The following is a 115,343-nucleotide window of genomic DNA, read 5'->3' as shown; positions in this document are numbered from 1 at the left end:
GATACGTTATCACCATATGCCGGCGCACGCTACCGTATCCCCCTTTGGAACAGACAAGGTTCAGGTACACTTCAAAGAACCGCAAAAAGCCATCACCCCGGGACAGGCAGTGGTCTTTTACGACAATGACACTGTTGTGGGAGGTGGATGGATTGACAGGAAAGATTAATAGCACGTATCAGCACTATGAACATATCGCATTTGGCAAGCCCGCACAGAGAAAGACTAGGAAACTGTTGCTTCACCCATCCTGCCCGCTTACGTTTTTGTAACAAGCGTAAAAACCGCTAAACAAAAGGATGATAAGAAAACTTCATAATCCGAACCCTTGTTCGGTAGTAACTATTCAGCGTAAACATTACACGACCACCGGCGGGTTCAGGTTTGCAACCTGAACCTATGAGTTTATGCGGATAATAGGGCTATGTACTGTGGCAAAATTCCAATGCCCAAATCACAAAATCCCTGTTTGGAATCAGGAATTTATTTTTCGTTTATTCTGCCAATAGAAGGCGGGATTGAAAGTATAAAACGTTTGGTTCAGGCTTCGTCGTGAGCTCAGCCGAACGGTTGCAAACCTGAACCCGCGAATGTAGTTTCCGGTGCCATTACGTTCCCAAACATGAATTTGGAAACGATTTGTGCTTCGGTAGTTTAATAGATTACGCTGAATAGTTACACAAAATGAAAATAAAAAAAGACTACGACTATTCTTATCCTTTCAAACGTATTGCTGGCTTTGGACTTGGCGTGGTATTTTTCTTTATCATGCTTATCATGCCGGCGCCGGAAGGTATGTCCCCGCTTGCCCAAAAAACCGCCGCAGTAACCTTGTTAATGGTGTGCTGGTGGATATCGGAAGCGCTCCCCATCTTTGTCACTGCCTTGGCGCCTCTGGCCCTGTTTCCGATCCTGGGGATTATGAATGGCAGGGAAGTTGCAATGCCCTATGCGGAAGACGCGGTATTCCTCTTCCTCGGCGGATTCTGTATTGCAATATCCATGCAGAAATGGAACCTGCACCGGCGCATTGCCCTTTCTATTATAAAGATAATTGGCAATAAACCGAGACAGCTTGTACTTGGTTTTATGATAGCGACAGCCTTTTTGTCCATGTGGATTTCCAATACGGCCACAACTATGATGATGCTTCCCATCGGGATGGCGTTGATTGCCCATTTTTGCGGGAATGAACATGACCAGAAGAGTAAAACACGGTTTGGCACTGCATTGATGCTGGGTATTGCTTACAGCGCAAATATTGGCGGCATAGGGACGCTTGTTGGAACACCGCCAAATATCGTCTTTGCCGGTCAGTTAAAAATCCTGTTTCCCCATGCGCCGGAGATTGGGTTTTTTCAATGGATGAAGGTTGGCATTCCCCTTGTATGTGCATTTATTCCCTTAACATGGTGGTATCTTACCTTTTGGGCTTTCCCCCCTGAACGGAAAACGGGGAACGCTGATACAAACATAATTGATAAAGAGCTTGCGTTATTAGGAAACCTGAATAAGGGAGAGAAATACACGCTGCTTGTATTTATACTTACCTGCCTTGCATGGATATTCCGGAAGGATATTGCCATGGGTTCTTTGAACATTCCAGGCTGGTCCAGCTACTTTGGGCTGGACAACCACGTACACGATTCAACAATTGCAATCTTTGCTGCAATCATCCTGTTTATTCTTCCTGTCGATCTTAAAAAAAGAGAATTTGTGCTTGACTGGGAATCTGCGGTAAAGCTTCCATGGGGAATCTTACTTCTTTTTGGCGGCGGTTTTGCGCTGGCAAAGGGATTCATGGTTACCGGCCTCTCCGATTGGATTGGCAGCAATATGGTGGATTTAGGCACTCTCCCTATCGTAGCAATGATTATCGCTATCTGTTTGTTAATAACCTTTCTGACTGAAATTACGTCAAATACGGCGACAACAACAATGATCCTGCCCATACTCGCCGCTTTATCAGTAACGCTTAACATACATCCCTTTGCTTTAATGCTCCCCGCAACACTTTCTGCATCTTGTGCGTTCATGCTTCCGGTTGCAACACCGCCCAATGCCATTATATTCAGCAGTGACCAGGTCACAATACCAATGATGGCTAAAACCGGCCTTGTTCTTAACCTATTCGGCGTGGCATTGATAACAGCGCTTATCTATCTGGCAGCCATCCCCGTTTTCGGCGTGGCGCTTTCGGAAACACCTGCATGGGCAATGAAAAAATAAGGCTGCTGTTGAGATTTTTAAGGAGAACATCTTTGACAAAAGGTTGAAAACTCATAAACTCATAAACTAAAAGGGAATCTCTGGGATTATTATGCCTTTTCATAATGGAATTTATAGAATTGTATTTTGAAGATTCCGTTGAATTTGTTAAATTTGCGGAAGAATTTTCTGAGAGTATAAAAAATATTATGAACAAAATATTTGATACAGATGAATAGACAAAATATGACAGATTACAAACAAGTGCTTACAGAGATATCAAAAACAAGGGATGTTTTTGCCGAACTCGATAATTTCTTCCGCAAGGCAGATGAAAATATTTTCCATGACCCGGATGACCCGCGGGACGGAATCGGCCGTCTCCCTGGCCTTGACCGGTTGATGTTCCTCATACCATGTGTTTTCAACCGCCTTGAGGAAGATATATCCAAGAGCAGAGAATGTGAAAATGTCGCAATAATCATAGAAAGTTTACAGGCGTTAAAAGAAGGCATAAATAGCATATTGGCTTATTATCTCCGGGATGATGTTGAAGACGCAATCAATTTACTAAGTAACGTCCTGTCAAAGATGGACAAGCTTTCCTCCCAAAAATCCCAATCCGGCGTCCGTTTCCTTAGCGACATAGCGAGAATTGCGCCAGACTTTCAAATTTTCCTTAATATGCTTGAAGGTTTCAGGGAAAATAGACGAATAAGACCCAGTGAACCGGAGGCCGATACATCGTGGTCGCCTGAATGCTGGCTGGATTATTACCTGGAACAAGCCAGGCTCGAAGAACCCCTTATTGCCGTGGTTGACGCTGAAGGACTTTCAGTGGCAAGCCTTGAAAAAGGTATGCAACTTATGATGGAAGAAAGCGCACAAAGGGATAAGATGATGGAAAAACAGTTCATCGCTTATGAACTGATGAAAAAGAGGGACGCAGCCTTCAACCCCGAACACCCGGAAAGGTTTTTAGACATTTCATGGATTCCGGACATAAAAGACGAGGATGGTGATGAAGATTATGAAGTCAGGGGCGTCGACCTTCATTACGAAGAAATGGAAGAAGAGCCACCCGAACCGTGGGCTAGTTCCCTGCCAGAACTGCGCGATTGGAATAAATTCACACATGAATCGTCCTTTGACGATTCGGAATTTTACCGCAAGGATTTTGAAGACGATCCGGTTTACAGTCTGCTTAAGCCTTTTGTACATAACCTTTTTGAAAGCCTGAAACGGGACTATCTCCGTCAGGATAAAGAAAGCAAAAACGAAGAACATCAAATGCGTTCACCTCTGGATCATTATTTAATACTTCTTGCCCTCAAGGCGCAGGTACGAATATCATCTTGTGAAGTATGGGTTGAAAGCGTTGGACACGAAGCGCCGAGAAAAGGGGTTTATCTGTTTGCTATGGAATGCCTGGAACGGATTGCTGAAGCCATAGAAAGATTCTCACCGGAACATCATTATCATCTTGCTACCAAAGCAAGAAATATCAAAAAGCAGATTGAAAAAATACTTTAATCGCAGATGATAAGAAAATATCCGGTTTATTCTATTAAGCCAGTCAAAAACAAATGGTGAAATCAGAAATGCTAAATTTCAATCCTCCCCTCTACCCCCCCTCCAAACCCGATCATAATACGCGCTTAACACCGGGAGTGAAAATGTTTATACTGTTCACTAGGAGAATATGTGGACAAGAATTTTCTATTGGAATACTTGAGCGAATATGTAAAGTGATTGCCGAGATGCCGGGCATTTCCAGGCGGGCCCTATCGCGGAAGGTGTGCGAGTGGCTCAACTGGTGTTCCTCCAACGGCAAACTTCAGGAATGGAACTGTCGTAAGGCGCTGAATAAGCTGCATGCAACAAGGCATACAGAACCTTCCTGCGGCAGAAAGCATCGCCAGTTTTCAGCAGGCAAGGCAACGTTTGGACATGAAGGGAACGGAAGCAACGATAGAGCGGATAAAAAAACATAATGTATGCCATTTTCAAACATATTCCTCTTCCTCGTAAACAATTTTGCCCCTACGCCATCCCGCCCCCCTGAACCCACGGTGTTTGGTGTGGATAAAGGTCAGCGTAAACGGGGAGGGAAGGGGTGGGGTGTAGTCCAATACCCCTTGCCGAATGCCTAATTTATTGTTACAAAATATTTTATTTAAAAGCAATATGTGAATATGCAAAATACAGACTATTTCAGCAAAGACAAGACGCCAACGAGGGGTTTTAACAGGGTTGTGATAAGAAAACTGTTGTCTTATATTTTACGCTATAAGGCATTGGGCATATTATCGCTCTTCATTGTTATTGCAGGCACAATTCTTTTTTTAATGGGACCGTATCTTTTTGGTTATGCGATTGACCATGGTATTGTCAATGGGGATATATCGCTATTATACAAAGTGGCAATTGCGTTGTTTGGAATGAAAACGGTACGGCTATTGTTAATAGTAATTCAGAGCTATAATTTACAAATGATTGGGCAAAAAGTAACAATGGACATGCGCATGGAACTCTTTCGCCACATCCACTCATTGCCAGTCTCGTTTTTCGACAAAAATCCTGTGGGCAGAATTGTTACGCGGTTGACAAATGACATTGCTTCCATCAGCGAGCTTTTTTCTGTGGGTGTTATCACCGTAATAGGAGACCTGTTCATAATAGCGGGGATTATTGTCGCAATGTTTCTCCTGGATGTACAGCTTGGGTTGTTGAGTCTTTTGGCATTTCCAATAATGATAATATTGGCATGCTGGTTCGGCGCCCGTATGAAAAATTCGTTTCGTGAAATACGCCGCAAACTGGCGCAGATAAACTCTTATCTTAATGAAAATATTACCGGGATGAAAGTGATACAACTTTTCAACCGGGAAGGGAAGAATTATGAGATATTTGGAGAAATCAGTAATGACCATTTGAAGGAACAAGCAAAGTACATTACATACTTTGCGATTTTTCAGCCATCAATCCACATGGTGAGCGGCTTTACCATTGCCATTATTTTATGGTATGGAGGAATGAGATACCTGGATGGTGTTCTTACTTTGGGAGTTTTAGTGACATTTCTGACGTATGTTCAAAATTTGTTTGATCCGATAAGGGATATAATTGAGAAGTATAACATTTTTCAAGGGGCGATGGCTTCTTCGGAGCGTGTATTCGGTTTAATGGAAGAACAGCAGGAACCGGAGTATAGGATTGCACATCCCTACAGGGAAATCCCCAAAAGAGAATTTAAGGGAGATATACTCTTTCGTAATGTCTGGTTTGCTTATAACGACAGCGATTTTGTATTGAAGGATATTTCTTTTCAGGTAAAACACGGCCAGTCAGTTGCGTTAGTAGGCGTAACCGGAAGCGGCAAAACGTCTATTGCCAATGTGTTGACACGGTTTTATGAAATTCAGAAGGGGGCGATTTTTATTGATGGGATTGATATTAAAAAAATTGAGAAGATTGGGTTGCGGTACATGATTGGATATATAAGTCAGGATGTTTTTTTATTTTCGGGCACGTTGCGGGAAAATATTACGTTGTTCAGGCACATGGATGATTCCGAATTGTTGTCTATAATTAATTCTTTAGGTTTAATGCCGTTTATTAACCGAATGCAAGATGGGTTGGATACGAAAATATCTGAGCGGGGGGCAAATCTTTCGGTAGGGGAGCGGCAATTTATTTCACTATCAAGGATTATTCTGTACGACCCTCAAATTATCATCCTGGACGAGGCGACTTCCAGCATGGACCCAATTTCAGAAGTTTTTATCCAGGAAGCGATGCATAAAATTACAAAAGGCAAAACATCTATTTTAATTGCCCACCGGCTATCAACCATACTTCATTGTGATAAAATAATTGAATTAAACAGGGGAGAAATTATAGAAGAAGGAACCCATGAGGAATTATTAAAGAAAGACAGCCTTTACCGTCAACTCTATAAACTCTCTTTGAAGGGAAAATTTGTGGAATCCCGGTTAATGTAGAGACGCATTGCATGCGTCTGGAAAACTGCTGTGCGTAAAGAAAATATTGCCGCACCAGAGACGCATGCAATGCGTCTCTACATTAACATCAACCACAGAATAAAGTTGCCGCCAAAGGCAGTCTAATTTAAATAACTAAGCATGGAGTCCACGAAATTCCGTCCATACTAATCAAAGGTTTTGTCTTTCCATCTGAAAGTTAAATATCTGTTATTTGCATTTGCTTTTTCTATTTCGCACGAATCGTATTGGATATTTACGCTTCCTTGTAATTGCGTAACATTGCTACCCAAAACAGCTCCATGCACATTTTGGACATTAGAGCCACCACCTGCAAATTCAACATTTCCAGTTGCTATTATAAGACCATACCAGTCTAAATTACCGCTAAAGGAAACATTACCCTTCACAATTAATGTGCCATATCCTGTTATGCCCTGCATATCTAAAGTTCCATCACTTGGAGTAGTTAATTGCGTTGCATCACAGTATACAATTTCGTAATTTGAGCCATTACCGAAAGTATAGTTGTTAGGCGGTTCTTCTGTCAGGGTAATTGTCTTGGTTGGTTCCAAAGCGTCTACATACGTCGTACAATTTATTTCACCCACATCCTTTGTTTGTGCCACATTGGAGGTAAGCGCTGGGAGACCATTCTGAATATATGAAGTATCATAACCCACTGCAACAAGATCAGAATGCCCTTTAGCGCTGCCACAGGTAGCATCATTTCCAACAACTTCTACACTAGTACCACCTATGGTGACGCTATTCCCGTAAACGGCAGCTACAATAGGTGGTCCTAGTACCTTTTTTGCCTGAATATTAATACCTTTAATACTATTTCCGCTTATCCCGTAGGATCGAATAATTTCTATTGGCGCACATCTGGAAAGATCAGGACTATTTGTTGTAAATTGTTCTAACGTTGTGGAAGTACTCGTAATGTACCCATAATAAATAATATCATCAGCACCACTGCCGTTATCTGTGTACGCCTCGGCGGCAAATAAATCAGATTCTTTTTTGTGCCGGATATTCACCCAATATGAAATGTTTGATTGAAGACTATTGGCAACGATATTGGTATTGGTGGTTTGTGTTGCAGTTGGAATATAATTGGCATAATTGGCATCAAAATCGGGGTCGCTGGAGGTCGTCCAAGTGCCGTATGTTAAAATATATGCAGACCATGATGCGTTGTATGGAACTGGGTCGCCGGCATAATAATTATCGGATGGTGAGCCGCGCAGCCGGCTCCTTGCCTCGTTAATGCCCGCCTCTGCGGCATAAAATGCCGTTACCCCCGTTTTGTAATTACTGCTGATCTTAAGGTCTGTAGTGGTTGTAATAGCCGCAAGGCTGCCTATTATTGCCAAGATGGCTATCAATATCAGGATAGCGATAAGTATAATACCTTTTTCGTTTTTAAGCGGAGAAACTATTGTTGAGGCATTAACCTTCTGTTCTGTATTCATAAACTTTACTCCTGATATTATTGTGTATTTTAATAATCAAGGTTTTTAGGAGTTACAAAAGACGTCAGGGTTGCATATTTATAATCTTTGTATGTTGGATCAATATTTTTGGTTCTTCCCGTTATTGTGATTTTTATTTTCCGAATGTCTGAGAGGATGGCGGTTGTTGCCCCATCGCCATCATAATATGAAAAGGCAAGTCCTCCGATATTTTCTGCAAATGGCTGCGCTCCGGAGCCTCCTGCAGTTCTGTCAATCTGGCTATTTACCGGATCATACGCATAGGTAATGGTTTCCGTGCCAGCAATTGTGCCGCTGCCGTCAAAATCTGCACGAATCGTAATTGTTCCCGTTTGGGCGACACTTATATAAAAAGAACTTGTTCCTGTTGGATTGTATCCTGCCATCCTTGTTTCCCTGCTCATTGCATCCATGGATGACCGGATATATTGCTGCATCTCGCTTACCTGCTCCTGTACACTAAATGCTTTCCGCAGTAAAGTAAGTAACTTGACCGCTATACCCAGAATAATAACAGTAAGGACAAGTCCTACTAATAATTCAATTAACGTAAAGCCATATTTATTATCGTTGCGAAAAACAGACATTAAAATTCCTCTTTCACAATTAAATATTTTGCCAAAAAATGCAAAAAAATTACTGACAAGGTACTATTGAGCAATAATAGTGTTTAATTGAACCTTGTGTACCGAAGTACTTGTTCCCGGATTCCAGTAAACGCTTACCGATACGGTTTTTGTGTTTACGATAGGAGTGTCATTATCAACAGTTGCTTCCAGATAATAGTCTGGATTATTGTATATGGTGTATGTGCCGGTAATTTGATCATAATCCATATTCCTGAGGTCTTCTAACTTATCCTGAGCTAAAGTCATCGCTGTAGTTGACTTGTTGCTGTGGGCATTCCCTTTTACTACTATGATAAGTACACTCATTACTGCAAACAGACCAATGGCAATGATTGCGATAGAAATCATTATTTCGATTAAAGAAAAACCTGCATTATCATGAGGATCGATCATATTTTTTATCCTCACTATTCCCACAAATTTGACGCCATATTATAACGCCATGATTTTATACGGCCTGTTTGATTTACGGATAGAGCACGTGATCTGTCTTTTCTTCCGGAGGCTTCATCCTCGTCCGGAATCAGATAAATTGTGCCTGTAATATTGGGAGAACCATTAGGCTTAAAATTAAACCAAATTGGTTTTGATGCACCTCCAGAATTAAATGTCACAGCATCTCCTGTTAGGGTATTTGTGTTGTCTGTCTTTTTAATACCGGAAGCATAGCCATATCCCATATCTTTATATTTATCCGGAATAACAACTTCTTTTACTAATTCATCCGCTTCAATACCAACAGAACTGAAGTCATTATCGTTGTCATCGTAAATATAATAGGTATCATTGGTTAATGTTGGACCGGCTTCGCCAAAAGCAATAACATAGTTATTGTTCTCCGATATAGCTCTCATCCTTGCCCACATAAGATCCCCCATTACCTGCCTTGCCGCACCATTCAGCCTTATTTGCGGTTTCATATTATTATAAACGGGCACTGCTATCCCGGCGGCAATGCCCATGATAGCCATGACAACTATCAGTTCGATAAGAGAAAACCCTTTTTGGTTTTGCATAATAATTACCTCAAGCGGGTTCAGGTTTGTAACCTGAACCAAACGTTTTATGCTTCCAATCCCGCCTTCTATTAGCAGAAAAATGACAAATAAATCCCAGATGCCAAACAGGGTTTTTACCGCAGTACATGACCCCATTACACGCATAAACTCCTAGGTTCAGGTTGCAAACCTGAACCCGCTGGGACAGGTTTGCAATCGGCAATCTACAATCGGCAGTCGGCAAATTGCAGATTGAGGACTGGAGACTGCCGACTAAAAAAAATGTTGAGAAGTTACTGAAAATCTTCAGCATCTACTGTCTTTTCGTCTTTGAAACAGACGGTATATAGGATTTTTCATTTGTTAGCCGGAGAAACCTTTCCTGTTCCTCCTTAATGATGATTGTTGGTTTTAGCAAGATGATGAGATTCGATTTATTTCGTGTTTTCTGATCACGGGTAAACAGTCTTTTAATGATGGGTATTTTGGATAATACCGGAACTCCGCTTGTCTCATCCTTATTACTGAGAGAACCCAGTCCCCCAATCATGAGTGTGCCTTTATCCGGCACATATACGGTCACAGACACCTGGGAAACATTTACCTTGGGAAGCTGTATTGTCTGTTCGGGAGGTATGTAAGTGGTGCCGTCGCCTCCACCAACACTCACCCCTTCTGATAATCCGCTAAACGTAAAGGATTCTATTTCTTCAATAGCAAAGACCGAAGGGGTTACTTCCAGGTAGACAAATTTTCTGTCCGCGCTTACGATAGGCCTTACGTCAAACGTTGTGCCTTCCGGCACTGTGCCGATAACCGGAGTGACTATCCCGTCTTCAACTGTGGTGCTCTGAATATAATTTCTGGTTTGCAGGACGGCAATATTCCCGCGCTGCGTGTTTGAAAGTGTTATTCGCGGCGAGGTGAGCACTTCCGACCCTTTGCTTTCCTGCACCGCCTTCAAAAAACCTTTTAATGCAGAATTTCCGAATATGGCAAAGTTGAGGTCTATGCCACTGCCTAAGTCTCCGGCAATATCAGCCGCACCTGTACTGACGGATGTATTATCACTGAAAAACCGTGTGATATCTGTTCCGATATCCTCTAAAAACTCATCCGTTACGGTGATAAAACGCGCCTCTATATTTACCTGCAGATTTTGAGAAGTTCTGAGCGACGCCAGCACGTCTTCAATTTGTTTATGAATGAACGCTGTGTTCACTACGACCAAATCTCCAGGTTGCCCCATTCGGGCGGTAATGCTGCCTTCTCCCTGTCCGCTTGTCCGGATGCTTCGTTGTACTCCAGTAGTAGGATTTCCAATAATTCCGGCATTGGCAGACCAGGAAGAGGGTTCGATTGCTGTAACAAGCATTTCTATTAAATCCAATACTCTTTCGGAAGGGTCTCTTACCCTGACAGACTCGCCCCTTGTCATACTTAACTGGCTGGATGTTGCGGCAGTGATATCGAATTCCAGGGGCTCTTTATCGTCGAGGTTGATTAATATATCTCTTACATCATAAACCCGCAGCTCCATTTTCTGTTTGTATATATGTAATATGTCGCCTTCAACGAGATACTCATATCCTTTCGGAAGCAAGTAGTTCAACGCGGTTTTTACGGACACTTCGTTTAATCTTAACGTAATGGGAACATGTCCTGTATCTGCGTCAAATACCATATTTATGTTTGTTTTCTCCCGAATGAATGCAATGACGTCCTCTAATGATGTATCAATAAATTCAAAGGAGATGATGGTGTTTAAGGCGTCTTCAATTTTTTGTGAAAATTGTATTTCTGTGGGATTGGGTATTGTTCTCAGGAGTTCAGTCCTGGCCTTGTTTTCCTTTACCGATGCTGATAATTCAGGGAGTTTGCGGTTTGAAATACCGTCCCACTGTTTTTGATCTGGGAAACGAATAATATCCTGGTAGGGAACAGATGATTCCTTGAGATATTCCTTGCTTCGTAGCTTTTCCTGCGAATAGATTGCTTTAAGATTTTCATAATTCGATTTGTGCTTTGTTTTATTTACCTTTTCTTTGTAATACAAAGCTTCTTCGTTGTAAGGTTCTATTTCATCGAGTTCTTGTTCCAGATGCCTTCTGTTTTCTATAGAACCTAAAGCATATTGTTTCTGTCCGGTAATCGTATCTCCGGAAAGTGTTTCGGCAATTTCCAGGGTTTCTTCATAGGGCATTTGCAATAGTTCCTTATTTTTGGCAGCAGCGGAAACAGTTTGTGTGGAAGTGGTTTCTCCTTCTTTATTCAGCAATTCGGTCCGTTCGTTTTTGACGCTTCCGTCTATCGCTTCTTCTGCGTCTCCCTTTGTGACTGAAGGGTCTTTTTTCTCCGGCGTCACAGTGGGTGCTTCTTGTTTTATTTCCATCAGCCTCTTTTTAAAGTACAAGGCTCTTTTATTGTCAGGTTCTGTTTCAAGCACCTGTTCTATCAGTGCTATAGCGTCATCGTAGCAGTTGTTTTCTGCTGCAGCACGTGCTAGTTTCAACAATTCTGATGTATCAGTTGTTTTTGCAGGAACGGATGTTGCCGCCTTCGCTGTTTCTGGCAAGACGGTATTTCCTTTGAGGCGTGAAATTGCTTCATTTTTAAGTGCTAGCGCTTCCATGTTGCCTGGGTCTAATAAAATAGCAAGCGTTAGCTCATTAAGGGCCATTTGGTAATCATTTAATTCCAGGTGTTTTTTTGCGGATTTAAGATAATAATTGTCTGTGAGAAATGTGTTATTTTCAGCGCTATCGTTATCTTGCGACCATGTTTGATTTGTTTTTAATGACCCAAAAAACATAAGAACAAAGATAGTAAACAGAAAGGCATTTTTCATGTAGTTTTTCCCCTTTACCTGCGTGATGTATATAGAATTTTTGACATATTGCCTGTCATTGTATTTCAGAAGAACTGGTTGATACCGTTTCTGTCCCTAAATTTATCAATTCTCCCGCCCAAAGGCTATACAGTTCCCCATCCCTGTTTTTAAATAAGATACTGGATGATGTAATCATATGCGGTTCTTCCCTAATGGTTGTTCCTACAAATTCGCCTTTCTCATTTTGTTGAAGAATGCGTCTTTTTATGATAATCGGTTTTTGAGCTGACGGGATAATTTCCACAAGTTTGCATCGGGTATCAAAAGATATCGTTTCTTTCCCGATGGTCATTTTTTCACCGATAGGCATTCCTTTTGAAACAGTAAAGCTGTTTTCTTTCCAAACGTCCTGGTATAATTTTCTCACCTGAATCAAGACGAGGTCTTCTGTGCCGCCTTTATAAATGAATTCCGTATCACCTTTTTCCGTTACCGTCAGACGGGAAGCGTCCTGATAGTGTCTTTTTTTTAGCAAATCTCTGAGAGTAATACCTTCACGGCGGTCTTTTATTGATGGAGTAAAAACAAACGCCCGTTCCAATACTTTTGGTTGGGGGAGCGCGGTAAAACGCAATTCCATTTCCCGTGCATTTGCCAATGATATTTCCACTTCAGGCGGTTTGCTTGTCAAAAGTTTTCTTTCAATTGCGCCGGAAGACGATTCCAGAGAGAATACCATTTTATGTGTTTTTGCATTTAACAGAACAAATGTGTGAAACATCGTATAAGAAAGACAAAACACCATGATGCCTGCAATACATTTTCCGCTATGCTTAATCTGTAAATTTTTTATATCCATCGTACTCAAAAAATGTTTGCTCTTTATGTTTTAAAGTCAATCACATATGCATCAATAAGAATAGAGATTGTTGGTACTGCCGTGAAAGTATCCTGATTTTCTATCGTACTGCCGTCGCTTTTTCTGTAATTTATGCCGACTGTTTTTTTGCCGGTGCTTTCAATGTTTATATTTTCAATAACAAAGGGAATACTGGCAGTAAGAAGTTCATTCAATAAAAATGGTAAACGTTCTGCTTCAAGCGCTAATGAAATAGTTAAGGGGATAGTGGAATAAAGCGGCAGGTAGGTATCGTCTTTGTTGTTAGGCGCAGTTTTGAAAGAGATTTTTTCCAGATTTATTACACCCGTATTTTTAAGAAGTGCGTTAACCAGCGCTTCAAGTATCCAGAATCTTTTTTGTTCGGGCAGGATTTCATCCCATGTGGGAATAGTGGCTCCCCAATCATGAAATGGCAAGGCGGATCCATTAAAGCCGATAGCGCTTTCTTCTAATTTTGCAAATAACTGAGAAACCCTTTTTAAATATTCATGTCTCCATAAGGCTTCATCTTCAATCTTTACTATGCCCTTTCCGGGAATGTTATTTAAGAAAAATGTTTCCAATTGACTATCCATACGATATATCAGGGCGCGGCACTTTTCAATTTCATCATTATATTTATCCGTCTCTGCCTCTTTTGCCCGTATCCATTTGCTATTATAAGTAATTTTTGACAGGGCATACCTCTCAAGCATGGATGACATATTTTCCAGGTCGTGGTGAATAGTAGCGTGTTGTTTTAAAAGAGAGTAGTTGAAAACAAAAAGAACAATTACCATCGCAAGAAAAACAGCGCCAATAATTGCCCAGAAATTGTACAGGGATGAAAAAAGGGTTCTCTTATGTTTTTCACCTTCTTCGAGATTGTCGTTTATGCCGGAATCCATACAATATTTTTCCCATTTATTTTTTTAAAAACCTGATTTTATGTAACACTTTAGTCTTTTGAAACTGGAAATTGTCATTTGTAGTGCGACGAGGTTCGTCGCACTATTTGAGTAGACCCTATTCCTTATCGCACAACTTTTTTTATGTGCTTAGCGGGCTTAGAGATTTCAAGTGAGGAACGAGCAGCAACCGTTTATATACTCCGCCCCTACGGTTTAAAAAAACTAAATTGTTGCTGATTATCCCATAATTCATTCCATGGTTATCATAAATTACATACAAAACACTATGCGCTTTTTACGCTTTAAGATTCAGGTGCAAATGAGACATAGTTTACATACCGCTGGAATTATTTTTTTCTTCCTGTAAGTCCATTTTTTCCGATTCTGTGATAATTTCTTCCTGTGATTTTACCAGCCACCGTATTTCAAAGCTGATACACTCCGTTGCGTCGGTTTCAGAATATACCTGACGGCAGGAGTTGGGGACAAGTTCAATATTTTTAAATGCCGCGACTTTTTGTCCGGAAAGCGCTAGATTCTTAATCGGTTGCAAGACATGCTCTTCGATATAACGTATGCCAGGTTCTCTGCTTTCTCCTCTTATGCCCATAAGAAGACATTTTTTCACTATGCCATCCTTTTGATTTTTCTTCACCTTGCCTTCGCCGATATTTAACGCATCAGGGTCTATCCATGAAGATTGCAGGGAGTTTATTGAGACATTGTCTGGAATCGACGCCAGTAATTTTTCAGTTGATTCAATCCAAAAAAATCGCGCGGGGTCTATGGATGATATGAATTCCAGTTCGGATTTTTTTTCATTGAAAATTTTATCCGTTTTTTTATAAGTGTTTTCAAGGTTTTTCACATTTTGCAGAATCGCCTGGTGATAATTTCGTGCGTTGTTGAATTTGGAAATATGGGAGCGAAGCCCAACGTATTGAATGGCTACTAACAACGCAAAACATCCAAGGGCTGCAACTGCATAGGGTTTCATTTTCGCTATCTGTGCGGCTAATATTCGCTCTTTGGGCAGTAAATTAATCGCTGTTTTTCCCAGTCCGGCGCCTTGAAGGGCTAGCCCCAGTGCAACACTTAATGAAGCACAATTACCGGAGAAAAGGGCTTGGTCAACTGTGCTGGAAATTCTTATGTTATTTAAAGTATTTAATAATTCAACATTATAGGTGAAATTGTCCTGAATGGTTTTTTGTAATAACGGATCATTTGATTTATTCCCGACAAGCAGGAGTTTTTCGAAATTGACCGAGTCTGTGCTTTTACTCAAGGATTTATAATATTCCAGAGACCTTTGTATTTCTTTCACAAAATCTGCATTTACCTCATGCAATGGAATAGTTCTCAGCCAAAAGTGCGCGTCATCAATAATGATAAGGTCGGTATTTTCTTCTTCTCTGTTGACGATGATGGTTGGGCCTTTTACGTGTTGATCGAAAAGGACCAGATTATATATTGCTAACGGTGAAATAAGTATGCTGGTCAGGTTGAACTCCGGGAAAGAGATATTGTTTATGATATAATTGAGTGTTTCCCGTTTTGACGCAAAAAATCCAATTTCGATGCCTTCTTCATTTGGCGTTCGTCCGGATAATTGATGATAATCCCACACAACGCCTTCAAGATCAAACGGTATCTGCTGTTGCGCCTCGAAATGGACAAGACGTTTTAATTGTTTTTTGCTCACAAAAGGAATAGTGCTGAATCTTGACAAGGCAAGCTGTCCTGGAACGGAGACTACGACGTCCGTTTTTTTGCTGAAAGCATGCTTTGAGAGAAAGGTTTTAATTGCATCTCTGATGTAATGAGATTCCAGTAATTTTGGATTTGGCAGGGCAGTAGGGTATTCAATGATATCAAAGTCCACAACGGTTACTTCATTATTTTTTTTACTAATCTTTACCGCTTTTAATGCATTATCGCCAATATCCAGCCCCAATACTGTTTTTGTATTGTGCTGTTTAAAGAAGGATGTCCTTTTTTGCGAAGCAGGTTTGCAGGTATCAGCATGTTTTCGTAATTTTAATAAATGCATCATTTTCATATTGCCCGGTAAAAACCTCATTTTTGCGCTTTTTTTCATCGTGGACTCGGTGTGCTTTGTGGGTACAATCTTCAAAAAGATATTTTATGTCTTTTCAGCAAGCAAAAGTTTTGTTCAGTGCAGGATTTTTCAGAGCAAAGTAATCCAGGATGCTTTCTGCAAGGAAATCGGCATTTTCGGGTAAATCTGCTGTGACCCAGTGAATATCGGAGAAACTTCTAAACCAGGTCATTTGCCTTTTTGCGAACCGGCGGGTGCCTTGTTTGATTGCATTGACTGCATCCGGAAGCAAATAATTCCCTCTCAGTAAATCAATAACCTCTTTGTATCCAAGCGCTTGAGAGGCTTGTTTGCTTAATCCCAGGGGGTTACTCATCAAGGTTTTCACTTCATCGGCAAGACCCCGCGAAAACATATCATCCACACGTGATTCTATACGCCGGTACAATTCTTTGCGATCATGCATAATCGCCACCACAATGCAGTGGTATTTTGGATTTTTATTCCCGAACTGGGTTTGGTAAGAAGAAATGCTTGCCCCCGTTTGTTGAAAAACCTCAAGCGCCCTGATTATCCTTCGCTGATCATTGGAATGTAGCCGGCTGGAGGTCTTTGGATCAATTGTTTCAAGCATATGGTATAAATACTCTGTTCCTTGTTCTTTTGCGATTGTTTTTAATCGGTTCCGATATTCCCAATTTGCCGGAGGGCCATCAAATAAGCCATCCATGATCGCTTTAAGATAAAGCGCCGTGCCGCCAACAACAATGAAGGGTTTTTCCTGCTCATACAGATTATTCGTGACGATTTCAAAGTCTTTTATATAATTTCCTACACTGTACTCTTCCCACGGGTCCCTAATATCTATTAAATGATGGGGAATTTTGGTTCTTACCTCAACGCAGGGCTTTTCCGTGCCAATATCCATGCCGCGATAAATTAACATAGAGTCCGCGGAAACAATCTCTGCCCCGGTTTTTTCAGCTATTTTTATGGCAATTTGCGATTTTCCACTTGCGGTGGGGCCTGTGAGTATGCAGATTTTATGTGACATGCAATTATTTTTCTGTTATTAAAAGCCAGGATGTTTTTATTATATTTTTAAGGTGAAAACCGTAACAGCATTATACAAAATGATTTATAATAAGCAAAATAAATGTAATTCCGGCTTGTTTACAAAATTCGTTTTATCTTTTAAAACCCAGCCTGATTTAACGTTTAGGAATTTCAATATTTTTGTAGAGACGCATTGCATGCGTATGGAAACTGCTGCACGTAATGAAAACGTTGACATAACAGAGAGACGCATGCAATGCGTCTCTACATTAAGAGTAATAACAGAACAAAGTCGCTACCAAACCCAAACTAATTTAAAATTCCGTACCTTTTGCCATTTTTGCATTGTCTGACCCTCTGTTTTTCTTCAGGGGGTTAGAAAAATTATTTGAGGTAATTGATGCTACATTTTTCATTCCATTTCCCATTGCCGTCGCTATTTTCGAGGTGCAAACCATTTCGTATGCCGGCTTGGAGCACAAATTGAGGATACCGAATATGATTGCACCACACAGGATTGTCCCTTTAACAAATCCTAATACTGCGCCCAATACATTATACCAACCGCCCATTTTCAAATTGTCGATCATGTTTTTGGGAAAATCTGCAATAATAGTGGTTATAAGCGCTGCAAGGCCGAACAGGATGAAATAACTTAATACATTGTGCAATGAAACCGAAAACACATTGCAAAAAATGTTGCTTACGACTGCATGGTAAAAAAGCGCCACACAAAAAGAGAGAAACAAACTGCAGATTCTAAGAATTTGGCATATTGGTCCGTCAACAAAGCCAAAAATAACCGAAATACAAAGAACTACAGATAGTATTATATCAATCCAATTCATTTTTAAAAATCCCCTCTGAACTCGCCAAAATGGTATTGCTTATTCAAAGCGTTTAAAATTTCCCGGCACGTTTTATTATAGGAATACAATGAGAGGACAAAATGGATTCTTAGGATAATTTCCTCTTTTTTTGTTGTTTCGGGATTTGAACAGTACTGTAAATATTGAGCTTGTATAATACGCACCTGTACCTCCTCCTGAAACGGGTTTGATGCAATGGATTGTTTTAAGGCTTGTTCTGCGGCAGAATAATTTGAAATGAATAAATACATTTCCCCCAGTTTGTTGAGGATTATTACTTCATGCGGATTCAATTCAGAAGCCCGTTTCAGAAGCATGATAGCCTCATTGCTATTCCCTAATTGGGCGTAAAGACTTCCCAGATTAAACAGTGCCTTTACATAATGAGGGTCTTTTTCCAAAACAAGTTCATATTCTCTTATCGCATCGTCAAACATATCATGCGTATCATAGAGAACTGCCAGGCAGAAATGCGGGAAAATGGCGTCAGGGTAGCGTGCGATAGTGTTTTTATATTGTTCTGCTGCTCCGTTGTAGTTACCTTCCAACTCCAGAATTTTAGCGATGTTAACCAGCGCCTCAATATTTTCAGGATTTATTGTTAAGGCTTTTTTGTACATTCGTTTTGCACTGGCAAACCGAAATATTTTTTCATAAACATAGCCAAGGTTGTTAAGTGTTTCTGCATTATCAGGTTCTAATGAGGCTGCTTTTTGCAGATAATGGAGCGCCTCGCCGTAATCGTTTCTGGCAAGGTAGATAAATCCCAGTTTTACATAGGCATCAGTGAAGGCACTATCATTCTTAAGGCTTTGTTTGTAAGCATCTATTGCTTGTTCCGAATTTGGGAAAAGGCGGTCATATTTTTTCCCTTCCGCAAACAATTTTCGTGCTAATGTTTTCTTGTTCATTGTGGTAGACATGGTAATAGAGTAGTAAAAAAATTTGCCTAAAAGTATGCAGTATACTTGCTGCCGTACCGGTATGATTTAATAGTATTCAGCAGCATATTAAAATCATTTTGCGGAAAAACCTCCTTTCATCAAAAAAAAAGACCCGGTGCAGATATTGGCATCTTACGTCCGGGTCTTCGTTACACAATGAGAAGGTAAATACCGTATTATTTAAAGTTCATAGAGCAGGCATTGACGAATGCATTATTACCACTGCAATACCTGCGCCGAAGCATACAAAAGCTATGCAAGATATGTTAAGAACGTTAAATAAAATCTTTTACCGACTGAATTTGGTAACCTGGCATTCTTCTCTCCTGAAGACCCGTGGCTTTGCGTCCCAACCTCACGATTGGTTTGCCTTTTTTCAAATTGTTTTTGTTTTTAGTTACATTATATTTTTTTTACAAGCATGTTTCATCTCCTTATCCGTTAGTTGCAGTTATTGGAAGTAATCGGTAAATAATCATAACGCTTTAGTCTTTTGAAGAAGTAAAAATGCTCATTCCCTGATTCCGGTTTGAGAACCAGGGCTGAATCAGCTTGCCTTTGGCGGCGGCTTTGTTCTGTTGTAGATGTTAATCCGGTTGGATTTTAAAGATAAAAAACCAACGGCTTTTGTTTTTACCCACCCCTTAGTCCCCTCCCGGGAGGGGACTAAGGGGTGGTCTCCCAAGAGAGGACTTTCCCAATTCCCCTTATTGGCATAACAAACGTTTACGCTTGTCATCGTAATGCCAGGCAAGTATGCCTGGCCTACCACAGGGGCAGGGGTGGGGTGGAGGTTATTTCTTCACCAAAAAATCGTAACACTTTAGTCTTTTGAAACTGGATATGATCATTTGTAGTGCAACCAGGTTCGTCGCTTTGTCTTGCGTAGACCCTATTCCTTATCGCACTGCTTTTTTTGATGCGACGAACTTCGTCTCGCTACATTGTTGGAGTTTTTCAAAAGACTAAAGTGTTACAAAAATCTGAAACAATTACACGCTAAATATCCTTCTCTCCTTCAACCATAAAAAAAGACCCATGGCAGACTGAATATCTGACGCATGGGCCTTAGCATTTTTTTTACTTTGCAAAAAATAAAATAGCCTTACCTTTTAACAAAGCAAAAGTTCCTTTTACGCTAAATCTGGCAACCTGGCATTCTTCTTTAAGAAAGACCCATGGCTTTGCGTCCCAACCTCACGGTTGGTTTGCCTTTTTTCAAATTGTCTGGTACTTACCCTTAGCTTCTATCACAAACAAAAAAACAAATCAAGCAAAAAACTGTAATGCTTTTATTGTCAGGGATTAATTTTTGTGAGTAGAGTACATTATGCCATTCTTGTTTAGTAAAAATGTTATAGCCCCATCCCGATGCGTTTGCGTTGTTACGACATGGTAATCATTTAATGTATTAGTTGTCATGTGGGATACCGTATTATGCTGCGAATTGATAAAAGCATATGACGGCTGAACCCTATTGATAAACTGCGGCAAGTTTACGGAATAAGAGCCGTGATGCGGTATCTGTACAATGTCTGACCTGACTGCCTGCTGTTCTGATAAGAGCGTGTTTATCCCTTGCTTTTGAATATCACCACATAAAAGAATGGAATGCCCGGAATATTCAATCTTCACTACGCAGGAATTATCATTTGTTGATAAAGAAGATGAAGGGGAAAAAGAGGGATGGAGTATCTTTACCGTTGCGGGTTCAAAACCTTTTATCTCTAATCCATGGGAAAGCGCTGCGGTGTGAATATTTTTTTTACGGAGACGTTCGAGTATTATATGGCCTATTTCAGATTGGAAAAAATATGGTTGTGAATACATTCGTTTTACATTGAATCTTTCAATGATTGAAGGCAAACCGCTCCAGTGATCATTGTGTTCGTGGGATAAAATTACCAGGTCGATTTTTTTGATTTTTTCACTCCATAAAAAAGGCGCAACGATTTGTTTTCCCACATCATAATTGTGCCATGTACCTGCATCGTACAGGATATTTTTCCCGTTGGGGAATTGAATAAATAGGGCCGCGCCATGCCCAACATCTAAGCAGGTCACTTTTAAAGCATGTGGCCTGAATTTTATTATACCGGAGAAGGTGAGAACATTAGCGCTTATCAGCCCCCATAGTACAATATGAACATAGTGTATTGATAAATACGTGCGATAAAGAAGGAAGAAGAGCAGCAAATAATAGGCGAAAATCCCTGTTAAAGAAGGCCCAATCACATAAAAATGGGAATACGGCAGGAAAGACAACGTTGAAACAATTGATTCCAATCCGATATCGGCAACAGACGCCAGCCATGCAAAAACTGAAGCGAATGGAGGAAATATGGTCCCGAAGAGTAATAAAACAATCCCGCTGACAATGATAACCCAGAATAAGGGAAACACTATGATGCTTATTACGGATACGTATGGCGTGAAAAGATGAAAGTAATATGCGGTGAGTGGCAGGGTGGCAATCCACGCGGCCAGAGAGACGCAAAAGAGTTTACGTACATATTTTTTTATAAAAAACAACCTGCCTCGTTCTTCAGACGCCTGTAATTTTTCTACAAACAAAGCAGTCTTAAATAACACTGCCTCAATCTTTGGCGCACCATAAACAATGCCCATCGTTGCCATGATTGACAACTGAAACCCAATGCTGAAAAGGTCTGATGGATTTTGCAGGAGAATAAATAATATTGCCGTAAAAATACTGCTGGTGATGTCCCATTGCCTATGCACCAAATAGCCGCAAAAGAAAACAATGGCCATGATGCCCGCACGTTGCACCGGTGGGTTAAAGCCCGTTAAAAGTGCATATAAAATGGTAACGAACACTATTATACCTATGGTCGCCGTTTGATTGACGCCCAGGGCGCGCAGCGGCAACAGCGCGGTAACTATTACTATTCCTACATGGAAACCGCTGATGGCTATGAAGTGAATGATCCCTGTTTTTGCAAAAGTATCAATTGTTTCTACCGATACCCCCGCCCTGTTGCCTAATAACATGCTGCTGATTAACGGAGCACTATTACTGAAAGCGTGAGTGTAAATGATGTTGTTTAAGTAATTTCTTAAAGCGTATATAAAACTATAAAACCGGCTGCGGGACGCGGGGTCTGCTATTTTTATGTTATTTATGTGTAGTATGGTCATTAAGGAATTAATAGACGGTTTTTGCCTCTTTAGATAATTTTCATAGTTAAACTCTCCGGGGTTGCCTGGTGTTTTGGGAAGATATGCGTGACCAAGCAATTCCACTCGTTGGCCGTAGACTAATTGTTGTAATGTGATGCCTGAAACCGATTCCTCGTCCTGCAGGTATACGGTAACCTTGATGTGTCCAAATATTTCTTCCCATCCGGATACGGTTTTCATTTCTTTTGCCTGCAGTATGAAGGATATTTTATGGTGAGATTTTTCCCCAAAGGTATTTGATTGGCGATTCAGAAATAGTTTATTATGTGCGTTTACCTCCAAAATAATGGGAGGTTTGACAATTGCTCCCTTTATGCGGAGTAAAGATTTTTGCGTACCCAGCGCGTGTTCAATGTGATTGCGTGGGATAAAATCATTACGGCAATCGAAGTAGGCAACGGCAAGGATAATGATAAAAACAGACAACGATGGCAGCAGGAATACGCAACTTTTGTTTAAAAATAAGGTGAAAAAACATACTATCCAGAAGAACAGACATATTCCAAGGGTTAAGGAAAGGGGGATTTTTGTCTGAGATCCAAGGTAAATACCGCAGAGAAATAAAATTGTAATGGGAATGACAGGTCTTTGCATATTTTTGTATAAGGCAAATTAATAACGGCAACGCTTTGGTTTTTTGAAAAAAGTAATTGTTAAATCATTGTGTAAAGCCTTATTTAACGAAAAATGTTAGTTGAATGCTTGATTAATGTCAACGTAATTGGTTATATTTATGAATGGTTAAATTGTAACGGTATTGTAGGTATTTTATTTATCGGGGAGGCAGCAATGATTTATAAAGGGAAAATAATGACAGATCCGGCAATAATGCTTGGTAAACCTATCATTAAAGGGACGCGAATAACCGTTGAACATGTTCTGCGAAAGCTATCGGAAGGTATGACCGTAGAAGAATTGTTAGAGGTATATCCTCATCTCACAAAAGAGGATATCTTAGCTGCGCTTTCATATTCCGCAGACGTAATTGAACTGGAGGAATTAATTGCCACTTAAAATTCTTGCCGATGAAGATGTTGATTTTCGGTTAATAAAAAATTTAAGGACTAAAGGTTTTGAGGTGATTAGTGTTCTAAAAGATTTTCAGGGCGCATCGGATAAAGAAGTGTTAGAAATTGCAAAAAACAGAGAGGCGTTACTTTTAACAGAGGATAAGGATTTTGGAACATGGGTCTTTGCTCATTGTGAAAAGTGTACAGGAATTATTTACTTACGGTATAAAGCAGGAGAAGCAGGAGAAGTTGAAACTATTTTCAACTCATTGCATACCACTCTTGTTAAGTATGGAAATTCTTTATACAACAAGTTTACTGTTATTACACCGGGGAAATTAAGGATTAGAGAACTGCCAGATTAGTCCTGTATTGTAACTATTTAGCCAACTGAATGACGACTAAAAAAGAGCAAATGTGTCAAATCTTTTGAATGACAAATCCGTTTCAATCCTTTCAATAATTTCAGAAAGCTTCTTATCTCTTATTCATTTTACCTCAATCTGAATCCCTGTTCCCCCTGAATTGAACTGACGCACCGCTTCTTCCGAATGTTCATGGATGCACAATGTTGATAAGAGATTAAAAGGCAAGGTCAAATGGTCGGCGCCATAGAGGAGCGAACTGCTTACTTCTTCAGAAGATTTTATGCTTGCCGCCAGAATTTCCGTGGTGCTACCGTGAAGTATCTTTGACATTGCATTCAGAAGCGCAAGCCCGTTTCCTATCAACTTTGTTGCGCGGTTAACATACACCGCAATGTATTGTGCGCCTGCCTCTCTTGCCACTAATGCCTGTGATACGCTGTATAGTGCAGTTACACAACAGGGTATTTCTTTTGAAAGAGAATAAACTGCCTGAAACCCGGCGGCAACCGGAGGGATTTTCAGTACAAGCTGGTCGCCTGCAATCTCTTTTGCCATACGGGCTTCCTTATGCATGTCTTTACTATTAGACGAAATAAGCTGATAAAACAGCTTTCCCATATTGAGTTCCGCAAGTTGTGCTAATACGGATTCAGCCTTCCTGCCTGCTCCAGCAAGGAGCAAGGGATTTGTCGTAATTCCTTTAACCCATCCGAAATCCTTTGCTATTTTTGCTTCTTCCGGAGTGGCGGTATCTATAAATATTGACATAGATGATGTATATTAAAAACTGGTAACCCAAGGCTTGCAGAGCCAGAACCAAACAAGCACGAGAACAATCCTCAATCCTCAATCCTCAATCCTCAATCCTCAATCCTCAATCCTCAATCCTCAATCCTCAATCCTCAATCCTCAATCTGCAATCTACAATTTGCCGACTGCCGAAAAGACCATTAAATATTTTGCCAAAAAATGCAAAGAAATTACTGCTAAGTTACGAAGGGGGGTTGAATCATGGATTATTCACGTTACAATTCAAATCATTGTAAAATCACTGCCTATCAGATACAATGCCATATCATACCTTTTATACACTGTTGTGTAAATAATCACATAATTTTTTAATTTCTTTCATTGCCCACTATGTTTTGTACAATGCCAGCAGATTGTCTAAAATCTTCTTCTGAAATCCGTCAGTGGTATGAAGAGAAGTATTACTCTCTTTCTATTGCAGGTCTTTGGTTAAAAGGCGGGGAGCCTAATACTATGTCTCCAGCCCTGTTTTCTGAATCTGAAGTACGATTTCTTATATGCCGCCTGTCAACATACCGCGATGTGTCTGCTTCTATCTCCCACGCATTGATAGCGCAAATAGCACAGGAAACCGAAGGGGTCTTTACCGACTTTGCCTTTCTTCCGCCTCCAAAAGACCTGAAAATAATGATCGATGCAAAAATTCCACTTTGGGTGGGAACCACCACAAAGGAGCCGCCTTGTGCTTTTGACGTCATTGGCATAAGCAACTCCTTTGTGCTGGAAATGCTTAATTTGCCCCAATTATTGCTCTTTTCAGGCATACCCCTTTATAAAAGCGAGCGCATTGATCAAAATACTATTCCTCTGATTGTGCTGGGAGGCGCTAATGCTGCTGTTACCCAAATACTGCACGGAACAGTGAATGAACAGGGCGGTAAAAACCATTACGGACTTGTGGATGCTGTGTTTATGGGCGAAGGAGAGTACGCTGTAAAACAATTCCTTGAAATAGTAAAACAAGGAAAGTCTCTTGGCTGGACAAAGGCAAGGATATTAAAGGAATGCCACGGCAAAGTAGACGGGTTTTATGAACCCGATAAATATGAACACCGCTATAAAACAATTGTTCAAAACAATCTATCGGTACAGGAATTATCAGAAATTGCCCCGAAGGCGCCTTACGTATCCTGTCCGGTAAAGAGTGCAATAGTATATGACCTTGATCAAACACGGACGCTGGAATCAGGGCCGATATGGTATGACCCTGAAAATTTGGGCAGCGGCAGTATACAAATCAGCAATGGATGCCCATGTTTTTGCTCGTTCTGTGCGGAAAGCTGGGAGCGGAAACCTTATAGGGAAAGATCGCTGGCAAAATTATCAGAAAGTATTAAAAAGGCAAAGGCGCTTCAGGGACTGGACACCATAAATCTCATGAGTTTTAACTTTAATACCCACACGGAACTCTATCCCATGATCCTGTCGTTTTACCGGGAAATCACCAATGTAAATCTGAAAAGCCAGCGCTTCGACCTCCTCTCTACGGATAAATTCCTCGCGGAGGTACAAAGAATCATTGGCAAGACGACGGTAAGCTGTGGCATGGAAGGCATCAGTGAGCGATTGCGCCGTTACCTGCACAAGAATCTCACCGAAGACCAAATATATACTGCCTGTGAATATTTATTCGAAAATGGTATGCGGGAACTCAAGATTTTTTTGATTTACACAGGACTTGAAAACAAAGAAGATATTGAGGAATTCAGCAGATTTGTGGAAAGCCTCGCCGATTTAAAAAACCTCTCTCATTGCAAAACAAGGGTTATTTTCAGCCTGACGCGTTTATACTATCCGCCACACACTCCACTCCAATTCGATATTTGCAAGACAGCGCTTGATGAAAATAAAAAGATATTTATTGCAATAGAAAATATATGCAAAGCCAACGCTATGGAATTTCGTGAAAGCGCCTCCCATGAAGATACCTGGCTGATGCAGCTCCTGGCAATGGGCGATCGTAGATTAACCCCCGCCCTTATCCGTTCATCGATTGCCGATGATTTTATTTATTACAATACGGTTCCCAAGCAAGTGAAAAAGAACTGGAAAATATATTTAGAGGAGTCAGGTCTTTCAGAAAATGACTTTTTTCAAAAAAAGAGCGAAGACCGGATACTCCCCTGGGATGAAATTGACACAGGTATTACTAAACATTTTTTATGGAAAGAATACGAACGTTCCATAAATTTTACCGAACAGGATTACTGTTTAGGCAGGGAGGGCATTGAAGTAAATTGTACTGGCTGCGGCGCATGTCCAACGGCAACTCATAAAAAAAGCCTGACTCAACACACCATTTCCCCCCCCTTTTTGCGGGAAGATATTAAACATGTTGCAGACGGCAAAAAAAATCAGATTACACTGCGGGTTATTGCCGAAATCGACCCTCCCCTGCGTTTAATCCCGAAACGTTTTATCGGGGTAGCTATTGCGCGTTCTCTTATGATGGCGCTGCCCCACATTACCCCTTATTATTATGCCTTGTCAGAGTATATAGGTGAATTTATGGATGGAAAACCGGCGGTAGATTTTGCTTATGGCATAAATATCTATCACCTTTCTTTCCTTTCAAATGCCATCACTAAAGAAACATTACAACGGGAAACGCTCGCCGGAAAAATTGCCGGTATACAAAAATATTGTTCCGGCTTCAGCATCCATGAACTCATACCGGAACCAATCGACAAATCAGACGTAAAATTCATACTTTACAAAATGCAATTTCCACCGGATATTTCGGAATCCCTTATTGAACAAACATTGGGGAAATACCTTCATGAAACCTATGTAAAACATACCTTATTGAAAAGAGGAGGCGGCGTCATATTTAAAGTAGATGAAAAGAGTAAAAAAAAGGCGTCTGTCATTTATGCCAGAATTGACGCATCCGCAGCGGGACATAAAAACGGATTACCGCTTATCATGCTCGTAACACAACGCTTTGATTTCAGATCGTTTCTTGTGGCATGCTATGGGTTTGAAAGAAGGAGGGAAATCATTCGTACAAAGATTGAAGCGTTAGGATATTACCGTAGAAAAATTGATCCGATAGAAAACAAGAAATGCGTGGTATGCAACGGTTTTATACATGAAGACACTTTTGCAGGGAAATCAGCGAAAGAAAATCAGTGTCTTGTTTGCAGTATAGATGCGGATAAAATGCCGCCTAATGAAAAATAATTACCTTGGGTTTTAAGGTACTATGTTTGTAACCACACAGAGGGGGATGTTCAGTTGTTCTTATATATCGGGGCGGGAAAATTGTCACGCCGTTTTCTTTAATTCCTGTGCAATCAAAGGTATCTTGCCATTCACAACGTCAGGGGTAACTAAAAAGGTTGAACCATTTTTACAGTCAGGCAAATGATACATAGGATCTAACATAAAACTTTCAAATACAGAACGTAATGCCCTTGCGCCCGTTTCTTTTTTCAGCGCTATTTTACTAATTGCTGCCAGTGCCTCATCAGTAAATTCCAATTTAGCATTTTCCATTTCAAAGAATTTTTGGTATTGCTTTACCAATGCATTCTTCGGCTCAGTCATTACCCTTATCATATCCTGCTCCGTAAGCGGCAATAATGATACAATTACCGGCAATCTCCCCATAAACTCCACAATCATGCCGTATTCAATCAGGTCTTCTACTTCAACCTTATTCAGAAGAGTGCCCAGGGACGTATCATTATCAGAGGTCTCATGAATACGTTTTTTTGTGTCAAATCCGATGCTCGCCTTGCCAATCCTCCTCTTAATAATCTCATTAACGCCGCTAAAAGTTCCGCCGCAAATAAAGAGGATGTTTTTTGTGTCTATCTGTATATATTTTTGCTCCGGATGTTTTCTTCCTCCCTGGGGAGGGACATTCGATACCACACCCTCCAAAATCTTTAATAATGCCTGCTGTACCCCTTCACCTGAAACATCCCGGGTAATAGAACTACTTGCATTCTTTCTTGCGATTTTATCTATTTCGTCTATGTAAATAATTCCTTGCTGTGCGCGCTTTACATCAAAATCCGCATTTCTTAACAAACCAAGCAAAATATTTTCTACGTCTTCTCCAACGTATCCTGCTTCTGTTAGGGTTGTTGCATCTGCAATAGCAAAAGGAACGTTTAGCAGTTTCGCTAGTGTGCGGGCTAAAAGAGTCTTGCCGGAACCGGTAGGGCCAATTAACAGGATATTGCTTTTCTCTATTTCAACCTCATCATCCTTGCCCCTGGCGCTTGTTAGCAATCGTTTATAATGATTATAAACAGCAACGGCAAGTGTTCTTTTTGCCTTTTCTTGTCCTATAACGTACTCGTTTAATTTATCATTTATTTCCATTGGGGTAAGAATTTTGCCCGCTGGCTTAACACCGGCGACAGAAACATGCTCTTTCTTAAGCAACATATAGCAGGTATCAACACATTCATTACAAATAAAACTGCTTGCATTTCCCTGTATCAGCCGCTCTATGGCTTCACGATTCCTGCCACAAAAGGAACAGATCATTTTATTATCAGCGGTTTTTTTTGCCACTTTAAAGCTTCTCCATAAAACAAAAAAGTATATATGCTACATAGCGCAACTAAGCTGCAATCAAAGTAGTTTATATCGGATAATTCTATAAGTGGACAATCTAACAAACAATCAAAAAAGATGCAAATTTATTTTAACAGCTGAGGGGGAGGAGAGAGATTAATAAAATATTATATTGTACGGATAATTAGTGATAAAAATTACAGCGTATGGCGACATTGACAAAAAAGGTACAGCGAAAAGTATCAAAAAAATTATGTATTTTCAGCATGTATAATAATCGTAATAGAGGGGGTTTATGGCCAAAAAATGTTTATTATGCCTCTTTTTTTGGCATCAGATACGACAAGGATTTGACCTTGACAAGATATTTTAATTGAAGTAGATTTATTCTAGGATTTATTGTTAACTAAGATTTCTCCTTATTTTTGATTACTGCGGGACTCGAAATGAGCGACTCTGATAAAATCGTTGACAGGCGACAGTTCTTTAAAGACTTATTTTATTATGTTGGCAACAAAGCCGCAGATTATACAAGCAAAAAAATCGACCGAATAATGCCAAAAGGGGATTATTTGCGTCCTCCCGGAGCAGGAGAAGAAACGGAATTTCTCTCATTATGCACCCGTTGTGATGAGTGCATAAAGGTTTGTCCCGCAAAGGCCATCAAAAGATACGAAGGGTTTATGGATGTAGCCATTGGCACTCCCGTTATAAAACCAAAGGAAAGCCCGTGCGTATTATGTAATGGGTTATTATGTATTGAGGCGTGCAAAGACGGCGCATTAAAGCCTCTCGATACTGTTACTAAGATAAAAATGGGGATTGCACGTATTAATAAGTCACAATGCTTTGCATGGGATGATCAGGATTGTCAACTTTGTTATATAAAGTGTCCTTTACAGAATGAGGCCTTGTATCAGGAAGACGGCAAACCGGTAATTAACGAAGAAAAATGTGTCGGTTGTGGTATTTGCGAATACGTATGCAATACGATAAATAGTACGTGTGCAATCAAGACGCTTCCACAGGGTTAATGTCCGCAAAAAATATCATAACATTAACCATTAACACGTTAGAAAAATGCGGAGAAAGATACGGTATTTTTCTTTATTGGAACAGGTAATTTTTTCATCTCATACCAACAAATACGTTGTGCCATTTTTGGCGTCAGCGATTAAAATAAACTTATGAAAGGGGTAATGATGTCTGACTGTAAGATTCCGTTTACTTGTGAGCTTTGCGATAAACAGTCTTCCTGCCAATTAGACCATATAGAACACAATAAGTGGGCAATAGCCCAACGCATGAAGGATATTACCTACAAAATCGTTGTAATGAGTAATAAAGGCGGCGTGGGGAAAAGCACCGTAACAACAAATCTTGGTGTGACATTGGCTTTGAAGGGATACAAGGTAGGCGTTGCCGACGCGGATATACATGGGCCAAATATACCCATGATGTTGGGAGTAGAGGGACAAAGACTTAAGGGGACAGAAGAAGGCATACTGCCGTTAGAAGTGCTACCAAATTTAAAGATTGCCTCTCTTTCCTTTCTCATCGAAGATCCCGCGCTTCCCATAATATGGAGAGACGCCGCAAAGTGGGATTTTTTATGTGAATTAATGGGAAGTATCTGTTGGGGAAAACTGGATTATCTGCTGGTTGATTTACCGCCGGGCACAGGCAACGAGGCCATTTCAATCATTGAACTTATTGGCAAGGTGGATGGTTCTGTTATTGTCACGACGCCCCAGGACGTAGTTTTGCTTGATGTAAAGAAATCGGTTTATTTCTCGAGAGACAGCAATGTGCCGGTCATTGGCGTGGTAGAGAACATGAGTGATTTAGTATGTCCCCACTGCAAAGGGCACATAGAAGTGTTTAAAACGGGAGGCGGCGAAAAGATTTGCAAAGAATTAGGATTGACATTTCTTGGCAAGATACCGTTGGATCCTGAAGTCACAAAGAAATGTGATGATGGCGAGGCATTTGTAACTGCTTTTCCTGGTTCGGAAGGAGCAAAGGCCTTTAGCGAGATAAGCAAAAAGTGTGAAATATTTGTCAGGAAACAAACAGAAGAAAACATGGAAATAAAAGAATACAGGGAAGTCCCTTTTTTGGGTAAAGTGCCTGTAGACCCTAACTTTGTTGAATAAGGAATGCTATCTGATTAGTCGTTTATAATGATTCTCCCCATATTATTCAAATAATAAGCGTGTTCCTCACAAACATACTCCGCTAATAACTGCCCGCCGCAAATAATGTTACCCTCCCGCTGATTTTAACCAGGATAACGTAGGATGGGATTCTTACCCGACTCTCAGTATTAACGTGTTACCAAAAAACAGAGTAACAATCTAGTTTTTTGAAAAAGTAGGGGCGAAGCATTTGCCGGTTTGGGTATGAATGCATTTATGACAATTTATAGCAAATGCTTCGCCCCTACACTATACGCTATACGGCAAAACAGCCTATTAACAAATATTTTAAAATAAAAAAGAGATCTCTTATGTTTCGTTCTATCAGAATAAAATTAATATTTTTCTTCCTGCTGGCTGTCCTTACTCCATTGTTGGTGATGCGTCTTATCGCTTATCCCACTGCACGAAAAGCTATCCATGAAACTATTATTAATAATTTACAACTGATTACCTCTAAAAAAGCTTTTCAGTTGAATGACCGGTTAAAAAAAATACGGCGAGATGCGGAACATCTCGCAAAAAACCCTTTTATCGCTGCTGCTGTTTGTTTAGCAAAAGCAGATAACACTACCATCACCCGATTCGTTTCTCTCCTATCCACGGAAAACAATTTACATGAATTTATTGTCAGTGACATTGACGGTAATATTTGTTTGTCAGCTGACGGTAGCATTATAGGGTTAAACATTGCCGGCAGTAAGGGTTTTCTCCAAGCAGGAGGAGGTGGAATATGTTTTTCAGAAACACCCCCTATAACTACATTTGATACCCTTGAAACACAAAACTGGCAGGCAATTTTTAACACATTATATGCCTACATACCAATAAAAGAAAATGGGCATACTCTGGGTATAGTAGTATTAAAATCAGACCTCTCTTTCCTCAGTAAAGAGATATTAGAAATACCACACGGAGATAATTATGCGGTACACATTATCAATAAGGAAGGGCAATTGATTGCCGGGTCGGATCCTGAAAAACTCCTCCACACTACAGGAAATTTTGCCAAAGAAATGCCACGAAAAACCTTCCTGACAGAACCGGGAACAAACCAATTTACCAGGAGTGTAAAAGCATGTTTAGCCGGCGCTAATGGATATGACATGATTGGTTATGTTAATAATGCCGGAGAAACCGTACTGGGGGCATGGCATTGGGTTCCCAAACTACAGTGGGGTATTATTGTCGAAATTGATGCAGATAAAATATCTCTCGTTATGAATGATCTTAAAAATCCCATATCAAAAATACTTTCTTATTTAACCGTAGCAGGCATTATTATGGCGATATCGGGGATCGCATTTGCTTTTATAACCGGTCAAAAAATAGGCAACCCCATTCTTACCTTAACAAAAGCCACTCGTAAAATGTCTGCCGGAGATTTTTCACAACGCGTGGAAATAAACACACGGGATGAAATACAGGAACTGGGAGATGCGTTTAATGTCATGTCAGCATCCGTTCAGGGAAAAACAACAGCACTGGAAGAGGCGACAAATTTTTTAAAAAGCATTCTGGTTAGTTCTACGGAACATTCAATCATTGCAAGTGATCTTTGCGGAAATATTCTGGAATTTAACGAAGGCGCAGCAAGAATGTTTCAATATGCGCCGGAACAGATGATAAACAAGTCAAATATAAAAATGTTATATACGAGAGAAGAACTACTGTCCGGGAAACTTCAAAAAATACTTAAATCCACATTATTTACCGGCAGCTACAAAGATGAAATGAAACTGGTGCGTAAAGATGGAAAAACATTTACCGGATATACAACCATCACCAGGAGGAATTCTTTCAGCGGAACACCAACAGGTTACGTAATAATCATAAGGGATATTACCGAACAAAAGTTACTGGAAGAAGAGGTCAATAATTATACGGTTCACCTTGAAAAAATTATCGAAGAAAGAACACAAAAATTAATCATCTCTGAAGAAAAATATAAACGTTTGTTCGAATCAAGCAAAGACGTCGTTTTTTTCTGTGATATAAACTGTCAGTTTGTAGATATTAATCAGGCCGGCATTGAATTGTTTGGTTATGACACAAAGAATGATATTTTACAACTCAACCTGATTCATCACTTATTTTACAAACCGTCAGAAGGCAAAATAATAAAAGAAACCATAAACAAAAACGGATATGTAAAGGATTTCGAAATAGCGTTAAAAAGAAAGGACGGCAGCAAAATTCCCTGTATGATGACCGGCAGCCTGAGAAGGGATATGCGGAACAACATCATTGGCTACGAAGGTATTATTATAGACCTGACTGAGTGGAAGAAGATTGAGCAGGAAAAAGATATCCTGAATAATATAAATAAAATATTAGCCTCAAGACTGGATATCAGAGAGGTTTATAAATCCCTCAGCGAAGAACTTCACAAAGTAATTGATTTTGACCGCTTAAGCATTGCATTGCTTGATGAAAAGAGGGTTGAATTTTTGACTTTCGCGGTTTCGAAAGATTATCGTTTTTCTGAATTGGAAGAGGGAGTGCAGTATTCCAAACAGGGCACACTGGCAGGAAAGGTGGTGGAAGACGGTGAGTTTTTTGTCGTTCACGATACTGCCAGAGGCCCGTTTTCAACAGACCCTATTTTATCAAAGGAAGGTATTAAATCCCGATTGTCGGTCCCTTTAATTTGCAAGGGAGAAATCATAGGAAGTCTTAATTTTGGAAGCAAAAAGGTAAACAATTTTACAGAAGCACACGTGGATGTTATTAATAAGATTGTTCCGCAGCTAGCTATTGCAATTGACAATACACGCCTATTTGATAGAATTAAATATTCTGAGGAAAAATACAGAAATCTGGTAGAAGATATAGAAGACATCATCTTCCGTCTTGATAAAAACGGAAGGTTTATGTTCCTCAACAATGCATTAAAAAATGTAACGGGATACCTCCCCCAGGAGTTTTATGATGCGCCTTCTTTAGCATTTAAAATAATCCACAAGGATGATGTTGCATCGGTTAAGCATATAACAAAAGAAATTATTAGCGGAAGAACGAAGGTATTTAAGGGTCTGGAATACAGGGTTTATTGCAAGAACGGCAAAGAACTCTGGTTTTCTCAAAACATATATCCGATAAAAAATAAAAACGGATGTGTGATCGGCGTTGAAGGCATTATACAAGACATTACTGAAAAAAAGAAAATTGAAGAACAAATACGCCGTTCCGAGCGGCTGGCGTCCATTGGCGAATTGGCGGCTTCCATTGCCCATGAAATAAGGAATCCGCTCGGAGCCATATCAAATTCCGTCTGCATGCTGAAGAGAGATTTGGTTCTTAGCGATGATGATAAAAACCTGTTCAATATGGTTGTTGAAGAGACCGAGTGGCTGAATAATATAATTTCCAATTTCCTTACCTTTGCGCATCCCGCCGAATACCATTTTACAAAAAGTGACATTGTAAAAATGGTGGAGGAGACATTAATTCTTTTGAAAAAAGACGCCAAGTTCAACGGGAATATCAGGATTAAAAAGAACTATAGCACTGCCCTTCCAAAGATATTTTTGGATAGAATCTGGATAAAAAAGGTATTCTGGAATTTATTGATAAACTCCATAGACGCCATGCCAAATGGAGGTGAAATCTCCATTAGCCTGAAAAAAACCAGAGTCCCGAATGATGATAAAATAGAAATTATCATTTCTGATTCAGGTATCGGCATACCGCCGGAAAGAATTAAAAAGATCTTTGAGCCTTTTTTTACCACAAAAAAATCAAGGGGCACCGGATTAGGGCTCTCCATCGTACACCGCATTTTAGACAATCATGACGGCACGATCGATGTAAAAAGCATACAAAACAGGGGTACAATATTTACCATCAGGCTGCCGGTAAACAATAAGAAATCCAGCACCGTTTCCGTTTGAGGTTTTTAAAAATTATGTTTACTATTCTTGTCGTTGAAGATCAAAAAAATATGAGAGAATCTCTGGTAATTGCCCTGAAAAGGGCTGGTTACAAGGTTACAGGGGTTGATAATGGCGAAATGGCCATACAACAGCAAAAAGAAATTGGCTATGATTTAATCATTGTGGACCTGAAAATGGAAGCCATGGACGGACTTGAAGTGCTGTCAAACGTAAAAGAAATAAACCCCTCAACGGAGGTTATTGTCATGACTGCATTTGGCACTATTAACAGTGCTATCCAGGCGATAAGAGACGGGGCGTACGATTACATCACAAAACCCTTCCATCTGCCCAATATGCTTTCCGTCATTGAGCGTGCACTGGAAAAGAAACGTTTGTCTGAAAAGGTCAATAACTTACAAAAAGGCACAAAAGAACATTACAAATTTGAAGGTATTATTGGCAATTCTCCGGTAATGATGCGAATACTGAATATACTGGTAGAACTGACGAACAGTGAAAGTACGGTATTAATCACTGGAGAAAGCGGGACGGGGAAAGAACTGGTTGCACGTTCCATACACAACAACAGTCCCAGAAGCAACAAGCCATTTGTGGTAGTGAACTGCGGGGCATTGCCTGAATATTTGCAGGAAAGCGAATTTTTCGGGCATGCTATGGGTTCATTTACCGGTGCGGTAAAGGACAAAAAGGGGCTATTTTTTGAGGCGCAAGGGGGGACTTTATTTTTAGACGAAATTGGCGAGGCATCGCTTTCCACCCAGGTTAAACTACTAAGGTTTCTGCAGAACGGAGAAATCCGCAAGGTTGGCGATAATAAACCTGTATTCCTTGATGTACGCGTTATTGTCGCAACGAATAAGGATCTTGAAGAATCTACGAAAAACGGTGTCTTTCGAAAAGATTTATTCTACCGGTTAAACGTCATAAGAATTCATGTACCGCCCCTTAGGGAAAGAAAAGAGGATATCCCCGCCCTGGTAAATTATTTTGTAAATGCATGTTCGCACAAACTTAACAAAAAAATACCTGAAATTTCCGAAACTGCGATGAGTTCACTTTTAAACTACTCATGGTACGGGAATATCAGGGAATTGGAAAATGTGATTGAACGGGCAATTACATTATCAAAAAATGGCCGCATCATGCCGGCAGACCTTGCATTACAGGAATCCCTTTTTCATGATTCTATCGACATACTTCACGATTCCGGAGGAATCAGAGCCGCATTAGCCCAACAGGAAAGAAAAACAATTGTAGAATCCTTAAAGAAATTTGCAGGAAACCGCAAACAAGCGGCAAATAATTTAGGAATTTCCACCACCACTTTGTGGAGAAAAATGAAGGAATACCACATCATACCAAAAATAAATTATAATGTTGAAAATGGTTGAGAAATAACTTCATGGCTATTACGGACTCATATTTCAGACAGATAAACCGGCTGCGAATCTCGGTAACAGAGCTTTGTAATCTCCGGTGCACTTATTGCAGGCCGGAAGCCGGCATTGCGCTTATGGAACATAAGGATATCCTTACTTATGAAGAAATAATAGCTATCATACAATCTGCCTTAAAATTCGGCATAACAAGTTTTCGATTAACCGGCGGGGAGCCGCTTGTCCGAAGGGGTATTGAATCATTTATCAGAATGCTGGCAAAGGTAGAGGGCATAGAAGACCTTGCAATGACAACAAATGGCATTTACCTGAAAGACTATGCAAAAATACTCCGGGAAATTGAGGTGTTTCGGCTAAACATCAGCCTTGACAGCATTCAGGAAACAAAATACAAACAAATCACGCGCGGAGGGAATTTAAGTGATGTGTTGGACGGCATAGAAGAAGTCCTTCAATTACGGTTTAAAAATACAAAGATCAATGTAGTTGCAATGAAGGGCATTAATGATGATGAGTTTGAAGACTTTGCAAGGCTTACACTGGAACGTGATATCGAGGTGCGTTTCATTGAATATATGGCGATGAATAAAAGCAGCCTGGCTTCAGAAAATAAATTCATCTCCTCCTCCGAAATAATAAGTACTATCGAAAAAAATAATGAACTGATTCCTCTCCCCAAACCAGCGCTTGGCAGCGGCGCCGCACGAGTATATAAAATAAAAGGGGCTCTTGGCACGATAGGATTTGTTTCCGCTGTAAGCCAGCCTTTTTGCGATTCGTGCAACCGGCTTCGGTTAACTTCAGAAGGAAAACTTCGTTCTTGTCTTTTATCGGGAGGAGAGGTTGATTTGAAGTCTATCCTGCGGAACAATTTCAGCGAAGAATCGCTTCAAGACGCCTTTATCCGCGCCGCACATTTAAAACCCCGCAAACATTCCGGCAGAGGGCATGTGGTTATGCACAAGGTGGGCGGTTAAGAGTAGCGTAGTATCCCCCTATGTTATTTCTGCCTTGTTCTTTAGCTGTTTCCATAGTGGCTCAACGCCTAATTTCTTTACCCAATATTCCATATAATTCATATCAAGTTTTCCAAATTGTACCTCATAAACTCGTAATGCGTCGGTAAATTGTTTTTCACTGCCGCCAGAAAGTTTTGCCCATCTCAGTTTGGCCAGGATTGTATCTTCAGGTCTTGAAACTTGCAAATTTATCCCAAAAACCTTCTCTACATACCTTCGTGAAAAACGGGATTGGTCAAAAGGTTCATCGGTTAATATCCAGAAATCAACTTTGTCTCCCTCTTTTACATCAATTATATTGAACATCTTTTGCTTGTTAATTGCATCACAGATACTGTCTTCATCTGCATAAAAATCAGGCGGTGAAAAAGACCCTACCAGTTTCTTTACCGCCGGTTTCTGAATAGCTACAATTACATCTATATCATGGGTAGAACGTGGTTCGCCTTGCAGGCTTGAAGCAACGGAACCTGTTATCATATACTGAATTCCGGCGTCTTTGAGCGCCTGAATAACCTTTTTTAATAATTCCTGTTGTGACACTTATCAATACGTTTCAAAAGTATTTTTTGAAATTCCTCATCTGAAAGATGCGGAAATCTTTTCTGCAATCCATGAATAAATAGTTGCCTGGTAAATTCAGATAATTCAAATGCCTTAAGTAACCTTTTTTCAGGTGACATTTGACGAAGTACTTGAATATACAGCTTATGATTTAGGCGCTCTTTTAAGTTCATATTTAACCCCCAAACAGATAACAACGCCCCTTAAAACTACCACAGGCATAAAATCCGCCGCTACCAAAAATATCTTATCGGCAAAGAAGTACCTTGCCATACCGGATAAACCTATCCGCGAATCCCCTAATAATTGTAGGTGATTATAGTAAAACAAAAAAATATAATCAATCTGAAAAGATACGTATATCAGGAGTATCCAATGGATGACAATGACAGGCTCGATGTTGGTTAGAGCTGATAAAACAAAAGAACTTGTAATTTTCTTTGTTTTTGCTAAACTGACTGCCGGATGGAAAAAAGCAATTCCCTATCATCATCTCATCCGCATCTGAATTCCATGGACATCACGGCGGTTTGTGTAAGGGTTATTCAGGAGCAGCAGAATGCGATTGCAGCATTGTCCGCGAGAGTAAAAACGCTTGAAGATAAAATTCAAAATATTCAACATGAGATGAACGCAGATGTCTACTAATATATTAGCAAAAATTCAAAAAGACCTGGAATTCATAAAATCCAAATTAATTGTAATAGACAATGGAATTGAAGACATAAGTAATGACTTGCATGAGGTTCGTCCGGAGTACATAAAAAAATAAAAACGCTGGACAAAAGGGGGAAGTTTTCCCCCTTTTCCAGCGTTGATGAATTGCGCAACGAGATAGAACAGGAACAAAACTTATAAAATTTATAGATTTTGACTATCACGACAAAATGTATTGTAAAAAGTATTCCATTAAATAAAACCCTGGCGGGTTCAGGTTTGCAACCTGAACCCATGAGTTTATGCGTATAATGGGGCAATGTACTACGGCAAAATTCCAATGCCCAAATCACAAAATCCCTGTTTGGAATCTGGAATTTATTTGTCATTTGTTCCCCTAATAAAAAGCTGGATTGAAAGTATAAAACGTTTGGTTCAGGTTACAAACCTGAACCCGCGCATGTAGTTTCCAGCGCCATTACGTTCCCGAAAAGGAGTTTGGGAACGAGTTGTGCTCCGGTAGTTTAATAGATTACGCTGAATAGTTACAAAAGTATTACCAATAAATAAAACAATGACACAACTCACACATTTTGACGAACAAGGCGCTTCCAGGATGGTAGACGTTGGCAATAAAGACGATACCAACAGGACAGCTATCGCACATGCAAAGATCTCCACAAAACCTGAAACATTCCGCCTTATTATGGATAAAAAAATGCACAAGGGGGACGTGCTTGAGGTTGCAAGAATTGCCGGAATTATGGCAGCAAAACAAACTTCTCAGCTTATCCCGATGTGCCATCCGCTCAATATTACCAGCGTTAAAATAGATTACAAAGACAATGCCGCAGACGCCATTGAAGTTTTTGCAGAAGTAAAAGTCACAGGGAAAACCGGCGTTGAAATGGAAGCCATCACCGCCGCCGCCATCTGCGCAATTACCATTTATGATATGTGCAAATCTGCCGATAAGGAAATGGTAATCAGTGATATCCACCTGGTAAAAAAATCCGGCGGTAAGAGCGGAACCTTTACCTTTGGAAAACAGTGACCGTTTTGTGGTTTTATTCCCGCTTTTCAACCAATGTATACAGCTAATTTCGGAAGGCTGAATCGGACGCGACTACTCAGCGTAATTTATAGCACGCCCCCTTAAATCCCTTCAAATACTTCGCCGTTACTTAAAAAAAACCAAAGCGTTACGATTGAAATTCCTATACATTTAAGCAGGGGCGAAGCATTAGCCCGTTTTGGGTTTGAGCGCATTTATGACAATTTATAGCAAATGCTTCGCACCTACAATATTTCTATGCCTTCTTCCAGCTCCTCTTTCCTGTAAAGCGCCGAATATTCCCCGTTCATTTTCATAAGCTCTGCATGTGTGCCCTTCTCAACAATCATGCCCTCTTTCATAACAACAATTACATCAAAATCCCTGATAGCCGGTAATCTGTGTGTAACAATAATGAGTGTTTTGCCGGGAAATTTTGTCGCTATGTTGTGCAGAATAAAATGTTCCCCCTGAACATCCACCGCAGAGAGGCAATCATCCATAATAATAATGTCCGGATTTACCGCCAGTGCACGCGCAATGGTTAATCTTTGCTTCTGCCCGCCCGACAAATTAACCCCGCGTTCGCCTAAATAACTTTCATACTGCTCGGGTAGTTTTTGGATTTCTGCCTCCAGTTTTACCATACGGGCAAGTTCTCTCAAGTTTTCATCAGTACCCGCCCGTGCATTGCCAAACAAAATAGCATCTGCAATTCGTTCAGAAAACAGAAATGCCTCCTGAGGGACAAAACCAATACACCTGCGCAACAATGTAACATCCATAACATTGATATCCATCCCGTCTATAAACACCGTCCCGGCTTTTACTGATAGTATCCGGGGCAAAAGGCTTAACAACGTTGTTTTACCGCTGCCGATAGACCCTACAATTGCCACACGTTGTCCAGCGCGTATTTTAAGGTGTATGCCCTTTAATATCCATTTATCCTGTTTATAATATTGAAAATGTACGTCCCTGAACTCAATATCTCCTTTCAAGGTTACTTTTTTACTTGTTACAGGGTGCTTGTCGATCTCAGGCTTTTCCTCCATCACCTCATCAATACGTTTCATAGACGCATTGCCGCGCTGCAATAATGAGACACACCAACCTACAGCCGTCATAGGCCAAATCATCATTGATATGTAACTTTGAAAGGCGACCAGCGTGCCAAGCGTAATATCGCCTTGAATGACCATCCTTCCGCCAATACAAAGCAACATAATTATTCCCAAATAAGTAATATACTCAAAGGCTGGGCCCAAAAGAGACTGCGGAATGGCAAGCTTAAGATTTTTCTTTACAAAATCTCCTGACAATTCCCGCAAAACCGCTTCTTCTTGTTGAGAAATGTTAAATGACTTTACCACACGGATACCGGAAATGCCTTCCCTGACCTTTTCACTGATCTTTGAAAATTGTTCCTGTACGCTACAAAACTGACGGTCAATAACATTCCTGATTTTATAAGCAATAAAAGGCGTTAAGGGCATCAATATACAGGTAAATAATGATAGTTTGGGGGACAACCAGATAATAATTGGTGGAATAACTATAAAATACAACAAGGCGTCAAGCCCGATTAATAATCCCGGCCCCACTGCCATACGGATGGCATTCATATCGTTTGTAGCCCTGGACATCAGATCGCCAGTTTTATACTTCTGGAAAAAACGCTGTGATTGTGTTTCTATATGCTTAAAAAAAGCCATACGGAGGTCATGCTCGCACCGAAAAGACGTTCCTATGAAATATATCCGCCACACATAGCGACATGCCCCCTGGAAAAATGTAGCCAGGAGAAATAAGCCTATATAATATGCAATGCCTCGCATGCTGCCATCACCGGAAAGCATATCTATTGTTTTTTTTATAATAAGGGGGGGAAATATATTAATGATATCCACAGTAATGAGCGAGATTGCCCCAATAATAAAATAGCGCCGGTATTTCTTTACAAAGACCCTGTAAACAATGCTTCTTTGCCAAAGTTTTTTCAATTTTTTCATAAAACGTATTAACATTGAAATTCCTAAACGCTAACATAATTGAGAATAAAAACTTCATTTTAGAGAAGAAGTCTTGTACAAACAATGATAAACAGCATTTTTACCTGTATATATTGTTAATTGCCTTATTACACCGGGTAGAGACGCACGGCCGTGCGTCTCTACCAAAACAAACGCACCTAAAAATGCTGTTGCTTAATGGTGTTAGAATGATAAAATTCAACCTTTAATTCAAAAGAATGGAATATCCATGGTCTTCGGTCGCAAAGGAGTGAAATAATATGTCTACAGATAGTCCTGCTCCCGGGATTGATTTTATAAGGGAAATTATTGCGGAAGATATAAAAACGAATAAACACGGCGGCAGGGTGATTACACGCTTTCCTCCAGAACCAAACGGATACCTGCACATCGGGCACGCAAAATCAATCTGTCTAAACTTTGGCATTGCCCTTGAAAATAAAGGCGGTGTATGCCACCTGCGGTTTGATGATACAAACCCTTGCAAAGAGGAAATTGAATATGTTGAGGCAATTAAAAACGATGTACATTGGTTAGGCTTTGACTGGGGAACGCATCTTTATTACACATCCGATTATTTTGAAAAGCTGTATGAGTATGCGGTACAGTTGATACGGCTAGGCAAGGCCTATGTATGCAGTCTTAGCGCTGACGAGATAAGAGAGCACCGCGGCACCTTGACTCAACCGGGAAAGGATAGCCCCTATCGCACACGAACCATAGAAGAAAATCTTGATTTATTTACACGCATGCGCAACGGAGAGTTTGCGGATGGCGCTCATGTGCTTCGCGCAAAAATTGATATGTCATCTCCCAATTTAAACATGAGAGATCCTGCTATCTATCGCATCCGGCGTGCAAAGCATCACAGAACCGGCGATACATGGTGTATTTATCCGATGTACGACTTTGCCCACGGCCTTTCCGATTCCATTGAAGGGATCACGCATTCCATATGCACAACAGAATTTGAAAACCATCGCCCCCTGTATGATTGGATACTCGACACGCTGGGGGTCCAATGCCATCCGCAACAAATAGAGTTTGCACGCCTCAACCTCAGCTATACCGTGATGAGCAAGAGAAAGTTACTTGAACTGGTAGAGGGAAAACAGGTAAGCGGGTGGGACGACCCAAGAATGCCTACTATTTCAGGCATGCGAAGGAGGGGATATACACCGGAAGCAATACGCAATTTCTGCGAACGAATTGGAGTGGCAAAGAGAGAGAGCATGGTTGATATCGCACTGCTGGAACACTTTGTCCGTGAAGACCTGAATAAACATGCTCTCCGGGTAATGGCAGTATTGCGCCCGCTTAAGGTAGTCATTGTTAATTACCCCGAGGGGCATGTGGAAGAATTGGAGTGTATAAACAATCCGGAAGACCCAAATATGGGGACGCGAAAGGCGCCTTTTTCCAGGGTTTTATATATAGAACGGGACGATTTTTATGAAGAACCGCCCAAAAAATTCTTTCGCCTTGCCCCTGGGCGTGAAGTCCGTTTACGCTACGCCTATTTCATTACCTGCATAAAGGCAATAAAAGACGAAGTAACCGGCGAAATTAAAGAATTGCATTGCACCTATGATCCGGAAACACGGGGCGGTTCCGCACCTGATGGCCGTAAAGTAAAGAGCACAATACATTGGGTTTCTGCCGAACATTCAATTGAAGCAGAAGTGCGTTTGTACGACCATCTATTCATAAAGGAATCCCCATGCGGCGAAAAAGAAGAAACCGATTTCAAGAAGTTTCTGAACCCGAATTCCCTGGAAATAATAGCTAAATGCCGTGTAGAACCTGGTCTGGCAGATGCTAAACCAGGGAGCCGTTACCAATTTGAGCGCTTAGGTTATTTTTGCGTTGATGAAAAAGACACCGCCAGTAAAAAACCTGTTTTTAACAGAACGGCGCTACTGCGTGATACATGGGCAAAGGAGCAAAAGGCGGAAGGGAAATGACAAAGACTAAAATGCGCAGACTCCAGACGGGTCGGGTGCATTCCCGATTTTTTGTAAAAAAGCTTATTATTTATGCAGGATGGGTCACTCGGAGCTGACCCAACAATAAACTACACGGGAAAAAAAGAATATCGAATATTGAACAAGGAATAATGAATGTCGAAGTAGAGACGCACGGCCGTGCATCTCTACGGTTGTAATTCGAAATTCCTTGTTCTGCGGTTCGATATTCTTTTTTCATCCTACTAAAATGACGGGTTACAAAAAATCGGGAATGCTCCCAGACGGGTCCAGGTTGCAAACATGAGGTTTGGGGTCACACCCTGATCAGTGATTATAAGTCGGAGGGTACGAGAGTAGCTACTATGAAATAAAAGATATTTAAAGAAGATGAAGCCAATAAACAATTGTAAAAGGTAAAATCACTAATCAAGGTGTGACCCTATTTTCCCCTATGGAATGAGCAATATTATATGATAAAAAAAAGAGTTACTGAAGTTACACAAGGAATGATCCTCGGCAAGACGATATACGGAGATAATTACGAAATTTTGTTAAAAAAAGGTGTAAAATTAACCAGTACCTACATAGATATTTTGAAAAAAAGGGGCTTTTTGAATGTTTTTATAGAAGACAAAAATACGGAAGATATCGTTATTGAAGACCCGATTTCCGATAAAATTCGTATGATGGCAACAAAGGATATTTTGAAAGTTTACGAAACAACCAGAAATTCCTTAGTAAATATAGAAGCGGAAACACAAGAAGGAATAATTAAATGCATACATACAAAAATCAAAAAGAATTTTCTGGAAAGCCCTGCATTTAATCAGTTGATTAAACACATCCATTACTTTCTTGAGGAAGTTCTGAGCCATGACCTGTTGTCAGGATTGAATTCAATAAAATCTGTCGATAATTATACCTACGAACATTCAGTTGATTCTGCTGTAATCTCACTTGTCCTTGCCAAAAAACTATGCCTCAGCGATGTAAAAATGAAGCAACTGGCAATTGGCGAATTTCTCCATGATATAGGTAAGATTTTTGTGAATGAGAAAATATTAAACAAGCCGGATATATTAACCCCGGAAGAGTATGATTTGATAAAACAACATACTGTTTACGGATATGAACTGTTACGGGATAATGACAATATAGGCTTAATCTCAGCGCACATACCATACCAGCACCATGAAAGACAGGATGGAAAAGGTTATCCGCGCGGCCTGATCGGCGCTAATAAGGTTAATAACAACAAAATAACATACGAAGAACATGGAAAGTTGATTATGGTTGCCGAGATTGCCACCATTGCAGATGTTTACGATGCCTGCATTTCAGACCGTCCGTTCCGTCCCGGAATCCCCCCCGATATAGTTTATGACCTAATAAAAAAAGAAGCTGGTACACACTTTAACAAGGAATTAACGGATGCTTTTTTAAGTATCATACCCAAATATCCGATAGGTTCTGAAATCAGTATTAAAAACGGCCTGTATAAAGGATTCACCGGTTACGTAATGTCGGTAAGCGAAGAGAATATTTTAAGGCCTAAAATAAAAATTATGCACGATAAAAAAAACAATCCCATTAAACCCATGGATATTGATTTGCGCTATGACAATCGCATGGAAATAGAATGTGTAAGATATTATTAATATCGGAAGTATTTATTTGGAAAAAGATGAAACATCAGGCATGGCTGGCGCATGGAAAGGATATTTAAAAACGTGTATATGGGATTTAGATGTATCAATAACCACAACACAAACCGACGATATTATATCGGGAATGATATTGGCAAATGGCCGTCAGTTTGGGAAATTAACCGGAACGGTATCCGGCGATAATATAGAATTTGAAATTGAGAAGTCAGTACTATGCAGGGGATTTATAGGAGGAAATGGATTTGTTACAGAAGAAAAAATTATACTGCTGTTTACTGATGGCAGGGATTGTCAGGGTGATCAAAGCGTTGGAAATTGTGAATTGTGGAAAGCGGAGTAAATTAAGATTAAAATGAAGACAAAAAATTGGGTACATTTTTAATGATGAACAGGTAGTTTCCCTATACTTTGGGGTTAAAAAGTAATTATATTCCTCCTTAAAACATTTATGATGGTCAGTCGACACATGGAAACAGATAGAAAGTCTACCTTTCCTTCCATAAACACAGTTAGCCTCGCTGCGCAAATTTGCAGTGGGGTAGTCGCCGGTGTGGGCGCAATAGGATTATTAGGCTGGATATCGAATTCCCAATTGCTAGCCAGTATTCGCCCGAACTACATCCCTATGGCGCCGAATACCGCTGTAGTATTCGTCGTATTGGGCATTACGTTGTTTACCCTGATCCGCTGGCACATGAACCTCATTTCCCGGTGGATCGCTTGGGTTGCCGCAATTTTTGTCGTACCCCTTAATGTATTGTCCCTCACCCAATATGTAACCAATATTGACTTTGGCATTGACCAAATGCTACTCGTAACCACGAAAACATTAGGCGGAGTGCCTATGGGCGTCATGTCTCCCATTACGGCTGCGAACTTTCTCCTGTCTGGTTTCTCTGTCTCGCTTGTATCATTTTCTTCCGTAAACCGAAGGTACATGAAAAATATAGCATCATGCCTTGCTATAGTAATAGCATCCATAGGATCTGTGGTAATACTTGGATACTTGTATAAAACGCCTCTGCTTTATGGCGGGACGATAGTACCGATGGCACTCACGACCGCAATCACCTTTGTATTTTTGGGCATAGGGCTAATATCTGTCACCGGGCTCTGGTGCTGGCCACAGTGTCTGGTGATGGGTTCTTCAACACGTGCCCGATTGTTGCGGGCGTTTCTTCCCGTTACGGTTGGTACTGTCATTATCATGGGTTGGTTTCATACCATTATAGCCATGCAATCGAGAAGTAATCCTGCATTATTGGCATCATTACTGGCAATTCTATTTATGGTTATTGTCAGCATTATTATTTCATACACGGCAAAGCTCATCGGTCACTCTATTGACCTCGCTGAAACTAAGCGCAAATTGGCAGAAGTACAACTCCGCAAGCTATCTCAGGCCATCGAACAAAGCTCAAGCACTGTGGTAATTACCGACACAAAAGGCACCATCGAATACGTAAATCCTAAATTTACCCAACTAACTGGTTATACTGCAGAAGAAGCTATCGGGCAAAATCCGCGCCTCTTAAAATCAGGCAAAACGTCACCTGAAGAGTACAAACGTTTATGGGATGTGATAACCTCAGGTGGAGAATGGATGGGAAAATTTTATAATAGAAAGAAGACGGGTGTGTTTTATTGGGAATCCGCATCCATCTCTCCCATTAAAAACCAGGAAGGGGTTATTACCCACTTCCTTGCAGTTAAAGAAGATATTACCGAACGCAAGAGGTTCGAGGCGCATCTTGAACACCTGGCTAATAATGACCCGCTCACCAATCTCTTTAACCGCCGCCGATTCAGGGAAGAGTTGGAGGGCTGGGTTGCACAGATGGAACGACATGAATCCAACGGGGCATTGTTATTTATCGACCTGGACAACTTCAAATATATTAATGATACCCTTGGCCACCAGAAAGGGGATGAAATTCTCATAAATTTCGCCCATCGGCTAAGAGCGCGGGTACGTGAGACCGATATCATCGCCAGGCTGGGCGGCGATGAATTTGCGATCATCCTCCCTTATACCGATGCAGATCAGGCGCAGTCAATCGCAATGCAAATCATGGAGTTATCGAGAGTAAATCTCCAAGGGAAGAACGACAGATTACATAGTGTTACTTCCAGCATTGGCATTGCCTTGTTTCCCGAACATGGAGGTGATGTGGAAAAATTACTCACCTACGCCGATCTCGCCATGTATCGGGCAAAGGAAAAAGGCCGCAACTGCGTTTGTACGTATTCACCCGACCAGAAAATACATTATGAGTTACGGATGGACTGGGAGGAACGTATCCGGGATGCATTAAAAAATAATCGATTCGTGCTGCATTTACAACCGATATCGAATATACGGCATAAGAAGATTATGGGCTACGAGGCTTTGCTGCGCATGGTGGATGAAAATAACGCATTAACTTTCCCATCTGAATTTCTCACTATAGCCGAACGTTTCGGTCTTATTCGTGACATTGACCGCTGGGTAGTTCGCCGCTCCATTCACCTCATTGCAGAACAACAATTTACTGACAGAGGCTTATTCCTCGATGTCAATCTCTCTGGCAAGGCATTTAGTGACCCGGAATTATTGCCTTTGATCAAACAGGAGTTTGAGGCTACCAATATCAATCCTGCAACCCTCATATTTGAAATTACAGAAACTGCCACGATAGAAAACATGGTTGATGCACATCGTCTCATTACCACACTCAAGGACATGGGCTGCCGGTTTGGTCTCGATGATTTCGGCATTGGTTTTTCTTCATTCAGTTACCTCAAACAATTACCCGTGGACTTTTTGAAGATAGACGGGAGCTTTATCAGTGAATTAAAACACAACCATACAGACCAGCACATGGTCAGGGCAATGGTAGAAGTGGCGCGTGGGCTGGGGAAACAGACCATCGCTGAATTTGTGGGATGCGAAGAAACGGTGCAACTATTATCGAACTACGGGGTAGATTATGCCCAGGGGTATCATATCGGCAAGCCCTTCGCTATATCTGAAATTGATACCTATTCGGAAATTTTGTAACAGTTCAGTCCACCGCAAAGGCTTGCTCTCATGGACATGGGGGGAGGAAATCGAATTATTTCCCCTCTTTTTGTAGCCCTTCGCAGTGGTAAGGGGTCACATCTGGACTATTGGCAATATTTACATGATATGTATAATATGAAACCATGGCAAGACCGGCAAGAATAGAATTTGAAGGGGCTTTTTACCATGTGATGAATCGGGGAAATCGCAGAGAAGATATTTTTCCTGATACTCGTGATCGGGAAAAGTTTTATGAGATTGTTGGCAACATTGAAAGTCGATATGGCATTAATGTTTATGTATTTGTATTAATGTCCAACCATTATCATATCTTATTAGAAACTCCCCATGCTAATTTATCACGTGCAATTCAACGCCTCAATGGAGATTATGCTTTGTATTTTAGCCGAAGGCACAAACAGCCTGGACATCTATTCCAAGGCAGATATAAAGCTATGTTGGTAGAAAAGGATGTATATCTTTTAGAATTAAGCCGATATATCGTAAAAGAAAAAATAGTGCTACAGGGGAGTATTTAGAATTTGTTCGGGAAGGAATGAAGGACGAAAACAACCCTGAGTTAAAAGCAGCGGGAAAGTGGATATTAGGGAGTGATGGTTGGGTAAAAGCGGTACTTAAGAGATGGGGTAATTTTTCATCAAAAGAATTAAGCGGGGTAAAACCATTCAGGAAGAATATATCGATTAACACGCTGGAGGAGTGCGTTTGCAAAGAATTTGATGTGAAAAGGGAAGCGTTGGAAGCGCCAGTGTATAATATATTGCCAGACAGGCAATACTGTTTCTGGCAGTAAATCATGGTGGCATGACATTAAAAGAAGTCAGTCAAAAGTATGGAGCACGGAGTTATTTTTCTGTGAGTAAAGCAGTCAGCCGTTTCCGTCAACGGCTTGCAAAAGATCATACAATACATAAACAATTCAAGAAAATATTGTCCAATGTCCAGATGTGACCCCCTTATTTCCCGCAGGTTCCAGCAATTTAATGACTTTTTAAGTGGGAAAGATAGGATAAAATAGACAAAGAATTAAAAAATCTGGAAACCGCGCGAGATAAAGGCGTCACCTCAACTGATTTGTTAGGCTTTCTTCTCTATTTGTTTAGAATCTTTTTCCTCTTCATATGGTAATTGAAAATTTCCAGCAATAATACCAAGTACTGTAATATCTTCATCTAAAGATTCCCATCGCATGGCATAACCATCTAAACGAAGCGTTACTTCTTTCAATTGCTTATCTGAGGCATTTTTCAGAATTTTAAAGCGATTCGCTGGAAAACCAATAATACGACCATCTGTGAGTTCAATAAAAATTGTCCTTCCTTTCGCCCACGCTCTAATTGCTGTAGGTTCAGCGCTAATGGTCTTATTAATAGTTACGGGACTCATTGTATTTCTCCTTTAAATAATCATAATGTTCAAAGATTAGCTTTTCAATTTTTCTAATGACATGAGGCGAGACGCCTTTGTTTCTGGCAAGTCGAACTGGTTCTAACCAAAATTTGCATTCGCCATCGGGTGTTGCTACATGAATATGAGGCGGCTCATTACCTTCGTCTGAATAAAAATGAAACCGAAACGAACTAATTCTTAAAACAGTTGGCATTGTTTTTGTTTGCAAAAAACAAATATTGGTCTAAGCATTTATAATATGAAATTGTTAAAATGGTAGTTTTTATTTAATCATAAAGTTTTCATGTGCTGTGTTGTTATTAAAATCTATCTTTTGTAATAAGTCTATAGTTATTTACAATCATTTTTTTACTTCAATATGCATCCCACATGCACCCCACAGAAATTTATTATTCTTTTCGTATTTGTCTGAGATTTAAATTCAGTTTATTCCCAACTTCAATATTTACCGTCAATGTATGTGGTGGAAGAATAGGAAACTCTGATTCAACATTTCCACCCATCAGCTCAACTATATTTTTCACAACTTTTTCATCACCCCTCACAATTGATTCTGCAGTATCTTCCTTGCTTGAGTCACTTTTGTCAAGGTTACGTTTTGATTTCATCATTGACCTCCTACCATGGCTAGACCTCCTTTCATGCGCTTCAAAGCCCCGATCGTTAAAGTGACTAGCGATAAACCACGTGTAAGGTAAGGGGTCACATCTGGACTATTGGCAATATTTACATGATATGTATAATATGAAACCATGGCAAGACCGGCAAGAATAGAATTTGAAGGTGCTTTTTACCACGTGATGAATCAGGGAAATCGCAGAGAAGATATTTTTCTTGATACTCGTGATCGGGAAAAGTTTTATGAGATTGTTGGCAACATTGAAAGTCGATATGGTATTAATGTTTATGTATTTGTATTAATGTCCAACCATTATCATATCTTATTAGAAACTCCCCATGCTAATTTATCACGTGCAATTCAACGCCTCAATGGAGATTATGCTTTGTATTTTAGCCGAAGGCACAAACAGCCTGGACGTCTATTCCAAGGCAGATATAAAGCTATGTTGGTAGAAAAGGATGTATATCTTTTAGAATTAAGCCGATATATCCATTTAAATCCATTCAGGGCAGGACTCACTCGAAAGCCTGAGGAATACAAATGGAGCAGTTTACCGGCATACGTGACAGGGAAGGCACATTTCCCCTTTACCCTTCATTGGGAATGGATTGTATCAAGATTTGGTAAAAGAAAAAATAGTGCTACAGGGGGGTATTTAGAATTTGTTCGGGAAGGAATGAAGGACGAAAACAACCCTGGGTTAAAAGCAGCGGGAAAGTGGATATTAGGGAGTGATGGTTGGGTAAAAGCGGTACTTAAGAGATGGGGTAATTTTTCATCAAAAGAATTAAGCGGGGTAAAACCATTCAGGAAGAATATATCGATTAACACGCTTGAGGAGTGCGTTTGCAAAGAATTTGATGTGAAAAGGGAAGCGTTGGAAGCGCCAGTGTATAATAATATTGCCAGACAGGCAATACTGTTTCTGGCTGTAAATCATGGTGGCATGACATTAAAAGAAGTCAGTCAAAAGTATGGAGTGCGGAGTTATTTTTCTGTGAGTAAAGCAGTTAGCCGTTTCCGTCAACGACTTGTAAAAGACCATAAATTACAAAACAATTCAAGAAAATATTGTCTAATGTCCAGATGTGACCTTTATTTCAATACATAACAGGAAAATAAATTTGATTATATTTTTGGAGTTAGCGAATATGATGCAAGCAATTATCAGTAAGGTATGCATACAAATATATTTCATAATTGCCGTAAAATAATGTGACATTTTGGAAGTTTAATTTAAAGTTAGCTGCTTCAAGTGATAACGGATATGCCAGAAGGAAACGATCTTGTCCTTTCCAAAGAATTGGATACCGTGCGGTTCTGGGTAAAGCGCGAGCTGGAAGCGAAGTATCTTCCGGCCCTGCCTGACCTAGTCGAAGAACTACTATTTCTACAAGGTAGGACCGCATGGAATTTTAAATACTCTAATCTAAAGGTTGACCCGCTCAAGGCGTCGAAGATAATCTCATTTACTACCTTTGCATTGTTAAAAAAAGAATTTCATCGGTTTCTTGATAAGCATCGTTATTCGTTTAATGCAACAACTATTTATTGTTCAGATACACGCAAGCTTAAGATAAAAAATATCCAGGCAATCGAGGAACGTTAGCCGAAGGGGTCGCAAAAAAGAATTTATTAGATTGCAAGGAGGTTTATTATGAGTACTTTTAGTGTGAGATTACCGGAATCGTTACATAAAAAAATAAAGAAAATTGCTAAAAAGGGATTCAAGATAGGAACTAATCGGATAAAATATATCGGAAATTAAAGGGAGGCAAAACGATGAAACAGATAACGGCAACAGATGCCCTTGCATTGTCAATACCTGAAAGAATCCAACTTGTAGAGGATATATGGGACACTATAGCCGCTGAACCGGAAGCAATAGAATTGACAGAAGATGAAAAAGGATAATTGATGAACGATTGGAGGCTTACCATAAAAACCCTGAATCAGGTTCTCCATGGGAAGATGTTTATAAAAGGTTAGTGAGCAAGCAATGAAATATAAGGTCATTGTCAGGCCTGAAGCCGAAGATGACTTAAAGGAAGCCTTTTCCTGGCATGAAGATAAGAGAACAGGGTTAGGCTATGATTTCCTTTTGCAGGTTGATGCAGTGCAGGTAAAGGGGTCACATCTTGAATAGTGAATAAGATATTGACATAGATAAGAGGCATATGATGCTGTAATGGTATGGCAAGGCCATTGCGCATTGAATATGAAGGCGCCTTTTATCATGTCCTATCGCGGGGAAACGAGCGAAAAGAGATTTTTTGGGATGATAAAGACCGTAGTCTGTTTACTGAAATACTTGGTGAAATGTCTTTAAGGTTTTCAGTAGACGTCTTTGCTTACGTACTCATGGACAATCACTATCATTTGCTGCTCAGGACTAACAGACCAAATATTTCAAAATCCATACAGTGGCTGGGAGTCGCCTATACACGGCGATTTAACGTAAAGCATCACCGCAACGGACATTTATTTCAGGGCAGATTCAAATCATTTCTCGTTGAAAATGAGAAATACCTTACTTGTCCTTTCCTGTTATATCCAAAGGAAATGGTCCAAGATTATTCCCGAGAGGAAAAGCGTGTATGGGAGGATTTCCGGCATGGTTTGTTTTTCGGGAGTCAAGAGTATTGCAAGAAGGTAAAATCAAAATACATGGGGGATAAGGAGCCGGACGTTGAAGTTCCTCAAAAACGCTTTTTTTTAAGGGAAGAGGATTTAAATACCGTGTTAGGAAGGGCTGCTGCAGCTATGGAATGCGATATCAGTGCCCTCATTAATCCCAGAAGGATAAATGGGCAGGAGAAAGACAAACGTGACATACTGATCTATTTATTGTGGAATACGGGATTATACCGGAATAATGAAATTGCAAAAATATTTAATCTGAGTTATTCTTCAGTCAGCAAACAGGTAAGTAATATAAAATTGAAGCTAGGCAAAGAATCGCACATAAAAAAAATATTCAGCAAAGCTAATTCACTATTCAAGATGTGACACTATTGCTTTCCTATGCCAGCTTAGGCGCTAAGTAAGCACAGGCATTGTTAATTTTGTAGTAATTGTATGGAAATTTCAAAGTTGCCTAATTTGCCCTTTGATTTATCAGGAAAACACTCCCTTTAACGGCTTTGGCCTTCTTTTTCATTTCAGCCGCAACCGTGCTTATTTCAAGAAGTGATTGGAATCGCGAGTTCTCTTTTGACTCAACAACTGCGAGCGATACGGACATCAAGGGGAACCTGCATTTTAGATTATTCCTGTCCAGGGTTTCTATGCAGCCGTTTTTCACGTCAATTTCTGCGTAAAGCTTGGGTACCATGACGTCAAATTCACGGATAAATCTGGCGCACAAGTCTCGCACTTCCTCCGTGTGAATAATAGCGATAAAATCGTCTCCTCCAATGTGTCCAACATAGCCAATTCTTGAAACGACAAATATCTCCATAATCAAATATGCCGTTTTTTTGAGTACTTCGTCACCCTTGCAAAATCCATAATAGTCGTTATATGCCTTAAAAAAATCCAGGTCAAAATACACACAGGCAAAATCCTGACCGGCTCTTATCTGTTTTTCAACAAATACCTTTATGGAATCGTTTCCTGGGAGTCCTGTCAGCGGGTTCGCCTGGCTTGCATGTTTTATTTTTAAGGTGGTCATCTTCTCAAGCAGGGCATGAACCGTGGAAACGCCATAATACTTATTGTTATTGGTAATGGTAATGGTAATAATAAATATATCGTATAGCATGGAAAAATCTCTTGAGAGCACCTGTTTTGCAACTGAATCAATATCCTCGGTTACATCAACAGTCAAGAACGTTGTTCCCATTAAATACGAAACAGGACGTTTATAAAAAAGATCATAGCCGAACTTTTTACTCAACTGAGAGAAAAGGTTGGTTTTCGTAACAAGCCCCACGGGAATTCCATTATTCACAATTGGTATGCCAAGCATTTCCGGGTTCTGATTAAATGTTTCTACCAATTTTCCAATCTGCGTGTTGCAATGAAAGGCAGGGGCATTCAAAGATGCTATGCTTTCAATTCTTGATTCATCAGAAAAGACTTCTCCGCCATTGGCATGATGCCGCAAAATGATTTTGTTTTTAACGCAGCCTGGAACGAGTTGTAGTGTTGGTGATGGTTTGCCGAAAAGGTAGCCTTGCCCCCAATCAATCCCAAGCATTTTTACGGTGGTAAATTCTTCAAACGTCTCTATGCCTTCCGCTACAATTTTTGAATTCAAGATCCTGTGGCACATATCTACCAGCATTTTTACAATGGCCTGTTTTTTAAATGATTTATCTATGTTTTCAACAAGAAATTTATCAATTTTCACTTTTTGCGGATTTATTTCCGATATCAGCCGCAGGCCTGCGCTTCCAGACCCAAGGTCGTCTATAGCTATTGAAAATCCTTGCGATTGATAGTGTGATAGCGCCTGATGGAAAATCTGAGAGTCCTTTATGAACGTCCTTTCCGTAATCTCAAGGACGACGTTGTCCATTTCTAACTCACATTCCTCAATTAATTTCTTTGTCTTTCCTTTATCATGTTTTGAGTAGGTTATACATGCCGCGTCTATATTGATAAATAATTTGACAGGCTTTGTGTTGAGACCCAATATTTTAGCGTTCATAATGGCCTTTTCCCTGCAAAGCATATCCAGGTCTTCCAACATCTCAAGTTTTTCGGCAACTTCGAACAGGTATATCGGATTTTCGAACAAACTTGCTTCCGGACCTCTGCTTAATGCCTCATACGCAACGACGTCTCCAGTGGCAAGGCAAACAATGGGCTGAAATTTGGTGAAAACCAGCCCCTTCTCAATAATGTCTATGAATTCTTCTTCCAATTCCTTGTTAATACCCGATTTTTGATTTATTTCAGAAATGAAAGCAATTGCGGCTGTCATAGCGCATACCCCCATTTTTATAAACGGCACGTTCTCGTTTCGCACCAAACTTTAGAAATACGCCTATTTTTTATAGACAAAAACATCTATTTTTAAAAATATTTAATACGGCTTTGCAGTGAAACGGCTAAACATCATAGCAGCACAGACAAACTGGATTTGTCCGTGCTGCCCCTTACTATGAATTTTATTGTTCAGCTTCAAAGAATCTAATTTGTTTGACTAAGTATTTCTACGTTAAAAAGACACCCTTACTGCTGAGACATAGGGTAAGTTTTTTTAAACCTTCCAATCGCCTTAACGTATCTCCTCCCATTCGTTACTGCCTCGTTATACTCATACCTTTTAAGACAGGGCACACATTCGATGTAATTATCGTGCTGCCGCAGATTAGGCAAGGTAAAGCTTGCGTCAATGCATCGCCCCAATTCTGGCGATTGTCTGACGATCTGAAAGTTGCTCGTAAAGATTTTAAAATCCTTATCATTCCCACATTCAGGACAAATAAAAAACGTGTTCATTTTCATAATAGTAGCTCCTTTCCATAAATATAAGATTAAACTCTCTAAACCCTTACATTACAAATCATACCTTCGGCAAATTTCTTTTGCACAACAAGGACGACTGTGTTACCGGCTTGAAATTCCTATTCCATTAAACAACTCTTATGTAAAGGCAGTATAAAGAACATGTTAATTTTATGTTAAGGTTGCGACGGGTCAGGGGTGTTTTATACCTGGAGAATATTTAACGGAAAATATCCTCATGACGCACAACACCAATACCAGGACGGCTATCGTACCCAGTTTGTACAGATCGAATTCCTTAAACCAACACGCCATGATTTCCGTAAGCATGACAACGATGACCGTGTCTATAATATAGGTCACCTTTACGCGGCCTTCGGAAAAATACGCCATAGTGGTTTTAAATATCTCCAGTAGGGCAAGGATGGTGAGGGCGTCTATGATAATAACCCGCAGGGCGTGTTCTATGTCCATGCTAAAGAGGAGCCGCAAATGAAACATCGTAATGACAACGCCGCCCAACATGCCGGAAAGGATGACCATGATGAGAATGCTGAGTATCCATTTTGCCAGCTTTTCATAAAATATCGAAGGATCAAATGCCTGCCATTTTCGTTGTAAATCAGTTTTCATATTTTCTAATTTCATAATAGTTTTTACCTGCTAAATGTAAGACAGGTACAGGGGTTACACTAAAGTAGGGGCGAAGCATTTGCCCGTTTTGGGTATGAATGCATTTATGACAATTTACAGCAAATGCTTCGCCCCTACACTCAAGAATGATATTTTAAGACGAAACTATTTGCACAAGATTTCGCCTTGCTTTTGTGTCAAAACTATCGTGGTTTGGCAATACGCTCCACCTGTTCCATGTACTTAAGAACGTCGTCTCGTGGTTTAAGTTGCTGCGCCTTGCGGAGCAGAGGCAGTGCTTCGTCATACTTACCCATTCCTACTAGTAACTGTGCATGGCGCACCCTGGCGTCCGCCTCATATTTTTCTATATTGGCCGCCCTTTCGTAATAAAACACTGCCCTTTCAGTGTCTCCATTCCGGTTGCTGTGTTGACCAAGCAGAATCAACGCCTCGCCATCCAGCGGGTCAAGTCCGACAATCTCCTCCAGCACGCGCGCCTCCTCGCCTCCGGAACCTTCAGCAACGGCCAGCCTTGCACTAAGTTTAAGCAGGTCTTTATTTTCTTCAGTGCTAAGCTGTCCGCCATGCAAGGCCTTTATACTATCAAGCAGTTTCCTTGTTTCTTTAATCTCTCCACGAGCAGTCAACGCTTTGGCGGCACGGATGGCGCGCTCAATCTTATACTGTGTACCTTTTCCCATAGCACGAATATAAGCATCTACCGCCATTTCGTATAATCCCTCATTGATATAAACGTCACCCAGCATGTTGAGGCTATCTATGGTAGATTTGCCAATGCGATCGACAAGTTCATAATTTTCAGCGGCCTTAAGCGGCTGGTTAAGCCCGATATAGGCATTTGCCTGCAGCAACCAGAAATCTGCACGGTCCGGATGGGCAGAAATCAGATTGCTACAAAGCGAAACAGCCTCTGCATACCTTTCCTGTTTAAAAAGGCTGCGAGCCAGCCCCATTTTCCAGTCAATAGTGGCAGGGTCCAGCAAAACGGCCATGCGAAAAGACGATTCGGCAGAAAGGTGATTTTCCACAGATGAATATGCAAAGCCCAGCAGCCCGTAAGTTAATGAATCGCTTCCGCCAAGTTCAATTACACGGGTAAGCGCAGGCAGTGCTTTTTCAAATTCGTTCATGCGTACATATATAAGCCCTAAATTGCGCCATGCACGGCGAAATTTCGGATATTTTTCCACGGCAATCTGATATATCCCTGCGGCCTGGTCAATCTTTTCCTGTTGAAATAATATGTTAGCAAGCATAAAGTCATAAAGCGCATTCGCCTTGTCACCACGGCTCTTTTCCAGCAGGCCGGCAGCCTTGTCCATTTCACCGGAAGACATAAACCCAAGCACCTTCTGCATCCTGTCGCGTTCCTCTATAGTCACGCGCGGCTCAATCTCGGTCTCTGCCATATAGCTTTCGGCAAACCGTTTTTGGAACGACAAATCATTCCAGATTTTCAGTTCTGATTGACTTAATCCCGAAGCACAGGCCTGCCGTTCTTCAGGGACGGTTATCCATGAAATCAAATAAAATATACCGGCGATGATGAAGATAAGCATATTATTTGTAATCTGCAAAAATAATCTTTTCATAATTACTATCCTTTCGGAAAACTGATGGGAACACGCATGCGAAACCGGACGGCCTTTCCGTTCCGTTTGCCAGGTTCAAATTTCCATTGCTTTACCGCTGCAAGCGCTGGCTTTTCAAATACAGGATCAGTAGAACGCTGCACCATGGGGTCTTCAACACGTCCGTTCTGATTAACAATAAAAAGTATGTAGACCGTTCCCGGCGCCTTTTTTCTTACCTGTTTGTCAATGACAGGCCCCGGCTGATAGACAACACGCGGCTTCTGGTCAAGATCCGCCATTGAAAACAACGCGTCAAGATTATCGTCCCCTGCGCCTGCGGCAACGGTATTTAGTTTTACGGCAAAGTCGCCGGACAGCCAGCCTTCATTTAAGCCCGGATTAAGGGCCAATTCAAGCTGCGAAAGGTCTAGCGGTGGCGATTCGTCCATAAGTTCAGGCGGAGGTTCTTCAGGTTCCGGCTCTTTTTCCGGTTCTTCTTCCGGAGGTGGCGGGGGTGGAGGCACATAAGCCGTATCTATATCCCGCACCGCCATATCAGCCCGTGGGGGTTTGCTTATCGTCTGCATTAGCGGCAATATGAGAAAAAAGAGAAACGTCAACCCCGCTGCGGCAGAAACAACCCGTATGTAATGATAAATATGGCCGGAAGTAGAACTCGTTTTATAATCTTTCACTCTATTTATGCTCAACTTTTAGACTGACGGGAAGCAATACTTACCTTGACGGCGCCCGCCAGCTTGGCTTCGTCAATGATACGTACCAGCAGTCCGGACTGCGCTGCGGTATCAGCCTGAATTATTACCGGAACCTCTTCCTTCTGAAGCATGCGTTTCACCAGCGGCTGTACTCCGCTGACGCCGATTTCCCTACCGCCGTAAACTACCTCTCCCTTATCTGTCAGCGCTATCAGTATGCTTGTTTTTTCCAGACGGACAGAGGATGCCGCCTGAGGCTTATCAACTTCAACCCCTGTCTCTTCAACAAAGGTCGTTGTGACGATAAAGAAGATAAGCAGGATAAAAACACAATCAATCAGCGGCGACATATCTATCCCTGTATCACTGTTATCCTCCGCCGCTAAATCACGTAAACGCCCCATAAAGTCCCTTCCTGTTTAAAATGGTTTCGCAAGTTTTTTATAAAGTTTTTGTGTAAAAATTGTTTCCAGATGGGCAAGAAAGCTTTTGTACCTTTCGTATTGACGCGACAGGTGATACTGAAAAAAAAGGCCTGGCAGCGCCAACACCAATCCGGTTTCAGTCGTAATCAATGCCTCCGAAATCCCTTGTGCAACAAGCCCCATAGTTTTTTCACCGCCTGACCCTGTAGCAAGGGCGCTAAATGTCGTAAGCATACCTGTTACCGTCCCCAGAAGGCCTAAAAGCGGCGATACACCTATACATATTCTCATAACGAGCAAATCCCTTCCTAACGGGGCAATCTCCGTTGTATGGAGTTCCTGAAACAAAACAATGGCATGTTTTATCGAATTGCCGCCTGCAACAAAATCGAGCAGCGCTCCGATATGCCCTTTTCTTTCTTCAGGATGATTAATCCAGCGGCTCCATATCTTTTCAGGAATGTGACGAAATCCCTTTTCGTTCAGTTTAAAGTGCATATGCGCTCCAAGTCCAAACAGTACCAGGGCGTTTACCGCAAGGGCAATCATGCTCCATCCTCCGGAAAGCCATAAGGATAATGCCTGTTCCCATAGGGTTTTTAAATATTCGGTCAATACATTCATTGTATATACCTTTTTATCAATTATCACTCATTGCTAAACAACTATCTTCTTCTTTCATTTTAACGCGTTCATAAGGCGTCTTATTCACCTGATTGATGAAGGCAGCAGCGGCTTTTTGCATCTGATCAACTACACTGCGCGCCTTACGTGAAAGAAAGGCATGCAGCAGCAACGACGGAATTGCTACAATCAAGCCAAACTTGGTGGTAATAAGAGCCTCTGAAATACCGCCGGAAAGGGTTTTAACGTCTCCCGAACCAAATACGGTGATCAGTTTAAAGGTGTTTATAATGCCGGTTACCGTACCCAACAGTCCAAGCAAAGGAGCTGAAGATGCACTGATGGCAATAAATGGCAACAGGCTCTGGAGTTTCAGGCGTGTGGCAAGTATCGTTTCGTACATGACCTCTTCAATCAGTTCGCTTTTTTCTTTAACATGTTCAACTCCGGCTGAGAGCATTTTTCCGACAGGCCCTTTGATGGCTTCAGCCGCCTGCATGGCTGCGTTTTTATCGTGCCGCGCAATGGCGTTGATAAATACACCTATATCTTTTGAAGGCGGATTACGTAGAAAGGCTAAACCAATGAATTTGTAAATTGCCATTAAAAGCGCAGCCCCCGCCAGTGCAAAAATGGGAACCATGACCACCCCTCCCTTGCGTATATGCTCCCAAAATGTTTCTTTGGTAGCTTCAATTTTGTGAGCATTGCCAAGTGTCGGATCGATTGGAAAATATCCGATGGAATTTGATACAACCTGTGCCGCCGCAACGGCGTCGCTGTTACTTGCAAAGCCGATAATTGAGGGTTCAAGCGAGCCGAGGCGCTGTTCCGCAGTGCCTACATTATTTCCATCCTTTGAGCGAAAAATCGCAACCGGCCCGACGAGAGCAAAATCACCATGTCTTACCAATCCGTCGGTATCAACCGCGTTGCCTTCAAAACATGAACCGCCGAGCGCATCTTCCAGACGTGTTATAGATACAGACACTAATGCCGCCTGAGCCTTAAACACCTCATCTTTGGAGAGATTGTTGTTTTCGGCAGCAAGCCTGGCTTTTTCAACTATTTCCCCATAGCGCTGGATTTCAGCGATGTGCAGCCTTGTTTCAAAATTTCTTACGTATTCTCCCATCAGGTTGGAAAGATACGTAGCCTCTTCATGGCGCGATTTAATTTCATTTCTCAGGTTGCTAAGGTCAAGCGTATGGCTGTCAAGCATACGTGAAGTCTTTTGATAATCCATACGTACCCGGACGAGTTCACCTTCAAGGTCGTTAAGCTTGCGGTTAATCGGGATTTTTTCATCTGCTATCAATTCACGTAGGGCGCTGAGTTCCGCCAGGCCTTCCTCAAGTTGCCCCTGCACTGTTACTTCAGCACGGGTAAAGGATCCTTCGACATTCTTTTGCGGGTCATCAGCAAATGCATTCCCCCAAAAAATAGTAAGCAGCATTACAATACCTATATAATTAATTATCTTCATAATACCCTCATTTTCCGTTTATTGAATTTCTATGGGCAATTGCACAAATGCCGCCGCAGTTTCATTTTTCAAAATTGCTATCGCTTTGGCAATAGCAGCGGCATGTTCATTGGCAGGCCTCCAAATCCAGCCGTCTTGTGAAGCAGTTCCTAATCCTGCCTTGTCGCAATTACCGTTAACAAAATATGACTGACCTATTCCAATATAAAGAGACGTCGCTTCAACATGGTTTCCGTCCGGCAGGCCATGCACTTCACTTACAACGGATATCTCTCCGTTAAATTTATTTACTTCGTTTAGTATTCCAATGATATTTTGAAACCGTTCTCCCAAAGACAGTTTTGTATCTTCCTGGTTTTCTGAAAGCCTCTGGCTGAGCGGTTTCACACGTCCTCTAATAGGGTCGGGCAGTTTTTTTAAGAGTTCCCTTGTTCTGGTTTCAAGTTCTATCACGGTAGCGTTTAAAGTTGTAGATGCTTTTTTAAGTTTTTCATTTTCTTCAAGCATTTCAGCCCTTTTTTTATCCGCTTCCGTTATACTTGCTTCGATCTCACTGTTTTTTTTACGCACGGTCTCAATTTCGCGTCCCAGCAGTTCTATCCGCTCAGAAAGCATTTCCTTCGCAAGCTCAAATTCCAGTTTCTCTTTTGAAATAATGCGACGGGTTTCAACCCATTTTTCTAGCGCCGCCCGTGCGCTATCCACACTGCCGTTAGCCGTTTCGAATGGTATTGTTATAAAGGCAAACATGAAAAAAGCAATGAGCAGCAATGCGGCTGCGCGTAGCCGGCAATGCATTTTCACTAATAGACCGCCAATGGTTTTTACTCTCCGGCATTTATATATTTTTTTGTTTTTCATAATTTATTCGTCCTTTTTTAATAAAATAATGTCTTACCATGTACCGCTTATATAAATCGAAAAATCCATCCCCTCCGTATAGGAGGTTCTGACCTCGTCATTTCCTAAATAACCCGGCGGCCTATATACCTCTTCAATTTCAGGGTTAAGCAGGTTTTTCGCCTTAAACGTTATGTTAAAGTGTTTCCCGATTTTTTTTGAAGCGCTGAAATTAAGAGTGCCGTATTCCGTTGCATAGACGTCCGGCACATAGTTTCCGTTTACATTTCCCGCACCGGCCACCAGCGTATCTCCTTTCACCGTATAAAAAAGCCCTATTTGCGTACCAATGCGTTCAATATCATACATTGTGTAAATATTGTACAGATATTCAGGCGCATTCATCATATTGCGGCTGGTCGTTTCCACCCCGGCGTCGGCAAGCCGTGCTCGTTCGCTCTCAGGAAGCGTCACTTCCGAGTCAATAAACGTTGCGTTGCCGCCTATCGAAATACCCTTCAACACATCCCAGAAATAGCCCAGATGCTGTCGTGTCTCTACTTCAAAACCGGTCAATTTCCCTTCAGGAAAATTCAGCGGGGTCGTAAATGAAAAAGCGTTCACCAGGTCCTGCACGTATTCAATGGGGTCTTCGATGTCTTTGTGGAACCAGGAAACTGATATCAAGCCGCCATTATAAGGAGTATAGTCGAGCCGCAGGTCGTAATTTTTTAATGCGCTCATTTTCAATGCATTATTTCCTATAAAAACATCGTCACCCAGAAATTCCTGCTGTTGAATCGGAGTGAGTTCCTTAAAAGTCGGACGCGCCACGGTTTCACTAAATGAACCGCGCAATGTGATCTTGCTAAATGGTTTCAATACAAATCCGAGTAAAGGCAACACATCATCCTGACGATACGCGACGTCCGCATCTCCAGGAAGCAGGTCAACGTATAGACGATTCCCGTTTTCGTCGGTAGTAACCCATTTAGCGTCTTTTTCAGGGTCATTTATTACGTTCAGTTTCGTTGTTTCATAGCGTGCTCCGCCAATCACATTGAGGAATGAACAAAGGGGTAAGTCCGCCATGTAGTACCATGCCGAAATCTTCTGTTCTCCCTCGTAGTCGACATCAACAAAGGGCGGACCGTCTTTCATTGTAGGGCCGCCAAGGTCAAGGAATTCGTCGCTATAAGAATAGTCATCCCATGATCCTTCATACGTTGGAATAGCGCTATCCCCCGTTAGCCGGTAATTGCCATATGAATCCTGATCATACTTACGGTCTACCTTATCTGTGAAAAGCCCTAATTTCACATATCCTTTATCTCCGCTCCATTGTTCAAAAGGAAACCTCAGATTTAAAAAATACTGGTCACTTTTTTCCGAAATATCGGTCCATGTCCGTGATGCATTTCCCAGCAGGAAGTTTGCAGCAGGCGTGTATGGGCCATAATAAGCGGGTTTGTATTCCGGATCGATTCCATAAACCGGATACCCTTCATCATACGATTCTGCATACCAGGCAGAACCAAATTGCCGTTTGTCTGGTTCATCAAGACCTGAAAAACTCAGGGCAACTGTCCAGTCGATTTTAGGAGAGAGGATCGTAATGAAATCATTAATGCCCGCTTCAGAGAACGGCACGGTATGATCTCCTGTAAATTGCAGTGTATCGGTCTCCCTTTCCGTATATTTTAACGTTTCTGTTCTGAGGTAGGGGGCTGCAAACCTATTGTCCGGGTCATTCCCCAGTCCTTTCGGGTCGTTTGGGTCATATCCTGGAAAATAGTATGCCTTGCCTCTGGTATCTTCAGCAAGAATCGATTTGTCCTCCGTAACCTGGGTATGCATATGAAGCGCCTGCAGCGAATGGTTTTTTATTTCCATCCCAATTGCACTTAAAACACCCCATTGCACTTCTTCAGATGACTCCGTGACGTCAAATAGAGAGGTTTTAAAATCTTCTCCAACAGCGGGTATGGGTGGATCGGGCGGGGAATCGGGGTTTCCATACTGCGGAGTCAGCCCATCGCCCCTGTATTTGCTGTCAATCCACAAAGCATCATCGACGCCATTGTCGAAATGCGAACTGTCCTTTTTATAATAGGAACTGACAAGCCCCCCGACACTGACGCCATTTCCCAATTCAATTCTTCCTCCGGCAGCCATCGACATTGAATAATCAATTGGCGCTTCATCTCCGGTAACTCCCATTGAACCGGTAAATACACCGTCTGAAGGGATATCCCTGCTTTTCTTGTCTATCCCCCAGAAATTCACTCCTCCCCCCTTGTAGGTGAGGAAATTATCGTTACCCGCCGCCTGCGTGTTATATTCATATCCGGTTTTGAATCTGATTACATTTTTATCCGGAATACCTTTCAGCGCCACATTTACAGCGCCTCCGGATGCATCGCCCTGTTGATCCGGCGTAAATGTTTTGCTTACCTGAATGCTTTCTATTACTTCCGTAGGAAATTGGTCCAACTGTACAGCGCGTTTATCCGGGTCTGCGGTAGGCAGCCGCACGCCGTTCATTTGTGAACTGACATATCTGTCCGGCAGCCCTCGCACGACAGCAAATTTGCCGTCTTGCACCGTAGCTCCCGATACAAGACTCAACGCGCTTGCCGCATCAGTCACTCCTGCCTGATGTAGCCATTCTGAACTAACGGAATCCAGAAGTGCCGGGCTTTCAGCGCGAAGCTCCATAAGGCCAGCCTCTGTATCTCCTGTACGAATATCCTCAACAATAAACTCTTCCATATCCGTAAACTCTCCAGACAATGAAACTTCAACTTCCGTCATCTTCCCTGGAGAAACTACAACATTTGCCTGCACCTGACGGGTATAGCCGCTTTTCGAAAAGATAAGCGTATAGCTGCCTGGCGCTACCTGGTCAAACAAATATATTCCTTCGTCTGTAGCAATTATCTTATCTCCCGTTTCTGCAATAGTAACCTGCACGGTAGCCAATGGCGCATCAAACTCCTTGTCATACACAATCCCGCGAATTGAGCCTTTCTGCTGAGCGAAAGCAACACCTGCAAATAATAATGACAAGATGATGCTTAAACAGCCACTCCGTTTATTAGTCATTTTTAAACAAATCTACCTTTTCTGCCAGAACTCAAACTAATCATTTTTTTGTATAAGTACGTTTTATATTTATAGGGTTAAGAAATAATTTATTATTTTATTCACCAGGGATCGCCAAGCCCCTCTTTAATACCGCGTATTCTGCCCCACAATTCAACATCAGGCTCTACGCCATGCAACGCCATAGACAAACAGGCGGCAGATAAATCTTCTGCCCGAGGCCTGGAATTGGGATTTTCAACGCCTTCCTGAATTGCCATCGCATATATTTGAAGCGCTTCCTTTGTATTACCCATTGCCTGATACGCTTCGGCTAATGGCAGCAACGCTCCTGCCCGGTAGATAGTAATTATTTTTTCTTTCTGCAAATTATAAAAATTAAGGATATCGCCAGCATCTGCCATTGCTTTTTGCCTGTCACCTGCCAAATAACGCAGCCTGGATGCCCTGGACATAAGTGAAACATAATGTTCAGGCCGCCATTGTGCAGAATCAATAATCGTTTGCGTTTCATTTACCAATTCAAGCGCCTTCGTCTGGTCAGCATGGTCCAGAGCAAATCCTGCCAGTCCCATAAGTAGATCAATGCGCTTAAATACCGGAAGCGCTCCCCATGATGCTTTAAGCTTCTCTTCCGCCAGCATACGCCACCCCTTGTTTTCATAAAATCTGTTAAATAATTTAGCGCAAGCCTCCAACGCATCTACTATTGCGTCATAATTTCCAGATTCAATCAATGCATCCAGCGCATCCATTTGTTCCTCAAAATGATCATCACCGGCAATCATCGCCCGAACGCCAGCAACTTTTCCGGCCACAGCATTTTCTGCTCCCGATGCATATTGTGCAGACTTCTCTGTTTCACCAAGCATCAGGTAAGCATTAGCAATTTTCACTTTTATATGTTCTTTGCGCCATTCTTCGGCAGAAGAAGAGGCCTGGCCGGCAAGGCCGATGTATTGCAGCGCTTCGTCAGTGTAACCATTTTTAGCGCAATAAAATGCAACATCACCGTAACCGGAACCGCGGCGCCAGTTATCAATATGTTCAATAAAACCAATAGCGAGGAAAGGCTGATTCAGTTCAAGACACGCCGCCGCCGCTTTTTCCTGCATGTGCGACCTATCTTTAATATGTGGTTTAACAGGAATTGCTGACGCCGTTTCAAACGCAAGGATAAGCAATTCTCTTTGGTAAGCAGTCAGGGGTTGGTCCTTTATCGTCTTGATCAAAAGTGTTGTATGCTGTTCTGCAGCGTTATCGGCATCGTGCCTGCCGCAGCCCAGCGTAAACGAGAATAGCAGGAAAACAATCCATAAGAGGATATATCTTGATCGTATTGTCATTTTATATTAATGGTTTTAAGAAAAAGGGTTCGATGTCCGTTAGCCGGACGTAATGAATTTTTCGTTCTCGTTTCCAAGTAGCGGCAAGGCATGCCTTGCCGCTACTTGGAAACGTACTGGCGCTGGAAACTACATTCGCGGGTTCAGGTTTGTAACCTGAACCAAACGTTTTATATTTTCAATCCAGCCTTCTATTAGGAGAACAAATGACAAATAAATTCCAGATGCCAAACAGGGATTTTGTGATTTTGGGCATTGGGATTTTGCCGTAGTACATTGCCACATTATACGCATAAACCCATGGGTTCAGGCTTCGTCGTGAGCTCAGCCGAACGGTTGCAAACCAATGTCATTAAGTTAAGCAACCTGTCTGAAAAGTCCCCCTTAAAAAAGGGGGATAAAGGGGGTTGTTTTTAATCAAATAATTTTAACTTAATGACATTGGGTTGCAAACCTGAACCCGCCGGGAGTCGTGGAACGTTTACGCTGAATAGTTACAAAATTTTTTACAAAAAGGAAGCGAGAGCTTCCAATACAATTGCGTTCCCAAGCCGGAGCTTGGGAACGAGCATTCTCATGGGTTCGGGCTACAAACCTGAACCCGCATAGTATTTAATCCGCAATCGTATTGTTTATTTCTTCACCTTGACCTTCAGTTTTTCTTTCAAGTTGTCTGATTGAAATGTAATCACCGCTTTACCTTTTTTCTTAGCAGTAACGGTAAATACAGCCTCACCGTTTTCATCTGTCTCTTCACTGTTTGAAGATATACTTACACGTTTTTTCCCAGCGCTGTTCAGCTTCGTTTTAACCGTATTGCCTTCAACGGCATTTCCGTCTTCGTCTGCCAGCGTTATGGTCACATCAGCGCTATCACCCTTATCCAGGGTTAGGCTAGACGGCGATACCGTTATCGATTTTGCAGGGTTTGCGTCAGGATTTTCATCTTCATCCGAAACGATCATTCCATATGCATCAGCAGCAGTCCAGCCCTGCATCCAATTATCATCCGCACTGAAAGCGCCCCGATATTGAACAGGTGTGAAAAACCCGTCACCAGGCGCAGTATCCGCACTAACAAGGGCGTCATTGGCGGCGCGTGGGTCTACCGATTTTACAGGAAGGACGCCCTTGCCCTCTGAAGAAGTAAATCTTGTACCACGGGTTAAACTAACAATTGGCATATCCTTATCATCGGTACTGGAAACGACCACATTGTTATTCCCGGAAGTGCTGCCTCCGTTACTTGTTACGCCTACTGTGTCTGAGTCTGAATATGCATCCGCATGAAGGTTCCTGAAGAACACACTGTCTGTGATTTCCGCAAGTTTACCTGACGTCTGGGTTGTATAAAGATTACTGGCGTTATTGAAAGCAGCGGAAGGACATCCGCCACAATCGTTCACCGTGGAAGTAACTGTGTAATCTGTTTCCCACGTCTTTTCCCATGACAACGTGCCGTTGTAACCATAACCATTAGCGCCGTCACCATCATCATTGTCAGCTTTTACAAGTTTTTCGCCCAGATCCATAAATATGCAATTGCGAAACTGTACGCGGGCGTTGTCACGCCATGCGGTTCCATGGTCACCATCAAGTGGATTACCAATAACTGTGGCATTATAAATTACGGATGTAGTAACTGGCTGAGCGTCAGAATCTTCAGCGCCATCCATCTCGAAACAGTTGTCGCCCACACCTGAACCTTGATTTGCATCGACGCTGTAGCCCTGAACAACAAAAAGAAACTGTGCTTTGCCGCGCCAGCCCTGGTCAACATCAAAACTATCGTCACCAACGTTCCAGATGCTGACGTATTTCAGATTAACCGTACCGCCCCAGATTTCAATACCATCATCCACATTATTCATAATCTCAACATGATCGATATCGGTTTCTCGCCCGATACCGCCCAGCGATAAACCATTTAGTTCATTACCAAGGCCAACCACTTTTCCTGCGTATCGTAAGGACAAATAGCTGATGGAACCGCTGTCATCATTGTCGTCTGCGCCGCCATACAATGAGTAATCAGCATCCGTAAGGCCTTCCATTTGCGCCTCATTCAGCCCTGAAGGATCTTTAGTGTTACTACCCACCTGAAGGCCTTTGGAGTGGGAAGCGGATATTACTCCCTCACCCATAATGGTCAGATTCCCCCACTCATTAGCGCCTTCACGCCATGTGCCGGTTTTGGGGTCGCCGCCACTGGGGTGGCTGGAATCTTTATCCCATGTAGCCACATCGTCGGTCGAGGTCATTATTACCGGGTCGTCTTCTGTGCCGTTTACGAAGATTTTTGCGCCGCGTGCTATTGCCAGACTGCCTCCAACGTCTGTAGTGCTGGCAATGACTGTCCCAGCCTCTATCGTAAGACTAGCGCCAGGCAAAACAAAGATTTGGCCTTCTAACCGGTATACGTTGTCAGCAGTCCATGTAGTAGAAGTATCAATATTTTTTGACACTTTTACTGTGGCGGCGCTGGCAGCACTTGTAAAGAAAAGTGTTGTCAACGCTGCCAATATTATTTTTCTCATATTCTTCACGATATATTTCTCCTTTAAATCTTAGTTTTATTAATTACCTGACTTCGAAACTAATTTTATACACTACATTAAATATATATGTGGAAAGCCTGTATATTCAATAGTTTTCGCATCCTTTAATAAAAACATAAACTATTCATGTAGTGTATACAATATACACTACACATAACATGTTTAAAGAATTCAATTAGTCGAAAGGCATTGATTTATCTTACTTTATTGCTCTTTATAATTTGTAGTGTATAAATTGAGCTTGGAATTTGGGTAATTACTGTTTAGCGCATCAGCATAGCTCAATTATTTTCATGCGATTTTCCGTTTCATTCGTGCCTCCTTTCATTATTTTAGTAATCGTATTTGTTCATTTAATATTCCTGTCCGCCTAAAAATGCATATCCATAAACTACCTATGGACTGATCTATTTAGCGTCAATATGCATAAAGCGGAAGCGGATTGTGTGCATCACATGTGAGGAAATGTAACTTATATTTATGAAGAGAATATAAAGGAATTGTTAATTTTGTGTTAAGATTGAAATACATAAACACGTGCCTTATTTTGTTTAGCTATAATGGGACATTAATTTTGTCTGCTTCTCTTCTATCTGACAGGTAAGCTTGTTAAGGCATTCAACCGCCCTATTGTGCCGCTTTGCAATGGCACTCACCATGTCTTTCACAAATTCAGGAAGTTTTTCAAGTTCCATTTCCAGTGTTTTTGCCTCAGTCATTTTTGTTTCATGGTCTTGCAGTATCTGGAATAAAACAACCAGCCGGCTGTAGATTTCAGCAATAATTGTGAGATTTTTATCCATTGCATACAGATTAGCCTGTACGTCCTTTGGTAATTCATGAAAAAACCTCATAAAGGAATCTCTTCCGATCATTTCCACCATAACGTCACCTTCTGCAACAACGGAAGTAGTTCTCCTTGGTTCTCCGAGAAAACCCGTTTCCCCAAAAATATCCCCCTTGTTTAATGTGCCGATAACCACTTGCCTTCCATCAACTTTTTTCATCATCCTTGCCTTCCCCTCCCTAAGCACAAAAGCAAAGTATGCCCAGGCGTCTTCCTCCATAATAAATTCACCGTCTTTTACTTTCTCAATTCTCGAATACATTTTTTCCACAATTTGCCTCCTTTCTGTTTTAATGTTTTTTGACCATGTAATTTCTAAAAAGCATAGTACACGGTAAATATTAAGGGAGTATTAAGGAAATGTTAAAATTGTGTTAAACCGCAAGGGGAGAATAAGCAGATTTTGTAACGCCTAAAGGATCATTCCCGATTTTTTGTAACCGTTTGTGTGATTGGGGCAAAACAACGCTGCCAGGGGTTAATACTACTGTACGTTTCATTAAAACATGGCAGTAGTCACAAAAAACCGGGAATGCACCCGGATCAACCCCACAAGGGCATGAAAGCTGCAAGGGACGTGGCAAGCCTGTCCCCCGCTGGCGGGGGATTAAGGGGGTGGAATTGTCTGCGGAGCATGGGAAAGAGGGTCAAATTTGTTTTCATAATAAAGAGGTAGTTGAATCGATGGAGAAATCCAGTCCACCCCCTGCACCACCGCCAGCGGGGGACATAGTTTGAACGAATTTTTGCCACAAAATATCAGTTATATCTGCCAGGCAAAAGAATTGGAAAGACCGTTGGAAGAGTGCGTGCCTTAAAGTGTGGAATACCCAAGTGATTGAAAAATCACCTGTGCGAGCCTAATCCTTCTACAGAAGTCCGTACAATGGAGCAATCCGCATGGGTAGATAGGTTGGATAGAATGTAGTATAAAGAAATATAGAGTGGGAATATAGGGCCACACCTTGATTTATGATTATAGAGATAAAATTGATAAGCGCGTAACAAATAGCCCTGGTTTACAAGGTGTGTATTCCCAATTTTTTGTAACCGTTCATGGAAGGGCAGGACAAAACAACCCTGACAGGGTTACAAACCCTGTCAGGGTTAACACTACGGTAACGTTTCATTAAACACAGATTTTCATACAGAAATACATACCCTAATTTTTTAGCCTAAAATTGACTTGTTCACAAAGATAAAATGCCTTAAAAGCTAATAAATCAACGGAATACAGAAACTAAAGAAAAAATCTCATTAATTTGAAATTAGGGGTTAATATCTGAATAATAGGTATTATATTCTGAACTAAAAACAATAAGTAATTATGATGGCATTTAACAATATATTTACCAAATCCCTTACAATGCTTATATTTCTGGAGGATCATCGTAACAATATATTAAAATATTATAAAGATAACTTTCGCATATTGAATTATTATTCAGGCAATACATACTATTTGCATGGACAGGGACATTTTAAATCCCACCCATGTAACTCACAAGAAATACGTGGCAATGAGGGCTTTGTATGTAGAAAATATCATGGCAAAGGAAGTGACGGAAAGATTCAGCAAATCGCATTTCAGCATGAATGCGATGAAGCGGGATAATCATAAACTTGTATTTAAATTATGGGCTACATCATAAAAATAGGGGTATTTATTCTGTATGAAAATCTGTGTTAAAACATAGCGGAAGTTACAAAAAATCACTAATCAAGGTGTGGCTACAAATTAACCTGCGAATTAACCTGACAAAAGCAAAAGGGGACATTGTAGGTATTAGCCGGCCTTGTCATCTTTATATTTCCTGAAATTATTTATAAGACTTGAAAATGAATCCGGTTTATATTTCTTGAAATCCTCCTCATCAACGAATACATAGTCAAAGCGTGCTTTCTTTTGTGAAGCGTTGATGTCTTCACACCATTTTTTCAGACGAGCCATTTTCAATGGAACGTCCGGGTCTTCAAGCCCTTTTGTTTCAACAATGAATAAGTCATTATCGCTTGCCTTCACTATAAAATCAGGATAGTAATTGGAAATGTTGCCGTCCGCATTCACATAGTCAATTGTGAAATGCACTGCCAGATAATTCTTTGCATAGGAAATAACGTCGGTACATTTTTCGAGAAATGAAGCAAAAAGCAGTTCAAGGCTACTATCTCCGATAATCTTGTTGAACAGACTTTTCTGCGGAACAAGAAAGCCCTGCTCTCTGACAACAAACGGACGGGTCTGCCTGAGCCTGATATGATCCCGGATTTCCGCGCTTCCTTTGTCCTGTACCGTCAACTCATTGATCTTCTTGGTGAAGGCCTCAATGATGGTCCTGGTTGCCGAAAGTTCAGAGAGGTTGCGGAGGGTATTCAGGTCGTCAATATCAACCGTAGCATCGAACAGGTGCAGGGACACAAAATCCTTTACCTTGCCATAAAGAACATCGTACCCGCTAATAAGCCGCAGGTCTTTCATGATGATTTGCGTAAAATATCCGATGACACTCCGATAATCCGTTACCGCACCGGAATCCAATAATGTCGTATGGTTGATTTCCCCGGTGGTGATATCCTTGAACACTATTTCCCGTTTTTCTTCCTCTGAAAACTGCCGGTAAACGATTTTCTTAGCCCCGAAAGAAGAAGGCTCCATGGCCCCAAGGCATTTGTATTCCCTATATATGCGCGGTGAAAGTACAGGGATTTCAATATCCAGCTTGTCAATGTCTTTTTTGGTGTTTTCGTTATCAACCTCAATGATGATAGGGGCTTTGGGGGCTGTTCCGCTTCCCATCGGTTTACGTTCCAGTTCAACGCCTTCGCTCCGAATGGATTCCACGAAGTCCATAAACGCTTCGGTGCCTACCACGCTGACATACTCGATCGTATCCTCACCCGGATACATCCGGCGAATCCCCCTGCCGAGAGTCTGTTCCGGGAGGATATTGCTTTTTGCGGCATAGGCACGAAGCCCGACGATGGTTGTCACATTGCGGACGTCCCAGCCTTCTTTGAGCATAAGAACCGAAACAATCACTTTATACGGACTTTCCCAACTGTCTATCTGATTGGATGCCTTGCGTAGTTTTTTTAGTTCTTCTTTACTTTTTTTTGAATCAGACTCCGACACTTCGCCGTTGTTGTTGGTATGAATGACCAGTACCGCACCCTTGAATTCCGGGTATGTACTTTCAAGGTATTCGCCCACATCGTCGCAGTTCTTAGTGTCGTCGGTCATGACGAACAGCACTGCCTTCTTGCCAAGCTTTTCATGTTCACGATAAACCTTGCGCCATTCTTCAACACCGAGTGCAATATAATCGGCATATTTTTCCGTGTAACGGGAGCTTTTCACTTCGGCAAGCTTTGTCCTGCTTGCCAAATCAGGAAGTACGGGACGCTTCACCACGTTTTGGGTAATCGCTTCCGCCAACGTATAATCGCATACGGTCTGAACGAAGATTGCGCCGTTATTGTGCTTCGGCGTTGCGGTGACGTCGATTTGCAGAGAAAGAAAATGGTCTTTCTGCTTGAGCCGGTTATGGATATCTTCAATGGATTTAAACCAAGCCAACCGCGAGTCATGGATATGATGTGCTTCATCATTAATAACGACAATCTCGTCAATCTCGCGGACAATCACGCCAAGATCAACCTTTGAATCGGTAGTTTTGCCGGACGGACGCTTGCCGAGAAAATAATCCTCAAGATTTTCGTCTTCAAAACTTGGTTCAATATCATTTCCGGCATAGACGCGGTGAATGTTGGTCAGAAAGAGGTTGCCTGATTTACGAATGATAGAGACATCATCCTGGATATGCATGGTCATCTGGAAATCATCCTGCCAGTTCTGCCCTTCATAGCCGTTATCTGGCAACAACGGATCATTCCAGAAGATTTTCAGGCCGTCAAAGTCGGCACGCAGGCGGTCAAGGACTATGATATTGGGGGCAATGACAAGAAAGTTGGTGGAAAGTTTCGAATCTGCTTCGTAGAGTTTATGGAAATAGCACCATGTTATTATAAGACTCATCACCTTGGTCTTCCCGCTTCCGGTCGCCATTTTTATCACAAGGCGAAGCCATTCTTCGTCGAACATGCCGGTCGATACAGCACCGGAGGAGTCATAGCGGATCAGGTCATACTTATCTTTGACCTTGACGACTTCGTAGAGGTAAATGACGGTCTCGATGGCTTCCCGCTGGGCGAAATAGTATTGAAACTCAAACATGTTACCATCTGATTTCGGAAGTATATGCTCCGTGTGAAACCACCATGAAAGCAGGGCTTTAGATGTTGCCGACGCGCCTTCATAATGATTATCGCGCCATGCTTTAACCTCTTTGCGAATTTTGGAAACGAGAGGCGGCAGCTTCTCGTGGCTTGTTTCCTGCAAGGTTTCATCCGCCGGAAACCAGCGATATTCCGGATTGAGTATTTCGTAGGGGGATGTGGGGAAAGAAGGATGAATTGACATTAATCATCTCCCAGGGTTAACCGCGAATACACGCGAATGGACGCTAATAAAAAATATTCGTATTCGCGTTCATTAGCGTTCATTAGCGGTTCCTTTCGTATTTGCATATCTTTTCCATTCAAGTTTTTTACCGCCGAAGTTTACAATTAGTCCCAGCGGCAATTTTGTTGCCTTTAGATAGTTAAGCAGTTGAGCTTCTTCAATTTCAGTTATTTTTTTTATAGCCTTGATTTCAACGATTATCTTCTCAAAACATAAAAAATCAGCTACATATTCTTTTTTTAAAATTCTGTCTTTATATGAAATTTGTATTCTTTTTTGCGGTTCAAAAGGAATTCCATTTTCTGCCAACTCTATTTCCATAGCTTCTTGATATACCGCCTCAAGAAAGCCGCATCCAAGAGAATTTGAGACAACCATTCCAGCTCCAATTATCTTGAAAACCTCCTCCTTAAAAAGCAACTCATTATTCCATTCGCTTCCATTGTCGCCCATTGGCAATTCCTTTATCGTTAAGCTTTTTTTAATTCGCGTTCATTAGCGGTTCATCCATCGTTGAGTTTCTTAATACCGCTATGATCTGTCAGGAGCTTCATCTGTTGGATGGCGATTTTGTTGAGTTTGGCAAGCCGTTCCCCCTGCTTTGAGGCGACAGCACAAAGTAATTACTTCCGGCTTCACTTTTAAACCTCTCGAATTCGAGAGGTTTAAAATCGGGATTGCTTAACTTTTCCCACAAACCCAGGAACTCAATCGTGCTTCTATTTCGCATCCAATTATTGATAATCGCAAATGGTTCTTGTTTGTTTCGATATTTGGCGATATCGGTCAATGAAATATAATCCTCTTGCTCCCTTGAGATGATGCTAATTTCATTGCCCTGTACAGATATTTTCTCTGCCATTGCAATCTCCTGTTTAAGGTTTAATTCCCTCGAATTCGGTGGAATTAAGATCAAACTTTCCAAACCCGTCGAATTCGACGGGTTTAAACTCCGGGTTATTCAATTTTTCCCAAATTCCCAAAAACTCAATCGTTGTCCGGTTACGAAGCCAATTCTGGATAATGTAATCTGTACGATCAGGGTCTTTATACCTGGCCATATCCGTCAGGCAGATATAATCCTCATCATTTTGTACATAAATTGTGATGTCTTTATCTAAAACATTGATTTTTGCCATGTTAATATCCTTCATGCCTTTTAATTATGGCAAATTCGCCATAATTAATTTCGATCTTCCCTATTATTTGCCTCCCACGCTGACGTCAATAATCTTCATGGTGTCGTTCCCGAAAATATCCACCACCTTGACGGCAATTTTATACCGTCCGGGCTGACAGTCGTGAAACGATGTTTTTAGTTCCAGGGTACGGTCTTTCTTTGTGCGGAACGATTGCCATTCGTTTTCAAATATAAAGTCGCCCGTCCACACCTCCTCCATTTCTCCGGTAGCTTCATTTTTTGTGCGGACAATCTCACGCTTGGATTCGAAGTTAAAATCCACGCTCCAGTAGTCAATCCAGTCCATCCATTTTTTAGTGAGGACATCGCGGGTAACGATGCCATCTTTGTCTTTGGAAACCTTAATGATCTTGCCGCATTCCACGACGATCTTGTTCTTGCCGTTGCCGAGTGAAGCGGCGGCGTTGTCCACAGTGTCCTGATTGTAGAATACGGAAAAATCGGTTAGTTCAACTGCGATACTGTTCTTTTCCACATGAGGCCTGACTTCGATATACGAAACATCATGGAAGACGATTTGATTTTTTTCGATGGCGCGTTTGTCAAAGACCTCGCGGGGAATGTATTTGAGTGCAAGGTCGATGCCCTTGGACTTGGCTTCTTCCTGAATATTGGGGAAAAGACCCATCTCAAACTCAAAGGCAAGGATGTCCACACGGCTGATGCGCTTTTCGCGGCATTCGAGGATGATTTCTTCCACAAACAAACGGGTGACAGGCAGATTGACCGGACCCACCGCAACAATACGCCCTGCCTTCTTGCCATGGAAGCACCTGAAGTTATCCACCGTCTCGGCCCTGTAGGCTTTGAGGATCAATGCGATAAAATCCTTTTCCTTCTGTTCAATGATTCGACGCTTCATTTCTTCGCGGGAAAGATCAGTAACCGCTAATGAACGCGAATCAACGCTAATGTCTTTTTGTTTTGATTTGCGTCCATTAGCGTCTATTTGCGGTTCAAAAAATGAGGAAACGCCGATGTAATGCGCCCGCTCGTACTTGCCGAGGTTGAGTATCTCAAAGGCGCGGAAGTCCTTGCCATCTTCTTTAAGCTGACGCTGAACGCCGATCATGCGCTTGCGGGTGGTATGGATAGCAAACTTGCCGAGGTCTGCGCCGATCCACTTACGCCCCAGCTTTTCCGCCACAGCCGGCGTGGTGCCGGAACCGCAGAAAAAATCTGCCACGATGTCGTTTTCGTTGGAGGATGCCTTTATAATACGTTCGAGCAGGGCTTCGGGCTTTTGGGTGGGATAGCCTGTGCCCTGGGTTGATGATGCGCCGAGCCCAGTGATGTCATCCCACAGGGACTGAACGGAGACACCAGAACCCTCATCCAAGTATTGTTTCTTCTGAGGAACGGTTCCTGGCGAGGTCTGAACAATCAGCCCTTTAGTCATCAGGTCTTTCATCGTCGCTTCGCTGTAACGCCAGTATCGCGTGACGCCCATAACCTCATAGATGGGGTTTCCCTTGGCCGAGCCGCCCGGTCCAATCATGCTAACTAGCCTGTACCTTCTTCCCGTGCTGGGGTCGGTATATTTGAAGAATGAATCAACGTATTCCTGCGAATAAGGAAGGAACACATTATTAAAGATGTAAGCCGAAGACTTTGCGTAGGCAAATATAGTGTCCGTGTTTGCGCCCATGTACTTGCTGCCTTGACCGATGTTGCCCTTCACTGTGTGAGTGCGTTTCCATGTAATTTCATTAACGAAGTTGTCGGTTCCGAAAACCTCATTTAAGACAAGACGGATGAATGCATTCACCCGCCAATCACAATGCACATAAATACTCCCATTTTCCGCCAGCAAATCCCGCATCAGCACTAGACGTTCGTAGATCATGGCGATGAAGCTGTCAGCGCCCTTGCCCCATGTGTCGCGGTATGCGAGTTCTTCCAGCACATTGGGTTTTTTGGTGAATGTGTCATCGCCGATCTCGATGTCCATCGAGAAATCCGCGCCCACATCAAATGGGGGGTCGATGCAGATGAGCTTAATGCCGCCCTCCTTTTCAATTTCTGCGCGGAGGGGGCCGTTTTTCAGGGAGGAAAGAATGAGCTTGTTGTCGCCCCAGATGAGCTTATTCGTCCAGCCGGATTTCTGACGGCCTCTTGTGTCGAAAAGCAAACGCTGAACAGGATATTTGTCAACTGCGGCGGTATGGGAATGATCGCCAATAACCTTGCCGGATTTGCGTTTATTGGCGGCCATTATCGGTTTCGAATTACGAGGTTCGTCCACCTGTTCGATCACCTGAAAAGGCAAAACGATATTAGTCACTTCGCTGGTTTTGCCATTCCAGACCAGTTCCACCTCACGCTTGTCGTCAAAGAGCATAAAGCGGTACTTGTCGGGTAGCGGCTTATCCGCTTCAATAAGTTTCAATATTTCGCGTTTTTCGGTATCAGTAAGTTTCATTCTTAATATCTCTTGTTTCTGTTCATAATTTATTCCGTATAACGTCCAAGCTCAACATCTGCTATGAAGCGTAGCGAAACAGTGGTCAGGCGGAGTGCTTTGTTAGACCCGCTGATTGCCGTGCTATTTTCATTAAATTGCGCAGTGCTTCATTGACAGCGGCATCATCGGGAAATACAGCCGCCACGTCAGGACTAAGGAGAACGAGATTTGTCCCCTTTTTATATTCCTTGTGATATTTACCCCTTATCCCTTTTCCCAAATCTTTTCGCTCGTATTCTTTTCTCATCTCTTCATGTTTAACCGTCTTCATATATTTTCCTCTCTTTTTTTGTTGCGCGCCTTGCGCTTATGATTCGTGTATTACCTTGCCGCTCTGTATGAACGACAACCAATAACCGGCCTGTTATGGAACAGCCAAAAGTCAGGTATCTATGCTCTCGTATGGAATGGTCCGGATCGTTGAAGGTTATCGCCAATGGGTCGCCAAATACGGTTGAAGCCTCATGAAAAGAGATACCGTGTTTTTTTAAATTAGATTCGAATTTATCTGTATCCCATTCAAATTGCATGTCTTATTTTATCATCATTTTATGGCAACTAACGACCGAATTAAACAAGTAGCACCTTTTACTGTCTGCTTCAATGATTTGTTAGGTTTTTAAAGTTCTCAAAAACGCACAACTCGAACTCCCCCGGAGATATGTGAATCTTAGCCATTTTTCAACCGAGTCAATAATCAAGTATGATAGTTAACCGCGAATGTACGCGAATGATCGCCAATAGTTTTTTCAGATTCGCGTTTATTGGCGTACATTAGCGGTTTAGAACTACGCGGTTCGTCCACCTGAAAAGGCAGAACGATATTAGTCACTTCGCTGGTCTTGCCATTCCAGACCAGTTCCACCTCACGCTTGTCGTCAAAGAGCATAAAGCGGTACTTATCGGGTAGCGGCTTATCCGCTTCAATAAGTTTCAGTATTTCGCGTTTTTCAGTATCAGTAAGTTTCATTTACAACGTCCCTTTGCGTCTGAATAATACGTCGCTTTAGTGGGCTAACGCCCGGCATAAGGCGCGGCAGCTTTTTGCCGTTGCCCTTAATGCCGTTGTTATCCTTTTTAAATAATCATTTTTTCTGCTCCATTCGCATTTGGCACCATGCATTGAGCGAAATTTTTCCCATTGTCATAAAAATAAGGACGACAACCGGTGTCACATATGCTGAAGCAGTTCCAATTACCGGAGCAATAGCTAATGAAAGTGAACTAACTAAAGTTGTATGAATAACTTCAGTGGCAGAAACCAACTCTTTTCGCTCTTTTGCGTATGCCTCATCTCCGCATAAAAACTTCTCTACCTCATTCCAAACCTTTTCGAAAAATATGCTTTTGCCTTTTTCAGCAGCAAATGGAAAAGTGTTTTCTGGAATTGCGGTAAGCCATTTTTTAGCTGCATCTTCATAAGAATCTGATGACTCTAAAAGTTGTTTTATGCGCCTTTGTTGATATGGGGGTAAAGCAGTTAACCAGCTTTCTTCATCAATTTGAAAAAGAGGATTGACTTGTTCTTCAAAGCTCATGACAAATCCTTTACATATTCTGCGGAAATTGCATGGGTTGTTTGATGAAGCGTGTGTGGATCAACACCCCCAAGAGAGATACCACCACCGCCCCCAGGTGCGTAAGATCCAATTAATATGGCAACTAAAGATTTAGTCTCGATTGAGAATATAGGCCCCCCTGATTGACCTGGACGAGCCTGAATGTTTAATACAACGTGCTTGGTTTTGACTTCACAATTTTTGATCAGAATACGAGCACCAATCTGAGTGTGTTGCTGAGTTAGAACTAAGCGCCCATGGTCTGCATGAGGATAACCAAAAATGTCCACTAAGCTGCCAACATGTAAGCTATCAGTGCTTCCTATAGTTATATTCGATTTAGCATCTGTTTCAGCCTTTAAAATGCAAAGGTCAAAAAATGGATCGATAGCCTCGATACGCACCGGAATTGTATTAACTTTTGTGTCAGAGGTATCTTGATAATCATGAATCGATCCATATGGTCGAAGGATAACAACAAGGTTTTGGTCGTCTTTGTTTGTTACGTGAACTGCCGTCACAAATTTACCTGCTTCGCTTAGAAGTGTTGCAGTTCCCAGAAGCGATACGCCATTGGGGGTGATACGACCAACAGCAAAAACGACGTTCGTTAGAGATGTGTATGGCATTTCAAAACTCCATTTTTTAGGATAACAATAATTAGACCGATCCGCATAGTATGCGGATCACCGGTTTCTGATCCATATAACATGCCTTTGAAACCGCGAATACTGCTACGATAGCCTGTATGCCCAACCACTTGCGTCGCCTGGTATTTGTTCTCTTGGTATCTTATGCGGATCGGCATTAAAAACCTCACTCCTATCCTATGGCAATTGTGTAGTTGTGTATAAGGTTGAGTTGAGTAAAGCGAATTCATGTTCTAACCTTCCCATCACATTTAATCTCAGTACTGCCGCCCAATCGCTGTCATAATCACCTTGTTTTAAGTAGCGATGAAGCTGGAATATGGTCACTCAACGGTTAGACTCAGCGTCGGCTATCAACCGTCCGATGGGGGGACTTTTTGGGCGTCCTTTTTTGCCTTTTAATAATTTCGGTTAATGATCTCAATGCCTCATTTACAGAGTCGTGGTCAGGAAAAAACTTTGCAACATCCGGATCTATAACCACGACATTTGTTCCTTCATTGTATTTTTTTGCATATTTTCCCTGAATCCCTTTGCTGAAATCATATTCTTCAAGCATGTCTGGATCTTTTTGCATTCTCTTCATATTGTTTCCTTTCGTTTTTTGTTGTTTTTCTTGCGCTGATTATTCTGATTTTATCTTCTCTTTCCGTATGAACAATTACCAATAGACGATTTTTACAGGAATTTCCAATTAAAATGAACCTGTCCTCTTCGTCAGAGTGCAAAGGATCATAAATCGTTAATGACAGGATATCTTTGAAAGCAGTGCTTGCCTCATCAAAAGATACGCCGTGAATATTTATATTCCTTCCCGCCTTGATTGGATTCCAATCAAACAAAAGCATGTTTCATCTCTTTTTGATTTAATTATCGTTGTGCAGGTTGGGTTGAGTAAAGCGAGACCCAACAAATTAAATTATTCATGCCCTACGTTTACGTCAAATTTAATCTCAGTACCTGCTCCCTAATTGCTATCATAAGCGCCTTGTTTTACGTAGCGATAAAAGCCGGAAAAATGTCCGGTTGAACGACTTGGTAGCGATTCTTTCAATACTTCTTTGACGATATTCCCTCATATAAATTATTTTTCTCCTAAATCTACTTTGATACCCAGCAATTTCTCTGAATCTAACTCATCCGTAAGGGTTAATACTGTATTCTGTGTAATTAGATTCTTATATTCCTCATCAGTTATATACTTTTTAATTTCATCAAGCTGATTCTGATTTACCGTTGCAATATATTGTTTACCTACGCCTGCAAACTTTTGATAAACGGTTTTAAATATATCTGTTTTTTGCCTTTCATCAGTACCGTCAAAAAGCCTGCTATCATGAAAAACAAAGTTGATATTATGATTGTGACCTTTAAATAATATAGTTAAATCATAACAGAAGATTTTAACATTATTGATTCCGTCAGAAGCATCGGATTCGATTCTAGCATCAATATTAAAACGCAACTGATTATCCCCATCATTATTCTCTATGGTGATCCCTGCAACGCTATCTGGGTAGAATATTTTCGAGAGACTTCTAAAATAGTCTCGCAACTCAATGGTGTCTGATTCGATTTCTTTTAAATAGTTTTCAGTTACTTCGTTAAGTTCCAACAGATTTTTTTCGGACTGCCTCTCTTTCGTTTTGTATTCTGATTGAAGCTCCTGATACTTTTTAAGACTGTCACGTTCTGCTTTTAACTCAGCGCTTTTGTTGCTGATGCTGACAAAAAGATCCAGCGCCTGATGTTCTCCGAGGTACTGCATTAATTTATCAAGCTCTTTCTGCAATCTTTCGACTTCAGCCTGTTTATGCTGTTGTTCTAACTTCAATTTGTTTTGTTGTTCAAGCAGCCTTCTTTTACGGTTAGAAATTAATTTCACGTAAAAATTTTCCAGATCATCTAACGTCTTGGTCATATTTTCAGCAAAATAAATCTTTGATTCACTGTAGATAGTTTTAATATCCTCTTTATTCATGTCAGGGGAAAATTTCAAATTTTTACTAATATTCTCTATATTGTTTTGTAGCATTATAACGCTATTGCTTAATGTAAATAGCTCATTTTCTACTTTATCCGCCTCGAGCTGAACTTCATTATAATCCTCCGCTACTCTGAAATTACTTAAATCATCATCAAGCCGTTTTATTCGCTCTTCAATATCAACAATAGTTAAGGCAACATCTTTATTTCCCGTAAAAAAATCTCTCAATAAAGAATCTTTTTTAAAATTCTTTTCTAACTCTTTTATCCGTTCCTGTTCTTTTCTGATATCATATTTCTTTTGTGTGAGAAAAACATCAAGTCCTAACAAAAAAACATTATAAAGCCAAGCCTGATAATCACTGCCGGTTTTTCCAGGCCTATTATACGCAATATATGATTCTTTTTTGGGTCTTATAAAAAAAGGAATTAGAGAACGGAAGGATAAAAAAGAAATCCCATTGGGAATATCAAAACATAATGTACTCATCTTGTTATTAAACTTTTTTATAGACAATTCTTCGTTATTCAAAAATATTTTTTCAGGTTCATCCGTTACCCTTCTGGCTGTATATTTATTGAGGCATATTTCAAAATCAACAAAAAATTCCCAGCCCGGTAATTTCTCACAGAATGTTTTATAATCTTTCACCCTTGCTCCGAGACAAAAATGAATAATACGCACCAGTAAGGATTTCCCAACTCCATTATAGGTTTTACCTTTTTCACTCGCCTCCGGATTTTTCTGTTTTGCGACAACAAAGCTAAGTCCGGTCCGGTTGAATTCAACAGTCCTAAAACTTGCCTGATTGGAGTAAACTTTTATTAACTGCATTTTATTATCACTCCATTTTGTTCATTAACAGCACCTATTGAATGAAGAAAAACTATTGTTAGCAATAGATTATCAAAACTTTGTTTTGAGAAATATATTTTGTTCCTATAATCAACCTGATACTGGTTCCATAAATAATCAATAGATTCTGGGGACTCCAGTCTAGTTAAAATATAACTGCCAAAACCAAGCAAAGATTCTGAAAAATTGGTATGCTTTGTTGGAATTATCATTTTGATCACTCCCGCAGAGGTTCTTCAAATATATCACAGGTCTCAAAATACTTTGACATTATGACAATAACCGAGGTCTGATACATCTGCTCCGCTTTCGGGCTTGCATAATTGACTATAGCCCAAAATAAATCGTCTCCACTTTTTTCATTTTTTTCTTGAGTATAAATCTCATTCATTTTGTTCCGTAAAGCATCAGCAAGGAAGTCACTGTTGTTAGACAGATATTCTTTGAGGGTGTGTAATTGAAAACAACCATGGTCAAGCAAGTTAGCTACGAGTTCTGACAAATTGTTAAATTTAATTTTTTTATCAAAATTTGGCAAAATTATCTGAGAACTAACACTTTTGTTTAAAGGTAATTGCATGATATGCCCAATTACTTCATTTAGGATTGAATAATCTAACCGTTTAATAGTAGCAGGATCTGGAATATTTCCAGTTATCAAAAATATTTGGTCGTCGTCGAGTGTGAAAAGTCTGTTCTCCATATCTTTTGCAGTTAAAAATCCTGCGTTATTCAAATTATGCTTTTCTTTTAGTTCTTGAATTGCTTGCTCGCAAGCAGCATTTACTCCTTTGTATTTATCATTAACAACAAAGTAAAACTCATTTATTGGATTCCAGTGAGACTTTAAACCGTCAAAATCGGTTTTCAATTTGTCGACTGCATCTGGATAAGACTTTCTTATCTCTTCGGGGGCGTATACCTGATAATATGTACCCTTAGTTTTTATGTACCCATCATTTTTTCTATCACCGATGCTTCCCCATGGTTTTATAGACCTAAAGTCTGCTTCTGCATAATTCATAATTGCAGTGAATATATCTTCAAATGCCTGCCCGTCAGCCTTTAATATTTTATTTTGAAATAATTGCCGAGCAAGTGTTTTTTCTTGAATATTCATCCTTTTATCATCTCCGTCTATATTCTATTTTCCAAATTATTCATGTCCTACTTTTACGTCAAATTTAATCTCAGTACCTGCTCCCTAATTGCTATAATAAGCGCCTTGTTTTATTTAATGGATAAAAAACAGTGGAAAATAAAAAAGTGCCTTTCTATTCTAATCGTAAGATATTTTTCAAAGCCTTATCAAGTGATTCCATTTCTGAATTTGAAATGTCTCCATATTTTTTTATGATTCTCTTTGTACTTACGGTTTGAATTTGGTCGCAGCAACCCTTAGACTCGTTGGACAAATATTTTGATTTAATCAGGAACTCAAAAGGATAGATTTTACTTACATTGCCGGTAATTGGAATAACAATGGCACGATTGCCGTGTATAGCCATTTCTTTTGGGGAAACAACAACGGCTGGCCGTGTTTTTTGAATCTCAGTGCCTGAAGGGTTAGCGGGGGCTTGGACGAGAACAATATCGCCTTTTTTCAGTTCCATTCTTCGTCCTCAAATCCTAATTTTTCCCAATCCTCGAAATCCTCTACAGGTTTTTTGAAACCCTCAATCATCTCCGATCTAATCATCAATTCCTGTTGTAATTCTTGAATCAAATGCTCTTTTTCTTGTATTGACAGGTTTTCGAAACTTTGAGGCGCATTCAAAAAAATTTGCATTCTTAGCTCCTTTCCGGAATAAGCAGAGATTAACGATGATTCCTATTTTGCCACAATATTACACAAGGGAATTAATTTCATGAAACAAATATTTCATTTGAAATCGGATGTTCCCGGAAATGCCGTTACCAAATCTCTTGTTCACCTTTGCTTAAAATGACGAATCAATTTAACCATGTATTGAATAATGAATATCGAACAACGAATTTAGAATTGTGGCAACACTTTAGTCCTTTGAAAAAGTAAAAACGCGTAACACTTTATTTTTTTGAAAAATTACAATAATAGCGCTGCTTGCCGTAAGCGTAGGGGCGGAGTATATAAACGGTTGCGGCTCGTGCCTCACTTGAGATATCTAAGTAGAGACAGGTTTGAAACCTGTCTCTACCATGTAGTGCGACGAACCTCGTCGCACTACAAATGACAATTTCCAGTTTAAAAAGACTAAAGTGTTACGAATTGTGAGGTTTTCTTATCCAAATCCAATAATAAAGCCACAAAACCGGGGGTTAGCGGACGTCTGGCATCTGTGGAACTTTCACCCTTTTCTTTGAAACCACTCTTTTAGGAACTGCAAAGAATCCTTCCTTTTCATTTTTTCGCAGTTTTTGAAAAAAGACATGGAAGTTATAGTTTGCCTGCCTGGCGAGTTCTTCGCCTGCTTTTCGAGCCTCTTGAACAATTGGATCCTTCCGCATACGTTATACCCCCATTAATTCTTCCGGTGTACAAATAACTGGCGTCTTAATACTAAGTTTCTCATTTATCTCCAGGAGCTTCTTGATGATTTCATCATTTGCAAGATGGACACAATTCCAAGTAACAAGATAATCAATATTATGCACGGATGCTACAGCAAGATGGGCTGCATCACGAAGGGGTGCATTCCCGATTTTTTGTGACTACCGCCATGTTTTAATAAAACGTACCGTAGTGTTAACCCTGACAGGGTTTCAAACCCTGTCAGGGTTGTTTTGCCCCGACTCCATGAACACTTACAAAAAATCGGGAATGCTCCCTCACGAAGAGCCTTTTTGGGAATACCCAGTTTTTCCATATATATCCGGGCTATCTTCTCAACCTTTTCTGTTAGCTCCAAATAAGGAAAGCCTTTCAGTTCATTTAATCTTTGTTCTGCAGATTCTTTGTTTCCTGCTGCGGCCTCCTCGACAACAACCTCTGAGATATAAACATCAAATCTCTTAACGGCCTTTGGCCACCACTCCGATGTAATCTGCTGATGAGCAAGTACTATAATATCACGGCTGGGCTTAGAAACGTATTAACTCACCACCGATGTTTAAATATAAATTGATTCTTTCATTAAAGTTTTTCTCTGTAATTCCGTGGGGACACCATACTTAATTTTAGGAATCTTCACTTTCCTTTTGTGGTCTCTTAGGGCCGGGCTTCTGCCGGCATAGCAGTCTCCCGGGACTAACACACGAGAGTCCTGACAATAGAGGAATCTTAGCCGTTTTTCAAAACGGAGTCAATACTCAAGTATGATACCCCCTGAATTGTCCGGATTATTTTTAACCGCGGATGAACGCGAATGGCCGCGAATGATTTTTCCTGATTCGCGTGTATTAGCGTCCATTAGCGGTTTCGACTTCCGAGGTTCGTCCACCTGTTCGATCACCTGAAAAGGCAAAACGATATTAGTCACTTCGCTGGTTTTGCCGTTCCAGACCGGTTCCACCTCACGCTTGTCGTCAAAGAACATAAAGCGGTACTTGTCGGGTAGAGGCTTATCCGCTTCAATAAGTTTCAGTATTTCGCGTTTTTCGGTATCAGTAAGTTTCATTCTTAATATCTCTTGTTTCTCGTCACAGGTTGTTTTCAGCGGGCTAACTCCTGGCTAACCGGCATGCAGCCTTTTTACGCGTCCGGTTGAGCGTTTTGTTAAGCGTGTCGTTTTTTGCACAAGCTTTATCAATGACAGAAGTGCAGTATTAACGGCTTCTTCGTTTGGAAAAGCCTCAGCAACTTCCGGTTTAAGAATAATAACATTTGATGACTTACACAAACGACTTGCATACTTGCCACGCACCAAAGGGCCTGGGAAGTCTGAACGTTTATACTCCGCACGCAATTCATCTTTTTCTGTCTGTTTAACCTTCTTCATAAATCTTTCGCTCTCCTTTGCCCGCTATGCGAGCGCTTATAATTCGTATAGTCTCGGCTCTCTAGGTGTGTGCGACCACTAATAACGGGAGCATTCCCGATTTTTTGTAATCCGTCATTTTAATATGATGAAAAGAGAATATCGAACCGCAGAACAAGGAATATCGAATTACAACCGTAGAGACAGGTTTGAAACCTGTCTCTACAATGACCTATATTTTCAAGCACCACTAATTGTTTATAGCCAAAAGTATCTATTTCCCTAAAATTTAATATACAATCCAGGTATCAATAGATGGGTGGCACAGGCATTTTGCCTGTGCGGAATACAGGCAGGATGCCTGTGCCACCCTTGCAATAAATTTTATTATTCATCTTCTGAAAACCTTATTTTTTTGACTATATTTACAAAAAATCGGGAATGCACCCCATTTGTTCCTTCATTGTATTTTTTTGCATATTTTCCCTGAATCACTTTGCTGAAATCATATTCTTCAAGCATGTCTGGATCTTTTTGCATTCTCTTCATATTGTTTCCTTTCGTTTTTTGTTATTTTTCTTGCGCTGATTATTCGTAACAATTTAGTTTTTTGAAACCGTAGGGCAAAACAATGTTATTATTGGAATTTTTCAAAAAACTGAAGTGTTACGGTTTTTGTCATTTGAATTTGCTTCGTATTTCGAATTTGGTTGCGGCCAAAGGCCGCGCCAGGCAATCTGCGTAATCTGTGGTTTCCATTTTGTTTGGTTCTGACTATGCCATGTCAGGTTTTCGAGACATCAAAAACATCACATGCGCATGCCGCCCATTGTTCAAATCCGATTTTCCGGAGACTGTGCGCTTATGGCTACTATAACAATCTCTGCAATAGCAGTGTTTTTAATGCGGATTAGCCGGTTGCAAAGCATCTATCTTAAAATCAGAACAGACTGCCGGACGATTTCGAGCACTTTCGCGGGAAAGATACCAAGCTGGATAGTGCCGATGATTGATATGACTATGGCGGCAAAGATGAATGGGGAAAGGGTGAGTGGCTGGAATTCTCTTTCCGGGTCGCGCATGTACATTGCTACCGTTACCCGTAAATAATAAAAAACGGCGATGACGCTGTTTATCACTCCGATAACGGCCAGCCACACGTAGCCGGATTTTATGGCGGAACTGAATATATAAAATTTTCCTACAAAACCGGCAGTGGGCGGAATTCCGGCCATGGAAAGTAAAAAGAGCGTCATGGCAATTGCCAGCCTCGGATGCTTAAAGGCTAAACCGTTAAAATCGCTAATCTTCAGGAAACTATCTTCTTTCTGGCTTACTACAATGACCACGGCAAACGCGCCAATATTCATGAACAGATACGCAAGGAGGTAAAACAACACCGCCGATACACTCATATTGTTTGCGGCTACCAACGCAATAAGAAGATATCCCGCATGTGCAATGCTGGAATAGGCAAGCATGCGCTTAATGTTTGTCTGCGCTAACGCAATAATGTTGCCGGTTGTCATGGTGAGTACCGCCAGTACCCAAATAGCCTTTTCCCAATCATGGTGCGCCTGACCAAAGGCTGTGAAAAATATTCTCATAAAAGCGGCAAATCCTGCGGCCTTTGGCCCAACCGCCATAAATGCCGTTATCGCAGTGGGCGCCCCTTCATACACATCAGGCACCCATGCATGGAAGGGTACGGATGCTATCTTGAACCCTATCCCGACAATGATCAGTCCCATACCGGCTAATAAAAGAGGGTCTACCGCGCCTCCCTTGCCCGCAAGAAAAACGGCAATCTGCCGCAGGTTTATCGTACCCGTTGCGCCGTACACCATTGCAATACCGTACAATAAAAAGCCGGTAGAAAATGCCCCAAGCAAAAAATATTTTAATGACGCCTCGTTTGATGTGAGCCTTGTCCGTTTCATGCCGACAAGGATATAAATACTTATCGACATAATCTCCAGGCCGATAAAGATATTCAGCAAATCAGCACCGGAGGCCATGAGTATCATGCCAATGGTGGAAAACAATATAAGGGTATAATATTCCCCATGGTTTATGTTTTCTCTTTGAACATAATTTTTGGAGATAAGGATGGTGAGTCCGGCGCAAAGCAGGAATACAAATTGAAAAAAGAGGGCGTAGTTATCAATTGTATAGACGCCGTAGAAAGAAAAGAGGGTAGTACCTGTAAAACTTCTGGATACAATAGCGGCGATTACTACTCCTATTAAAGAGAGGTACGCCAGAAAATTCTTTTCTCCCATTTTCCGTGATGAAAAAATATCCACCATCAATACTATCATCCCGAAACCTGCAAGTACGAGTACCGGCAGGATGCTTAAGATGTTAAATGTCATTATCGATATACCTGGCATGGAAAAATCACCTTAATTCATAAAAAGAGGTTTTTGTAATAATTTCTGCCGTCAGCAATTTGCCGACTGTATATTGCCGGTTGCCAACTGTACAGTATTCCCCGAAAGTATAGGGAGCAAATGGGGGAGTTTGCCTCAATTTATTGAGAAGTTGCCCCGCTGCTACCATTCGGTTTCGTTCTCCGGAACAATATCAATTTTTGGAATACTCTTGCCATGCAGCGTATCATGGGTTTCCGGTTTTTGAATATTAGACGCAACAGGCACTTTCCTCTCCACCTGTTCCAGAAGATGTTTTACGGAACTATCCATCTTTCTTAAAAACGAGTTAGGATAAATGCCTATCCAGAATATTAGCAGCACAATGGGAATCATTACCGCCAATTCACGGCTGCTCACATCCTTCAACGTCTTATTCTCCTCATGGGTAATATTATGAAACATAACCCTTTGAAACATCCAGAGCATGTATACAGCGGCAAGGATTATTCCGGAAGTAGCAATTGATGCGTATAAAATGCGTGATTTAAACACCCCCATCAAGATAAGAAATTCGCCGACAAAACCGTTTAAACCGGGAAGGCCTATTGAAGAAAATGTAACAATCATAAACAGGACGGCAAAAACGGGGATTTGTTTCGTCAATCCCCCATAGTCAGAGATTAAACGCGTGTGCCTCCTATCATAAAGCATCCCGACAATAAGAAACAGAGCGCCTGTGCTCAGTCCATGATTTATCATCTGCGTAATGCCGCCTTCAATGCCCTGAATATTAAAGGCAAATATGCCGAGCATAACAAACCCCAAATGGCTTACGCTGGAATATGCGACAAGTTTTTTAAGGTCGTCCTGTACCATTGCAACCAGCGCCCCGTAGATAATGCCGACGATGGCCATCCATGAAATCACCGGGATAAACGAGTGGCTTACCTCCGGGAAGAGTGGCAGGCAAAATCTGATAAACCCATACGTGCCCATTTTTAGTAAAACACCCGCCAGGATTACGCTCCCGGCAGTCGGGGCTTCGACATGGGCGTCCGGCAGCCATGTATGCAATGGAAACATTGGCACTTTGATGGCAAAGGCCAGGAAAAATGCCAAAAACAGCCAGAACTGAACGGCATAGGAAATATCCAGCCGGTAAAATTCCAGCAGGTTAAACGTATATTCTCCCGTTGCTCTATAATTCAGGAAAAACAGTCCGATTATTGCCAGCAGCATAAATACGCTGCCTGCCATTGTGTAGACAAAAAACTTTATTGCGGCATAAATCCTTCTCTGCCCGCCCCAGATACCAATAATGAGATACATGGGTATCAGCATAAGTTCCCAGAACACATAAAATAAAAATACGTCCAAAGAAACAAAAACCCCGACCATACCCGTCTCAAGAACCAGCATGGCGATCATGTATTCCTTCACGTTACGTTTTACATTCCATGACGCCAAAATGGCAATGGGAGTAATAAAGGTCGTCAAAAGCACCATGAAAAGACTGATCCCATCGATGCCAAGATGGTAAGAAACGCCAAATGAAGGTATCCATCGCAATTTCTCGACAAATTGCATATCATACGTGTTCGCATCAAAGAGAAAATACAATGGTACAGAAATCAGAAATGCCACTATAGAGACAAGAAGGGATGTTACCCTTATCAACTCTTTATGCCGGGAATCGAGTGAAAGGATTAAGACAACCCCAACAATCGGAAGAAAAGTAATTAATGTAAGAATTGGCAAATTCATTTGAATGTTCCGGTAATATTATATAAATCCTTATTAGACTTGTTCATCATAAATATTCTTTATTGGAGCAATACGTCCTACTCTTTTATCCTGTCTAAACCCTCATAGACCTTATTTATTTTTTCAAAACTGTCTTTTATTCATTAGATTGTTACCTGGCAACTACTCTCTCCTGCAGCTTTTGAGTGCCGCAGAATAGTGGTCAGGTAGAGCAAATTATTAGTCCCCTTATTCTGCATTTAATTTCTTCAATATCTTTTTTGCTAATGGTTCCTTAATTTCATTGTGGCGGGGGACTGCCTCGATAACACCGTTTTTCGGGTTGATCCAAATGGAATGAGACTTACCCTCTCGCTTTAAATAACAACCGGCAATTCGCAATCTCCGCTCCAAATCACGTCGTTTCATCCAATCAATATCTTTTCTTGTATTGCATCTTCGGGTAACCCGCGAAGAATGTCCTGCCTGCGGTCTTCCAGAATCAATTCAATAGCTTCTCGCAGGTTATTTTTCGCTTCCGCTACTGTTTCACCTTGCCCATTCGCACCAGCCACCTCTGGACAAATAGCCCAATATCCGCCTTCAGGCGCCGGTTCAATAATTGCCGTGAACTCAGCTTTCATAATTCCCCTCCTTTTGCAGCATCTTTGCCCATGTAAAAAGATATCACCAAATTGCATTATAATATCTTCTCGAAATTTATTATAGCTTCATCACTAAGTTTATCCCATTCTTCAATTTCTCTCTGAAATCCAAAATCTAATTCTCTTTGCTGAATGATGGATTCTTTAAATATACGAATTATCTTCATAAGGTTATTTATTTGCTCATCCGCGAGACCGTTGAGTTCGTTTAATATTTCCTCTTTATACTTTAATTCTGATTTCATCTTCCACCTCTTTGACATTAGGAAAGAATGCGGTTGCTTCTGATATAATTTTGTAAGGGCACGAACAAACAAGCTTGTCCATACCACCCCCGTCCTGCAAAGCTGAAACCTATAAACATCATGTATTAAACCCGCAAAAATTAATCATCAATCGAGTTTAAAAATTCTTTTACCGTTATCCCTGCCTTTGCGATTAAGCTTCGTAACGTACCACGGGCGACTTCGTTGTGATTGGGAACCGATAACGAAGCTATATGCCCTTTCTTTGTCGGGACAATATGGCTGCCTCGCTGACGAACAACTTCCCAACCAAACTTCTCAAAAATCTTCACAACATCCCATGGTCTTAATATAGGTACAATAGACACTAAACAGATACCTCGACCTGGCGAATAGCCACAGTCGAAGGCATTCCCTTTTCAGCGCGCGCCTCTAAACACTCCTTAATAGCCTCTTGAATATTTTTTTCTGCCTCTTGTTCGGTTTTGCCTTGACTCACACAGCCAGGAATAGATGGACATTCAGCAATGAACATTCCCTCTTCATCCCGGAATATCGTAATAAAGAATTTCATAATTTACTTTCCTCCGGGCGAATAACGGTCAATGACTTAATCACACGTGTCCTGGCACGAAATTGTTGCCACAAACCTCATTTATTTAACAACGTCGTCAGTATGAGAATGAAAACACACCCAACCACAATATAAAATGCATAATTACGCACATACCCTGTTTGAAAGAGGCGAAAGACATTGCTTATCCCGACGAAGAAACGTGCAATTCCGTTTACAGAACCGTCAATCACCATTGCATCAACCCGCTTCCATAACTGAACAGAGATCTTTTTCACAGGGTTGACAAATACGGCGTTATATATTTCGTCAACATAATATTTGTTCAACAAGACTTTATAAGGCAACGCAAAACGTTCTGCCAGTTTCCCGGGAAGTTTCTGTCTTTTCACATACATTTGATATGCAAGCCAAATACCACCGACAGCAATAAGGGTTGAGACCACCATCATAAGATAGGGAAGCCCCCCGCCGTGATGTCCGCCTGCTTCAGAGCCGTGCATTTCCCCATGACCATGTCCTCCGAACACTGGAGATAGGAAATGATTCAAGGCGTTTGCGCCGGGTATCCCTAAAAAACCGCCTATTATGGAAAGGCCTGCCAGTATTATTAAAGGAGTCGTCATGTTCCGGGGAGATTCGTGCAAATGTTCTTTCACATGAGGGTCAACACGTGATTCCCCATGAAACGTCATAAACAACAGGCGAAATATATAAAAAGCCGTTAGAAATGCCGCAACGGCGCCTATTGACCAGTAAATAACATTTCCACGTACAAACGCCTCCAACAAAATTTCATCCTTGCTGAAAAATCCCGCAAAAGGCGGAATGCCGGCAATAGCCACCGTGCCTATTAAAAACGTTTTATAGGTAACCGGAATATGATTTTTTAATCCACCCATTTTTCTCATATCCTGTTCGCCGGACATGGCATGAATGACACTTCCCGAACCAAGAAACAATAATGCCTTAAAAAACGCATGCGTCATAAGGTGAAAAACGCCTGCCGTAAACGCCCCCACACCACAGGCAAGAAACATATAACCTAACTGACTGATCGTTGAATACGCCAAAACACGTTTGATATCGTTTTGCATGAGTCCGATTGAAGCAGCAAACAACGCCGTGGCAGCCCCTATACAGGCAACCACCGTCATGGTAAAAGGGGACAACATATAGAGGACATTACACCTTGCAATCATATAAACACCTGCCGTAACCATCGTAGCGGCATGTATAAGGGCGCTCACCGGAGTAGGGCCTTCCATTGCATCCGGCAGCCATGTATACAGAGGTATCTGCGCAGATTTTCCCGCCGCACCCATAAACAAGAGGAGTGTAATTAATGTTATCGTTATATTCCCTATGGCAAATTTTCCGTGAGACGCCTCACTGAAAACCTCCGTAAAATCAATGCTGTGAAACGTCAGAAAGATGAGCATAATGCCCAACGCAAAGCCAAAATCCCCTACGCGGTTAACGACAAATGCCTTTTTCGCTGCATCAGAAGCGGACTTCTTTTCAAACCAAAAACCTATAAGCAGGTAAGAGCATAACCCAACAGCCTCCCAACCAACAAACATGAGGAGGAAATTGTTGCTCAGAACAAGCAATAGCATCGAAAATGTAAATAAATTAAGGTAACTGAGATAGCGGTGATATCCTTTGTCTTCATGCATGTACCCTATCGAATAGATGTGAATCAGGAATCCAACCCCGGTCACAATAAGAATCATCAGGGCGGACAAAGGGTCTACCTGAAATCCGGCTGCCGCATTGAATGATCCGGATTGAATCCAACTGAACAGGTGTTTTTCAAAAAGACGTTCTTCCGGCGGTAAGGAAAGAAGTCCGCAGAAAACAAGTATGGAAATGAAAAAGGACAGGCCTATCGCCCCGCAGGCAATATACCCTACCGATTCTTTACGCAATCGTCTGCCGAAAAACCCGTTAATTGCGGAACCAATTAAGGGAAATAATAAAATGAATGCAACCAGATTAAGCATAGGCCCCCTACCACTTCATGATATTCATGTCATCGACATTAACGGTTTCTTTGTTCCTGAATATGGCAATAATTATGGCCAAACCAACCGTTGCTTCCGCAGCGGCAACCGTCATGGAAAAAAATACAAACATCTGCCCTTCCATAGAGTGCAGATAATGGGCAAATGCCACAAACGACAGATTTACCGCATTCAACATAAGCTCTATGCACATAAAGATTATGATTGCGTTTCTCCTGATAAGTACTCCTACAACCCCGATTGAAAACAATATAGCGCTCAAAATCAAATAGTGCGTCAGCGTAATCATATCACTGTTTCCTTTTAGCTAATATAATAGCCCCAATAACGGCCACAAATAATAAAACAGAGGTCATTTCAAACGGCAGAAGGTAATCGGTAAATAATAGTTTGCCAACTAATTGTGTATGCCCTATGCTTTCGACCTTTGCGGAAGTATAAATCCCCTCCCGCCCCTGGAACAGCTTTGATTTGATAGTCAACCCCATAATAATAAGCAATACGAAACCCATAACCATTGCTGGTATTCGCTGAAAAGGCAGGCCATCTTTCTGCTTTTGGTCATTGTTCGTCATTAATAACATGATGACAAAGAGGAAGAGCACCATAATCGCCCCTGTATATACGATTATCTGCACTGCGGCAATAAACTGCGCCTCAAGCAAAACATACAGCACCGCTATATTCAAAAAGGAAAAAACCAGATATAAAGCGCAGTATATAGGGTTTTTCTCAAATATAAGATAGAGCGCCGCAACTACAGAAGTTGCCGCCATTACATAAAATAAATATGGTTCCATTATAGTTTAATTACCATGCTATGATTTTCTTTTTCTGGCAGATTCCAGTAATTTTTCTTTATCTAAAACGCCGCTATTCTTGTCCGTGGCGAGTTCAAAAACGTCCCCGAGGAGAATTGCCCTTTCAGGGCATGCCTCCTCGCAAAAACCGCAAAATATACACCGGAAAGAATCCAGTTCATACATCGACGGATATCTTCTGAATTGTTCATCCTCTGCACCTTCTATGGAAATGCACTGAGAGGGGCATACTTTGGCGCACAGTCCGCACGCAACACATTTTTCGCGCCCATCTTCCCCGATTTGCAGTTCCGGCAATCCCCTGAATCTTTTGGCAAGCCTTGGCCTCGCATCAGGATAGCTCTCGGTGGCACACGTAAACGGATTCAAAAACCGTTTTAACGTAAGTAATAGACCTTTCACTAACGGTAAAATCATAGTCCTCGAATAACCATGATAAGTCCTGTTACTAAAATATTAAACAATGAAAGCGGCAGCAGAAATTTCCAACCAAAATGCATCAACTGGTCATAACGAAGCCTAGGGAATGTTGCCCTCAGCCAGATAAAACCAAAAAGGCAGAAGGACAATTTCAGCATAAACCATACAACGCCAGGCAAAAACGGCCCATGCCAGCCGCCGAGAAAAAATGTTACTGCAATGGCAGACACTGTTATCATATTTGCGTATTCCGCCATAAAAAACATGGAAAACTTCATGCTGCTGTATTCCGTATGGTAACCGGCAACAAGCTCCGTCTCTGCTTCCGGGATATCAAACGGACACCGGTTTACCTCTGCTATAGCGCTTATTGTATAGATGAGAAAACCTAACGGCTGCCAAACAAGATTCCACATTTTCGATTGGGCATTCACAATATCCACCATACTCAACGATCCGGTCATCATGATAACCCCAATGAGAGAAAGGCCAATGGTCAACTCATAACTTATCATCTGTGCAGAGGAACGTATACCCCCTAACAACGAATATTTATTATTCGATGACCAGCCTGCCATAACAATGCCATAAATACCCATTGAAGAAACCGCTAAAATATAAAGGATTCCCACATTGATATCGGTAATGACCATATCTATACGATGGCCAAAGATATTGATTGCATCTCCAAAGGGAATAACGGCAAACGTACACAGCGCGGGGATCAAAGTCATTACCGGCGCCAGCACAAAAAGTATTTTTTCCGCCTTCGCGGGAATAATATCTTCTTTAAACAAAAGCTTTATGCCGTCTGCAATAGGCTGCAGTATACCATGGAATCCTACGCGCATCGGGCCTAGACGCACCTGCATGTGCGCCAATATCTTTCGTTCAAACCAGATCATTGAGACAATCATTAATTGCACTACATTAAATACAATGAAAATCTTAACTGATGCAACAATGATAAAAATGAGTAATTCTTTATCCACCGGAAACCTCTTCCCTCACCATTCTTTGTCCGCAACACTCTAATATTCCCGTTGTTTCAGCAACAACATTTATCTTTTGTCCGCATATCCCGCATAGAAAGTGCGTACCATCCTTAGGCTTTGGATATGCAGACGTCCAGACAGACATCATATCATTCTTCCCAACCGGAGTCATTTCCTTGCCGCAACATACAAGCACCCCAAAACCTTCTTCAATTACTACGACCTTTTGCTTGCATATCTCGCAGAAAAACGTTTGTCCTTTTTTTGCCATGTATAAAACCTCAATAATGCACTTAAATCCGGATTATCGCGGGTTCACGTTGTAAACCCGTACCAGTTGATTAATCTTTTATTTTAAACAATTGTTTTATCTTAGATATTATTTTGGATTTATAGGAATTATCCAGTGACCCAAGTTTTTTTATTACTCTCTGTTTTGAAAGTGTTGCCAATTTGTCTATTCGAATAACAGATGGGAATAATAAACCCACATTCTTCCAATCGTCTATTGCTATATCATAGGAGCCTCTTTGTTCCATGCTGGTTACCTTTGCTATCACAACGTATTTCACATCTGTTTGCGCTAAAACTACCACAGGTCTTTTGGTTTCTCCTGTTCCTTCACTATAAGGAAATTTTAATAGTAATATCTCCCCAAAATTATAATTTGTCGTAAGCGGCATCCTTTTCCGAATATCCTTTCATAAAATCTGCCGCAACTGCGTCTTCCCATATCTTATCTTCAATATCATCCAAAAAAACAATGATAACCTTCTTATCCGTTTTATAAGGGATTTTTTCCAATATTTTTCCGTCGTGACAAATTCCCTGTATAGCTATAATACTCATAAAAATTTACCCCCAAAATTTGATGGTTTCATAACGGGTTGTAACTTGAACCCCCACCTTTTATTTTGTTGATTCCGCCATCAAATGTACCTGGCACTATTATCCCAATAAACCCATGGGTTCGCCCCCGAACAAGCATCCTGACAAATATCCTTTAAACACCTTTCTTCATTTATATCCGCCAATTGTGGAATATCATCAAAAGCCAGAGTTTTAATCCTCGCATAATAAGGGGAGCCTTAAAGCGCTTTCAAATCTTTTATAAAACCCGGCAAATACTCTGTCTTCATTATTTTTCAAGTTCTTTTAATGCATCTTCAAGATTCAGAGGCACTTCATTTTTAACCTCATTCATCGCCCGTGCTAATCCCTCATACCTAATCAGAAGCAGTATATATCTTTACAGGTGTATACGCCTGACAGACCAACATATTAACGCAAGTATCCGCATAAGCATCAGAAACAAAGACGATACCTGGAGGTGATTTCCTTGTCACCTTTATTTTCAGTTTTAGTTTTCCCACCCGCGATTCAACCATAACCATATCGCCATTTTTAATGTGCATATCTTTTGCGTCTTTTTCGTTTATTTCTACACAACATTCAGGGGCAACCGAAACCAATGCCCTTGATCTTGCTGAATAAGCGCCATGGTGATTCAGACTTGCACCTGTCATTACGATGAAAGGAAATTCTTTTTCTCCATTCACTTTCAGGGATTTACCCTGAATAGCAAAAAACGTGCAGGTATTTGATTCTTTTTTTTCAGGAAACGATGAAGGCCAGTGAAATTCTTTTCGTTTCAACCTATCGTAACTTAATGAGGAATAAACAGGCGCTGCCTTTTTTATTTCATCCATAATTTCCGTTACATTCGCATAGGGGAAAGCATGTCCCATCTTTTCTGATACGCCGCGGATAATTTCCCAATCGGCCTTCGACTCACCCACAGGAGAAACCGCCCTGTTTGATCGCTGCGTGATCAATCCCATAGTGGTATAAGTCCCTTCTTTTTCGGCAAATGTAGCAGAGGGGAAGATCACATCCGCCTGTTTTGCGGTTTCCGTCATAAATGAATCCTGAACGACAATAAATTCCATATTCTTAAAACTATCTCTTATCTCTTTTCCGTTCGGATACTCTGCGACAGGGTCTGCGCCCATTACGTAAAGCGATTTTATGCTCCCAATTTTTGCAGCGTCAATCAGATTTAAGGGTTTTTTTGATAAAAGATCTTCAGAAAATCTTATGCCCCACAATTTTTCAATGCTCTCCTTATTCGATGCATCGTTTATATCAAGATAACCGGGCAATGATTCCGGAACGACTCCCATATCGTTTACCCCCTGCGAATTATTATGATATCTTGCACAGAAAAGAGAAACCCTGCCAGGATGAATTTCACTACGATTAGAAATATCAATCAATGTGCAAAGGTCTAACAGCGTTTTTATGGTATCTGCACCCAGCGGGTCTTCAATAACGTCTTTGCCGTAAACAATGCAACAGTTACCCGGTTTCGTCAGCAATCCGGCAGCGTTGCGTATCATTTCCGGCGAAACTCCCGTCAATCGTTCAACATCAGTTAAACTAAGATTTTCTACCGATAAACGTAAATCGCTAAGATTACTTGCCGAAGACTCTAACTTTTTAACATCAACAAGTTTATCCTCAATAATGACTTTGATTATTGCGTTGAGCAATACATGCTGACTTCCCAAAGAATAGGTTAATCGCGCTTCATTTGGGGCGGTATTTTCAAAAATGATAGTGCGCGGATTGGCGATCACCACATTTGCGTTATTCAATTTTATTGCCTTCCTTGCCATGCATCCTATGACAGGGAGTACTTCGGTAATATCAACACCAAAAAAGAACAGGGCACCGGCATTTTCAATTTCCTTCAATGGGGCGGCCGCAAACCCGCTTTCAACCGATTTATATAAAACGCTATTTAAGAATGGCGCCCTCATATTTGCTATGTTGTCAATACAATTTGTCCTAAGCGCCGTTCTGCAAAATTTCTGAAAAAGATAATTTTCTTCGTTGGTACATTTTTCAGAACCGATACCGCCTATCGCATTGCTGCCATGTTTTTCAATGATTCGTCCAAGCGTCTCCGACACAAACCCAATCGCCTCTTCCCACCGGACCGCCTGAAATTCACCGTTCTTTTTTATCAATGGGGTGGTTATTCGTTCCGGAGAATGAATAAATTCATGCCCAAACCTTCCCTTTACGCAAAGATTTCCCTCATTTATCCCCAGTTTATCATCGGACAGCACGCGCCTGACGCTTCCATTTTTTGTATTTAAAACAATTGTGCAGCCAACGGAACAATAGGGGCAAATTGTCTGAAAACTCTCGAATTCCCACGACCTGCCGCTGAACTTCAGCGTTCTGTCCTGCCAAGCGCCTGTCGGGCACACCGCAAGACACCCTCCGCAAAAACTGCAATCCAATGGCCTGTCAAAGGCGGTTCCAATAACCGTTCTGAACCCGCGGTTCTGGAAGTCTATGGCGCCAACACCCTCTATTTCCTTGCAGACATTTACACACCGGCCACACAAAACGCACCGGTTTCTGTTTAATTCCAAAACCGGATTATCCCGAATTACGGGAACAGACATCCTTGCCGTCTTGAATCTCCCCTGAGGGGATTCCAGATCATGGGCAATATTTTGCAGTCCGCATTCTCCGGATTTATTACAGGTGGGGCAGGCAAGTTCATGATGAGCAAGCAGGTATTCCATTACCGCTTTTCTATGGCGATTCACTTCTGCGGTATTTACTTTTACGCACATCCCCTCGGATACCGGATGTGCACAGGCAAAGCGGCGTCTTGTTTGATTCCTTTCAGTAACTTCAACATAACAAAGCCTGCATCCGCCAAACTGGGATAGTTTTGGATGGTAGCACAGGCCTGGAATATAAATATTATTGTCCAATGCCGCCTGAAAAATATTTGTGCCTTCAGGCGCTACGATTGATTTATCATCTATTGTCAGATGGATAATTTTCATTTTATTGCCGTAAAATTACATTTTTCGTAACACACATTACATTTAATACACTTTGCCTTATCAATAAAAGCAACTTCCGTCTTGCTGCCACTGATTGCGTTGACAGGACAATTACGTATGCAGGCCTGGCATTTGGTGCATTTATCGGGGATAACCTCATACCTGTACAACGCCGTACATGTGGCGGTGGGACAAATTTTGTCTCTGATATGGGCGATATATTCGTCTTTAAAATACCGCAAAGTGGACTTGATTGGATTGGGCGCTGATTGCCCAAGTCCGCAAAGGGACATGGTCTTCACCTCTCCGCACATCTCTTCAAGCATTGCAATATCGCCCTCTTCACCCATTCCCTGGGTAATCCGCGTAAGTATATCAAGCATAAGGGTAGTGCCTATTCTGCATGGAGGACATTTTCCGCATGATTCCCGCGCGCAAAAATCCATAAAAAAGCGCGCCATTTCCACCATACAGGTACCGTCATCCACCACTACAAAACTACCGGAACCCATCATTGCGCCAATTTCCAATAATGATTCGTAGTCGATAGGAAAATCCAGCAATGATTCAGGCAAACAACCTCCGGAAGGTCCTCCAATCTGAACGGCTTTGAACCGTCTTTTCCTGGGAATCCCCCCTCCTATATCAAATACGATTTGCCGGATAGTTGTGCCCATGGGAACTTCTACAAGGCCCGGATGTTTTATTTTCCCCGTTAATGAAAATATCTTCGTACCTTTGCTTTTGTCTGTTCCCATCTGAGCATACCAACCTGCCCCCTTATTCATTATAAGAGGGACATTCGCAAAGGTTTCCACATTATTTAACACAGTTGGCTTATCCCACAATCCCGCCTCTACAGATTGAGGGGGCCTTGTGCGCGGCATTCCCCGCTTGCCTTCTATTGAATATTGTAATGCCGTGGACTCTCCGCAGACAAAAGCGCCTGCGCCTTCTTTTATGTAAATATTTAAGTTGTATCCGCTGCCCAGAATATTCTCGCCCAAAAACCCATATTTTTTTGCCTGTTCAATGGTATGTTTAATCCTTCTAACCGCCAGAGGATATTCTGCACGGATATATATGTAACCGCTAGTTGCGCTAATGGCGTATCCGCCAATAATCATGCCCTCCAGGACTGCGTGCGGGTCACCCTCCAGCAGGCTTCTGTCCATAAATGCACCAGGGTCGCCCTCGTCAGCATTACAAATAACAAACTTTTCATCGGAAGAATATTTTGCACACGACGCCCACTTATTGCCGGTAGAAAACCCACCGCCCCCTCTTCCTCTCAAACCTGACTTAGATACTTCCTCAATCACCTGCTCCGGACTCATTGTATTGAGTATTTTTTTAAGGGCTTCATACCCGCCACGGGCAATATATTCCTCAATGCTATCAGGGTCAATGTAGCCGCAATTCCTTAAAATCTGCTTGCGCTGCGGTCTATTAATGATCAGTTCATCAAAAAAAGGAACTGATGGATAAGGCTCCTCATGCCCCTCTTCCGCAACCATTTGAGACAATACATGGTTTTTGACAATTTCCCCTTTTCTTATGTGTTCCTCCAATAACAGAGGCACGGTCTGCGGTTTCACATTTTTATACGTTACCCTGGTACGGCCGGGGATTATTATATCAACAAGCACTTCATAGGAACATAAACCAATACACCCTGTATGGACAATATCCGCCTGAATCTGTTGTTTGGCAAGTTCGCTTTCGATACTTTTTAATACCCCCCTCGCGCCAGCGCCAATGCCGCATGTTCCCATGCCAACCATTATCCTGGCCCTGGCGGGCGTTGCCTCCACTTTTGAACCTTCAGACCTTTCGTCAAGAACCATTTAGCAGAAACTCCTTAATCCTTTATCTCGTCTATTATATCCCCAACGGTATTATGAGACAGTTGTCCATAAACATCTTCATCCACCATTATAACCGGCGCAAGCGAACAGGCGCCCAAACAAGCCACCTCTTCGAGGGTAAACATTGTATCTTTTGTTGTCTCCCCTACTGGAATGTCTAGTTTTTTGCCCAGTTTTTCAATAATTTGCTTTGCGCCTTTTACATGACATGCAGTTCCGCTGCATGCCTTAATGATATGCCTGCCGCGTGGTCTCATATGAAACTGGGCGTAAAACGTCGCAACACCGATTATCTCATTCACGCTGATATTCAATCTTTCCGAAACAAAATCAACAACCTTCTCCGGCAAATAACCATATCCCGTCTGTATAGCCTGCAAGATGGGAATGAGCGAACCCCTGCCGTGTTTATACTTTTCGAGAATATCTTCTGCCTTTGAAAGATATAGTTCTTCATTCTCAGCGGATTGTATGTTTGTTTCAGCCATTTTTGTTTTTAACGGTCAATTTCACCCAAAACTATATCTAAACTCCCGATTACGGCAACGACGTCGGGCAGCATCTTTCCTTCCACCATTTTAGGCAACGCCTCAAGATTTACAAAAGACGGCGGCCTGATTTTTAAACGATAGGGACGGTTCGAACCGTCGCTGACGATATAAAATCCCAATTCCCCTTTCGGGGCTTCCACACATGAATAGACTTCGCCTTTTGGCGGGCAAATGCCATCGGTAATTAATTTAAAATGGTGAATCATAGCCTCCATATTTGTTTCCACCGCCTCTTTTGCCGGCAATGCAACACACGGGGCATGGGTAATGTGATCTCCCTTCGGAAGAATATCCAAGGCCTGTTTAACAATGTTGTTGCTTTGAATCATTTCCTCAATACGCACACGGTATCTGTCGTACACATCGCCATGCACTCCCAGCGGAACGCTAAAATCATATTTGTCATAACCGGAATAAGGTTCTGCCTTTCTTACATCCCAGTTCACCCCTGAACCTCTTAAACTCGGCCCGCTCAACCCGTAATCAATAGCATCTTCCGGGGAAATATAACCAACGCCAATTGTGCGTTTTTTCCAAATCGGATTATCTTTTAAAAGTGTTTCATATTCCATCAGTTTTGAAGGAAATTCATTTACAAACTTTTCAACGCTTTTCAGGAAACCCCCGGGCAGGTCGCGCGCAACACCACCAATCCGTATATAGGAAAGATTCATTCTCGAACCGGAAACCATCTCGAAGATATCGTAAAGCGTTTCCCGTTCGCGGAAACAATAAAAGAAAACCGTCATTGCCCCTAAATCAAGGGCATGCGTAGCCAGCCACAATAAATGGGAAGATATTCTTGTAAGTTCGCAAAGCATAACCCTTATATGCTGCGCCCTTTCGGGAATTTCAACGCCAATTAATTTTTCAACGGCAAGCGCATACGCTAAATTATTTGAGAAAGGCGCCACGTAATCCAGGCGGTCGGTAAGGGGAATGAATTGATGATATGTCTTGTATTCTGCAAGTTTCTCCACGCCCCTGTGCAGAAATCCGATATCAGGCGTCACCTTTGTAATGGTTTCGCCATCCATCTCGAGTATTAACCGGAGCACGCCATGGGTACTCGGATGCTGGGGTCCCATGTTGATGGACATCATATGAGTGGTTTTTGCGGAAGTAGCCGTAGTCACGCTTCATCCTTTCTGTAGATAGCTCTCAGGCTCGCAGGCTGTCTTCCATCTATGGGATAATCTTTCCGCAATGGATGGCCTTCAAAATCTTCCGGCATAAGTATTTTCCGCAGATCGGGGTGACCCTGAAACTGAATGCCAAACATATCATAGGTTTCTCTTTCATGCCAGTTTGCCGTTTTCCAGACAGGTGTGACGGTTGAAAGGATTGGATCATCAGATGGAACGGGAACTTTCAGGCGCACGCGGTGTTTTTTCTGGAGGGAATACAGGTGGTACACCACCTCGAAAATGCCGTCTGTATCCCTTTTATCAACACCGCATAAATCGGACAAATAATTACACTCAAGCTCCTCGTTTTTCTTAAAAAACTCAGCTACCTGCATAATGTGTTCTTTTTTTATAACAAACGTCAATTCCCCGCGAAATTCATAACAATCGGTTACCGTTTCGGGAAAATTGGACTTCACTAATATGATGATTGAATCATTATTCATTGCTGCATACTTTGAAATATTTTTTCACAGCGATTCTTTCTCGATTTTCTTCTGTATTTCCATGATAGCATGAATCAACGCCTCGGGTCTCGGCGGACAACCCGGAAGATAAATATCCACCGGTATTACTTGTTCAAGTCCCTGTACAACGCTGTACGTATTAAATACCCCCCCGGAAACAGCACAAGCGCCCATCGCAACAACCCATTTAGGCTCAGGCATTTGTTCGTATATCTTCCTCGCCACGGAGGCCATCTTATAGGTAAGCGTACCCGCAACAATCATCAAATCTGACTGCCGTGGAGAAAATCGAAACACTTCGGCGCCGAAACGCGCAAGGTCGTGACGCGGCGCTACAACGGCCATCATCTCTATTGCACAACACGCCAAGCCAAAAGGCATTGGCCAAAGAGAGGATTTTCTTGCCCAATTTACCATTGTTGTCAAGGTGGTAGTCAGAATATTATCACCCAGATGGCTCTCTATTCCCATTCCAATCCCCCCCTTTTCCAAATGTATAAATAACAAATGAGCAATATGCCAATAAATATTACCATTTCAATGAATCCAAAAAGCTTTAATGACTTAAAGGCAACTGCCCATGGATACATAAAGATAACCTCTATATCAAATACAACAAAAAGCATTGCAATCAGATAAAACTTTACTGAAAAACGTTCGTGCGCGGACCCCACCGGCTCAACGCCGCATTCGTAAGGAGTAAGTTTTTCTTCGGATGGTTTCTTCCTGCCAAGGATCTCCGAAACCCCAACATTTGTAAGGGCAAAACCCAAGGCTATGAAAAATAGGATTAAGATAGGCAGGTATTGTATCATTTGACCGTGATTATAGAATTATTTATGAAAAAGTCAAAAAGTTTTAGCGAAAGTTAAACAGTGAGAAATAATACCTTCCCACAAAGAAATGAGTCATAGTATAATCATCTAAAATTAATTTATCAAGGGCATAAAACACAAAATCACTAAAATATTTAGCAATACTTAACAAATCAGGTTTAAATTTTTTAGGGAAACCTTAAAAAGCATTATAAAACAAAAAAATTAAAGAGAAATATAGGAGCATCGGGTAAAATGTAATATTCCTGTTCAATAGGCAAACATGTGCGCATTAAAAATAATCGAACCCTTGTGAAACTTTTTCTGTATTGAAAATGTTCCCTTATTTATGTAAACATAAGGATACTTAAGTTTTTAATTCTATCCCAACAGAAAGTTTTCCTATAATGCTTATGAGTAGTTACAAATCCAGCCTGGCTATTCTTATAGTTTTCATATCCCTATATTGTACCAACATGTTAGGTATGCCGGTATTGGAAGCGAAGCACTTGGAACCCTCCAACGACTCACAACCAATTCATGCCGATACTCAAAAAGAAAGTGATTCTTTAGCGGCAGAAGAAAATGGAACACAAACTACTATAGGGGACAATAAACCAATTCAAACTCCTGTCATAGAAGACCCGCCCCCTACAACGGTTGATATGGGGGATATCAGCATCCAGACACCGGATAGCAATACCGATGTTATCATAACAGGAAAAGAAGTACCTTATACTTCTAAACAAGAAGAAAATAAGCATCCACAAGAAATAGCACACCCCGATGAAGATGGTCCGCCGATTGTTCCCGCAGAAGAGGCGCTTTCGGGTACCACAGAGCAAGAGCATATCCTGGCTACGCCAACGCCGATTCTATCTGTTACACCCACGGGCTATGGGCAATCTTTGATTGAAGAAGAAAAGGAAATCCACACACCATCGCCAGATGGAGAATTATCTCAGGCGATTCCTATTGAGATAGGAACTCCCCATGTAACAAAAGAGCATACTGAAGATGAATCATCAATAGAAGAGATTCCGCCACAGCATACTATTACTACAGAGAGTATCAGAGATGCCGATGTTCCCGCAGAAGAGGCGACTTCGGTCAACACAGCACAAGATAATATCCTTGCTACACCAACGCCGATTCTATCTGTTACACCCACTGGCACCGGGCAATCTTTGATTGAGGAAGAAATGGAAATCCCCCACACACCATTGCCAGATGGAGAATTATCACAGGTTATTCCGATTGAAAAGGAAACCCCTCATGAAGGAGAAGATCATCCTGGAGATGAATCGCCAATAGAGGAGGTGGAGTCGCAGCATGCTAAAATTACAGCGACTCCGGGAGATACTGAAGAAAAAGGTGTCCTCTCCGTCATGCCTGTTCCAACGCCGGAATATGCTGCTGCATCCGTTGATGCGGAAGAATCACTGGTTCCAATAGAAAAGGATAAGCCGTCACATGATGGAGAAAGCGGATTACCGCCAACTAACTCCGTGGAGTTGTTGCCGTTTGCGCCTATTGAAGGTTTTTCCAGGAAAAAGGAAGGCATAGACACTGAACTGCCGATAAAGGATGCCGGTGATTCAACAACAGGAAGAGCTTCAGAAGAACACCGCATAGACCCTGTGAAAGAAGATGGAGTTTCAACGCCTGCCTGGGATATATTGCATAAAGATCCAACCCATGGTGTGATCCTTGCCGTCGCCATAATACTTATTGCCGCCAAGATAGGAGAATTGCTGGCAAAAAGCGTGAAGTTGCCTTCGGTAGTGGGGAATCTATTGGCAGGAGTAGTGCTAGGTAATATATACATCTTTACCGGCGGGGATTTTTTTGATTTTCTCAAGACAATGCCCTTTTTAAAGATGATATCCTATTTTGGAACGTTGATACTTCTCTTTACCGCAGGGCTTCATACCGATATCAGGATGTTATTACGTGCAGGGGCTTCCTCTTTTCTGGTGAGCCTGGGCGGTATAATCGCCCCTGCCGGATTGGGACTTGTGGTGGGACACTTTTTCCTTCCTGACGCCTCAAATGGCACGAAGATGCTTTTAGCAATTATTATGTGCAATACAGGAATGGGATTATTAACCGCGGTTTTAGGCGAATTAAAGGTTATAAACACCCTCGAAGGAAGGATACTCATTGGCGCCGCCGTTATTACGGAGATCGTGGTTATTTTATCCTTCGGCCTCGTTAGCGGATTTGTTGTTCGCGAAGGGCACTCCCTCATGCATATTTTAGTCAGCGTGTGTATAGCAATTTCTTTCCTTATCATTGCGTTAATAATTATATTGAGATATAGCGAAAAATTTGGCAGTTTTTTAACGAAAAGAGCTGCCGCGGGCCTGAATATTCCTATTGTAGTAGTTTTGCTCCTCTTGTTAGCATTCATGACAGGCACAATTGGACTTCATACAGTAATAGGGGCATTTATTGCAGGATTATTCCTGCGCAATGTAAAATTAAGGTATTCCGACGACGACGAATATCGTACGGTTGAATCTTTTATAAAGCCATTTTATAAGATTATAGTGCCAATACTTTTTGTTAAAGTGGGGGCGCAGGTAGATCTAATGAGTTTTTTACATATAAATACAGCGCTCCTTGGGCTTGCTATAACGGGCGCCGCTATTGCAGGAAAGATGTTTTGCAGCGTTTGCCCGATTGAGCGCGGAGTAAATCGTTTGACCATAGGCATAGGTATGGCGATAAAGATGGAAGGGACTCTAATCCTTGCAGGAATAGGCAGAGATATGGGAATATTCAATAGCACAGTATTTTCCTCTGCTATTATGGTAATCGTGTTTACATCTATCATATGTCCTTATTTTTTAAGGGCATTCCTGCAGAAGAAGGGCGACGCCCAGGACGTCATCCCTGTTGTGAAAGCAGAAAAGGAATTAGAAGGGACAGTGTTAAACTGAATACGCAGGAGTAAAAATGATTCACTACCAGAACATCCTTTGTCCCGTTGATTATTCAAATTGTTCCATGAATGCGCTTGCATATGCAGCAAAATTGGCAATAAGGGACACTGCCAGGCTTTATCTTATTTATGTAAAGGAAGAGCATACCTCTGATTATGGCGGGCTTAAATTTGACGCGGAGTTAAACCGTACTGCGGAAACGGATGCAGAGATAGAACAGAAATTGCTGGGCAGTATTCCTGAAGAAATAAGGTGCTGTATAAATATTGAAACATTAATACGGGCGGGTACTCCTTTCGAAGAGATTTTAAAAGCAGCCCGCAATATGGGGACAGACCTTATAGTCATTGGCACTCACGGCCGTACGGGCATTTCCCATATGTTTATTGGCAGTGTGGCAGAGAAGGTGATAAGAAATGCCCCTTGTCCAGTCTTGTGCATAAGGGGGTAAGGCAGTCGGCAATCTACAGTCGGCAAATTGCAGATTGCAGATTGAGGATTGAGGATTGAGGATTGAGGATTGAGGATTGGATTATTTTGAGTATACATTTAGATTCTACCGGATAACCTCGAAATATCGCGGCAAGCATTTCTACAGGCTTCTTCAAAATGCAACACAAATAGAACCAACAACGTTTGACAAAATAGTTAAGCAAAGGAATTGATAAATGTTAACGGAACTTTTACGATTACAGGGAAAGACCACAAAGAAGATTATAGGGCTTATGTCCGGAACCTCCGTTGACGGAATAGATACCTGCCTTGCTGAAATTTCAGGAAATGGGGTAAGCACCAGAGTAAACGTCCTTGCCTTTGCCACGTATCCTTATCCCGACAGCATTCGCAATGCTGTCCTGGAAGCGAGCAACCCTTCTTCCGGTACGGTTGAAAAAATCTGCCGGTTAAACTTCACCCTTGGAAAACTCTTTGCGGAAGCGGTAAAGAACATTGCAAATGCATCCGGCATTTCTCTCTTTGATATTGATCTTGTCGGGTCTCACGGACAAACTATTTATCATATACCTTGTTTGTCTTCAGATTCCCTTGTACATGGCAACATGCTGCCTGCTGGCATTGCCCCTGCCGGCTCAACCCTTCAAATCGGAGAACCTTCCATAATCGCCCAGGAAACGGGCATTACCACCGTGGCGGATTTTCGACCCAGAGACATAGCAGCCGGAGGCCATGGGGCGCCCCTTGTGCCATATGCGGATTTTATTCTTTTCAGGGATAAAGAAAAAGGACGCTCATTGCAAAATATCGGGGGAATCGCAAACGTTACGTTTTTGCCGAAAGACTGCAATATCAACGAGGTAATCGCCTTTGACACCGGACCCGGCAATATGATCATTGACAGAATAACAGAACGTATTACAAACAATGCTGCGCACTTTGACAAGGACGGGATGTTGGCTGCGCAGGGGCAGATAAACAGGGAACTCCTGTTGAATCTGCAAAAACATTCTTTCCTGTCAAAGCCGCCTCCAAAAACTACCGGACGCGAGGAATTTGGCGTCTGGTACACAGATATGATTTACAACGATGCCGTGAAGGCAGGCATAAACAACATGGATATTCTTGCAACCGTTACATGGTTTACCGCATACTCGATTGCGGAAGGCTATAAACAATGGATATTAAACAGGCATAGTATCTCGGAGGTAATCCTTTCAGGAGGTGGTTGCCATAACAAAACGCTCTTAAAATGTATTAAACAAAACCTTGACCCTTCTATCAGGATATATCCAATAGACATGTTTGGCATTACCTCTGATTCCAAAGAAGCCCTCGCCTTTGCCATCCTTGCAAACGAAACGATATCGGGAAACGCCAACAATGTTCCTAATGCAACGGGGGCAAGGGAACAGGTAGTTCTGGGGAAAATTATCCCCGGGAGACGCCGATAACCGGTTCGGGCGTCCCCGATGTTAAAACATTTTAACGGGATCACGGACGTTGGCCTCCTTGTCCATGTTTTGCGGATAATCCTCTTTCATGATAGCAAATATGCGCAAAAAACTTAAAACAGCTATGAATACTCAACATTATAATCACTACTCAAGGTGCGACCCCATTCCCCTCCTACATTTTACCATCTTATTTATTATATTTCGCATTTTCTTAATTTCTCCCTAAACCCCTTTTCGCGTTCACTTAATACTATTTTGTTAAACTCATTGATTTCGTCCAGCCATTTTAATTTTTCCTCTGTGGATAATTTCATATATTCCATTATTTTTTCATCTTCAAGCGTATACATAAATCCCTTATCCATTCTCTTCCTCCAGATATTTCCTTACTTTCCTGAGCATTGCAATATCACTTAAATCCTGACTTCTTCCGCTAAATTCTTTCATCTTTATTATATCATCTATTGACGCCAGATAAATGTTTATATCCATTGCCTTTTTGATTGTTCTGTTTATAAACGATTTTTCGAAATCCAATGGATGAACAAGCACAATATCAACAACCTTATAATTATCTTTTTTATGATAGAAACTAAAAGCCTTAAGGTTTTTAGTTTCTATCCAGTCTTTTACATTCCTGGGGTTTGCAAGGTCTTCGGGGTTTATGGGCAGGCGAGGAATATAGCCTTATTTTTTCAATAGGGAGGTTATCTTAAGAATATTTTCTTTACTCATAGCAATAACGATGTCTATGTCCTGGGTTACCCGTGGAGCACCATAGAGGTTGACGGACAATCCGCCCACGATGAGATATCTGACATCTCTCTTATACAATCCTTCCAGTATCTCAAAATAATACATATTCTTTCCTTCCGATTTACTTCAAAACCAAACATTTTCTGCAAGGCGGCACATGGCATTACTTCCATGAAATATTTATACAGTATGCTCTGTTTATTCCCCTTCTTCCCCTTTTCCCCTCCACAATCTCAACCTCCTCCGGTGCCTGCCTGTGCGTGGTACGCACGCAGACAGGTGAGGTCGTAGAGTTTGTAGACCATCTGGCCAACCCCGTTAGACGGTAAACATCTGGTATTACTCTGGCATTCCAAATCGTGAACATGTCTGCAAGCATCCTCGCTCAGCCAAGCATATTGGCTTGCTTCGTTAGATAACAAACATGCCTGTCTAACGGGGCTTGCTTGTCCTTGTTTTGCAAGTAATACTCGTCTTTCTTGATAGAAAAGATTCGCCCTTGAACCTTTCCCTTCAAATATAACTTGTCAGTTTGAATGATTCTTCCCTTTGATCACTCCCCGAGTTCGCCGCGGAAGGTTTTGGCAAGGAAGGATTGAGTGGGATATAAGCATTCTATCAATTTATATTATTTATTAAAACTTTGTATTCGGTAAGCTTCTGATTGGTTACTTTTGACCATTTTAGCGCTGAAAACATCTTTTGTTCATTTCGATATTTCTGCATCGTTTTATTAAACTGTTCCACATTATCCGATGGAATAATTGTGCCGCCTATTACCATAAAGCGATTTTTCGACTGCCTGCTTTAGTCACAATAGATATGATAAATCAATCCTATTTATTTCCCCTCCACAAGCACAATCTCCTCCGATCTGACGTGCAGTCGTAAAGTGTGTAAACCATTTGGTCTACCCCGTTAGATAGTAAACATCTAATTAGGTCGATGTGTTTTTCCAAATTGCGGACTTTGATGTGCTTGTCCATGTTTTTGCCTGTTTGCCGTATACAGGCAGACAAGTAATGCCCTTTCATGCAACCCCACGACCCCAACAACATGTTTCCTTGAGGATAGCAAAAATGCACTATTAAGCTCGTCCCTTCAGATATAATTTGTCAATTTGAAAGATTCGACCCTTTACCTCTTTCGACCTCATTCCCGACCGTAAGGAAACAAAACGGCTGTCATTGTAACTCCAAATACCTTATTCTTTCTATCATCTCTTCAGGAGATGGCAGGTATTTTTTTAGTTCACGAGGCAGTTTTTCTGTCAATCTGTAAGTAGATACGCCTATCGGCTTTTTCGTATCCTTCAATGCATACTCGACGATGGTACGGCTTTTGTCTTTGCACAATATGATGCCGATAGAAGGATTTTCCTCCGGAAGTTTTGCTCTGTCATTAAGAGCAGAAAGATAAAACTGCATCTTGCCGGCATATTCTGGCTTGAAAGCGCCTATTTTTATCTCTATTGCAACAAGGCACCGCAGTTGCCGGTGATATAACAACAAATCAATAAAAAATTCCTGCCCGTCTATCTCCAGCCGGTACTGATTGCCCACAAAGGCAAAGTAACCGCCCATCTCTATCAGGAATTTTCTTATATTCCCCAGAAGCGTCCGCTCAAGCTCTTTTTCTGAGTGCTCTTCACCAAATTCCAAAAAATCAAAGGAGTATTCATCCTTGACCGCTAGTTTTGCCTGATGCCGATATTTTTCGGGAACGGCTTTATCAAAGTTTGTCTGGTTTGCCATATACCGTTCAAATGCACCTGCCTCAAGCTGATTTATCAAAACATCTTTTGTCCAGCCGAACTTCTTTGTCATCTTGATATAGAATTCGCGCTGAATATCATCCTTACAGCGTTGCATTATGATGACATTTTTAGTCCAGCTAATTTCTCCAACCAATGGTTGGAGTTTTGGATTGTCTTTGTAAGATGAGTAAAGCTGCCGCATATTCCATAGATTTTGAACGGAAAACCCCTGAATACCCGAAAACTCTTTTTGCAGGTCCTTTGCCAGGGTTTCAACAATTGCCTTGCCCCAACCGAGCTTTTCCTGCTTTGCTACTATTGATTTGCCGATGTCCCAATATAAATTTATCAACTCTCTGTTTACATATTTGAGGGCGTCATACTGGGCTTTATATATGCGTTCTTTTATCTCTTTAAAAAATGTCTTATATTCGGCGGTTACTATGGCTGACATTTCATTCACTCCCCTCCACAATGGCAATCTCCCCTGGGGTTAGGTCATAAAGTTTGTAAACCACCGGAATGTTCCGTAATGGAAGTCATTACCGTAAACGTCCTGTGGATCGAGGATGTAGCAGAACTCTTCATTTTCTGATAGGGGCTTTGTCAAATTCATGTTGTGGATTATAGAACCAAAAATTTAAAGGCCTTTCTGGTGAAAATGTGTAAAGATGTTCTCGCTCATTAATACTTACTCCCATTCTGTATTTTTTACATAGTTCATCGAGCGTTTTTAACACCTTAAACTTTGAAAGATCCCCTCTGCTTAATTCGAGTTTTTCTTTTGAAGTTTCGAAAAGTTTCAATTGGCGCTGAAACCTCTCTGTCTCTCTCCAATCTAAAAAAGTTTTTCCTTTTTCAAAAGAATATCGTGCAAATCCTGTAAAAATATCAATGAGTTGAGTTATTGGTTCCTCGTGCGATTTTGCTTCTGAATGGGCATGAAAATGAGGAAAATGATAATTTTTAATCATACCAAAGAGAGTATGTTCAATCTTGTTTTTTTTACTTAAATTTGTATTTTCAAGGTATTCCATTATCTCTCTCCAATCAATAGCACTGTGTTCGTTTGGATAAAAGTCCCAATCTAAAGTATCATGCTTCCAACGTTGTTGTATACATTTTAATATTTTGTAATACATCATTTGAAGATTCTTGTTGTCATCTCGACCTTTGATACTGTGTCTTCTATCTTGCGTATCCCAGGAAAGAACGTCTATGCGAATTTTATTAGCCGCACAGTATTCAACTCCTTTTGATACAAAGTTCTTAGCTGAATCCTCTTTTTCTTTATCACCAGCAATCTTTTTAAATTCTATACACCGCCTACCATGGTTCTTTAAAATGATGTCTAATTCGTCTCTTAATTTATCAATGTTAGTTTTTTCTGCAGATAGTATACCAACAGAGCGAAATCTCTCATGTCCAGATTCATCGCTATAAATTTGATACCTCATATTCATTTATTGCCTGCCTGTATCTTCCACAATTTTCCGTTCTTCCTCTGTTAGTCCGTAAAGTTTATAGACAAGCTGGTCAATCTTATTTTCTAACTCTAATGTATTTGCCACAGAGTTTTCGCGCTTGGCGGCGATGATGCAATCTACCAATTTTGTGATTTGCTCCCGTTGTTGTGGAGTTCCCATATTGATGGGCAATAATCGAATTCTTTGAGGTTTGACTTGTGCAAGTATACGTCCTTTTTCTTGAGATATCTGTTGATAATAAAAAATCATCAGTTTGGAATTTAATAAACCGATAAAGTATTCAAGAAGCTCATGGAATCCACGCTTTACCAAACCAATATTCACAGAATCAATACAATAAAATCCGGCTTTTCTATCAATAGCCGCAATAATTCGATCACCAGTTTGGCGGAATAGAATTTTTGGTTTAATAAATAAGCCTTCGTAGCGACCTCTAAATAGAACATGCCAATCCCGCTTGCCTTGCTTCTTTTCCACACTTTTTTGAATTAGCAATTCTTTGTTCTTGGAAAGATACTGATAGATATTTTTTACCTGCCTTGAATCAAATTCATCAGTGATATAAAGAACATATTCGTGGGTGTGGGGTGGGCAATAAAAGCGGTTAAATTGTCCGCCACGAATGCACTCTTTGAGATATTCCATTTCAAAATGGTTTTCTTTGGCAACTTGTTCAGATATAATATATATTTCGTCGCAACCTGTGCTAATGCCGTTCGCCACATCATC

The 115,343-nt window shown here is 41.3% G+C and carries 112 protein-coding genes, 2 pseudogenes and 2 riboswitches (2 of these 116 cut by a window edge); of the genes and pseudogenes, 31 read left to right on the top strand and 83 right to left on the bottom strand.

Annotated features, from left to right (window positions below; genetic code table 11):
• From mnmA to ABJL82_RS02330, 5 genes are all read left to right on the top strand, one after another.
• Window positions 1-169, top strand: partial view of a tRNA 2-thiouridine(34) synthase MnmA gene (gene mnmA / locus ABJL82_RS02350; RefSeq protein ID WP_347273085.1) — the 3' end only. Its footprint begins 905 nt before the window's first position; the window shows 169 of its 1,074 coding nt (coding positions 906-1,074); its start codon lies beyond the left edge, outside the window; its stop codon occupies window positions 167-169.
• 515 nt (window positions 170-684) lie between these two features.
• Window positions 685-2,229: an SLC13 family permease gene (locus ABJL82_RS02345; protein ID WP_347273083.1), complete on the top strand. Its 1,545-nt coding sequence runs from the start codon at window positions 685-687 to the stop codon at window positions 2,227-2,229.
• 210 nt (window positions 2,230-2,439) lie between these two features.
• Window positions 2,440-3,741 carry a hypothetical protein gene (locus ABJL82_RS02340; RefSeq protein ID WP_347273082.1) on the top strand — a complete coding sequence of 434 codons (1,302 nt, stop codon included), beginning with the start codon at window positions 2,440-2,442 and terminating at the stop codon, window positions 3,739-3,741.
• A gap of 143 nt (window positions 3,742-3,884) precedes the next feature.
• Window positions 3,885-4,202: a hypothetical protein gene (locus ABJL82_RS02335; RefSeq protein ID WP_347273081.1), complete on the top strand. Its 318-nt coding sequence runs from the start codon at window positions 3,885-3,887 to the stop codon at window positions 4,200-4,202.
• Window positions 4,203-4,403: 201 nt separating this feature from the next.
• Window positions 4,404-6,212, top strand: coding sequence for an ABC transporter ATP-binding protein (locus tag ABJL82_RS02330; protein ID WP_347273080.1), 1,809 nt, complete (start codon window positions 4,404-4,406; stop codon window positions 6,210-6,212).
• A 167-nt stretch (window positions 6,213-6,379) separates the two neighbouring features.
• On the opposite strand, the gene ABJL82_RS02325 is transcribed toward ABJL82_RS02330, so the two are convergent.
• The 12 genes from ABJL82_RS02325 to ABJL82_RS02270 form a co-directional block, all read right to left on the bottom strand.
• Window positions 6,380-7,690, bottom strand: a complete 1,311-nt coding sequence (locus ABJL82_RS02325; RefSeq protein WP_347273079.1) for a pilus assembly PilX N-terminal domain-containing protein — start codon at window positions 7,688-7,690, stop codon at window positions 6,380-6,382.
• A 29-nt stretch (window positions 7,691-7,719) separates the two neighbouring features.
• Window positions 7,720-8,298, bottom strand: a complete 579-nt coding sequence (locus ABJL82_RS02320; RefSeq protein ID WP_347273078.1) for a prepilin-type N-terminal cleavage/methylation domain-containing protein — start codon at window positions 8,296-8,298, stop codon at window positions 7,720-7,722.
• A 63-nt stretch (window positions 8,299-8,361) separates the two neighbouring features.
• The gene (locus ABJL82_RS02315; protein ID WP_347273077.1) at window positions 8,362-8,733 is read right to left on the bottom strand and encodes a prepilin-type N-terminal cleavage/methylation domain-containing protein; all 372 of its coding nucleotides are present in this window, start codon (window positions 8,731-8,733) and stop codon (window positions 8,362-8,364) included.
• A 14-nt stretch (window positions 8,734-8,747) separates the two neighbouring features.
• Window positions 8,748-9,494 (bottom strand): GspH/FimT family pseudopilin, encoded by a 747-nt coding sequence (locus tag ABJL82_RS02310; protein ID WP_347273076.1) that lies wholly within the window; start codon window positions 9,492-9,494, stop codon window positions 8,748-8,750.
• Between the two features lie 157 nt (window positions 9,495-9,651).
• The gene (locus tag ABJL82_RS02305; protein ID WP_347273075.1) at window positions 9,652-12,186 is read right to left on the bottom strand and encodes a hypothetical protein; all 2,535 of its coding nucleotides are present in this window, start codon (window positions 12,184-12,186) and stop codon (window positions 9,652-9,654) included.
• 55 nt (window positions 12,187-12,241) lie between these two features.
• Window positions 12,242-13,036: a hypothetical protein gene (locus ABJL82_RS02300; protein ID WP_347273074.1), complete on the bottom strand. Its 795-nt coding sequence runs from the start codon at window positions 13,034-13,036 to the stop codon at window positions 12,242-12,244.
• A 14-nt stretch (window positions 13,037-13,050) separates the two neighbouring features.
• On the bottom strand, window positions 13,051-13,956 hold the full coding sequence (locus tag ABJL82_RS02295; protein ID WP_347273073.1) for a hypothetical protein: 906 nt from the start codon (window positions 13,954-13,956) through the stop codon (window positions 13,051-13,053).
• 334 nt (window positions 13,957-14,290) lie between these two features.
• Entirely contained in the window at window positions 14,291-16,060 is a 1,770-nt protein-coding gene (gene pilM, locus ABJL82_RS02290) for a pilus assembly protein PilM (protein ID WP_347273072.1), read from the bottom strand.
• Window positions 16,061-16,115: 55 nt separating this feature from the next.
• A complete protein-coding gene (gene miaA / locus ABJL82_RS02285) occupies window positions 16,116-17,075 on the bottom strand; it encodes a tRNA (adenosine(37)-N6)-dimethylallyltransferase MiaA (RefSeq protein ID WP_347273071.1) in 960 nt (319 codons plus the stop codon).
• A 316-nt stretch (window positions 17,076-17,391) separates the two neighbouring features.
• A complete protein-coding gene (locus ABJL82_RS02280) occupies window positions 17,392-17,925 on the bottom strand; it encodes a CvpA family protein (RefSeq protein WP_347273070.1) in 534 nt (177 codons plus the stop codon).
• Between the two features lie 2 nt (window positions 17,926-17,927).
• Complete coding sequence (locus ABJL82_RS02275; protein WP_347273069.1) at window positions 17,928-18,857, bottom strand: tetratricopeptide repeat protein; 930 nt, start codon at window positions 18,855-18,857, stop codon at window positions 17,928-17,930.
• Between the two features lie 334 nt (window positions 18,858-19,191).
• A riboswitch (cyclic di-GMP riboswitch) is annotated at window positions 19,192-19,271 on the bottom strand.
• 762 nt (window positions 19,272-20,033) lie between these two features.
• Window positions 20,034-20,113: riboswitch (cyclic di-GMP riboswitch) on the bottom strand.
• An 82-nt stretch (window positions 20,114-20,195) separates the two neighbouring features.
• Entirely contained in the window at window positions 20,196-22,685 is a 2,490-nt protein-coding gene (locus ABJL82_RS02270) for a DNA internalization-related competence protein ComEC/Rec2 (protein WP_347273068.1), read from the bottom strand.
• A gap of 93 nt (window positions 22,686-22,778) precedes the next feature.
• Between ABJL82_RS02270 and ABJL82_RS02265 the strand changes: the two genes are divergently transcribed.
• Entirely contained in the window at window positions 22,779-23,105 is a 327-nt protein-coding gene (locus ABJL82_RS02265; RefSeq protein ID WP_347273067.1) for a DUF433 domain-containing protein, read from the top strand.
• Window positions 23,095-23,466 (top strand): DUF5615 family PIN-like protein, encoded by a 372-nt coding sequence (locus ABJL82_RS02260; RefSeq protein WP_347273066.1) that lies wholly within the window; start codon window positions 23,095-23,097, stop codon window positions 23,464-23,466. Before ABJL82_RS02265 ends, ABJL82_RS02260 begins: the two co-directional genes overlap by 11 nt.
• A gap of 123 nt (window positions 23,467-23,589) precedes the next feature.
• Here the strand turns inward: ABJL82_RS02260 and ABJL82_RS02255 are convergent, their stop codons facing one another.
• Window positions 23,590-24,237, bottom strand: a complete 648-nt coding sequence (locus tag ABJL82_RS02255; RefSeq protein ID WP_347273065.1) for a transaldolase family protein — start codon at window positions 24,235-24,237, stop codon at window positions 23,590-23,592.
• 384 nt (window positions 24,238-24,621) lie between these two features.
• Here ABJL82_RS02255 and ABJL82_RS02250 point away from each other — a divergent pair, with 384 nt between their 5' ends.
• A complete protein-coding gene (locus tag ABJL82_RS02250) occupies window positions 24,622-27,462 on the top strand; it encodes a radical SAM protein (RefSeq protein WP_347273064.1) in 2,841 nt (946 codons plus the stop codon).
• A gap of 84 nt (window positions 27,463-27,546) precedes the next feature.
• Here the strand turns inward: ABJL82_RS02250 and clpX are convergent, their stop codons facing one another.
• Window positions 27,547-28,809 (bottom strand): ATP-dependent Clp protease ATP-binding subunit ClpX, encoded by a 1,263-nt coding sequence (gene clpX / locus ABJL82_RS02245; protein ID WP_347273063.1) that lies wholly within the window; start codon window positions 28,807-28,809, stop codon window positions 27,547-27,549.
• Window positions 28,810-29,258: 449 nt separating this feature from the next.
• Here clpX and ABJL82_RS02240 point away from each other — a divergent pair, with 449 nt between their 5' ends.
• From ABJL82_RS02240 to moaA, 5 genes are all read left to right on the top strand, one after another.
• Window positions 29,259-29,846 (top strand): 4Fe-4S dicluster domain-containing protein, encoded by a 588-nt coding sequence (locus tag ABJL82_RS02240; protein ID WP_347273062.1) that lies wholly within the window; start codon window positions 29,259-29,261, stop codon window positions 29,844-29,846.
• Window positions 29,847-30,011: 165 nt separating this feature from the next.
• The gene (locus ABJL82_RS02235) at window positions 30,012-30,968 is read left to right on the top strand and encodes an Mrp/NBP35 family ATP-binding protein (RefSeq protein WP_347273061.1); all 957 of its coding nucleotides are present in this window, start codon (window positions 30,012-30,014) and stop codon (window positions 30,966-30,968) included.
• A 353-nt stretch (window positions 30,969-31,321) separates the two neighbouring features.
• Window positions 31,322-34,903: a PAS domain S-box protein gene (locus tag ABJL82_RS02230; protein WP_347273060.1), complete on the top strand. Its 3,582-nt coding sequence runs from the start codon at window positions 31,322-31,324 to the stop codon at window positions 34,901-34,903.
• A gap of 14 nt (window positions 34,904-34,917) precedes the next feature.
• Window positions 34,918-36,300, top strand: a complete 1,383-nt coding sequence (locus ABJL82_RS02225; RefSeq protein WP_347273059.1) for a sigma-54 dependent transcriptional regulator — start codon at window positions 34,918-34,920, stop codon at window positions 36,298-36,300.
• A gap of 11 nt (window positions 36,301-36,311) precedes the next feature.
• Window positions 36,312-37,283: a GTP 3',8-cyclase MoaA gene (gene moaA / locus ABJL82_RS02220; protein WP_347273058.1), complete on the top strand. Its 972-nt coding sequence runs from the start codon at window positions 36,312-36,314 to the stop codon at window positions 37,281-37,283.
• 18 nt (window positions 37,284-37,301) lie between these two features.
• Here moaA and ABJL82_RS02215 read toward each other — a convergent pair whose 3' ends face one another.
• Both ABJL82_RS02215 and ABJL82_RS02210 read right to left on the bottom strand, forming a co-directional pair.
• Window positions 37,302-37,868: a hypothetical protein gene (locus tag ABJL82_RS02215; RefSeq protein WP_347273057.1), complete on the bottom strand. Its 567-nt coding sequence runs from the start codon at window positions 37,866-37,868 to the stop codon at window positions 37,302-37,304.
• A gap of 165 nt (window positions 37,869-38,033) precedes the next feature.
• Window positions 38,034-38,162 carry a hypothetical protein gene (locus ABJL82_RS02210; protein WP_347273056.1) on the bottom strand — a complete coding sequence of 43 codons (129 nt, stop codon included), beginning with the start codon at window positions 38,160-38,162 and terminating at the stop codon, window positions 38,034-38,036.
• A gap of 364 nt (window positions 38,163-38,526) precedes the next feature.
• Here ABJL82_RS02210 and ABJL82_RS02205 point away from each other — a divergent pair, with 364 nt between their 5' ends.
• A complete protein-coding gene (locus ABJL82_RS02205; RefSeq protein WP_347273055.1) occupies window positions 38,527-38,661 on the top strand; it encodes a hypothetical protein in 135 nt (44 codons plus the stop codon).
• Window positions 38,662-39,120: 459 nt separating this feature from the next.
• The gene (gene moaC / locus ABJL82_RS02200) at window positions 39,121-39,600 is read left to right on the top strand and encodes a cyclic pyranopterin monophosphate synthase MoaC (RefSeq protein ID WP_347273054.1); all 480 of its coding nucleotides are present in this window, start codon (window positions 39,121-39,123) and stop codon (window positions 39,598-39,600) included.
• 245 nt (window positions 39,601-39,845) lie between these two features.
• On the opposite strand, the gene ABJL82_RS02195 is transcribed toward moaC, so the two are convergent.
• Complete coding sequence (locus ABJL82_RS02195) at window positions 39,846-41,627, bottom strand: ABC transporter ATP-binding protein (RefSeq protein ID WP_347273053.1); 1,782 nt, start codon at window positions 41,625-41,627, stop codon at window positions 39,846-39,848.
• A gap of 266 nt (window positions 41,628-41,893) precedes the next feature.
• Between ABJL82_RS02195 and ABJL82_RS02190 the strand changes: the two genes are divergently transcribed.
• From ABJL82_RS02190 to ABJL82_RS02165, 6 genes are all read left to right on the top strand, one after another.
• Window positions 41,894-43,597: a glutamine--tRNA ligase/YqeY domain fusion protein gene (locus ABJL82_RS02190; protein WP_347273052.1), complete on the top strand. Its 1,704-nt coding sequence runs from the start codon at window positions 41,894-41,896 to the stop codon at window positions 43,595-43,597.
• Between the two features lie 473 nt (window positions 43,598-44,070).
• On the top strand, window positions 44,071-45,258 hold the full coding sequence (locus tag ABJL82_RS02185; RefSeq protein WP_347273051.1) for an HD domain-containing phosphohydrolase: 1,188 nt from the start codon (window positions 44,071-44,073) through the stop codon (window positions 45,256-45,258).
• Between the two features lie 16 nt (window positions 45,259-45,274).
• Window positions 45,275-45,607 (top strand): hypothetical protein, encoded by a 333-nt coding sequence (locus tag ABJL82_RS02180; protein ID WP_347273050.1) that lies wholly within the window; start codon window positions 45,275-45,277, stop codon window positions 45,605-45,607.
• Window positions 45,608-45,733: 126 nt separating this feature from the next.
• Window positions 45,734-48,307 (top strand): EAL domain-containing protein, encoded by a 2,574-nt coding sequence (locus ABJL82_RS02175; protein ID WP_347273049.1) that lies wholly within the window; start codon window positions 45,734-45,736, stop codon window positions 48,305-48,307.
• A 146-nt stretch (window positions 48,308-48,453) separates the two neighbouring features.
• A complete protein-coding gene (locus ABJL82_RS02170; RefSeq protein WP_347273048.1) occupies window positions 48,454-48,849 on the top strand; it encodes a transposase in 396 nt (131 codons plus the stop codon).
• 17 nt (window positions 48,850-48,866) lie between these two features.
• Complete coding sequence (locus ABJL82_RS02165; RefSeq protein WP_347273047.1) at window positions 48,867-49,124, top strand: hypothetical protein; 258 nt, start codon at window positions 48,867-48,869, stop codon at window positions 49,122-49,124.
• Window positions 49,125-49,408: 284 nt separating this feature from the next.
• Here ABJL82_RS02165 and ABJL82_RS02160 read toward each other — a convergent pair whose 3' ends face one another.
• From ABJL82_RS02160 to ABJL82_RS02150, 3 genes are all read right to left on the bottom strand, one after another.
• Window positions 49,409-49,717, bottom strand: a complete 309-nt coding sequence (locus ABJL82_RS02160) for a DUF2442 domain-containing protein (protein WP_347273046.1) — start codon at window positions 49,715-49,717, stop codon at window positions 49,409-49,411.
• Complete coding sequence (locus tag ABJL82_RS02155; RefSeq protein WP_347273044.1) at window positions 49,698-49,934, bottom strand: DUF4160 domain-containing protein; 237 nt, start codon at window positions 49,932-49,934, stop codon at window positions 49,698-49,700. The genes ABJL82_RS02160 and ABJL82_RS02155 overlap by 20 nt, the downstream gene beginning before the upstream one ends.
• 196 nt (window positions 49,935-50,130) lie before the next feature.
• Entirely contained in the window at window positions 50,131-50,352 is a 222-nt protein-coding gene (locus ABJL82_RS02150) for a hypothetical protein (protein ID WP_347273043.1), read from the bottom strand.
• Window positions 50,353-50,493: 141 nt separating this feature from the next.
• Between ABJL82_RS02150 and ABJL82_RS02145 the strand changes: the two genes are divergently transcribed.
• The 5 genes from ABJL82_RS02145 (at window position 50,494) to ABJL82_RS02125 (ending at window position 53,372) form a co-directional block, all read left to right on the top strand.
• A complete protein-coding gene (locus ABJL82_RS02145) occupies window positions 50,494-51,474 on the top strand; it encodes a transposase (RefSeq protein ID WP_347273042.1) in 981 nt (326 codons plus the stop codon).
• 156 nt (window positions 51,475-51,630) lie between these two features.
• The gene (locus tag ABJL82_RS02140; RefSeq protein WP_347273041.1) at window positions 51,631-51,972 is read left to right on the top strand and encodes a hypothetical protein; all 342 of its coding nucleotides are present in this window, start codon (window positions 51,631-51,633) and stop codon (window positions 51,970-51,972) included.
• A gap of 173 nt (window positions 51,973-52,145) precedes the next feature.
• Window positions 52,146-52,277, top strand: a complete 132-nt coding sequence (locus tag ABJL82_RS02135; protein ID WP_347273040.1) for an addiction module protein — start codon at window positions 52,146-52,148, stop codon at window positions 52,275-52,277.
• An 85-nt stretch (window positions 52,278-52,362) separates the two neighbouring features.
• Window positions 52,363-52,509: a hypothetical protein gene (locus ABJL82_RS02130; RefSeq protein WP_347273039.1), complete on the top strand. Its 147-nt coding sequence runs from the start codon at window positions 52,363-52,365 to the stop codon at window positions 52,507-52,509.
• A 47-nt stretch (window positions 52,510-52,556) separates the two neighbouring features.
• Window positions 52,557-53,372 (top strand): transposase, encoded by an 816-nt coding sequence (locus ABJL82_RS02125; protein ID WP_347273038.1) that lies wholly within the window; start codon window positions 52,557-52,559, stop codon window positions 53,370-53,372.
• Between the two features lie 88 nt (window positions 53,373-53,460).
• On the opposite strand, the gene ABJL82_RS02120 is transcribed toward ABJL82_RS02125, so the two are convergent.
• The 13 genes from ABJL82_RS02120 to ABJL82_RS02060 form a co-directional block, all read right to left on the bottom strand.
• Window positions 53,461-55,293, bottom strand: coding sequence for a bifunctional diguanylate cyclase/phosphodiesterase (locus ABJL82_RS02120; protein ID WP_347273037.1), 1,833 nt, complete (start codon window positions 55,291-55,293; stop codon window positions 53,461-53,463).
• A gap of 251 nt (window positions 55,294-55,544) precedes the next feature.
• On the bottom strand, window positions 55,545-55,820 hold the full coding sequence (locus ABJL82_RS02115) for a hypothetical protein (RefSeq protein ID WP_347273036.1): 276 nt from the start codon (window positions 55,818-55,820) through the stop codon (window positions 55,545-55,547).
• A gap of 192 nt (window positions 55,821-56,012) precedes the next feature.
• Entirely contained in the window at window positions 56,013-56,468 is a 456-nt protein-coding gene (locus ABJL82_RS02110) for a phosphate-starvation-inducible PsiE family protein (RefSeq protein WP_347273035.1), read from the bottom strand.
• A gap of 188 nt (window positions 56,469-56,656) precedes the next feature.
• Window positions 56,657-58,069, bottom strand: coding sequence for a tetratricopeptide repeat protein (locus ABJL82_RS02105; RefSeq protein ID WP_347273034.1), 1,413 nt, complete (start codon window positions 58,067-58,069; stop codon window positions 56,657-56,659).
• 5 nt (window positions 58,070-58,074) lie between these two features.
• On the bottom strand, window positions 58,075-58,746 hold the full coding sequence (locus ABJL82_RS02100) for an energy transducer TonB (RefSeq protein WP_347273033.1): 672 nt from the start codon (window positions 58,744-58,746) through the stop codon (window positions 58,075-58,077).
• 11 nt (window positions 58,747-58,757) lie between these two features.
• Entirely contained in the window at window positions 58,758-59,171 is a 414-nt protein-coding gene (locus ABJL82_RS02095; protein WP_197705197.1) for a biopolymer transporter ExbD, read from the bottom strand.
• Between the two features lie 15 nt (window positions 59,172-59,186).
• Window positions 59,187-59,816: a MotA/TolQ/ExbB proton channel family protein gene (locus tag ABJL82_RS02090; RefSeq protein WP_347273032.1), complete on the bottom strand. Its 630-nt coding sequence runs from the start codon at window positions 59,814-59,816 to the stop codon at window positions 59,187-59,189.
• 16 nt (window positions 59,817-59,832) lie between these two features.
• Window positions 59,833-61,302 (bottom strand): MotA/TolQ/ExbB proton channel family protein, encoded by a 1,470-nt coding sequence (locus ABJL82_RS02085; protein ID WP_347273031.1) that lies wholly within the window; start codon window positions 61,300-61,302, stop codon window positions 59,833-59,835.
• A gap of 18 nt (window positions 61,303-61,320) precedes the next feature.
• Window positions 61,321-62,163, bottom strand: coding sequence for a DUF3450 family protein (locus tag ABJL82_RS02080; protein ID WP_347273030.1), 843 nt, complete (start codon window positions 62,161-62,163; stop codon window positions 61,321-61,323).
• A 33-nt stretch (window positions 62,164-62,196) separates the two neighbouring features.
• Window positions 62,197-65,247 carry a TonB-dependent receptor gene (locus ABJL82_RS02075; RefSeq protein ID WP_347273029.1) on the bottom strand — a complete coding sequence of 1,017 codons (3,051 nt, stop codon included), beginning with the start codon at window positions 65,245-65,247 and terminating at the stop codon, window positions 62,197-62,199.
• A gap of 101 nt (window positions 65,248-65,348) precedes the next feature.
• Complete coding sequence (locus tag ABJL82_RS02070; protein WP_347273028.1) at window positions 65,349-66,593, bottom strand: hypothetical protein; 1,245 nt, start codon at window positions 66,591-66,593, stop codon at window positions 65,349-65,351.
• Window positions 66,594-67,225: 632 nt separating this feature from the next.
• On the bottom strand, window positions 67,226-69,130 hold the full coding sequence (locus tag ABJL82_RS02065) for an Ig-like domain-containing protein (RefSeq protein WP_347273189.1): 1,905 nt from the start codon (window positions 69,128-69,130) through the stop codon (window positions 67,226-67,228).
• Window positions 69,131-69,702: 572 nt separating this feature from the next.
• Window positions 69,703-70,260 carry a cyclic nucleotide-binding domain-containing protein gene (locus ABJL82_RS02060; protein ID WP_347273188.1) on the bottom strand — a complete coding sequence of 186 codons (558 nt, stop codon included), beginning with the start codon at window positions 70,258-70,260 and terminating at the stop codon, window positions 69,703-69,705.
• A 1,204-nt stretch (window positions 70,261-71,464) separates the two neighbouring features.
• On the opposite strand from ABJL82_RS02060, the gene ABJL82_RS02055 reads away from it, so the two are divergent.
• On the top strand, window positions 71,465-71,650 hold the full coding sequence (locus ABJL82_RS02055) for a hypothetical protein (RefSeq protein ID WP_347273027.1): 186 nt from the start codon (window positions 71,465-71,467) through the stop codon (window positions 71,648-71,650).
• Between the two features lie 134 nt (window positions 71,651-71,784).
• On the opposite strand, the gene ABJL82_RS02050 is transcribed toward ABJL82_RS02055, so the two are convergent.
• The 43 genes and pseudogenes from ABJL82_RS02050 to ndhC all read right to left on the bottom strand — a co-directional run bounded on the left by ABJL82_RS02050 (window position 71,785) and on the right by ndhC (window position 105,757).
• Window positions 71,785-74,478, bottom strand: a complete 2,694-nt coding sequence (locus tag ABJL82_RS02050) for a DEAD/DEAH box helicase family protein (protein ID WP_347273026.1) — start codon at window positions 74,476-74,478, stop codon at window positions 71,785-71,787.
• A 72-nt stretch (window positions 74,479-74,550) separates the two neighbouring features.
• Entirely contained in the window at window positions 74,551-74,973 is a 423-nt protein-coding gene (locus ABJL82_RS02045; protein WP_347273025.1) for a GxxExxY protein, read from the bottom strand.
• A 97-nt stretch (window positions 74,974-75,070) separates the two neighbouring features.
• On the bottom strand, window positions 75,071-75,382 hold the full coding sequence (locus ABJL82_RS02040) for a KilA-N domain-containing protein (protein ID WP_347273024.1): 312 nt from the start codon (window positions 75,380-75,382) through the stop codon (window positions 75,071-75,073).
• Window positions 75,383-75,449: 67 nt separating this feature from the next.
• Window positions 75,450-75,659 (bottom strand): annotated as a pseudogene (locus ABJL82_RS02035) (KilA-N domain-containing protein); the annotation flags it as partial.
• A 63-nt stretch (window positions 75,660-75,722) separates the two neighbouring features.
• Window positions 75,723-78,143, bottom strand: coding sequence for a site-specific DNA-methyltransferase (locus ABJL82_RS02030; protein ID WP_347273023.1), 2,421 nt, complete (start codon window positions 78,141-78,143; stop codon window positions 75,723-75,725).
• 85 nt (window positions 78,144-78,228) lie between these two features.
• Window positions 78,229-78,456 carry a hypothetical protein gene (locus ABJL82_RS02025; RefSeq protein WP_347273022.1) on the bottom strand — a complete coding sequence of 76 codons (228 nt, stop codon included), beginning with the start codon at window positions 78,454-78,456 and terminating at the stop codon, window positions 78,229-78,231.
• The gene (locus ABJL82_RS02020) at window positions 78,443-78,715 is read right to left on the bottom strand and encodes a BrnT family toxin (protein WP_347273021.1); all 273 of its coding nucleotides are present in this window, start codon (window positions 78,713-78,715) and stop codon (window positions 78,443-78,445) included. Before ABJL82_RS02020 ends, ABJL82_RS02025 begins: the two co-directional genes overlap by 14 nt.
• 167 nt (window positions 78,716-78,882) lie before the next feature.
• Window positions 78,883-79,155 carry a hypothetical protein gene (locus ABJL82_RS02015; RefSeq protein ID WP_347273020.1) on the bottom strand — a complete coding sequence of 91 codons (273 nt, stop codon included), beginning with the start codon at window positions 79,153-79,155 and terminating at the stop codon, window positions 78,883-78,885.
• 115 nt (window positions 79,156-79,270) lie between these two features.
• Window positions 79,271-79,723, bottom strand: a complete 453-nt coding sequence (locus ABJL82_RS02010; RefSeq protein ID WP_347273019.1) for a hypothetical protein — start codon at window positions 79,721-79,723, stop codon at window positions 79,271-79,273.
• Window positions 79,720-80,373 carry a serine protease gene (locus ABJL82_RS02005; protein ID WP_347273018.1) on the bottom strand — a complete coding sequence of 218 codons (654 nt, stop codon included), beginning with the start codon at window positions 80,371-80,373 and terminating at the stop codon, window positions 79,720-79,722. Before ABJL82_RS02005 ends, ABJL82_RS02010 begins: the two co-directional genes overlap by 4 nt.
• Before the next feature lie 361 nt (window positions 80,374-80,734).
• Window positions 80,735-80,980 carry a hypothetical protein gene (locus ABJL82_RS02000; protein ID WP_347273017.1) on the bottom strand — a complete coding sequence of 82 codons (246 nt, stop codon included), beginning with the start codon at window positions 80,978-80,980 and terminating at the stop codon, window positions 80,735-80,737.
• Window positions 80,946-81,242, bottom strand: a complete 297-nt coding sequence (locus ABJL82_RS01995) for a BrnT family toxin (RefSeq protein ID WP_347273016.1) — start codon at window positions 81,240-81,242, stop codon at window positions 80,946-80,948. The genes ABJL82_RS02000 and ABJL82_RS01995 overlap by 35 nt, the downstream gene beginning before the upstream one ends.
• A gap of 236 nt (window positions 81,243-81,478) precedes the next feature.
• On the bottom strand, window positions 81,479-83,215 hold the full coding sequence (locus ABJL82_RS01990; protein WP_347273015.1) for a DUF2326 domain-containing protein: 1,737 nt from the start codon (window positions 83,213-83,215) through the stop codon (window positions 81,479-81,481).
• Window positions 83,216-83,453: 238 nt separating this feature from the next.
• On the bottom strand, window positions 83,454-84,356 hold the full coding sequence (locus tag ABJL82_RS01985) for an ABC-three component system protein (protein ID WP_347273014.1): 903 nt from the start codon (window positions 84,354-84,356) through the stop codon (window positions 83,454-83,456).
• Window positions 84,357-84,510: 154 nt separating this feature from the next.
• The gene (locus tag ABJL82_RS01980) at window positions 84,511-84,849 is read right to left on the bottom strand and encodes a type II toxin-antitoxin system PemK/MazF family toxin (protein WP_347273013.1); all 339 of its coding nucleotides are present in this window, start codon (window positions 84,847-84,849) and stop codon (window positions 84,511-84,513) included.
• Window positions 84,840-85,025 carry a hypothetical protein gene (locus tag ABJL82_RS01975; RefSeq protein ID WP_347273012.1) on the bottom strand — a complete coding sequence of 62 codons (186 nt, stop codon included), beginning with the start codon at window positions 85,023-85,025 and terminating at the stop codon, window positions 84,840-84,842. The genes ABJL82_RS01980 and ABJL82_RS01975 overlap by 10 nt, the downstream gene beginning before the upstream one ends.
• Window positions 85,026-85,534: 509 nt before the next feature.
• The gene (locus ABJL82_RS01970) at window positions 85,535-85,723 is read right to left on the bottom strand and encodes a hypothetical protein (RefSeq protein WP_347273011.1); all 189 of its coding nucleotides are present in this window, start codon (window positions 85,721-85,723) and stop codon (window positions 85,535-85,537) included.
• 794 nt (window positions 85,724-86,517) lie between these two features.
• A complete protein-coding gene (locus ABJL82_RS01965; RefSeq protein ID WP_347273010.1) occupies window positions 86,518-86,832 on the bottom strand; it encodes a hypothetical protein in 315 nt (104 codons plus the stop codon).
• 54 nt (window positions 86,833-86,886) lie between these two features.
• Entirely contained in the window at window positions 86,887-87,153 is a 267-nt protein-coding gene (locus ABJL82_RS01960; RefSeq protein ID WP_347273009.1) for a hypothetical protein, read from the bottom strand.
• Between the two features lie 366 nt (window positions 87,154-87,519).
• The gene (locus ABJL82_RS01955) at window positions 87,520-87,681 is read right to left on the bottom strand and encodes a hypothetical protein (RefSeq protein ID WP_347273008.1); all 162 of its coding nucleotides are present in this window, start codon (window positions 87,679-87,681) and stop codon (window positions 87,520-87,522) included.
• Window positions 87,682-88,061: 380 nt separating this feature from the next.
• The gene (locus ABJL82_RS01950) at window positions 88,062-89,507 is read right to left on the bottom strand and encodes an NADH-quinone oxidoreductase subunit N (RefSeq protein WP_347273007.1); all 1,446 of its coding nucleotides are present in this window, start codon (window positions 89,505-89,507) and stop codon (window positions 88,062-88,064) included.
• Window positions 89,508-89,687: 180 nt separating this feature from the next.
• Window positions 89,688-91,271, bottom strand: coding sequence for an NADH-quinone oxidoreductase subunit M (locus ABJL82_RS01945; RefSeq protein WP_347273006.1), 1,584 nt, complete (start codon window positions 91,269-91,271; stop codon window positions 89,688-89,690).
• Window positions 91,272-91,499: 228 nt separating this feature from the next.
• On the bottom strand, window positions 91,500-91,679 hold the full coding sequence (locus ABJL82_RS01940; RefSeq protein WP_347273005.1) for a type II toxin-antitoxin system HicA family toxin: 180 nt from the start codon (window positions 91,677-91,679) through the stop codon (window positions 91,500-91,502).
• Window positions 91,676-91,894, bottom strand: a complete 219-nt coding sequence (locus tag ABJL82_RS01935; RefSeq protein ID WP_347273004.1) for a type II toxin-antitoxin system HicB family antitoxin — start codon at window positions 91,892-91,894, stop codon at window positions 91,676-91,678. Before ABJL82_RS01935 ends, ABJL82_RS01940 begins: the two co-directional genes overlap by 4 nt.
• A 56-nt stretch (window positions 91,895-91,950) precedes the next feature.
• Complete coding sequence (locus ABJL82_RS01930; RefSeq protein WP_347273003.1) at window positions 91,951-92,178, bottom strand: hypothetical protein; 228 nt, start codon at window positions 92,176-92,178, stop codon at window positions 91,951-91,953.
• 122 nt (window positions 92,179-92,300) lie between these two features.
• Entirely contained in the window at window positions 92,301-92,528 is a 228-nt protein-coding gene (locus ABJL82_RS01925) for a type II toxin-antitoxin system HicA family toxin (protein ID WP_347273001.1), read from the bottom strand.
• Complete coding sequence (locus ABJL82_RS01920; RefSeq protein WP_347273000.1) at window positions 92,528-92,734, bottom strand: type II toxin-antitoxin system HicB family antitoxin; 207 nt, start codon at window positions 92,732-92,734, stop codon at window positions 92,528-92,530. The genes ABJL82_RS01925 and ABJL82_RS01920 overlap by 1 nt, the downstream gene beginning before the upstream one ends.
• A gap of 77 nt (window positions 92,735-92,811) precedes the next feature.
• Window positions 92,812-94,740 (bottom strand): NADH-quinone oxidoreductase subunit L, encoded by a 1,929-nt coding sequence (nuoL, locus tag ABJL82_RS01915; RefSeq protein WP_347272999.1) that lies wholly within the window; start codon window positions 94,738-94,740, stop codon window positions 92,812-92,814.
• Between the two features lie 7 nt (window positions 94,741-94,747).
• A complete protein-coding gene (gene nuoK, locus ABJL82_RS01910) occupies window positions 94,748-95,050 on the bottom strand; it encodes an NADH-quinone oxidoreductase subunit NuoK (protein ID WP_347272998.1) in 303 nt (100 codons plus the stop codon).
• A 1-nt stretch (window position 95,051) separates the two neighbouring features.
• Window positions 95,052-95,561: an NADH-quinone oxidoreductase subunit J gene (locus ABJL82_RS01905; RefSeq protein ID WP_347272997.1), complete on the bottom strand. Its 510-nt coding sequence runs from the start codon at window positions 95,559-95,561 to the stop codon at window positions 95,052-95,054.
• Window positions 95,562-95,579: 18 nt separating this feature from the next.
• A complete protein-coding gene (locus ABJL82_RS01900) occupies window positions 95,580-95,999 on the bottom strand; it encodes an NADH-quinone oxidoreductase subunit I (RefSeq protein ID WP_347272996.1) in 420 nt (139 codons plus the stop codon).
• Window positions 95,996-96,994: an NADH-quinone oxidoreductase subunit NuoH gene (gene nuoH / locus ABJL82_RS01895; RefSeq protein ID WP_347272995.1), complete on the bottom strand. Its 999-nt coding sequence runs from the start codon at window positions 96,992-96,994 to the stop codon at window positions 95,996-95,998. Before nuoH ends, ABJL82_RS01900 begins: the two co-directional genes overlap by 4 nt.
• On the bottom strand, window positions 96,987-97,268 hold the full coding sequence (locus tag ABJL82_RS01890; RefSeq protein ID WP_347272994.1) for a hypothetical protein: 282 nt from the start codon (window positions 97,266-97,268) through the stop codon (window positions 96,987-96,989). Before ABJL82_RS01890 ends, nuoH begins: the two co-directional genes overlap by 8 nt.
• A gap of 70 nt (window positions 97,269-97,338) precedes the next feature.
• The gene (locus ABJL82_RS01885) at window positions 97,339-97,680 is read right to left on the bottom strand and encodes a type II toxin-antitoxin system PemK/MazF family toxin (RefSeq protein ID WP_347272993.1); all 342 of its coding nucleotides are present in this window, start codon (window positions 97,678-97,680) and stop codon (window positions 97,339-97,341) included.
• On the bottom strand, window positions 97,658-97,846 hold the full coding sequence (locus ABJL82_RS01880) for a hypothetical protein (protein ID WP_347272992.1): 189 nt from the start codon (window positions 97,844-97,846) through the stop codon (window positions 97,658-97,660). The genes ABJL82_RS01885 and ABJL82_RS01880 overlap by 23 nt, the downstream gene beginning before the upstream one ends.
• A 289-nt stretch (window positions 97,847-98,135) precedes the next feature.
• Window positions 98,136-98,228: a hypothetical protein gene (locus ABJL82_RS01875; RefSeq protein WP_347273186.1), complete on the bottom strand. Its 93-nt coding sequence runs from the start codon at window positions 98,226-98,228 to the stop codon at window positions 98,136-98,138.
• Complete coding sequence (locus ABJL82_RS01870) at window positions 98,224-100,869, bottom strand: molybdopterin-dependent oxidoreductase (protein WP_347272991.1); 2,646 nt, start codon at window positions 100,867-100,869, stop codon at window positions 98,224-98,226. The genes ABJL82_RS01875 and ABJL82_RS01870 overlap by 5 nt, the downstream gene beginning before the upstream one ends.
• Window positions 100,866-102,716 carry an NADH-quinone oxidoreductase subunit NuoF gene (locus tag ABJL82_RS01865; RefSeq protein WP_347272990.1) on the bottom strand — a complete coding sequence of 617 codons (1,851 nt, stop codon included), beginning with the start codon at window positions 102,714-102,716 and terminating at the stop codon, window positions 100,866-100,868. Before ABJL82_RS01865 ends, ABJL82_RS01870 begins: the two co-directional genes overlap by 4 nt.
• Before the next feature lie 14 nt (window positions 102,717-102,730).
• Complete coding sequence (gene nuoE, locus ABJL82_RS01860) at window positions 102,731-103,225, bottom strand: NADH-quinone oxidoreductase subunit NuoE (RefSeq protein WP_347272989.1); 495 nt, start codon at window positions 103,223-103,225, stop codon at window positions 102,731-102,733.
• A gap of 8 nt (window positions 103,226-103,233) precedes the next feature.
• The gene (nuoD, locus tag ABJL82_RS01855) at window positions 103,234-104,391 is read right to left on the bottom strand and encodes an NADH dehydrogenase (quinone) subunit D (protein WP_347273185.1); all 1,158 of its coding nucleotides are present in this window, start codon (window positions 104,389-104,391) and stop codon (window positions 103,234-103,236) included.
• Between the two features lie 29 nt (window positions 104,392-104,420).
• Window positions 104,421-104,921 carry an NADH-quinone oxidoreductase subunit C gene (locus ABJL82_RS01850; protein WP_347272988.1) on the bottom strand — a complete coding sequence of 167 codons (501 nt, stop codon included), beginning with the start codon at window positions 104,919-104,921 and terminating at the stop codon, window positions 104,421-104,423.
• Between the two features lie 24 nt (window positions 104,922-104,945).
• Window positions 104,946-105,413, bottom strand: a complete 468-nt coding sequence (locus ABJL82_RS01845; RefSeq protein ID WP_347272987.1) for an NADH-quinone oxidoreductase subunit B family protein — start codon at window positions 105,411-105,413, stop codon at window positions 104,946-104,948.
• Window positions 105,404-105,757 carry an NADH-quinone oxidoreductase subunit A gene (ndhC, locus tag ABJL82_RS01840; RefSeq protein WP_347272986.1) on the bottom strand — a complete coding sequence of 118 codons (354 nt, stop codon included), beginning with the start codon at window positions 105,755-105,757 and terminating at the stop codon, window positions 105,404-105,406. The genes ABJL82_RS01845 and ndhC overlap by 10 nt, the downstream gene beginning before the upstream one ends.
• 485 nt (window positions 105,758-106,242) lie before the next feature.
• Between ndhC and ABJL82_RS01835 the strand changes: the two genes are divergently transcribed.
• The 4 genes and pseudogenes from ABJL82_RS01835 (at window position 106,243) to ABJL82_RS01820 (ending at window position 110,612) form a co-directional block, all read left to right on the top strand.
• Window positions 106,243-108,702, top strand: coding sequence for a cation:proton antiporter (locus tag ABJL82_RS01835; RefSeq protein ID WP_347272985.1), 2,460 nt, complete (start codon window positions 106,243-106,245; stop codon window positions 108,700-108,702).
• Between the two features lie 16 nt (window positions 108,703-108,718).
• Window positions 108,719-109,156, top strand: a complete 438-nt coding sequence (locus ABJL82_RS01830) for a universal stress protein (protein ID WP_347272984.1) — start codon at window positions 108,719-108,721, stop codon at window positions 109,154-109,156.
• 76 nt (window positions 109,157-109,232) lie between these two features.
• Window positions 109,233-109,370: pseudogene (locus ABJL82_RS01825) on the top strand (IS1595 family transposase); the annotation flags it as partial.
• 3 nt (window positions 109,371-109,373) lie between these two features.
• Window positions 109,374-110,612 carry an anhydro-N-acetylmuramic acid kinase gene (locus ABJL82_RS01820; RefSeq protein WP_347272983.1) on the top strand — a complete coding sequence of 413 codons (1,239 nt, stop codon included), beginning with the start codon at window positions 109,374-109,376 and terminating at the stop codon, window positions 110,610-110,612.
• Between the two features lie 197 nt (window positions 110,613-110,809).
• Here the strand turns inward: ABJL82_RS01820 and ABJL82_RS01815 are convergent, their stop codons facing one another.
• The 7 genes from ABJL82_RS01815 to ABJL82_RS01785 all read right to left on the bottom strand — a co-directional run.
• The gene (locus ABJL82_RS01815) at window positions 110,810-110,980 is read right to left on the bottom strand and encodes a hypothetical protein (RefSeq protein WP_347272982.1); all 171 of its coding nucleotides are present in this window, start codon (window positions 110,978-110,980) and stop codon (window positions 110,810-110,812) included.
• Window positions 110,973-111,167 carry a hypothetical protein gene (locus ABJL82_RS01810; protein ID WP_347272981.1) on the bottom strand — a complete coding sequence of 65 codons (195 nt, stop codon included), beginning with the start codon at window positions 111,165-111,167 and terminating at the stop codon, window positions 110,973-110,975. The genes ABJL82_RS01815 and ABJL82_RS01810 overlap by 8 nt, the downstream gene beginning before the upstream one ends.
• Window positions 111,168-111,302: 135 nt before the next feature.
• On the bottom strand, window positions 111,303-111,476 hold the full coding sequence (locus tag ABJL82_RS01805; RefSeq protein WP_347272980.1) for a hypothetical protein: 174 nt from the start codon (window positions 111,474-111,476) through the stop codon (window positions 111,303-111,305).
• Window positions 111,477-111,989: 513 nt separating this feature from the next.
• Complete coding sequence (locus tag ABJL82_RS01800; RefSeq protein WP_347272979.1) at window positions 111,990-112,154, bottom strand: hypothetical protein; 165 nt, start codon at window positions 112,152-112,154, stop codon at window positions 111,990-111,992.
• A gap of 401 nt (window positions 112,155-112,555) precedes the next feature.
• A complete protein-coding gene (locus ABJL82_RS01795) occupies window positions 112,556-113,581 on the bottom strand; it encodes a PDDEXK nuclease domain-containing protein (RefSeq protein WP_347272978.1) in 1,026 nt (341 codons plus the stop codon).
• 130 nt (window positions 113,582-113,711) lie between these two features.
• Window positions 113,712-114,590, bottom strand: coding sequence for a hypothetical protein (locus tag ABJL82_RS01790; protein WP_347272977.1), 879 nt, complete (start codon window positions 114,588-114,590; stop codon window positions 113,712-113,714).
• Window positions 114,591-115,343, bottom strand: partial view of a TaqI-like C-terminal specificity domain-containing protein gene (locus tag ABJL82_RS01785; RefSeq protein ID WP_347272976.1) — the 3' portion only. 324 nt of this gene lie beyond the right edge of the window; the window shows 753 of its 1,077 coding nt (coding positions 325-1,077); its start codon lies off the right edge, out of view — the gene reads right to left on this strand; its stop codon occupies window positions 114,591-114,593.

This window comes from Candidatus Kuenenia sp. (assembly GCF_039794105.1).
Classification (GTDB): domain Bacteria; phylum Planctomycetota; class Brocadiia; order Brocadiales; family Brocadiaceae; genus Kuenenia.
This window is presented reverse-complemented; position numbering and strand designations above follow the sequence as displayed.

Excerpts from the sequence above, each read along its gene's own strand:
- ABJL82_RS02330 (WP_347273080.1), top strand. The coding sequence starts at position 4,404 with ATGCAAAATACAGACTATTTCAGCAAAGACAAGACGCCAACGAGGGGT.
- ABJL82_RS02165 (WP_347273047.1), top strand. The coding sequence starts at position 48,867 with ATGAAGGACGAAAACAACCCTGAGTTAAAAGCAGCGGGAAAGTGGATA.
- ABJL82_RS02325 (WP_347273079.1), bottom strand. The coding sequence starts at position 7,690 with ATGAATACAGAACAGAAGGTTAATGCCTCAACAATAGTTTCTCCGCTT.
- ABJL82_RS02320 (WP_347273078.1), bottom strand. The coding sequence starts at position 8,298 with ATGTCTGTTTTTCGCAACGATAATAAATATGGCTTTACGTTAATTGAA.
- ABJL82_RS01880 (WP_347272992.1), bottom strand. The coding sequence starts at position 97,846 with ATGAGTATTATAGCTATACAGGGAATTTGTCACGACGGAAAAATATTG.
- ABJL82_RS02345 (WP_347273083.1), top strand. The coding sequence starts at position 685 with ATGAAAATAAAAAAAGACTACGACTATTCTTATCCTTTCAAACGTATT.
- ABJL82_RS02040 (WP_347273024.1), bottom strand. The coding sequence starts at position 75,382 with ATGGCAGAGAAAATATCTGTACAGGGCAATGAAATTAGCATCATCTCA.
- ABJL82_RS02140 (WP_347273041.1), top strand. The coding sequence starts at position 51,631 with ATGCCAGAAGGAAACGATCTTGTCCTTTCCAAAGAATTGGATACCGTG.
- ABJL82_RS01800 (WP_347272979.1), bottom strand. The coding sequence starts at position 112,154 with ATGGTAATAGGCGGCACAATTATTCCATCGGATAATGTGGAACAGTTT.
- ABJL82_RS02160 (WP_347273046.1), bottom strand. The coding sequence starts at position 49,717 with ATGAGTCCCGTAACTATTAATAAGACCATTAGCGCTGAACCTACAGCA.
- nuoL (WP_347272999.1), bottom strand. The coding sequence starts at position 94,740 with ATGCTTAATCTGGTTGCATTCATTTTATTATTTCCCTTAATTGGTTCC.
- ABJL82_RS01940 (WP_347273005.1), bottom strand. The coding sequence starts at position 91,679 with ATGAAACGACGTGATTTGGAGCGGAGATTGCGAATTGCCGGTTGTTAT.
- ABJL82_RS01920 (WP_347273000.1), bottom strand. The coding sequence starts at position 92,734 with ATGAAATTCTTTATTACGATATTCCGGGATGAAGAGGGAATGTTCATT.
- ABJL82_RS01850 (WP_347272988.1), bottom strand. The coding sequence starts at position 104,921 with ATGAATAATGATTCAATCATCATATTAGTGAAGTCCAATTTTCCCGAA.
- ABJL82_RS02270 (WP_347273068.1), bottom strand. The coding sequence starts at position 22,685 with ATGCAAAGACCTGTCATTCCCATTACAATTTTATTTCTCTGCGGTATT.
- ABJL82_RS02210 (WP_347273056.1), bottom strand. The coding sequence starts at position 38,162 with ATGGCAAGGTACTTCTTTGCCGATAAGATATTTTTGGTAGCGGCGGAT.
- ABJL82_RS02310 (WP_347273076.1), bottom strand. The coding sequence starts at position 9,494 with ATGGGGTCATGTACTGCGGTAAAAACCCTGTTTGGCATCTGGGATTTA.
- ABJL82_RS01950 (WP_347273007.1), bottom strand. The coding sequence starts at position 89,507 with ATGACATTTAACATCTTAAGCATCCTGCCGGTACTCGTACTTGCAGGT.
- ABJL82_RS01865 (WP_347272990.1), bottom strand. The coding sequence starts at position 102,716 with ATGGTTCTTGACGAAAGGTCTGAAGGTTCAAAAGTGGAGGCAACGCCC.
- ABJL82_RS01990 (WP_347273015.1), bottom strand. The coding sequence starts at position 83,215 with ATGCAGTTAATAAAAGTTTACTCCAATCAGGCAAGTTTTAGGACTGTT.
- ABJL82_RS02235 (WP_347273061.1), top strand. The coding sequence starts at position 30,012 with ATGATGTCTGACTGTAAGATTCCGTTTACTTGTGAGCTTTGCGATAAA.
- ABJL82_RS01995 (WP_347273016.1), bottom strand. The coding sequence starts at position 81,242 with ATGCTTTTGTTTGATTGGAATCCAATCAAGGCGGGAAGGAATATAAAT.
- ABJL82_RS02250 (WP_347273064.1), top strand. The coding sequence starts at position 24,622 with ATGCCAGCAGATTGTCTAAAATCTTCTTCTGAAATCCGTCAGTGGTAT.
- ABJL82_RS02185 (WP_347273051.1), top strand. The coding sequence starts at position 44,071 with ATGATAAAAAAAAGAGTTACTGAAGTTACACAAGGAATGATCCTCGGC.
- ndhC (WP_347272986.1), bottom strand. The coding sequence starts at position 105,757 with ATGATACAATACCTGCCTATCTTAATCCTATTTTTCATAGCCTTGGGT.
- ABJL82_RS02135 (WP_347273040.1), top strand. The coding sequence starts at position 52,146 with ATGAAACAGATAACGGCAACAGATGCCCTTGCATTGTCAATACCTGAA.
- ABJL82_RS02305 (WP_347273075.1), bottom strand. The coding sequence starts at position 12,186 with ATGAAAAATGCCTTTCTGTTTACTATCTTTGTTCTTATGTTTTTTGGG.
- ABJL82_RS02130 (WP_347273039.1), top strand. The coding sequence starts at position 52,363 with ATGAAATATAAGGTCATTGTCAGGCCTGAAGCCGAAGATGACTTAAAG.
- ABJL82_RS02030 (WP_347273023.1), bottom strand. The coding sequence starts at position 78,143 with ATGAAACTTACTGATACCGAAAAACGCGAAATATTGAAACTTATTGAA.
- ABJL82_RS02015 (WP_347273020.1), bottom strand. The coding sequence starts at position 79,155 with ATGAAACTTACTGATACTGAAAAACGCGAAATACTGAAACTTATTGAA.
- ABJL82_RS01795 (WP_347272978.1), bottom strand. The coding sequence starts at position 113,581 with ATGTCAGCCATAGTAACCGCCGAATATAAGACATTTTTTAAAGAGATA.
- ABJL82_RS01985 (WP_347273014.1), bottom strand. The coding sequence starts at position 84,356 with ATGAATATTCAAGAAAAAACACTTGCTCGGCAATTATTTCAAAATAAA.
- nuoE (WP_347272989.1), bottom strand. The coding sequence starts at position 103,225 with ATGGCTGAAACAAACATACAATCCGCTGAGAATGAAGAACTATATCTT.
- ABJL82_RS01945 (WP_347273006.1), bottom strand. The coding sequence starts at position 91,271 with ATGAATTTGCCAATTCTTACATTAATTACTTTTCTTCCGATTGTTGGG.
- ABJL82_RS02175 (WP_347273049.1), top strand. The coding sequence starts at position 45,734 with ATGGAAACAGATAGAAAGTCTACCTTTCCTTCCATAAACACAGTTAGC.
- ABJL82_RS02155 (WP_347273044.1), bottom strand. The coding sequence starts at position 49,934 with ATGCCAACTGTTTTAAGAATTAGTTCGTTTCGGTTTCATTTTTATTCA.
- ABJL82_RS02225 (WP_347273059.1), top strand. The coding sequence starts at position 34,918 with ATGTTTACTATTCTTGTCGTTGAAGATCAAAAAAATATGAGAGAATCT.
- ABJL82_RS02190 (WP_347273052.1), top strand. The coding sequence starts at position 41,894 with ATGTCTACAGATAGTCCTGCTCCCGGGATTGATTTTATAAGGGAAATT.
- ABJL82_RS02295 (WP_347273073.1), bottom strand. The coding sequence starts at position 13,956 with ATGGATTCCGGCATAAACGACAATCTCGAAGAAGGTGAAAAACATAAG.
- ABJL82_RS01820 (WP_347272983.1), top strand. The coding sequence starts at position 109,374 with ATGTTAACGGAACTTTTACGATTACAGGGAAAGACCACAAAGAAGATT.
- ABJL82_RS02065 (WP_347273189.1), bottom strand. The coding sequence starts at position 69,130 with ATGAGAAAAATAATATTGGCAGCGTTGACAACACTTTTCTTTACAAGT.
- moaC (WP_347273054.1), top strand. The coding sequence starts at position 39,121 with ATGACACAACTCACACATTTTGACGAACAAGGCGCTTCCAGGATGGTA.
- ABJL82_RS02010 (WP_347273019.1), bottom strand. The coding sequence starts at position 79,723 with ATGAGCTTTGAAGAACAAGTCAATCCTCTTTTTCAAATTGATGAAGAA.
- ABJL82_RS02090 (WP_347273032.1), bottom strand. The coding sequence starts at position 59,816 with ATGAATGTATTGACCGAATATTTAAAAACCCTATGGGAACAGGCATTA.
- miaA (WP_347273071.1), bottom strand. The coding sequence starts at position 17,075 with ATGTCACATAAAATCTGCATACTCACAGGCCCCACCGCAAGTGGAAAA.
- ABJL82_RS01970 (WP_347273011.1), bottom strand. The coding sequence starts at position 85,723 with ATGCGGAAGGATCCAATTGTTCAAGAGGCTCGAAAAGCAGGCGAAGAA.
- ABJL82_RS02020 (WP_347273021.1), bottom strand. The coding sequence starts at position 78,715 with ATGCAATTTGAATGGGATACAGATAAATTCGAATCTAATTTAAAAAAA.
- ABJL82_RS01790 (WP_347272977.1), bottom strand. The coding sequence starts at position 114,590 with ATGAATATGAGGTATCAAATTTATAGCGATGAATCTGGACATGAGAGA.
- ABJL82_RS02150 (WP_347273043.1), bottom strand. The coding sequence starts at position 50,352 with ATGATGAAATCAAAACGTAACCTTGACAAAAGTGACTCAAGCAAGGAA.
- ABJL82_RS01980 (WP_347273013.1), bottom strand. The coding sequence starts at position 84,849 with ATGGAACTGAAAAAAGGCGATATTGTTCTCGTCCAAGCCCCCGCTAAC.
- ABJL82_RS02255 (WP_347273065.1), bottom strand. The coding sequence starts at position 24,237 with ATGTCAATATTTATAGATACCGCCACTCCGGAAGAAGCAAAAATAGCA.
- ABJL82_RS02115 (WP_347273036.1), bottom strand. The coding sequence starts at position 55,820 with ATGAAAATGAACACGTTTTTTATTTGTCCTGAATGTGGGAATGATAAG.
- ABJL82_RS01900 (WP_347272996.1), bottom strand. The coding sequence starts at position 95,999 with ATGATTTTACCGTTAGTGAAAGGTCTATTACTTACGTTAAAACGGTTT.
- ABJL82_RS01815 (WP_347272982.1), bottom strand. The coding sequence starts at position 110,980 with ATGGATAAGGGATTTATGTATACGCTTGAAGATGAAAAAATAATGGAA.
- nuoD (WP_347273185.1), bottom strand. The coding sequence starts at position 104,391 with ATGATGTCCATCAACATGGGACCCCAGCATCCGAGTACCCATGGCGTG.
- ABJL82_RS02240 (WP_347273062.1), top strand. The coding sequence starts at position 29,259 with ATGAGCGACTCTGATAAAATCGTTGACAGGCGACAGTTCTTTAAAGAC.
- ABJL82_RS02280 (WP_347273070.1), bottom strand. The coding sequence starts at position 17,925 with ATGAATTGGATTGATATAATACTATCTGTAGTTCTTTGTATTTCGGTT.
- ABJL82_RS01930 (WP_347273003.1), bottom strand. The coding sequence starts at position 92,178 with ATGTCAAAGAGGTGGAAGATGAAATCAGAATTAAAGTATAAAGAGGAA.
- ABJL82_RS01830 (WP_347272984.1), top strand. The coding sequence starts at position 108,719 with ATGATTCACTACCAGAACATCCTTTGTCCCGTTGATTATTCAAATTGT.
- ABJL82_RS02170 (WP_347273048.1), top strand. The coding sequence starts at position 48,454 with ATGGCAAGACCGGCAAGAATAGAATTTGAAGGGGCTTTTTACCATGTG.
- ABJL82_RS02075 (WP_347273029.1), bottom strand. The coding sequence starts at position 65,247 with ATGACTAATAAACGGAGTGGCTGTTTAAGCATCATCTTGTCATTATTA.
- ABJL82_RS02045 (WP_347273025.1), bottom strand. The coding sequence starts at position 74,973 with ATGGGCGACAATGGAAGCGAATGGAATAATGAGTTGCTTTTTAAGGAG.
- ABJL82_RS02125 (WP_347273038.1), top strand. The coding sequence starts at position 52,557 with ATGGCAAGGCCATTGCGCATTGAATATGAAGGCGCCTTTTATCATGTC.
- ABJL82_RS02275 (WP_347273069.1), bottom strand. The coding sequence starts at position 18,857 with ATGAACAAGAAAACATTAGCACGAAAATTGTTTGCGGAAGGGAAAAAA.
- ABJL82_RS02120 (WP_347273037.1), bottom strand. The coding sequence starts at position 55,293 with ATGACAGCCGCAATTGCTTTCATTTCTGAAATAAATCAAAAATCGGGT.
- ABJL82_RS02110 (WP_347273035.1), bottom strand. The coding sequence starts at position 56,468 with ATGAAATTAGAAAATATGAAAACTGATTTACAACGAAAATGGCAGGCA.
- ABJL82_RS02070 (WP_347273028.1), bottom strand. The coding sequence starts at position 66,593 with ATGACAATACGATCAAGATATATCCTCTTATGGATTGTTTTCCTGCTA.
- ABJL82_RS01885 (WP_347272993.1), bottom strand. The coding sequence starts at position 97,680 with ATGCCGCTTACGACAAATTATAATTTTGGGGAGATATTACTATTAAAA.
- nuoK (WP_347272998.1), bottom strand. The coding sequence starts at position 95,050 with ATGATTACGCTGACGCACTATTTGATTTTGAGCGCTATATTGTTTTCA.
- ABJL82_RS01960 (WP_347273009.1), bottom strand. The coding sequence starts at position 87,153 with ATGAAGAAGGTTAAACAGACAGAAAAAGATGAATTGCGTGCGGAGTAT.
- ABJL82_RS02005 (WP_347273018.1), bottom strand. The coding sequence starts at position 80,373 with ATGCCATACACATCTCTAACGAACGTCGTTTTTGCTGTTGGTCGTATC.
- ABJL82_RS02265 (WP_347273067.1), top strand. The coding sequence starts at position 22,779 with ATGTTAGTTGAATGCTTGATTAATGTCAACGTAATTGGTTATATTTAT.
- ABJL82_RS02205 (WP_347273055.1), top strand. The coding sequence starts at position 38,527 with ATGTCTACTAATATATTAGCAAAAATTCAAAAAGACCTGGAATTCATA.
- ABJL82_RS02055 (WP_347273027.1), top strand. The coding sequence starts at position 71,465 with ATGGACAGGGACATTTTAAATCCCACCCATGTAACTCACAAGAAATAC.
- ABJL82_RS02050 (WP_347273026.1), bottom strand. The coding sequence starts at position 74,478 with ATGTCAATTCATCCTTCTTTCCCCACATCCCCCTACGAAATACTCAAT.
- ABJL82_RS02105 (WP_347273034.1), bottom strand. The coding sequence starts at position 58,069 with ATGAAAAGATTATTTTTGCAGATTACAAATAATATGCTTATCTTCATC.
- ABJL82_RS02340 (WP_347273082.1), top strand. The coding sequence starts at position 2,440 with ATGAATAGACAAAATATGACAGATTACAAACAAGTGCTTACAGAGATA.
- ABJL82_RS02085 (WP_347273031.1), bottom strand. The coding sequence starts at position 61,302 with ATGAAGATAATTAATTATATAGGTATTGTAATGCTGCTTACTATTTTT.
- ABJL82_RS02060 (WP_347273188.1), bottom strand. The coding sequence starts at position 70,260 with ATGTATTCGAGAATTGAGAAAGTAAAAGACGGTGAATTTATTATGGAG.
- ABJL82_RS01870 (WP_347272991.1), bottom strand. The coding sequence starts at position 100,869 with ATGAAAATTATCCATCTGACAATAGATGATAAATCAATCGTAGCGCCT.
- ABJL82_RS02335 (WP_347273081.1), top strand. The coding sequence starts at position 3,885 with ATGTTTATACTGTTCACTAGGAGAATATGTGGACAAGAATTTTCTATT.
- ABJL82_RS01975 (WP_347273012.1), bottom strand. The coding sequence starts at position 85,025 with ATGCAAATTTTTTTGAATGCGCCTCAAAGTTTCGAAAACCTGTCAATA.
- pilM (WP_347273072.1), bottom strand. The coding sequence starts at position 16,060 with ATGAAAAAAAGCGCAAAAATGAGGTTTTTACCGGGCAATATGAAAATG.
- ABJL82_RS01835 (WP_347272985.1), top strand. The coding sequence starts at position 106,243 with ATGCCGGTATTGGAAGCGAAGCACTTGGAACCCTCCAACGACTCACAA.
- moaA (WP_347273058.1), top strand. The coding sequence starts at position 36,312 with ATGGCTATTACGGACTCATATTTCAGACAGATAAACCGGCTGCGAATC.
- ABJL82_RS01935 (WP_347273004.1), bottom strand. The coding sequence starts at position 91,894 with ATGAAAGCTGAGTTCACGGCAATTATTGAACCGGCGCCTGAAGGCGGA.
- ABJL82_RS01965 (WP_347273010.1), bottom strand. The coding sequence starts at position 86,832 with ATGAAACTTACTGATACCGAAAAACGCGAAATACTGAAACTTATTGAA.
- ABJL82_RS02230 (WP_347273060.1), top strand. The coding sequence starts at position 31,322 with ATGTTTCGTTCTATCAGAATAAAATTAATATTTTTCTTCCTGCTGGCT.
- ABJL82_RS01805 (WP_347272980.1), bottom strand. The coding sequence starts at position 111,476 with ATGTATTATTTTGAGATACTGGAAGGATTGTATAAGAGAGATGTCAGA.
- ABJL82_RS02095 (WP_197705197.1), bottom strand. The coding sequence starts at position 59,171 with ATGGGGCGTTTACGTGATTTAGCGGCGGAGGATAACAGTGATACAGGG.
- ABJL82_RS01905 (WP_347272997.1), bottom strand. The coding sequence starts at position 95,561 with ATGGAACCATATTTATTTTATGTAATGGCGGCAACTTCTGTAGTTGCG.
- ABJL82_RS01955 (WP_347273008.1), bottom strand. The coding sequence starts at position 87,681 with ATGAAGAGAATGCAAAAAGATCCAGACATGCTTGAAGAATATGATTTC.
- ABJL82_RS02000 (WP_347273017.1), bottom strand. The coding sequence starts at position 80,980 with ATGAAGAGAATGCAAAAAGATCCAGACATGCTTGAAGAATATGATTTC.
- ABJL82_RS01845 (WP_347272987.1), bottom strand. The coding sequence starts at position 105,413 with ATGGGAATAGAGAGCCATCTGGGTGATAATATTCTGACTACCACCTTG.
- ABJL82_RS02025 (WP_347273022.1), bottom strand. The coding sequence starts at position 78,456 with ATGAAGACGGTTAAACATGAAGAGATGAGAAAAGAATACGAGCGAAAA.
- ABJL82_RS01890 (WP_347272994.1), bottom strand. The coding sequence starts at position 97,268 with ATGGCAAAAAAAGGACAAACGTTTTTCTGCGAGATATGCAAGCAAAAG.
- ABJL82_RS02315 (WP_347273077.1), bottom strand. The coding sequence starts at position 8,733 with ATGATCGATCCTCATGATAATGCAGGTTTTTCTTTAATCGAAATAATG.
- ABJL82_RS02080 (WP_347273030.1), bottom strand. The coding sequence starts at position 62,163 with ATGAAAAACAAAAAAATATATAAATGCCGGAGAGTAAAAACCATTGGC.
- ABJL82_RS02195 (WP_347273053.1), bottom strand. The coding sequence starts at position 41,627 with ATGTTAATACGTTTTATGAAAAAATTGAAAAAACTTTGGCAAAGAAGC.
- ABJL82_RS02145 (WP_347273042.1), top strand. The coding sequence starts at position 50,494 with ATGGCAAGACCGGCAAGAATAGAATTTGAAGGTGCTTTTTACCACGTG.